The sequence below is a fragment of the Bradyrhizobium sp. CCBAU 53351 genome (genome assembly GCF_015291745.1).
GTDB lineage: Bacteria > Pseudomonadota > Alphaproteobacteria > Rhizobiales > Xanthobacteraceae > Bradyrhizobium.
The window spans coordinates 3,912,022-4,025,346 of record NZ_CP030059.1 but is presented as its reverse complement, the minus strand read 5'-3'; the positions used below and the strand labels follow the sequence as shown (position 1 = coordinate 4,025,346).

General features: G+C 65.1%; 101 protein-coding genes (1 of these 101 only partly in view). 49 read left to right on the top strand and 52 right to left on the bottom strand.

Annotated elements, in window-relative coordinates:
- Window positions 1-13 precede the first annotated feature (13 nt).
- Together XH83_RS18885 and XH83_RS18880 are read right to left on the bottom strand one after the other, a co-directional pair.
- Window positions 14-877 carry a nitroreductase family protein gene (locus XH83_RS18885; RefSeq protein WP_194402319.1) on the bottom strand — a complete coding sequence of 288 codons (864 nt, stop codon included), beginning with the start codon at window positions 875-877 and terminating at the stop codon, window positions 14-16.
- A gap of 114 nt (window positions 878-991) precedes the next feature.
- The gene (locus XH83_RS18880) at window positions 992-1,774 is read right to left on the bottom strand and encodes a class I SAM-dependent methyltransferase (protein WP_194402318.1); all 783 of its coding nucleotides are present in this window, start codon (window positions 1,772-1,774) and stop codon (window positions 992-994) included.
- Between the two features lie 110 nt (window positions 1,775-1,884).
- Between XH83_RS18880 and XH83_RS18875 the strand changes: the two genes are divergently transcribed.
- Window positions 1,885-2,151 carry a DUF2312 domain-containing protein gene (locus XH83_RS18875; RefSeq protein WP_097660861.1) on the top strand — a complete coding sequence of 89 codons (267 nt, stop codon included), beginning with the start codon at window positions 1,885-1,887 and terminating at the stop codon, window positions 2,149-2,151.
- Window positions 2,152-2,354: 203 nt separating this feature from the next.
- On the opposite strand, the gene XH83_RS18870 is transcribed toward XH83_RS18875, so the two are convergent.
- Window positions 2,355-2,870 (bottom strand): ParB N-terminal domain-containing protein, encoded by a 516-nt coding sequence (locus XH83_RS18870; protein ID WP_194402317.1) that lies wholly within the window; start codon window positions 2,868-2,870, stop codon window positions 2,355-2,357.
- 166 nt (window positions 2,871-3,036) lie between these two features.
- Here XH83_RS18870 and XH83_RS18865 point away from each other — a divergent pair, with 166 nt between their 5' ends.
- On the top strand, window positions 3,037-3,600 hold the full coding sequence (locus tag XH83_RS18865; protein ID WP_194402316.1) for a type 1 glutamine amidotransferase domain-containing protein: 564 nt from the start codon (window positions 3,037-3,039) through the stop codon (window positions 3,598-3,600).
- 245 nt (window positions 3,601-3,845) lie between these two features.
- Here the strand turns inward: XH83_RS18865 and XH83_RS18860 are convergent, their stop codons facing one another.
- From XH83_RS18860 to XH83_RS18840, 5 genes are all read right to left on the bottom strand, one after another.
- On the bottom strand, window positions 3,846-4,097 hold the full coding sequence (locus XH83_RS18860) for a hypothetical protein (RefSeq protein WP_194402315.1): 252 nt from the start codon (window positions 4,095-4,097) through the stop codon (window positions 3,846-3,848).
- A 10-nt stretch (window positions 4,098-4,107) separates the two neighbouring features.
- Window positions 4,108-4,413, bottom strand: a complete 306-nt coding sequence (locus XH83_RS18855; RefSeq protein WP_194402314.1) for an Ish1 domain-containing protein — start codon at window positions 4,411-4,413, stop codon at window positions 4,108-4,110.
- A 488-nt stretch (window positions 4,414-4,901) separates the two neighbouring features.
- Window positions 4,902-5,150, bottom strand: a complete 249-nt coding sequence (locus XH83_RS18850; protein WP_194402313.1) for a DUF2442 domain-containing protein — start codon at window positions 5,148-5,150, stop codon at window positions 4,902-4,904.
- The gene (locus tag XH83_RS18845; RefSeq protein WP_194402312.1) at window positions 5,131-5,376 is read right to left on the bottom strand and encodes a DUF4160 domain-containing protein; all 246 of its coding nucleotides are present in this window, start codon (window positions 5,374-5,376) and stop codon (window positions 5,131-5,133) included. The genes XH83_RS18850 and XH83_RS18845 overlap by 20 nt, the downstream gene beginning before the upstream one ends.
- 31 nt (window positions 5,377-5,407) lie before the next feature.
- Window positions 5,408-9,178 carry a vitamin B12-dependent ribonucleotide reductase gene (locus XH83_RS18840; RefSeq protein WP_194402311.1) on the bottom strand — a complete coding sequence of 1,257 codons (3,771 nt, stop codon included), beginning with the start codon at window positions 9,176-9,178 and terminating at the stop codon, window positions 5,408-5,410.
- 797 nt (window positions 9,179-9,975) lie between these two features.
- Here XH83_RS18840 and XH83_RS18835 point away from each other — a divergent pair.
- Window positions 9,976-10,872 (top strand): DMT family transporter, encoded by an 897-nt coding sequence (locus tag XH83_RS18835; protein WP_194402310.1) that lies wholly within the window; start codon window positions 9,976-9,978, stop codon window positions 10,870-10,872.
- Here XH83_RS18835 and XH83_RS18830 read toward each other — a convergent pair.
- The 3 genes from XH83_RS18830 to XH83_RS18820 form a co-directional block, all read right to left on the bottom strand.
- Entirely contained in the window at window positions 10,869-13,109 is a 2,241-nt protein-coding gene (locus tag XH83_RS18830; protein WP_194402309.1) for a CHASE3 domain-containing protein, read from the bottom strand. The genes XH83_RS18835 and XH83_RS18830 overlap by 4 nt on opposite strands.
- Complete coding sequence (locus XH83_RS18825) at window positions 13,106-13,522, bottom strand: response regulator (RefSeq protein WP_194402308.1); 417 nt, start codon at window positions 13,520-13,522, stop codon at window positions 13,106-13,108. Before XH83_RS18825 ends, XH83_RS18830 begins: the two co-directional genes overlap by 4 nt.
- Before the next feature lie 244 nt (window positions 13,523-13,766).
- On the bottom strand, window positions 13,767-14,387 hold the full coding sequence (locus XH83_RS18820) for a BA14K family protein (RefSeq protein ID WP_194402307.1): 621 nt from the start codon (window positions 14,385-14,387) through the stop codon (window positions 13,767-13,769).
- A gap of 241 nt (window positions 14,388-14,628) precedes the next feature.
- On the opposite strand from XH83_RS18820, the gene XH83_RS18815 reads away from it, so the two are divergent.
- Window positions 14,629-15,036 (top strand): NADH:ubiquinone oxidoreductase subunit NDUFA12, encoded by a 408-nt coding sequence (locus XH83_RS18815; RefSeq protein WP_194402306.1) that lies wholly within the window; start codon window positions 14,629-14,631, stop codon window positions 15,034-15,036.
- A gap of 410 nt (window positions 15,037-15,446) precedes the next feature.
- On the opposite strand, the gene XH83_RS18810 is transcribed toward XH83_RS18815, so the two are convergent.
- Window positions 15,447-16,133: a DJ-1/PfpI family protein gene (locus XH83_RS18810; protein WP_194402305.1), complete on the bottom strand. Its 687-nt coding sequence runs from the start codon at window positions 16,131-16,133 to the stop codon at window positions 15,447-15,449.
- Between the two features lie 95 nt (window positions 16,134-16,228).
- Between XH83_RS18810 and XH83_RS18805 the strand changes: the two genes are divergently transcribed.
- On the top strand, window positions 16,229-17,167 hold the full coding sequence (locus XH83_RS18805) for a GlxA family transcriptional regulator (RefSeq protein WP_194402304.1): 939 nt from the start codon (window positions 16,229-16,231) through the stop codon (window positions 17,165-17,167).
- Here the strand turns inward: XH83_RS18805 and XH83_RS18800 are convergent.
- Complete coding sequence (locus XH83_RS18800) at window positions 17,164-18,168, bottom strand: Na+-dependent transporter (RefSeq protein WP_194402303.1); 1,005 nt, start codon at window positions 18,166-18,168, stop codon at window positions 17,164-17,166. The two genes, XH83_RS18805 and XH83_RS18800, sit on opposite strands and share 4 nt — an antisense overlap.
- Before the next feature lie 13 nt (window positions 18,169-18,181).
- Window positions 18,182-19,129, bottom strand: a complete 948-nt coding sequence (locus XH83_RS18795; RefSeq protein WP_194402302.1) for an alpha/beta hydrolase — start codon at window positions 19,127-19,129, stop codon at window positions 18,182-18,184.
- Window positions 19,130-19,335: 206 nt separating this feature from the next.
- On the opposite strand from XH83_RS18795, the gene XH83_RS18790 reads away from it, so the two are divergent.
- Complete coding sequence (locus tag XH83_RS18790; RefSeq protein ID WP_194402301.1) at window positions 19,336-20,370, top strand: DUF2155 domain-containing protein; 1,035 nt, start codon at window positions 19,336-19,338, stop codon at window positions 20,368-20,370.
- 7 nt (window positions 20,371-20,377) lie between these two features.
- Here the strand turns inward: XH83_RS18790 and aat are convergent, their stop codons facing one another.
- From aat to XH83_RS18740, 10 genes are all read right to left on the bottom strand, one after another.
- Window positions 20,378-21,058 carry a leucyl/phenylalanyl-tRNA--protein transferase gene (gene aat, locus XH83_RS18785; RefSeq protein WP_194402300.1) on the bottom strand — a complete coding sequence of 227 codons (681 nt, stop codon included), beginning with the start codon at window positions 21,056-21,058 and terminating at the stop codon, window positions 20,378-20,380.
- A gap of 61 nt (window positions 21,059-21,119) precedes the next feature.
- Entirely contained in the window at window positions 21,120-22,235 is a 1,116-nt protein-coding gene (locus XH83_RS18780; protein WP_194402299.1) for a sensor histidine kinase, read from the bottom strand.
- On the bottom strand, window positions 22,232-22,672 hold the full coding sequence (locus XH83_RS18775; RefSeq protein WP_194402298.1) for a response regulator: 441 nt from the start codon (window positions 22,670-22,672) through the stop codon (window positions 22,232-22,234). The genes XH83_RS18780 and XH83_RS18775 overlap by 4 nt, the downstream gene beginning before the upstream one ends.
- Entirely contained in the window at window positions 22,669-24,195 is a 1,527-nt protein-coding gene (locus tag XH83_RS18770) for a CHASE3 domain-containing protein (protein WP_194402297.1), read from the bottom strand. The genes XH83_RS18775 and XH83_RS18770 overlap by 4 nt, the downstream gene beginning before the upstream one ends.
- A 107-nt stretch (window positions 24,196-24,302) precedes the next feature.
- Window positions 24,303-25,661: an acetyl-CoA carboxylase biotin carboxylase subunit gene (gene accC, locus XH83_RS18765; RefSeq protein WP_194402296.1), complete on the bottom strand. Its 1,359-nt coding sequence runs from the start codon at window positions 25,659-25,661 to the stop codon at window positions 24,303-24,305.
- A gap of 81 nt (window positions 25,662-25,742) precedes the next feature.
- Complete coding sequence (gene accB / locus XH83_RS18760; protein ID WP_194402295.1) at window positions 25,743-26,234, bottom strand: acetyl-CoA carboxylase biotin carboxyl carrier protein; 492 nt, start codon at window positions 26,232-26,234, stop codon at window positions 25,743-25,745.
- 37 nt (window positions 26,235-26,271) lie between these two features.
- Window positions 26,272-26,739 (bottom strand): type II 3-dehydroquinate dehydratase, encoded by a 468-nt coding sequence (aroQ, locus tag XH83_RS18755; RefSeq protein ID WP_194402294.1) that lies wholly within the window; start codon window positions 26,737-26,739, stop codon window positions 26,272-26,274.
- Window positions 26,740-26,986: 247 nt separating this feature from the next.
- Window positions 26,987-27,811 (bottom strand): DUF1236 domain-containing protein, encoded by an 825-nt coding sequence (locus tag XH83_RS18750; RefSeq protein WP_194402293.1) that lies wholly within the window; start codon window positions 27,809-27,811, stop codon window positions 26,987-26,989.
- Between the two features lie 207 nt (window positions 27,812-28,018).
- The gene (locus tag XH83_RS18745) at window positions 28,019-28,786 is read right to left on the bottom strand and encodes a DsbA family protein (protein WP_194402292.1); all 768 of its coding nucleotides are present in this window, start codon (window positions 28,784-28,786) and stop codon (window positions 28,019-28,021) included.
- A gap of 92 nt (window positions 28,787-28,878) precedes the next feature.
- On the bottom strand, window positions 28,879-30,279 hold the full coding sequence (locus XH83_RS18740) for a M48 family metalloprotease (protein WP_194402291.1): 1,401 nt from the start codon (window positions 30,277-30,279) through the stop codon (window positions 28,879-28,881).
- Between the two features lie 192 nt (window positions 30,280-30,471).
- Between XH83_RS18740 and XH83_RS18735 the strand changes: the two genes are divergently transcribed.
- The 3 genes from XH83_RS18735 to XH83_RS18725 all read left to right on the top strand — a co-directional run bounded on the left by XH83_RS18735 (window position 30,472) and on the right by XH83_RS18725 (window position 33,726).
- On the top strand, window positions 30,472-31,659 hold the full coding sequence (locus XH83_RS18735; protein ID WP_194402290.1) for a pyridoxal phosphate-dependent aminotransferase: 1,188 nt from the start codon (window positions 30,472-30,474) through the stop codon (window positions 31,657-31,659).
- Between the two features lie 92 nt (window positions 31,660-31,751).
- Window positions 31,752-32,309 (top strand): biotin transporter BioY, encoded by a 558-nt coding sequence (locus XH83_RS18730; RefSeq protein ID WP_194402289.1) that lies wholly within the window; start codon window positions 31,752-31,754, stop codon window positions 32,307-32,309.
- Between the two features lie 82 nt (window positions 32,310-32,391).
- The gene (locus XH83_RS18725) at window positions 32,392-33,726 is read left to right on the top strand and encodes a dicarboxylate/amino acid:cation symporter (protein ID WP_194402288.1); all 1,335 of its coding nucleotides are present in this window, start codon (window positions 32,392-32,394) and stop codon (window positions 33,724-33,726) included.
- A gap of 66 nt (window positions 33,727-33,792) precedes the next feature.
- Here the strand turns inward: XH83_RS18725 and XH83_RS18720 are convergent, their stop codons facing one another.
- The 3 genes from XH83_RS18720 to XH83_RS18710 all read right to left on the bottom strand — a co-directional run bounded on the left by XH83_RS18720 (window position 33,793) and on the right by XH83_RS18710 (window position 38,956).
- A complete protein-coding gene (locus tag XH83_RS18720; protein WP_194402287.1) occupies window positions 33,793-35,025 on the bottom strand; it encodes an FAD-binding oxidoreductase in 1,233 nt (410 codons plus the stop codon).
- Window positions 35,026-35,051: 26 nt separating this feature from the next.
- Window positions 35,052-36,548 (bottom strand): amidase, encoded by a 1,497-nt coding sequence (locus tag XH83_RS18715; protein ID WP_194402286.1) that lies wholly within the window; start codon window positions 36,546-36,548, stop codon window positions 35,052-35,054.
- 107 nt (window positions 36,549-36,655) lie between these two features.
- On the bottom strand, window positions 36,656-38,956 hold the full coding sequence (locus XH83_RS18710) for a ribonuclease E/G (RefSeq protein ID WP_305825901.1): 2,301 nt from the start codon (window positions 38,954-38,956) through the stop codon (window positions 36,656-36,658).
- Between the two features lie 21 nt (window positions 38,957-38,977).
- Between XH83_RS18710 and XH83_RS40320 the strand changes: the two genes are divergently transcribed.
- From XH83_RS40320 to XH83_RS18680, 7 genes are all read left to right on the top strand, one after another.
- Window positions 38,978-39,883, top strand: coding sequence for a hypothetical protein (locus XH83_RS40320; protein WP_305825900.1), 906 nt, complete (start codon window positions 38,978-38,980; stop codon window positions 39,881-39,883).
- A gap of 616 nt (window positions 39,884-40,499) precedes the next feature.
- Complete coding sequence (locus XH83_RS18705) at window positions 40,500-41,795, top strand: N-acetylmuramoyl-L-alanine amidase (protein ID WP_194402284.1); 1,296 nt, start codon at window positions 40,500-40,502, stop codon at window positions 41,793-41,795.
- Between the two features lie 312 nt (window positions 41,796-42,107).
- A complete protein-coding gene (locus tag XH83_RS18700) occupies window positions 42,108-44,621 on the top strand; it encodes a penicillin-binding protein 1A (RefSeq protein ID WP_194402283.1) in 2,514 nt (837 codons plus the stop codon).
- Window positions 44,622-44,729: 108 nt separating this feature from the next.
- Window positions 44,730-45,861 (top strand): peptide chain release factor 2 gene (prfB, locus tag XH83_RS18695; RefSeq protein ID WP_145659441.1). Its coding sequence is split into 2 segments (ribosomal slippage): window positions 44,730-44,798 and window positions 44,800-45,861, totalling 1,131 coding nucleotides; the frame shifts between segments, so codons are not numbered across the junction.
- Between the two features lie 2 nt (window positions 45,862-45,863).
- Window positions 45,864-46,745: an NAD(P)-dependent oxidoreductase gene (locus XH83_RS18690; RefSeq protein ID WP_194402282.1), complete on the top strand. Its 882-nt coding sequence runs from the start codon at window positions 45,864-45,866 to the stop codon at window positions 46,743-46,745.
- A 142-nt stretch (window positions 46,746-46,887) separates the two neighbouring features.
- Window positions 46,888-47,799: a DMT family transporter gene (locus XH83_RS18685; RefSeq protein ID WP_194402281.1), complete on the top strand. Its 912-nt coding sequence runs from the start codon at window positions 46,888-46,890 to the stop codon at window positions 47,797-47,799.
- Between the two features lie 108 nt (window positions 47,800-47,907).
- On the top strand, window positions 47,908-49,140 hold the full coding sequence (locus tag XH83_RS18680) for an ABC transporter substrate-binding protein (protein ID WP_194402280.1): 1,233 nt from the start codon (window positions 47,908-47,910) through the stop codon (window positions 49,138-49,140).
- Here XH83_RS18680 and XH83_RS18675 read toward each other — a convergent pair whose 3' ends face one another.
- From XH83_RS18675 to XH83_RS18655, 5 genes are read right to left on the bottom strand one after another with little or no spacing between them, the layout of a single operon-like run.
- Window positions 49,141-50,421, bottom strand: coding sequence for an O-antigen ligase (locus tag XH83_RS18675; RefSeq protein WP_194402279.1), 1,281 nt, complete (start codon window positions 50,419-50,421; stop codon window positions 49,141-49,143).
- Window positions 50,418-51,812, bottom strand: a complete 1,395-nt coding sequence (locus XH83_RS18670) for a glycosyltransferase family 1 protein (protein ID WP_194402278.1) — start codon at window positions 51,810-51,812, stop codon at window positions 50,418-50,420. Before XH83_RS18670 ends, XH83_RS18675 begins: the two co-directional genes overlap by 4 nt.
- The gene (locus tag XH83_RS18665) at window positions 51,809-52,549 is read right to left on the bottom strand and encodes an ABC transporter ATP-binding protein (protein ID WP_194402277.1); all 741 of its coding nucleotides are present in this window, start codon (window positions 52,547-52,549) and stop codon (window positions 51,809-51,811) included. The genes XH83_RS18670 and XH83_RS18665 overlap by 4 nt, the downstream gene beginning before the upstream one ends.
- A 3-nt stretch (window positions 52,550-52,552) precedes the next feature.
- A complete protein-coding gene (locus XH83_RS18660; RefSeq protein WP_194402276.1) occupies window positions 52,553-54,487 on the bottom strand; it encodes a glycosyltransferase in 1,935 nt (644 codons plus the stop codon).
- 8 nt (window positions 54,488-54,495) lie between these two features.
- Entirely contained in the window at window positions 54,496-54,657 is a 162-nt protein-coding gene (locus XH83_RS18655) for a hypothetical protein (protein ID WP_194402275.1), read from the bottom strand.
- A 125-nt stretch (window positions 54,658-54,782) separates the two neighbouring features.
- On the opposite strand from XH83_RS18655, the gene XH83_RS18650 reads away from it, so the two are divergent.
- Both XH83_RS18650 and XH83_RS18645 read left to right on the top strand, forming a co-directional pair.
- A complete protein-coding gene (locus XH83_RS18650) occupies window positions 54,783-55,682 on the top strand; it encodes a DUF6502 family protein (RefSeq protein ID WP_194402274.1) in 900 nt (299 codons plus the stop codon).
- A complete protein-coding gene (locus XH83_RS18645) occupies window positions 55,679-56,860 on the top strand; it encodes a DUF5666 domain-containing protein (RefSeq protein WP_194402273.1) in 1,182 nt (393 codons plus the stop codon). The genes XH83_RS18650 and XH83_RS18645 overlap by 4 nt, the downstream gene beginning before the upstream one ends.
- Window positions 56,861-56,893: 33 nt before the next feature.
- Here the strand turns inward: XH83_RS18645 and XH83_RS18640 are convergent, their stop codons facing one another.
- Complete coding sequence (locus XH83_RS18640) at window positions 56,894-58,246, bottom strand: M23 family metallopeptidase (protein WP_194402272.1); 1,353 nt, start codon at window positions 58,244-58,246, stop codon at window positions 56,894-56,896.
- A gap of 111 nt (window positions 58,247-58,357) precedes the next feature.
- Window positions 58,358-59,047, bottom strand: coding sequence for a peroxiredoxin (locus XH83_RS18635; protein ID WP_194402271.1), 690 nt, complete (start codon window positions 59,045-59,047; stop codon window positions 58,358-58,360).
- Between the two features lie 195 nt (window positions 59,048-59,242).
- On the opposite strand from XH83_RS18635, the gene XH83_RS18630 reads away from it, so the two are divergent.
- Window positions 59,243-63,058 (top strand): DUF3971 domain-containing protein, encoded by a 3,816-nt coding sequence (locus tag XH83_RS18630; RefSeq protein WP_194402270.1) that lies wholly within the window; start codon window positions 59,243-59,245, stop codon window positions 63,056-63,058.
- A gap of 134 nt (window positions 63,059-63,192) precedes the next feature.
- Here XH83_RS18630 and XH83_RS18625 read toward each other — a convergent pair whose 3' ends face one another.
- From XH83_RS18625 to tyrS, 4 genes are all read right to left on the bottom strand, one after another.
- Complete coding sequence (locus XH83_RS18625; RefSeq protein WP_194402269.1) at window positions 63,193-64,887, bottom strand: methyl-accepting chemotaxis protein; 1,695 nt, start codon at window positions 64,885-64,887, stop codon at window positions 63,193-63,195.
- Between the two features lie 380 nt (window positions 64,888-65,267).
- On the bottom strand, window positions 65,268-65,672 hold the full coding sequence (locus XH83_RS18620; protein WP_194402268.1) for a DoxX family protein: 405 nt from the start codon (window positions 65,670-65,672) through the stop codon (window positions 65,268-65,270).
- Between the two features lie 217 nt (window positions 65,673-65,889).
- The gene (locus tag XH83_RS18615; protein WP_194402267.1) at window positions 65,890-67,152 is read right to left on the bottom strand and encodes an MFS transporter; all 1,263 of its coding nucleotides are present in this window, start codon (window positions 67,150-67,152) and stop codon (window positions 65,890-65,892) included.
- A gap of 57 nt (window positions 67,153-67,209) precedes the next feature.
- Entirely contained in the window at window positions 67,210-68,463 is a 1,254-nt protein-coding gene (tyrS, locus tag XH83_RS18610; protein WP_194402266.1) for a tyrosine--tRNA ligase, read from the bottom strand.
- A gap of 163 nt (window positions 68,464-68,626) precedes the next feature.
- Between tyrS and XH83_RS18605 the strand changes: the two genes are divergently transcribed.
- From XH83_RS18605 to XH83_RS18595, 3 genes are all read left to right on the top strand, one after another.
- A complete protein-coding gene (locus XH83_RS18605) occupies window positions 68,627-69,730 on the top strand; it encodes an anhydro-N-acetylmuramic acid kinase (protein ID WP_194402265.1) in 1,104 nt (367 codons plus the stop codon).
- A gap of 93 nt (window positions 69,731-69,823) precedes the next feature.
- Complete coding sequence (locus XH83_RS18600) at window positions 69,824-70,501, top strand: glutathione S-transferase family protein (RefSeq protein ID WP_194402264.1); 678 nt, start codon at window positions 69,824-69,826, stop codon at window positions 70,499-70,501.
- An 11-nt stretch (window positions 70,502-70,512) separates the two neighbouring features.
- On the top strand, window positions 70,513-70,836 hold the full coding sequence (locus tag XH83_RS18595; RefSeq protein ID WP_194402263.1) for a multidrug efflux SMR transporter: 324 nt from the start codon (window positions 70,513-70,515) through the stop codon (window positions 70,834-70,836).
- Here XH83_RS18595 and XH83_RS18590 read toward each other — a convergent pair.
- Together XH83_RS18590 and XH83_RS18585 are read right to left on the bottom strand one after the other, a co-directional pair.
- Complete coding sequence (locus tag XH83_RS18590; protein ID WP_194402262.1) at window positions 70,833-71,480, bottom strand: alpha/beta hydrolase; 648 nt, start codon at window positions 71,478-71,480, stop codon at window positions 70,833-70,835. The genes XH83_RS18595 and XH83_RS18590 overlap by 4 nt on opposite strands.
- A gap of 336 nt (window positions 71,481-71,816) precedes the next feature.
- Window positions 71,817-72,674: a LytTR family DNA-binding domain-containing protein gene (locus XH83_RS18585; RefSeq protein ID WP_246776263.1), complete on the bottom strand. Its 858-nt coding sequence runs from the start codon at window positions 72,672-72,674 to the stop codon at window positions 71,817-71,819.
- A gap of 194 nt (window positions 72,675-72,868) precedes the next feature.
- On the opposite strand from XH83_RS18585, the gene XH83_RS18580 reads away from it, so the two are divergent.
- From XH83_RS18580 to XH83_RS18540, 9 genes are all read left to right on the top strand, one after another.
- Window positions 72,869-74,062, top strand: a complete 1,194-nt coding sequence (locus XH83_RS18580) for an acyltransferase family protein (protein ID WP_194402260.1) — start codon at window positions 72,869-72,871, stop codon at window positions 74,060-74,062.
- A gap of 51 nt (window positions 74,063-74,113) precedes the next feature.
- Complete coding sequence (locus XH83_RS18575) at window positions 74,114-75,253, top strand: cysteine desulfurase family protein (protein WP_194402259.1); 1,140 nt, start codon at window positions 74,114-74,116, stop codon at window positions 75,251-75,253.
- A gap of 112 nt (window positions 75,254-75,365) precedes the next feature.
- Window positions 75,366-76,862: a Fe-S cluster assembly protein SufB gene (gene sufB / locus XH83_RS18570; RefSeq protein ID WP_194402258.1), complete on the top strand. Its 1,497-nt coding sequence runs from the start codon at window positions 75,366-75,368 to the stop codon at window positions 76,860-76,862.
- Between the two features lie 61 nt (window positions 76,863-76,923).
- Window positions 76,924-77,676, top strand: a complete 753-nt coding sequence (sufC, locus tag XH83_RS18565; RefSeq protein ID WP_194402257.1) for a Fe-S cluster assembly ATPase SufC — start codon at window positions 76,924-76,926, stop codon at window positions 77,674-77,676.
- A gap of 11 nt (window positions 77,677-77,687) precedes the next feature.
- Entirely contained in the window at window positions 77,688-78,992 is a 1,305-nt protein-coding gene (gene sufD, locus XH83_RS18560; protein WP_194402256.1) for a Fe-S cluster assembly protein SufD, read from the top strand.
- The gene (locus XH83_RS18555; RefSeq protein WP_194402255.1) at window positions 78,989-80,236 is read left to right on the top strand and encodes a cysteine desulfurase; all 1,248 of its coding nucleotides are present in this window, start codon (window positions 78,989-78,991) and stop codon (window positions 80,234-80,236) included. The genes sufD and XH83_RS18555 overlap by 4 nt, the downstream gene beginning before the upstream one ends.
- Window positions 80,233-80,604 carry an SUF system Fe-S cluster assembly protein gene (locus tag XH83_RS18550; protein ID WP_018323035.1) on the top strand — a complete coding sequence of 124 codons (372 nt, stop codon included), beginning with the start codon at window positions 80,233-80,235 and terminating at the stop codon, window positions 80,602-80,604. The genes XH83_RS18555 and XH83_RS18550 overlap by 4 nt, the downstream gene beginning before the upstream one ends.
- Window positions 80,605-80,653: 49 nt before the next feature.
- Complete coding sequence (locus XH83_RS18545; protein WP_018323036.1) at window positions 80,654-81,052, top strand: iron-sulfur cluster assembly accessory protein; 399 nt, start codon at window positions 80,654-80,656, stop codon at window positions 81,050-81,052.
- Window positions 81,053-81,218: 166 nt separating this feature from the next.
- The gene (locus XH83_RS18540; RefSeq protein WP_194402254.1) at window positions 81,219-81,659 is read left to right on the top strand and encodes a TfoX/Sxy family protein; all 441 of its coding nucleotides are present in this window, start codon (window positions 81,219-81,221) and stop codon (window positions 81,657-81,659) included.
- 66 nt (window positions 81,660-81,725) lie between these two features.
- Here XH83_RS18540 and XH83_RS18535 read toward each other — a convergent pair whose 3' ends face one another.
- From XH83_RS18535 to XH83_RS18525, 3 genes are all read right to left on the bottom strand, one after another.
- Window positions 81,726-82,793 carry a GGDEF domain-containing protein gene (locus XH83_RS18535; protein WP_194402253.1) on the bottom strand — a complete coding sequence of 356 codons (1,068 nt, stop codon included), beginning with the start codon at window positions 82,791-82,793 and terminating at the stop codon, window positions 81,726-81,728.
- Window positions 82,794-82,960: 167 nt separating this feature from the next.
- On the bottom strand, window positions 82,961-84,511 hold the full coding sequence (locus XH83_RS18530; RefSeq protein WP_194402252.1) for a DEAD/DEAH box helicase: 1,551 nt from the start codon (window positions 84,509-84,511) through the stop codon (window positions 82,961-82,963).
- Window positions 84,512-84,809: 298 nt separating this feature from the next.
- Window positions 84,810-85,772: a helix-turn-helix transcriptional regulator gene (locus XH83_RS18525; RefSeq protein WP_194402251.1), complete on the bottom strand. Its 963-nt coding sequence runs from the start codon at window positions 85,770-85,772 to the stop codon at window positions 84,810-84,812.
- 200 nt (window positions 85,773-85,972) lie between these two features.
- Between XH83_RS18525 and XH83_RS18520 the strand changes: the two genes are divergently transcribed.
- The 5 genes from XH83_RS18520 to XH83_RS18500 all read left to right on the top strand — a co-directional run bounded on the left by XH83_RS18520 (window position 85,973) and on the right by XH83_RS18500 (window position 91,921).
- On the top strand, window positions 85,973-87,481 hold the full coding sequence (locus XH83_RS18520) for a caspase family protein (protein ID WP_194402250.1): 1,509 nt from the start codon (window positions 85,973-85,975) through the stop codon (window positions 87,479-87,481).
- 383 nt (window positions 87,482-87,864) lie between these two features.
- Window positions 87,865-88,305, top strand: coding sequence for a hypothetical protein (locus tag XH83_RS18515; protein WP_194402249.1), 441 nt, complete (start codon window positions 87,865-87,867; stop codon window positions 88,303-88,305).
- A 437-nt stretch (window positions 88,306-88,742) separates the two neighbouring features.
- Entirely contained in the window at window positions 88,743-89,990 is a 1,248-nt protein-coding gene (locus XH83_RS18510) for an FAD-dependent oxidoreductase (RefSeq protein WP_194402248.1), read from the top strand.
- Window positions 89,991-90,169: 179 nt separating this feature from the next.
- Entirely contained in the window at window positions 90,170-90,943 is a 774-nt protein-coding gene (locus XH83_RS18505; RefSeq protein ID WP_194402247.1) for an outer membrane protein, read from the top strand.
- Between the two features lie 258 nt (window positions 90,944-91,201).
- Complete coding sequence (locus tag XH83_RS18500; RefSeq protein ID WP_194402246.1) at window positions 91,202-91,921, top strand: outer membrane protein; 720 nt, start codon at window positions 91,202-91,204, stop codon at window positions 91,919-91,921.
- A gap of 80 nt (window positions 91,922-92,001) precedes the next feature.
- Here XH83_RS18500 and XH83_RS18495 read toward each other — a convergent pair whose 3' ends face one another.
- The 4 genes from XH83_RS18495 to parE all read right to left on the bottom strand — a co-directional run bounded on the left by XH83_RS18495 (window position 92,002) and on the right by parE (window position 96,549).
- Complete coding sequence (locus XH83_RS18495) at window positions 92,002-92,772, bottom strand: SDR family NAD(P)-dependent oxidoreductase (RefSeq protein ID WP_194402245.1); 771 nt, start codon at window positions 92,770-92,772, stop codon at window positions 92,002-92,004.
- Window positions 92,773-92,793: 21 nt separating this feature from the next.
- Complete coding sequence (locus tag XH83_RS18490; RefSeq protein ID WP_018641722.1) at window positions 92,794-92,979, bottom strand: hypothetical protein; 186 nt, start codon at window positions 92,977-92,979, stop codon at window positions 92,794-92,796.
- A 306-nt stretch (window positions 92,980-93,285) separates the two neighbouring features.
- A complete protein-coding gene (locus XH83_RS18485; RefSeq protein ID WP_194402244.1) occupies window positions 93,286-94,062 on the bottom strand; it encodes an outer membrane protein in 777 nt (258 codons plus the stop codon).
- 447 nt (window positions 94,063-94,509) lie between these two features.
- Window positions 94,510-96,549 carry a DNA topoisomerase IV subunit B gene (parE, locus tag XH83_RS18480; protein ID WP_194402243.1) on the bottom strand — a complete coding sequence of 680 codons (2,040 nt, stop codon included), beginning with the start codon at window positions 96,547-96,549 and terminating at the stop codon, window positions 94,510-94,512.
- A 273-nt stretch (window positions 96,550-96,822) separates the two neighbouring features.
- Here parE and XH83_RS18475 point away from each other — a divergent pair, with 273 nt between their 5' ends.
- The 4 genes from XH83_RS18475 (at window position 96,823) to argC (XH83_RS18460) (ending at window position 100,295) form a co-directional block, all read left to right on the top strand.
- Window positions 96,823-97,353 (top strand): DedA family protein, encoded by a 531-nt coding sequence (locus XH83_RS18475; protein WP_194402242.1) that lies wholly within the window; start codon window positions 96,823-96,825, stop codon window positions 97,351-97,353.
- Window positions 97,354-97,577: 224 nt separating this feature from the next.
- Window positions 97,578-98,243 carry an FMN-binding negative transcriptional regulator gene (locus tag XH83_RS18470; RefSeq protein ID WP_194402241.1) on the top strand — a complete coding sequence of 222 codons (666 nt, stop codon included), beginning with the start codon at window positions 97,578-97,580 and terminating at the stop codon, window positions 98,241-98,243.
- Entirely contained in the window at window positions 98,240-99,223 is a 984-nt protein-coding gene (gene argC / locus XH83_RS18465) for an N-acetyl-gamma-glutamyl-phosphate reductase (RefSeq protein ID WP_194402240.1), read from the top strand. Before XH83_RS18470 ends, argC (XH83_RS18465) begins: the two co-directional genes overlap by 4 nt.
- 25 nt (window positions 99,224-99,248) lie before the next feature.
- Window positions 99,249-100,295: an N-acetyl-gamma-glutamyl-phosphate reductase gene (gene argC, locus XH83_RS18460; RefSeq protein WP_194402239.1), complete on the top strand. Its 1,047-nt coding sequence runs from the start codon at window positions 99,249-99,251 to the stop codon at window positions 100,293-100,295.
- A 19-nt stretch (window positions 100,296-100,314) separates the two neighbouring features.
- Here the strand turns inward: argC (XH83_RS18460) and XH83_RS18455 are convergent, their stop codons facing one another.
- Entirely contained in the window at window positions 100,315-100,713 is a 399-nt protein-coding gene (locus XH83_RS18455; RefSeq protein WP_063194325.1) for an MAPEG family protein, read from the bottom strand.
- A gap of 67 nt (window positions 100,714-100,780) precedes the next feature.
- Window positions 100,781-102,589 (bottom strand): alpha/beta hydrolase, encoded by a 1,809-nt coding sequence (locus tag XH83_RS18450; RefSeq protein ID WP_194402238.1) that lies wholly within the window; start codon window positions 102,587-102,589, stop codon window positions 100,781-100,783.
- A 253-nt stretch (window positions 102,590-102,842) separates the two neighbouring features.
- Between XH83_RS18450 and XH83_RS18445 the strand changes: the two genes are divergently transcribed.
- From XH83_RS18445 to XH83_RS18420, 6 genes are all read left to right on the top strand, one after another.
- Window positions 102,843-103,118, top strand: coding sequence for a hypothetical protein (locus XH83_RS18445; protein ID WP_194402237.1), 276 nt, complete (start codon window positions 102,843-102,845; stop codon window positions 103,116-103,118).
- A 215-nt stretch (window positions 103,119-103,333) separates the two neighbouring features.
- A complete protein-coding gene (locus XH83_RS18440; protein WP_194402236.1) occupies window positions 103,334-104,554 on the top strand; it encodes an LL-diaminopimelate aminotransferase in 1,221 nt (406 codons plus the stop codon).
- A 29-nt stretch (window positions 104,555-104,583) separates the two neighbouring features.
- Window positions 104,584-105,900, top strand: a complete 1,317-nt coding sequence (locus tag XH83_RS18435; protein ID WP_194402235.1) for a homoserine dehydrogenase — start codon at window positions 104,584-104,586, stop codon at window positions 105,898-105,900.
- An 85-nt stretch (window positions 105,901-105,985) separates the two neighbouring features.
- A complete protein-coding gene (gene glpX / locus XH83_RS18430) occupies window positions 105,986-106,987 on the top strand; it encodes a class II fructose-bisphosphatase (RefSeq protein ID WP_194402234.1) in 1,002 nt (333 codons plus the stop codon).
- 163 nt (window positions 106,988-107,150) lie between these two features.
- On the top strand, window positions 107,151-107,870 hold the full coding sequence (locus XH83_RS18425; protein WP_194402233.1) for a haloacid dehalogenase type II: 720 nt from the start codon (window positions 107,151-107,153) through the stop codon (window positions 107,868-107,870).
- Window positions 107,871-107,942: 72 nt separating this feature from the next.
- Window positions 107,943-108,836 (top strand): LysR family transcriptional regulator, encoded by an 894-nt coding sequence (locus XH83_RS18420; protein WP_194402232.1) that lies wholly within the window; start codon window positions 107,943-107,945, stop codon window positions 108,834-108,836.
- Between the two features lie 9 nt (window positions 108,837-108,845).
- Here the strand turns inward: XH83_RS18420 and XH83_RS18415 are convergent, their stop codons facing one another.
- The 3 genes from XH83_RS18415 to XH83_RS18405 all read right to left on the bottom strand — a co-directional run bounded on the left by XH83_RS18415 (window position 108,846) and on the right by XH83_RS18405 (window position 111,083).
- A complete protein-coding gene (locus XH83_RS18415; protein ID WP_194402231.1) occupies window positions 108,846-109,004 on the bottom strand; it encodes a hypothetical protein in 159 nt (52 codons plus the stop codon).
- A gap of 216 nt (window positions 109,005-109,220) precedes the next feature.
- On the bottom strand, window positions 109,221-110,192 hold the full coding sequence (locus XH83_RS18410; protein WP_194402230.1) for an MBL fold metallo-hydrolase: 972 nt from the start codon (window positions 110,190-110,192) through the stop codon (window positions 109,221-109,223).
- 225 nt (window positions 110,193-110,417) lie between these two features.
- Window positions 110,418-111,083 (bottom strand): GntR family transcriptional regulator, encoded by a 666-nt coding sequence (locus XH83_RS18405; RefSeq protein ID WP_194402229.1) that lies wholly within the window; start codon window positions 111,081-111,083, stop codon window positions 110,418-110,420.
- Window positions 111,084-111,200: 117 nt separating this feature from the next.
- On the opposite strand from XH83_RS18405, the gene XH83_RS18400 reads away from it, so the two are divergent.
- The 3 genes from XH83_RS18400 to XH83_RS18390 form a co-directional block, all read left to right on the top strand.
- Window positions 111,201-111,995: an enoyl-CoA hydratase/isomerase family protein gene (locus XH83_RS18400; RefSeq protein ID WP_194402228.1), complete on the top strand. Its 795-nt coding sequence runs from the start codon at window positions 111,201-111,203 to the stop codon at window positions 111,993-111,995.
- Between the two features lie 9 nt (window positions 111,996-112,004).
- Window positions 112,005-113,258, top strand: a complete 1,254-nt coding sequence (locus tag XH83_RS18395) for a CaiB/BaiF CoA-transferase family protein (protein ID WP_194402227.1) — start codon at window positions 112,005-112,007, stop codon at window positions 113,256-113,258.
- 66 nt (window positions 113,259-113,324) lie between these two features.
- Window position 113,325 carries a 1-nt sliver of a tripartite tricarboxylate transporter substrate binding protein gene (locus XH83_RS18390; protein WP_194402226.1) on the top strand. 992 nt of this gene lie beyond the right edge of the window, so only 1 of the gene's 993 nt is visible here; the start codon is cut by the window's right edge — 1 of its three bases falls inside, at window position 113,325; the stop codon falls past the right edge of the window.

Below are 113,325 nucleotides of genomic sequence, written 5' to 3'. Positions count from 1 at the left end.
CGGTTGACGCGCTTCAGCTCCGGCGCCGCTTGGTCGCCTGGCCGATCACCCTGGGATGAGAGAAGTCGGCTTCGCTTTCAAGCGTTTGCGCGGGGTTGCTGACGGGGCCGGTGAAGGCGTTCGTCCACTCTCCCAGCATCTCGTCGCGATCCGGCCAGGCGTCCATGGATTCCTGGTCGCGGTACATCGCAAAGGGGCGAAGCGTGCTCTCGTAGAAATCGACCTGCGCATGCGTGCGATACTGCTGTGGCTGGTAGCCGTTCCAGTGCACGAGCTGGCCGAGCGGCCGGCGGTAGCGGCGGTCCTGGTCGATTGCGGGATAGCCGATCGGGATCGTTCCATAGGCCGTCATCCATGACGGATAGCCCAGGACCTCCGCGAGCTCTCGATTGGTCTCGGCCTCGCCGCCACCGGAGAGCCAAGCCGAGGTCAGCCCTTCCGCGGTGACGCCGAGCTGGATGTTCTGGATGGCCGCGCCCAGCGAGCAGTAGAAGATCGCCTCGTTGTTGTCGCGATACTCGGCGTCGAATTGGGGCGAGGTCGCCTGCGGAAAGCAGACCTTCCAGCGGGGATCGCCGAGCACGAGAATGATCGCGACCGTGTTGGCGAGATAGGTCTTCTTCACGGCCGGAAAGCCCTTGGCGTGGTCGACCAGCCGCTGCGCCTGGCGCAGGAACACCGCGAGCACTTTGTCGCGCATTGCGGGATCATCGACGACGATGAAGTCCCAGCACTGCACGTTCGCCCCCGACGGCGCCCAGCGCCCGCAATCGACGATCCGCTCCAGCACGTCACGCCCGACGCTGCGGCCGGATTCGAACTTCCGCACGCTGCGGCGCTTGCGAATGACGTCCTGGAAGAGGGGGGCGTCGGTCATCTGGCTGTCCTCCCGGTGTTTGTTTGACGGGAGTGTAGGGCGGGAGGGGCGTTGGCGAAAGCGCGAGGTTGGCGCAATGCGTTGATTTGAGTTCGTAGCCCGCTCGCAACTTTGTCACCCCGGCTTGCGTCCGCTGATCGCGTGCGCGCGGGCGCTGTAGGTGATGCGGCCGTCCGCATCAGCGGGCAACCGCGCGCTCACGCGCTGCATGAGCGCGGTGACATCGGCCGCCGGCATGGCGGCGATCACGGGCGCGGTGGAGGGGGCCTTCGTCTCCACGGTCCAGAATTCGTCGAAATCGGCAAACGTCCGCTGCACGGTGATCTCGCGGGTCTCGATCTGCTGTAGGCCGGCCGCGCTCCAGAAGCCCTGAAGCGCCGCAAGGGACGACACTTCCATATGCGGCGGACGCGTCAGCGACAGCCCCATCGCGCGCATCTCGTCGAGGATCGGATCGAGCGGAAATCCGCCGCCCAGCATGTCCCACATGTAGGTCGCAACGAGGCCGCCGGGACGAACGACCCGCGCCAATTCCGCGACGCTCTTCGCAGCATCCGGCACGAACACGAGAACCAGCGCCATCACTGCGACATCGAAACTTGCGGCCGGAAACGGCAGCGCCATGGCATCGCTGGTCTGAAACATTGCGCCGCGCGCGGCCTGGCGCGTGCGGGCGAAGGCGAGCTGTCCCTCGGAAGGGTCGATGCCCTGCACCTCGAGCGGGGCGCAGCGCGCAACGATGAGCTCGGTGAAGGCGCCGCTGCCGCAGCCGACCTCGATCCAGCGCAGGCCTTGTCCCGGCTTCAGCCAGTCGAGAAAGACCTCGCCGACCGACCGGCTCCACACACCCATCATCTGCTCGTAAGCGGCACCGTCATCGAAGCGAAGCTCGGCCATGAAACGGCTCCCTCAATGTTTCCACAGGGCAATGCGCGGGGCCTTCGAGGTTAACACATTGGTTATGTCTTTGCGGTCATTTTCGCGACCTCAGTCAGCGAGGAGACACCATGTCCGACATCACCATTCCCGGCGGCAAGATCCGTTCCTTCGTCGAGCGGATCGAGAACCTCGACACGGAGATGCAGGAGTTGAGCGAGCAGAAGAAGGAAGTCTTCGCGGAAGCCAAGGGCGACGGTTTCGACGTGAAGATCCTCAAGGAGATCATCAAGCTGCGCAAGGAAGACAAGAACGAGCGCGACGAGCGCGAAAGCCTGCTCGACCTCTACATGCGCGCGATGGAGACCGCATCGCCGGAGCAGGCGAAGGCGGCGTGAGAGGAGCGGGTTGATGGGTGAGGCGAGGCGGCCGCGGTCCCCGGGATTGCGGTCGTCATGCGGTGGCAACGACCCAAGGTAATGCATCGTCATTCCGGGGCGCGCGAAGCGCGAACCCGGAATCCATCGCGCCACCTGTCATGCCATCAGATGGATTCCGGGCTCGCGCCCAAGCGGGCGCGCCCCGGAATGACGGCGCGCCATCAATAGCGGCTGCCGCTGCCCTTCTGCTGGGTGATCCAGTCCGACAATGATTTCGGTTTCGCTTTCACCATCCGGACGGGTGACGCCTTCGCATTGCCGCGAACGCCCTTCGCCGGACCGGTGCGCGTCGCTTGCGATGCACCTGCGCCCTTCAAGGAAGCCGCCGATGCCTCCGCGGCTTCCTTCTCCAGGCGCAACTGCTTCAATCGCGCCATCTTGAGGCGCTCCGCCTCGACTTCGGGGCGCTCGGCGAGCTGCGGCCTGGCTTGCGCCAGCTCTGCCGAAACCAGCACACCGAGAATGGTCGTCTCGCCAAGCGCCTTGCAGGCCTCCAGCCGATGCAGTCCCTCGACCAGAACGAGGCGGTCTCCGTCACGCCTGATGGAAATGGGGGTCTGTTGCCCAATGTCCAGCATGCTTTCCGCGATCTCCGCGACCGTCTCGGGCTTGAGAGCCTTCTTCTGCTTGGTGGGAACGAAGATTGTCTCGATCGGGAAGCTTTCCGGTTTGGGCATAATTTGACTCCGCTGCTACCGGGCGCGTCGGAATGCATGCCGGTGGGGGTGGGAGTCTAGGGCGGAAGGGCTCGACCGCAAAGGCAATTTCGGCGGCGGGGCGTGAGGAACGAAATGCGAAAGCGTTCGATTGATAGGCATCACCACACGCTCACAGGAGACACGGATGGAACTGTCCGGGAAGAAGATCGCGATTCTCGCTACCAATGGCTTCGAGCAATCGGAACTCGAAGTGCCGCGTGACGCACTCAAGGCGGCCGGTGCGACCGTGGAGATCATTTCGCCGCAAGCTGGCGAGATCAAGGGCTGGGACGAGAAGGACTGGGGCCGCCCCGTCAAGGTCGACAAGACCCTCGATCAGGCCACCGCCGCCGACTATGACGCGCTCGTGCTGCCCGGCGGGCAGATCAACCCCGACCTGCTGCGCGTCGAGCCCGAGGCGCTTCAATTCATTAGAAGCGTCTTCGATGCCAAGAAGGTCGTCGCCGCGGTCTGCCACGCGCCCTGGCTACTGATCGAGACGGGGATCGCGAAGGGCCGCCGGATGACGTCGTACAAATCGATCAAGACCGACGTCGCCAATGCCGGGGCGAAGTGGGAGGATTCGGAGGTCGTCGTCGATCAAGGCGTCATCACCTCGCGCAACCCCGGTGACCTCAAGGCGTTCAGCGCGAAGATCATCGAAGAGGTGAAGGAAGGTCGCCACATGCAGCGCAGCAGCGCGGCTTAGCCACGATTGCGGTGACGGCGCACTGAGTCGACGCCACCCGGCGGTGGTCGTGGACGAGGGGCGGGAGCAATGTTTAGTGCACTGTCACTGTAACTGGTTCGCTTCGGAGTAGCTCGTAGGATGGGTTGAGCCCTTGCGAAACCCTTCTTCGCCGTGGGTGCTATTGATGGGTTTCGCTGCGCTCAACCCATCCTACGAGCTGCATCAAACTTAAGCGGCAATGGCCACGTAAGGCGGTCGCTTAATCAGCCGCCGCGCCCCAAAGGAAGCTGTTGCTGCGAGTTCTCGGTTTCCTTTTTCTTTCTTCGCTCCGGCTTATTGCGCGGCCTTATTTCGACGGTTGCCAGTTTGAACTTCCTTCGCGTGGAGCCATCCGTGCCGAAGACAACACCATTCAGCAGCTTCAAGGCACTGAATAGTTCGTCAACCTCAATCTTCCGACATTTTCCAACTTTGAATTTTGCATTCTTTACCGATCGCAAATAGCGCTCATCCACAAAGCCACGGTTATGCGCAATGATGTTTAGAGATTAGCTCAACGACAGCATCGCGCTTCGATGCAGGGACCTTGATTTGAATTCCTCGTTCGTCGCACCATTTTTGGAGGTCGGCGAATCCGTCGTAAGACAGCGTGTTGACCCGGCGCTCGATAACGTCATGCACCAAGCTTTCGATACTGCCATGCTTCAAAATATCTTCTAGCGAAATGGATTGCTGCTTAGTGCTGAGCATGGACGGCTTTGAGCGCAAAACTTCCCGGATAAGATCGACAAGGTACTTTTGGAAGTTATCGACCTGCCTGGCGACAAACATTTCAAGAAGAGCTTGGCTGTTCTGTCTGAGAAAAATCGTGCGATTTCCAGGGTCGATTTAGCCAGGTCGATAGGCTCCTTGACCTTCGTTTCAGCTCCATCAAGAGCGTGTTTCGCGACGTGTACTACATAGTCGCTCGAAACTACCGTGTCGCAAATGAAGCTAAAAAATCGTAAGTCGGCTATCGAAGCGCGACTGTATGCCTGTAACGCGCTTGTGCCTCGTGTCGGTGGCATGGGAAGTAAGTCACCACCTTCCCTGTCACGCCCATTTTTGCTAATGTCCATCGCGTGATCTTCCGTGATCGTTCCGGTCTAAAAACCCTGCCGAGTAGCCCCCTGCGAACTGGCAACAGTACGTACAACAAACGACTCCGGGCCCTCGAAAAAACCGTGAAAACAAGCTTCAGGGGATTACGGTGACAGCGCACTCAATTGCTTCGCGCGCCACGCGAGCTGAAGCGCCGTAAATCCAAATGTCTCGATTGCTCAGGCGGCGTGTTCCGTGGACCGCGTGATGTCGCCGCGTCCCGCGAGGAGGCCGGCAATCGAAATATCCTCATCGAGCGCTTCCCAGTGCAGCCCGACTCGGCTTAGTTCGACCTGCTCGCGCTCGGCTGGTGTCGCGTGCAGCAGCCGCGGAAACCAAGCTAGCGGAATACCGAGGGTCCGGCCGTCCGACAATTCGACCCACATCGTGTGTTCGTCAAAGCGAACGCTAGTTGCCGAAATGGTCATGCCAGGCCTTCAGGAGAAGATCGCGGTTGTCTTCGACGACGCGCAGGATATTCGAAAGTTCCCGCGGATTAAAGCCGTAACTGTCCGCAATGGAGATGGCGGGTTCGAGCCAGATCTTGGCGTCCTTGCCGCCGCCTTTGACATGGACGTGGGGCGGCTCGGGCGGCTGCCCTTCGTTCGAGAAGAAATAGTAGCGCAAGCCGCCCTGGCGTAATGCAACCGGCATCGGTGCCTCCGGGCGGCTTGCGCTGTTGATATCAGCTACACCCCGTCGTGCTGCCGCAAGTATCGCACTTCATGCATGTGCCATTCCGAACCAGCGTGAAGTTGCCGCACTCCGAGCACATCTCGCCCTCGTAGCCCTTGGCCTTGGCCTCCGCGCGGCGCTCGGCCTTGCTGGGGACGGCGGTGGCGGCGCTGCCGGCCTTGCTCCATTGCAGGGCTTCCAGCTTCTCCGTCGGCGAGAGGTCGTGCTGGACTTCCTGCTTCAGGGCGACGGCGCCTTCGAGGGCATCGCCGACACGGGCGCTGGTGGCGTGGGCCGCCATCGCCGTGACCTTGCTGCCGCCTGAGGGCGCGCTGTCGTTGCCCTGGGTGACTGCGGCGCTGCCGCCGCGCATCACGACGAGGTTGTCGGTCCGGGAGCGGGTGAGGCCGCGCGAGACCAGGCGGGTGGCGTGGTGGCCGCCGTCCTCGTCCGGCTCCTTGCCTTCCTCGACGCCCTTGCCGAGCGCGTCGAAGCCGGTCTCGTTGGGATCGACATGGGCGAGGTCGAAGCGCGACATGTAGCTCACCGCGAGCTCGCGGAAGACGTAGTCGAGGATCGAGGTTGCGTACTTGATGCTGTCGTTGCCCTGCACGGGGCCCGCCGGCTCGAAGCGGGTGAAGGTGAAGGCATCGACGTATTCATCGAGCGGCACGCCATATTGCAGACCGAGGGAGACCGCGATCGCAAAATTGTTGATGAAGGAGCGGAGCGCGGCGCCTTCCTTGTGCATGTCGATGAAGATCTCGCCGAGACGGCCGTCGTCATATTCGCCGGTGCGCAGGTAGACCTTGTGGCCGCCGACGACCGCCTTCTGGGTGTAGCCCTTGCGTCGGTCAGGCATCTTCTCGCGCTCGCGCATCACGATGATGCGCTCGACCAGCTTCTCGACGATCTTCTCCGAGACCTGCGTGGCACGCGCCGCCATCGGCTTCTCGTAGAGGCTCTCGACCGCATCGTCCTCGTCCTCGTCGTCGCTGATGAGCTGCGAGTTGAGCGGCTGGGAGAGCTTGGAGCCGTCGCGATAGAGCGCGTTGGCCTTCAGCGCGAGCTTCCACGACAGCATGTAGGCGGACTTGCAGTCCTCCACCGTGGCGTCGTTCGGCATGTTGATGGTCTTGGAGATCGCACCCGAGATGAAGGGCTGGCTAGCTGCCATCATGCGGATGTGGCTCTCGACCGACAGATAGCGCTTGCCGATCTTGCCGCAGGGATTGGCGCAGTCGAACACCGGATAGTGCTCGGCCTTGAGGTGCGGAGCACCTTCCACCGTCATCGCGCCGCAGATGTGGACGTTGGCCGCCTCGATCTCGCGCTTGGTGAAGCCGACGGCCTGGAGGAGGTCGAAGCCCGGAGCCGCAATGGCTTCGGCGCCGATGCCGAGCTGGTCGCGGATGAAATCCTCGCCAAAGGTCCACTTGTTGAAGGCGAACTTGATGTCGAAGGCGGTCGGCAGCGCCTTCTCGACCTTGGCGATGGCTTCATCGGTGAAGCCCTTGGCCTTGAGGGTCGAGGCGTTGATGCCGGGCGCGTTGGAGAGCGAGCCGTGGCCGACGGCGTAGGCCTCGATCTCCGCGATATCAGCTTCGCGATAGCCGAGCGCGCGCAGCGCCGCGGGAACCGCGCGGTTGATGATCTTGAAGTAGCCGCCGCCGGCGAGCTTCTTGAATTTTACAAGGGCGAAGTCCGGTTCGATGCCCGTCGTATCGCAATCCATGACGAGGCCGATCGTGCCGGTGGGCGCGATCACCGTGGTCTGGGCGTTGCGATAGCCGTGCTGCTCGCCGAGCTCGAGCGCCGCATCCCAGGCCGCCTGCGCGTGGCTGACGAGGTCAGCCTGCGGGCAGGAGACGAGGTCCATCGGCACCGGGTTGACGGACAGCGCCTCATAGCCGTTGGACTGGCCGTGCGCGGCGCGGCGGTGGTTGCGGATGACGCGCAGCATGTGCGCGGCGTTCTTCTTGTAGCCGGGGAAGGTGCCGAGCTCGGCCGCCATTTCGGCCGAGGTCTTGTAGGTGATGCCGGTCATCACGGCGGTCAGCGCGCCGGCGATCGCACGGCCTTCCTTAGAGTCATAGGGCAGGCCCATGGTCATCAGGAGGCCGCCGATATTGGCGTAGCCGAGGCCGAGCGTGCGGAACTCGTAGGAGAGCTCGGCGATCGCCTTCGACGGGAATTGCGCCATCATCACCGAGATTTCGAGCACGATGGTCCAGAGCCGGCAGAGATGCTCATAGCTCTCGACGTCGAAGCGCTTGGTCTCGGTGTTGTAGAAGGTCAGCAGGTTGGCCGAGGCGAGGTTGCAGGCGGTGTCGTCCAGGAACATGTATTCCGAGCACGGGTTCGACGCGCGGATGTCGCCGGACGCCTTGCAGGTGTGCCAGTCGTTCATGGTGGTGTTGAAGTGCAGGCCCGGGTCGGCCGAGGCCCAGGCGGCGTAGCCGATCTTCTCCCAGAGGTCGCGCGCCTTCAGCGTCTTCGTCACCTTCTTGGAGGTGCGGGCGTTCAGATTCCAGTCGCCGTCGGTCTCGACCGCGCGCAGGAAGTCGTCCTTCAGCGAGACCGAGTTGTTGGAATTCTGGCCGGAGACCGTGAGATAGGCTTCGCTGTCCCAGTCGGTGTCGTAGGTGTCGAACGCGATGTCCTTGTAGCCCTGCTTGGCAAACTGGATGACGCGCTTGATGTAATTGTCAGGCACGAGGCTGCGGCGCGCGAGCTTGATCTCGCGGCGGAGCGCCGGGTTCTTCTCGGGGTCGAAGCAATCGTCGCCCGAGCCTTCGCAGTTGACGCAGGCCTTCAGCACCGCCTTGAGGTGCTTCTGGTTGATCTTGGATCCCGTGACGAGGGCGGCGACCTTCTGCTCCTCCTTCACCTTCCAGTCGATATAGGTTTCGATGTCGGGGTGGTCGACGTCGACGACGACCATCTTGGCGGCGCGGCGCGTGGTGCCGCCCGACTTGATCGCGCCCGCGGCGCGGTCGCCGATCTTGAGGAAGCTCATCAGGCCGCTCGACCGGCCGCCGCCGGAGAGCTTTTCGCCTTCGCCGCGCAGGCGGGAGAAGTTGGAGCCGGTGCCGGAGCCGTATTTGAACAGGCGGGCCTCGCGGACCCAGAGGTCCATGATGCCGCCTTCGTTGACGAGGTCGTCACCAACGCCCTGGATGAAGCAGGCGTGCGGCTGCGGGTGCTCATAGGCCGACTTGGACTTGGTCAGCTTGCCAGTGAAGGGGTCGACGTAATAATGGCCCTGGCCGGGGCCGTCGATGCCATAGGCCCAGTGCAGGCCGGTGTTGAACCATTGCGGCGAGTTCGGCGCGACCATCTGCATCGCGAGCATGTAGCGCAGCTCGTCGTAGAAGGCCTGGGCGTCCTCGTCGGTCGAGAAATACTTGCCCTTCCAACCCCAATAGGTCCAGCAGCCGGCGAGGCGGTCGAACACCTGCTTGGCCGAGAGCTCGCTGACATAGCGCTCTTTCTCGGGCAGGGCTGCGAGGGCGTCGGTGTCGGGCACGGAACGCCACAGGAAGGAGGGGACGGATTCCTCCTCGACCTTCTTCAGGAGCGCGGCAACGCCCGCTTTGCGGAAATACTTCTGGGCGAGCACGTCGGAGGCGACCTGCGACCACTCGGTCGGGACCTCGACGCCGTCCAATTTGAACACGACCGAGCCGTCGGGATTCCTGATCTCCGACGTGGTCAGCCGGAAATCGATCCCGGCGTAAGGTGACTGTCCTACCGTGGTGTGGCGCCGCTCAATCCGCATCGTCTTGCCCCGTCCTTAAGTTTGACCGGTCCAGCCTCCGTTCAGGCCTGCCGGTCGACATTTCGTTTCGCGGCGCCTTCGGCCCGTTCGGCCTTTGGCAACCGCAGTTCAGCCGGTGGACCCGGCCCTTGTTCTCCCGACGCGGTGGTTCGATGCGCGCACCGATCACCCGCCGGCATGCCCAGGCCCATCCGCCCCCAAGGGGATGAGCCCGACACGCGTTCAACGCCCCACCGTCACAACGTCTCTCACTTCACGCAGGTGCCGGTTTGCACCAGCGTGAAATCTGCCATCCGAGCCTGTTGTCGGCCCGTTCGGCGCCCGAAGAGTCTGCCTTTCGCGGGCAGACAAGCCCTCATCCGCTGCCTTTGGCTGGCCGACGGAGGTGAAGATTTGCGAGACCCTTTAGGGGAGTGCCGGCGGGACGCAAACTCACTCGCGCCGAACGGACCGAAAGCTAGGACTCTCCGTTGCGCCCGTCAAGAACTAGTGCGGGTTCCTGAATCAAATACTAAATATGGTGGATTGTGGGGGATAACAGGGGTCGGTGCCGCGCCTGTTGTGTGCCCAAGTATCAGTGAGTCCTCAGAGATTCCCAACCGAAAAAATTTGCATTCGGTGATGCTGCAGATGCTTCATCCCGCTGTTCACAGGGCAGGTATATTTTTGGCCGAAGGGATTGCGTCAGCAGGACTCACGTAGCCCTACGGAAGGTGAGGGCAGGCATGCCCGCCGAGGTGGTGGTGGGCTGCGCGAATCCGCGCCAAGCTGACGCTCGATTTTGCCGGATACCCCCAATGCTTGATTCGACCAGGCCGGTGTCGCGACCGCGCATCGCTCCGGCCGGCCTGATGTTCCTCGCCATCACCTCGATCGGCTGGGGTTTCAATTGGCCGGTCACGAAATTCCTGCTCTCGGAGCTGCCGCCGCTGACGCTGCGCGGCGTGACCGGGGTGCTGGGCGCGCTCCTGCTCGCTGCGCTGGCGATTCTGCGCCGGCAGAGCTTGCGTGTGGATTCGGGGATCTGGCCGCGCCTGCTCACCGCCGCCGTGCTCAACGTCACCGGCTGGATGGTGCTGATGGGGCTGGCGCTGCTCTGGCTGCCCGCCAGCGAGGCGGCGCTGATCGCCTACACCATGCCGGTCTGGGCCTCGATCATCGCCTGGCCGGTGCTGGGCGAGCGGCCGACGCTGCTCCGTACGCTCGGGCTGGTGATGGCCTTCGTCGGCCTTGCCTCGATCATGGGCGGCAACGGCATCGCCGCCAGCGTCGAGAAGCTTCCTGGCATCGTCATGGCGCTCGCCGGCGCGCTGGGCTTTGCCGTCGGCACGGTGTTCTCCAAGAAGTACCCGATCCACCTGCCGCCGATCACGGCCGCAGCCTGGCAGATCGGCATCGGCTGCCTGCCGATCTCGATCATCGGCCTGCTGGTCGAGACCACGCATCTGTCCAAGGTGACGCCGGCCGGATGGTGGCTCCTGGTTTATTCGACGGTGGTGCAGTTCTGCATCGCCTATGTCAGCTGGTTCGCGGCCCTTGCCCGGCTGCCGGCATCAGTGGCAGCGATCGGCACCATGGCGGTGCCGGTGATCGGCGTCGTCGCCTCCGCGATCGCGCTGGGCGAGCCGCTCGGGGCAGGGCAGATCGCCGCGCTGGTGTTCACGCTGGCCGCGGTGGTGCTGGCGACGCGTTAGGGGCCCAGCGCCTTCCGGATCATCTCCGCGAGCTGGTTTCTCCGGTACGGCTTGGTCAGCAGCAGCACGCCGTCGTCGAGCTTGCCGTGATGGACGATGGCGTTGTCGGTGTAGCCGGAGGTGTAGAGCACCTTCACGCCCGGCCGCAGCTTGACCACTTCGTCGGCGAGCTCGCGTCCGCTCATGCCGCCGGGCATGACGACGTCGGTGAACAGCAGGTCGAACGTCTGGCCGGCCGCGATCAAGTCAAGCGCGGCCTTGCCGTCGGGCGCGGCCACGGTCTTGTAACCGAGACTCTGCAGCTGCCCTGTGACGAAGTTGCGCACGAGATTGTCGTCCTCCACGACGAGGATGGTCTCGGCGCCGCCTTCGGCCTGCGGCGCGGCGGCGGCGGCGATCTCCGTCGTGCCTTCGCCCGGCGGCAAATAGAGCTTGATCGTGGTGCCGTGGCCTTCCTCGCTGTAGATCTTGATGTGGCCTCCGGACTGCTTGACGAAGCCATAGACCATGGAGAGGCCGAGGCCGGATCCCTTGCCGACCTCCTTGGTGGTGAAGAAGGGCTCGAACGCCTTGTGCTGGGTCTCGATGGTCATGCCGGTGCCGGTGTCGCTGACGGCGAGCATGATGTAGGGGCCGGCCGCCACGTCCGCATGGGCCTGCACATAGGCCTCGTCCAGCACGACGCGGTGGGTCTCCAGCAGCAGCTTGCCGCCGTTCGGCATGGCGTCGCGCGCGTTGATCGCCATGTTGAGCACGGCATTGGTGAGCCGGGACGGGTCGATATGCGCGGTCATCGGTCCCTGTTCCAGCACTGTCTCGATCTGGATCTGCTCGCCGAGGGTGGGACGCAAGAGCTTTGCGATGTCGGCGATCGCGGCGTTGATCTCGACGTTGCGCGGCTGCAGCGGCTGCCGGCGCGCAAAGGCGAGCAGATGCTGGATCAGCTCGGCGCAGCGCTCGGCGGCATCGTCGATCAGCCGCGCCACGCGCTGCAGCTCGGGCTGCTGCTTCAGGCCTTCCACCAGCGTCTCGGTGTTGCCGGAGATCACAGTCAGCATGTTGTTGAAGTCGTGCGCGACGCCGCCTGTCAGCTTGCCGATGGCGTCCAGCTTCTGCGACTGGTACAGCTGCCGCTCGGTCTCGCGCGACATGGTCGCGTCGTGATAGACCAGCACAGCGCCGGAAATCTCGCCTTGTCCGTCCAGCATCGGCCGGCCGCTGACCATGAGATGGCGGGGAGGATTGCCGCTGTGCGGGCGGACGATCATCTCCAGGTCCTCGAACTTCTCGCCGCGCAGCACGCGCACCGAGGGCAGCTCGTCGGCCTTCATCGGCGTGACGCCGTCGCCGTGAAACACGTCCGACATCGCACGCAGATTGCGCAGGTTCATGCCGGTCCGATGCAGCAGCATGCGCTCGGCGGCCGGATTGGACAGCAGGACATTGCCTTCGGTATCGATGACCAGCACCGCCTCCGCCATGCTGTGGAACGTGCTCTGCAGCACGTTGACCGACAGGCGCAGCTCGTCATGTGCGGTGACCAGATGCTCGGTGCGCTCGGCCACCGCCGCGGCAAGCGCTTCCTTGGCGGCTGTGGTCTCCATCAGCGTGCTCTTGAGCGCGACCTCCGTGCGTCGGCCCTCACGCATCACCATCACGACCAGCAGAAGGATCACCATCGCGCCGGCGACGTCGATGCCGAGCAGCACGATGCCGTTGCGACGCGAATCCTGGGAGCGCACGGCGAGCAGACGTTCTTCCTCCGCGCTCAGACGGTCGAGATTGGCCATCACCGTGTCCATCAGGCCACGGCCCTCGGCCTTGCCGTTGAGCGCGGCTATGCCGGCCTCGTCGTTCGCGGCGCGCAGGCGCATCGCGGTCGCGGCGATCTCGACGCGGCGCAGCGCCAGCGGCTCGGTACCCTCCAGCAGCGCGACCTGATCGGGGTTGTCGCGCACGCTGCGCTTGAGCTCGGCGAGGGCCGGCGCGATCTGGGCGTGAACGGAGTCGAATTCGCTGCTGAAGGCTGGATTGCGATAGAGCTCAAAGCCGCGCGCGGCGCTCTCGGCGCGGCGCAGCAGCACGCGCAGATCGGAGATATTCTTCTGCACCTGGACGGTCTGATGGACCCACGCCGCATCGGACCGCGACTTGACGTCGAGGGCGATCGAGGCCGCGGTGATGATCAGGAGGATGGCAAGTCCGGCACCCAGAATGACGCGCTGCGTTGGAATCAAGGGGCTTCTTTCTTGTCCTTCGGCTGTGCGCTCTCGCCCGCGAGGCATTCCCGGATCGTGGTCAGCAACGCTTCCGGCGTGAACGGCTTGCGCAGGCAGCGCGTTGCGCCGAGCTCCAGCGCCATGCGGAGGAAATCGGGAGAAGGCGAGGCGGATGATGCGAAGGCGTAACCGGACATCGCGATCAGCGGAGTAGCTGGTGCGCGCTCGTGGAAAATGCGGATGGACTCGAAGCCGCGCATGTGCGGCATGAAGATGTCGACCAGCATCACCTCGAAGGCTTGCGCTTCCAGCGCAGCCAGTCCTGTTTCACCACCGTCGGCCAGCGTGACGTCGAAGCCCTGACGTTGGAGGAGGACCTCGATGGTCGCGCCGACCATCGGATCGTCATCAACCACGAGAATACGCGGCATGACACTTCCCAGTAATCGAAGTCCCCACTGGGATTGGTGATATCCGCGAATCGTGTGCCGGGTCAATTTTGGATTGGATCAACGTAGATATGCACGGTGCGATGCATACAGGTCCATTTGGATTCATATGTACGTATCATCGCGGGCGACGGGCTCGCCGCGGGCTACAGCATCGATATGCACGTGCTGCGCGAAAAAGGCGTCGCAGCGCTGCGACGCCTTCCTTCACGCACGGTCGGAATGGTTACGGGCAGGGATGCCGTTGACCGTCATAACCGAGATAGGTGCCCGAAGCCGGGTCATACGATTTGTAGCGCTGCGCGCAATAGGCCGAGGAGTCACCCCCGCTGTCGGGAACCACTGCCACTGATGGCTCGTCATAGTAGCTGTCGCCATAGTAATAGGGATCATCGTAATAGCCGCCGCCGTAATAGGCGTACGAGCCTACGCCGCCGATCGCCGCGCCTGCCGCGAAGCCGGGCCAGAAACCGCCGCCATGACGATGGTGCCAGTGGCGACCGCTCCAGTTGCTTCCCCCTTGCCAGTTGCCGGCCGTCGCGACGCCGCGGCTGCCGCCGAACGACGGCGAGACGGCGGTGCGGGGCCCCGGGCTCGCTATGAAATTGCCGCCGCTCGGACGCGCCGCCAGGCCGGCCGCGAAATTGCCGCCGCCGCCGTGGATCGCTGCGCCGCCGCCCATGCGTGCACCGCCGCCACCACCGAAGTGAGCGCCGCCACCGCCGCCACCGCCGGCTGAGATACCACCGACACTACGGGGGCCAGGGTTCTGCGCGAAGCTCGGTGAGCTCATGGGTAGAACGAGCGCCAGCGTTGCGGCGGCACTCAAAACTCTCAGACTGTTCATGATAAACTCCTTTCCCGGAAGCAAACCCTATGAAGGGGCTGGGGTTCCTGGGATCACGCCGGTTTGCGCGTGAATGGGAGCCTCTCTCGCAACCGCTGTACCGGGCATGAACGGATCGCGTCCGATTTGCGGCGGCGCCGGGGTCGAGGCCCCGCATTTGAGGCAGGCACCGCCGCCCGTCGAACTGGACATTTCGCCGCCCGGATGGCATCAGGGCCCGACGAAGCAGGGCCCTTGCCGCATGAAACAGTTCTTCCTCAAGCTCTTCACCTGGTGGAATGGCCAGACTTTTGGCACCCAACTCTGGACCAAGCGGTACGGGGAGCTGGTCGGCCAGGACGAGCAAGGCAATCTCTACTATCGCACCCGCGGCGGGGTGGTCGATCCGACCCTCGGCTTCGAGCGGCGCTGGGTGGTCTATAACGGCTATGCCGAAGCGAGCCGGATCCCACCGTCCTGGCACGGCTGGATCCATCACGTCGTCGACGTGCCGCCGACCGAGGCCAATTATCAGCCGCGCGAGTGGGAGAAGCCGCACCAGCCGAATCTCACCGGCACGGCGATGGCCTACCGTCCCTCGGGATCGACCCTCGCCAGCGGCAAGCGTCCGAAGGCGACCGGCGACTATCAGCCCTGGACGCCTGGCTAGGCCTCCCGGCCGGCGCGATCTCCATCGTCAAACTGGATGCATGCGCATCCGCTGCCGCTTGCTGTGAACAACGGGAACAGCGGGGAAGGCGTCTGCGCCGACATTGCCACAGCGCAAGCCGTGCGGCTCAATGATCCCATCTTACGGAGATGGGAGACCATTGCGTTCGGTTCGGGCAACAGTTCGCGACTGTCCCGAGATGCAGCGGCCGCCGAGGAAGGACTCGATCGGGAGATAGGCCCCCGGTCTGGAAGCTCCGACATCGCCCGATGTGAATGTGCAGCCGCCGTAAGACAGGAAAGGCCGCTTGGGAAACCGAGCGGCCTTTTTCTGTTGGCAGCTTGCGCCAGATCTCGCGCCCCGGACGCTGCGGAGCAGCGTTGCACGCTGCTCCGCGTCCGGGACACGGACTACGTCACCCGCTCGGCCGCGCGCTTCACCGCCTCCAGCCGCCGCGCCTGATTTTGCGCGCCGCGCTCCCGCAGCAGGGCCATCACTTCGGCCGGTGCCGTATCGGGTGAGCCCGAATTGAACGGCGGGGCCGGGTTGTATTCCATCTGGAGCTGGATCGCTTCCGCCGTGGTGCGGTCGATCAGGATCGACACCAGTGTCAGCGCGAAATCGATTCCGGCGGTGACGCCGCCGCCGGTGATGCGATTGCGGTCGATGCAGACGCGCGACTTGGTCGGCGTGGCACCGAACTGGCTGAGCATCTCCATCGCGCTCCAATGGGTCGCGGCGCGGTAGCCCTTGAGCAGGCCGGCGGCGCCGAGCGCCAGCGATCCCGTGCAGACGGAGGTGACATATTTCGCGCCCTCGGCCTGCTTGCGCAGGAAGTCGAGCACTTCCTCGTCGCCCAGCAGGTCGTTGGTGCCGCCGCCGCCCGGCACGCAGATCACGTCGAGTTGCGGGCACTCGGCGAACGTCGTGGTCGGCGTCAGCGTCAGCACGGAATCGCTTGCGACCTGCTCGATCCGCTTCCAGATCAAATGCAGCTTCGCGCCGGGCACCATGGCGAACACCTGCAGGGGACCGGTGAAGTCGAGCTGGGTGACGCGCGGAAATATCAGAAGACCGATCTGGAGCGGTGACGACATCGGCGAGTTCTCCAAAGATGAGCTTGACGAGCGAAGACTGGCATGCTGCCTTCGTGTCTGAAATGGCATAATTCCCACTATTTCGGACATCGCCCATGATCGGCATTCTGATCTTCCCGGACTTCCAGCTGCTCGATGCGGCCGGCCCGATCTCGGTGTTCGAGGTCGCGGCACGCTGCGCCGGCAAGCCGCTGGCGCTGCGGGTGCTGGCGCTGAATGCGGGACCTGTGCGCAGCTCCTCCGGCGTCGAGATGATGGCGCGCGATTTCAAGTCGGCGAATGCCATCACCACGCTGGTGATCGCGGGCGGTGTGGGCGTTGCTGATGCTGCGCGCTGCGAGGTCACGCGCGCCTTCCTGCAGCGGCTGGCAAAGCGCGGCGTGCGCGTCGCGAGCGTCTGCTCGGGCGCCTATGTGCTCGCCGAGGCGGGCCTGCTCGACGGCCGCCGCGCCACCACGCATTGGGGACGCACGCGCGATTTCGTCGCGCGCTATCCCAAGGTGAAGTTCGAGCCGGACCAGATATTCACCCGCGACGGCAATGTGTGGACATCGGCGGGCATCACCGCAGGCATCGACCTTGCGCTCGCCATGGTGACCGAAGATCTCGGCGAGGAAATCGCGCAGGAGGCGGCACGCCACCTCGTGCTGTATCATCGCCGCAGCGGCGGCCAGTCGCAGTTCTCCTCGCTGCTGGAGCTGAAGACGCCGAACGGCCGCTTCGGCGCGCTGTTGTCCTGGGCGCGCGAAAATCTCGACGCACCACTGACGGTGGAGGACCTCGCCGATCGCGCCGGCATGAGCGCGCGGCATTTCGCCCGCGCCTTCGCCGCCGAGACCGGCACGACCCCGTCGAAGGCGATCGAGCGGCTCCGGCTCGAGGTCGCGCGCGAGCGCGTGCAGTCGTCGCGCGAGGGGATCGAGCTCGTTGCGGAAGCCACGGGATTCCGTGATCCCGAGCGTATGCGCCGCGCTTTCATCCGCGCCTTCGGCCAGCCGCCGCAGGCGCTACGGCGCGCGGCAAGGACCAGTTAGGGCGCGCTGGTTGCGGGAGAGCCGGAGGCCTTCGCGCGCGCCGTCAGCCGCCGCGCGATCGGCATCAGCAGGTACGGCGCAAGGTGGATCGGAAACTGCGTCATCGCGAAATAGAGCCAGGTGGTGGGTGGCAATACACCGGCGGTTGCCGCCAGCATCAGGCCGAGATTGCGCTGTGACACCATCAGTCCGAGCGCCAGCGCGCGCTCGGTGCCGATGCGGCGGAACAGCAGCGTGGTGATCGCGAGAAGGGTGAAATAGATCGCGAAGGACAGAGCTGCGAGGCTGAGGGTGAAGAGCGGCTGTGCGAGGAGGTCGCTCACGACGTCGCCCATGATCGCGGCGGCGAAGATGAAGAGGATGATGATGTTGAGGCCGTCGATCGGCGTCTTGTGACGCCGGATCGCCTCCGCGCCGAAGATCCATCGGATGATCGTGGCGGCCAGTAGCGACGTGGCGAGGATGCCCAGCAGCTTCAGGCCCAGCGTCAGCGGGGTGATGCTCAGCATGTCGCCGAGGAAAAGGCCGGCGAAGATCGAGGCGGTGAAGGGCACCAGCGCGGTCGAGGTCACCAGCGTGATCAGCACCAGCGTGGCATCGAGACCCATCAGTGCGGCGAGGGCTGGGGAGGCCATCATCGGCGAGGCCATGCTCTGCAGCATCAGTGCGAGCGACAGTCCGGGCGCGCGCGCCGTGAGGCCGGTTGCGTGCGCGATCAGACCGACGATCAGCGGCACGCCGATCGTGGTCCAGGCGGTCGCTGTCGCAACCAGCGCCGGCCGGCGCAGGTGGCTGTACAGCGCGGCCAGGTCGACCCGCATGAAGGAGATGCAGAGCAGGCAGAGAATAGCCTCGGTGAGATAGGGACGCAGCAATGCGCCGAGCGGCGGCACTGCGGCCGCGATGAACACGATGGCGGCGACGCCGCGCGTGCCCTGGCTGCCGAGCCAGGTCAGGACGCGCGCCGGGAGAGCGGAGATGGATTGCAGTGGAGAGGCCATGCGGGACGGCGTTTCAGCCCAATCCCTTCAGCCATGCGCCGATCTCGCCGACGGCGACATTGGCCTCTCGCAACAGCTTGCCCATCGTGAAGAAGCCATGGAATTGGCCGGGATAATGCCTGGTCGTCACGGGAACGCCGGCTTGCTTGAGGCGCGCGGCGTATTCGTTGCCTTCGTCGCGCAAGGGATCGGCGCCCGCGGTCAGCACATAGGCCGGCGGCAGGCCCGCCAGGCTTTGCGCACGCGCCGGCGAGGCGCGCCAATCGTGGATGTCGGCGGCGCCGTTCAGATAATGGTCGCGAAACCAGCGGATCACCGAATGCGTCAGCAGCACGCTGGTCTCGGGCTCGCTGTGGGAGCCATGGGTGAGGGCGAAATCGGTGGCGGGATAGATCAGCACTTGGCCCGCGAGTGCAGGCCCGCCGGCGTCGCGCGCGGCGAGCGCCACGACGGCGGTGAGATTGCCGCCGGCGCTGTCGCCTCCGATCGACAGCCGGGACGCGTCGATGCCGAGCTCGCGCGCGTTGGCGGCAACCCATCTGGTTGCGGCGATCGCGTCGTCGGCCGCGGCGGGAAATTTGTGCTCGGGCGCGAGGCGGTAATCGACTGAGATCACGACCAGCGCGCCTTCGACCGCGAGCTGTCGGCAGACGACGTCGTGGGAGTCGAGGTCGCCGATCACCCAGCCGCCGCCATGGAAGAACACTAGCGCGGGCGACAGGCCGTCGTGCCGGCGCGGCTCCTTGGGAACATACAGGCGGGCGGGAATGGCGCCGTGCGGGGCCGGGATCGAGAGCGGCTCAACGCGGGCGAGCTCGGGCGCGTCAGGATTGGTGGCAAAGCGCGCCTGCGCATAATACGCGCGGGCCTCCGGTGCGGTCAGGGTCTCGTAGGCGGGGCGGCCGGCCTCCTGGAAGGCCTTGTAGACGGCGGCGGCATCGGGATCGAGCACGACGGGCATGGGAGCGACCTCGGGAGGTTTCTGGTTATGGTTGGCTGCATTTTAGGGGGATGCCCGCCTCTGCGCCCCCGCGAGGGGCTCCGCGACTATCCCATTCAGGTGCCGGTCTGGCCAGATGGGGCCGGGAAGGGCAGGGTTGCCGCCCTTCCCCCGCCGTATTCGCCGTGTTAACCGGATGGCCTGCGAGCGGCGGTAACCCCTGTAGAATGTCCAACAAGCCCGATTCGCTGTTGAAGCCGCGCGAGATGTTTCGAACCATTACCCTGACAGGTCTTGCGGCGCTTTTGGCCGCCACCGCGCTGACGGTTGCGACGCCGGCTCAGGCGCAAATCGGCACGATCTTTTCCGATCCGCCGCCGATGCGGCCGCCCGGCACAATTCCGCGCGGCCAGCCGCAGCCGCAGCAGATTCCCGACGACGACGAAGAGGTGCCGGAGCTGCCGCCGCAGGGCCGCGTGCTGCCGTCGCGCCCGATGCCTCCGCCGCCGGGCCGGCAGGGCAATGTGATGCCGGGACCAGTCGAGAGCCAGCCGCTGGCGCCGCCGCCGGGCTCCACCGTCGCTCCGCCGAACCAGCCGCCCGTGGCGGTCGCGCCGCCGGGCGGTGCCCAGCCAGGTGCGCCCGGCCAGCGTCAGCCGCAGCAGAAGGGCGCTCCCGGCGCCGTGCCGCAGACCCCGGCAAGCCTGCAGCCGGGCGACGAGGTCGTCACCGAGCCGCCGGCGCAGAAGATCGTGAACAAGAAGGCGACCTTCTCCGGCCTCGACAAGATCACCGGACGCATCATCAATTTCGACGAGGAGATCGGCGAGACCGTCCAGTTCGGCGCGCTCAGGGTCAAGACCGACGCCTGCTACACGCGGCCGGCAACGGAGGCCACCAACACCGACGCCTTCGTCGAGGTCGACGAGATCACCTTGCAGGGCGAGGTGAAGCGCATCTTCTCGGGCTGGATGTACGCGGCAAGCCCCGGCCTGCATGGCGTCGAGCACCCGATCTACGACATCTGGCTCACCGACTGCAAAGAGCCGCAGCAGACCATCGCGACCGCGGCGCCGGATCCCGCGACCAAGCCGGCCCCTCCACCGCCGCCCGCGCAGAAGAAGGCCGCGCCGAAGCAGGTGCAGCAGCGTCCGCCGCAGCCTCCGCCGCCGATCCAGCAGCAGCAGCCGGCACCACCGCCGCCCCCGCCGCCGGAGCAGCGGCCGGGTCTGTTCGGTATCCCCGGGTTTGGTAGCCGGTAAGTCTGGATTATTGTCGAGAAGCGATGATCTCGAGCGCGCGCGCGCCCGGGATCGCGTCGCCGGGTGAGAGCCTGAGGAAATCGCCGGGCTCGCCGGCCAGCGCCTTGTCGAGCAGGGCGGTATAGCGCCGCCGCGAGATCTCGACCGCGCCGAAGCTTTTCAAATGCTCCGTGACATATTGCGTGTCGAGCAGCTCGAACCCACCATGGATCAGCCGCGCGACCAGATGCACCAGTGCGACCTTCGAGGCATCGCGCGCGGTGTGAAACATGCTCTCGCCGAAGAAGGCGCGGCCCAGGCTGACGCCATACAGGCCGCCGACGAGATCCTCACCCTGCCAGGCCTCGACGCTGTGGCAATGGCCGAGCTGATACAGGCCGCCATAGAGGTCGCGGATGCGCTTGTTGATCCAGGTGTCCTCGCGCCCTTCCTGCGGCGCGGCGCAGCCCGCGATCGTCGCCTTGAACGCGGTGTTGACGGTGACGCGAAAGACGTCCGAGCGCACGGTGCGCGCGAGCCGCGAGGCGACGCGAAATCCGTCGAGGGGGATGACGCCGCGCAATTCCGGCTCGACCCAGAACAGTGTCGGATCGTCGGCGCTTTCCGCCATCGGGAAGATGCCGCAGGCATAGGCGCGCAGCAGCACGGCCGGGGTGATTTCAGACGGAGCGGAGTCGCGCGAAGTCATGGTTCGCGACCATAGCAGGATCGCGATGCCGTTGCGATGGGGTGCACAGCAGGGCGCGAGCTCAGCTTGCGGCGGCGGTGCTGGTCTTGCCGGGAACTGCGGGCAGGCGACCGAACTTCAGCACGATCCGGGTTCCGGAATGGCTGGGATCGCGCTCGACCGTGGCGTCGAGCTTGGCGGCCATCGCCGCGACGATGCGCTGGCCCATGCCGGTGGAGCGTGGATCGGCCTTGACGGCGTCGCCGACGCCGTTGTCGGTGATCGACAGCAGGAGATCGTCTCCTTTCGCGTTCAGCTCGACATGGATCGGGCCGGCGCCGTCGGGATAGGCGTATTTCACGGCGTTCATCACCAGCTCGTTGACGATGATGCCGACGGCAACCGCGCGATCCGGATCGATCTCGATCGGCTCGGCCTTCAGCGTCAGGCGCGACATCCGGTTGCCTTCGGCCGAACGGCGCAGATCCTCGAGCAGGGAATCCAGATACTGGTTCAGGACCACGCTCTTCAGGTCCTGCGAGGTGTAGAGGCGGCGGTGCACTTGCGCGACCGCGGCGACGCGGCCCATCGCATTGGTCAGCGCCGCCTTGACCTCGTCCTGCGCGGCGGAGCTTGCCTGAAGGTGCAGCAGCGAGGCGATGATCTGGAGCGAGTTGCCGACGCGATGATTGACCTCGCGCAGCAGCATCTCGCGTTCGGCGGCAAGGGCCGCGTAGCGGTCGCGCGAGGCATGAATCTCGGCCTCGGCCTCCTCGCGCGCCTTCTGCAATTCGGCCTGGCGCAGCGCGCCCTCGGCTGCGACGTGGAGCAGGGGGATGAAATCGCCGGTGACGTCCTTGACGAGATAATCGGCCGCGCCGGCCTTCAGCGCGGTGACGGCGATGCTGGAATCCTGCGAAGCCGTGACGAACACGACCGGCGGCGCGTCCGGGATCGCCATGATCTGCTCGAGCGTCTCCAGCCCGTCGAGGCCGGGCATGTACTGGTCGAGCGCGACCACGTCGATGCCGGCATCGACATTACCTTGGGCGCTCGCGCGGCGGATGCGCTCCAGGCCTTCCTCGCCGCTCGCGGCATGGACGACCCTGTAGCCGCGCCGCGTCAGGCCGCGTTCGACCAGGCGCGCCAGCGCGCCGTCGTCATCGATGTAGAGCAGTGTCGGCGTGCGCTGGTTCATGGGGCGGCGGGCGGGACCTGGATGACCGAGAAGAACAGGCCGAGCTGCCGGATGGCATTGGCGAAATTCTCGTAGTTGACGGGCTTGGTGATGTAGACGTTGCAGCCGAGCTCGTAGCAACGCTTGATTTCCTGGGAATCGTCGGTGGTGGTCAGAACCACCACGGGCGAAGCCTTCAGATATTTGTTTTCCTTGATCTGCCGGAGGATGTCGATCCCGGTCATGTCGGGCAGGTTGAGGTCGAGCAGGATCAGAAGCGCATTGCCCTTCTGCACGAGGCCGCTGCCGTCGGCGCCGAACAGATGCAGCATCGCATCCGTGCCGTTCTGGAAGGAGACGATCTCGTTGTTGACCCCCGAGCGGCGGATGTTGCGCTCGATCAGGCGGGCGTGGCCCTCGTCGTCCTCGATCATGATGATGGTGACAGGCTGGGTCATCGATCTCTGTTCCGGTTGTTCACGTTCCAGGCGATCGGCAGCGTGATCGTGAAGGTGCTGCCCGCGTTCAGTTCCGATGATACCGACATGGTGCCGCCGAGGCGACGCACAAGTGCACGCACATGCGCAAGACCAATGCCCTGGCCGGGCTTGTCCTGGGTTCCCGCGCGGCGGAACAGGTCGAATATCCGCTGGTGATCTTTCGGATCGATCCCCCGGCCGTTGTCGCTGATCTCGAAGATAGCGTAACCGAGCTTGGTTCGCCCGCGGATTCTGATGTCTCCGGGTACCCCGCGCTTCAGATATTTGATCGCGTTGTCGATCAGGTTGGAGAAGATCTGCTCGAGCGCGAGCCGGTCGCTCACGATGTCAGGCAGCGGCTCGAGATGGATCTCGGCCTGCGCCTCGGCCGCCTGGTGCGCCAGCGTCGATACGATGGCCTCGATCAGCTCGCCTGTGTCGATCTTCACCGGCTGGAATTCGCGCCGGCCCTCGCGGGTGAGGTTGAGGATCGCCGAGATCAGCCGGTCCATCTTGGCGATCGACGATTTGATGAAGCCGAGAGCTTCGGAAAAATCCTCCGAGAGCTGCCTGTCGGCGCCTTCCAGCGCGATTTCGCCGGGCGCTGCGGGTGCCAGCGGCGCCCCGTTCGCAGAAACCTGGGCGAGGCTGCCGATGCGGCGGAAGATATCGCCGCCGAGCTCTTCGAGCTCGCTCGTGAAGCCCATGATGTTGACGAGCGGCGAGCGCAGATCGTGGCTGACGATATAGGCGAAGCGCTGGATCTCGTCGTTGGCCTCGCGCAGATCCGCCGTGCGTTCGTCGACGACGGATTCCAGATTGACGTTGGAATCGCGCAGGCGCGCTTCAGCCTCGTCGCGGGCCCGCGCCGAGCGCCGCACCAGCCAGGTCGAGATCATGGCCAGCAGCACCACGAGGCCGGAGCCGATGCCGGTCATCGAGGCAGCGAGGGTCTGACTGTGGTCGGAGTTTTCCGTCCGGAGCCGGAACAGCCGTTCCTCCTCGCGGATCATCGCGTTGGCCTGGTTGCTGATCGTGGTCGTGGTATTGGCCGCCGCGGCCTCGCGGATCAGCGCAATGGCGCGGTCGGGTTGGCCCTCCCTGACGAACTTCATCTCGCGCGAGAACTGGTCGAGCCGGGTCTCGATCGCCGCGCTCAGTTTCTCGATGCTGTCGCGTTGCGCGGGATTGTCGCCGATCTGGCGCGTGAGCTTGTCGAGCGCCGGAATGATCGCGGCCACGGCTTTCTCGTGGTCCGACTGGAAATCCGGTCCTTGCGTCAGGAGAAAGCCGCGGGCGCTGCTCTCCGCACGGCGGATCTCCAGCAACAGGGCGTTGATCTGGCTCTCCGCCTCGATGGTATGGACCACCCATTTGCTGTCTTCCCGCGCCTTGTTGACGAGGTAGACCGAGCCGGCGCTGATCACAGTCAGCACCACGAGACCCGCCGCGATCAGCAGGATCTGCCAGAATGCCCGCCGTCGTTGGGCTTCAGCCGTCACGACGGTTCACCTGTTTACGTGCAGTGGATTTCAAAACGCCCCCTTGGAACTAGCCCCAACCGTCCAGAACGCGATTGAGGCCAAAGGGTTCCCTTGGGCGACGAATATTATCGCGGGGCGGGTTCCGCCTTGCCGGCCAGGTACTGTTCCAGCCAGTGGATGTGGTAGTCGCCGTTGATGATGTCGTCTTCACGCACCAGCGCGCGGAACAGCGGCAGCGTGGTCTCGATGCCTTCCACCACCATCTCGTCCAGCGCCCGGCGGAGCCGCATGAGGCATTCGGCGCGGGTCTTGCCGTGCACGATCAGCTTGCCGACCAGGGAATCGTAATAGGGCGGGATCATGTAGCCCTGGTAGACGGCGGAATCGATGCGGACGCCGAGGCCGCCCGGCGGATGGTATTGCAGTATGCGGCCGGGCGAGGGGCGGAAGGTCTCGGGGTTCTCGGCATTGATGCGGCACTCGATGGCGTGGCCGATGACCTGGATCTCGTCCTGCTTGGCGGGCAGGTTGCCGCCGGCGGCGATGCGGATCTGCTCCAGCACGAGGTCGATGTCGGTGATGCTCTCGGTGACGGGATGCTCGACCTGGATGCGGGTGTTCATCTCGATGAAGTAGAACTCGCCGTCCTCGAACAGGAATTCGATGGTGCCGACGCCGAGATATTTCATCTCGCGCATGGCCTTCGCACAGGTCTCGCCGATCTTGGCCCGCGCGGCGGCGGAAAGGACGGGCGAGGGGCCTTCCTCCCAGACCTTCTGGTGGCGGCGTTGCAACGAGCAGTCGCGCTCGCCGAGATGGATCGCGCCGCCGCGGCCGTCGCCGAGAATCTGGATCTCGATGTGGCGCGGCTTCTGGAGGTATTTTTCCAGGTAGACGGAGGCATCGCCGAAAGCGGATTTGGCCTCGTTGGCCGCCGTCGACAGCGCCACCTGCAGATCGGCCTCGCTGTGCGCGACCTTCATGCCGCGGCCGCCGCCGCCGGCCGCCGCCTTCACCAGCACGGGAAAGCCGATCTTCCTTGCGATCGCCAAGGCATCGTCGTCGGGACCGACCGCGCCGTCGGAGCCGGGCACCACGGGGATGCCGAGGCGCTTGGCGGTCTTCTTCGCCTCGATCTTGTCGCCCATCAGGCGGATGTGCTCGGCCTTGGGGCCGATGAAATGCAGATTGTGCTCGGACAGGATCTCCGCGAAGCGCGCATTCTCCGAAAGGAAGCCGTAGCCGGGATGCACGGCGTCGGCGCCGGTGATCTCGCAGGCCGCGAGCAGCGCGGGGACATTGAGATAGCTGTCCTTGGAGGCGGGCGGGCCGATGCACACGCTCTCGTCCGACAGGCGCACATGCATGGCATCGGCGTCGGCGGTGGAGTGCACGGCGACCGTCGCGATCCCGAGCTCCTTGCAGGCCCTGAGGATGCGAAGGGCGATCTCGCCGCGATTGGCTATGAGGATCTTGTCGAACATGGTGCCTCGGGGGCGAACGGGAAATAGCGAATGGCGAACAGGCAGGAGTAACTATTCGCTCCCCCGCTGTTCGCCGATCCCTCACTCAATGATCACGAGCGGCTCGCCGTACTCGACCGGCTGGCCGTCCTCGACCAGGATCTGCGTCACCGTGCCGGCGCGCGGCGAGGGGATCTGGTTCATGGTCTTCATGGCTTCGATGATCAGCAGCGTCTGTCCGACCGAGACCTTGCTGCCGACCTCGATGAACGGCTTGGCGCCGGGCTCCGGCGCCCAATAGGCGGTGCCGACCATCGGCGAGCTGACCGCGCCAGGATGCTTGGACAGGTCGGGGCCGGCGGCGGCAGCAGGCGAGGCGGAGGCTGCCGGCAGGGCGGCGGGAGCCGCAGCCATCGGCACAGGCATGGTCGCGGCAACGCTGATGTTACGGGCGACGCGCAGGCGCAGGCCGGCACGTTCGATCTCGATCTCGGTGAGGCTGGTCTCATCGAGCAGGAGCGCGAGCTCGCGGACGAGCGCGGAATCCTCGCTGGAAAACTTTGCGGCTGCTTTGTCGTCTGGCTGGCGCGCCATGTTGTTTGATCCGAATGTTCTGATTGATGAGGGAGCTTCAGGCTTTGGGCTTGATGGCAAGCTTGGCGGCAAGGCCCTGGATGGCGAGGCGGTAGCCCTCGATGCCGAAACCGCAGAGCGAGGCGAAGGCCGCGCGTGCCGTATAGGAGTGGTGACGAAAGCTCTCGCGGGCGTGGATGTTGGTCACATGCACTTCGACCGTCGGGATCTGAACCGCAAGCAATGCGTCGTGCAGCGCGATCGAGGTGTGCGAATAGCCGCCGGCATTGATGATGATGCCCTTCATCTTGCGGCGATGCGCCTCGTGGATGAAGTCGATCAACTCGCCCTCGCGGTTGGACTGCCGGCAATCCGCCTTGAGACCGAACGTCGCCGCCGTCTCCCGGCACAGCGTCTCGACGTCGGTCAGCGTCGCGTGGCCATACTTCTCCGGCTCGCGCGTCCCCAACATGTTGAGGTTCGGCCCGTTCAGGACGAGGATCGTGTCGGTTGCTGGTTCGGCCATTCCAATCCCGCAAAGAGGTGCTCGGCGTGGCGGGGGTTATAGGTAACAAAGCGCGTGAGGGGAAGCCTTGAAGGCCTCCCGGAGGGGTTCAAGTACCTCATCCAGTGCGCAAAAACCTGTGTGGAAACCACGGAAATTGCTTGTTAACCAGTCCAAAGGATGGCTGGCGGCCGAGGCGCGCGGGTCCATAGGCCAAAAGCCCCTGCCGATCTTTCGGCAGGGGCTCGTTTGGCGGTCAGCGAGCGGCTTAGCCCTCGATGATGTACACGATCTCGCGCGTCTGCGGACGGACGATGACGTACTGGCCGCGGACGAAGATCACTTCATAGCCACGCCACTGCGGGTAGATCTCGACGATCCGGGGCGGCAGCGGGTGGAAGTGGACGGACGCCGGGACCGCGGTGCCGACCGAGATGTTGAAGTTGACGTTCGTGGTCTCCTCGATCTTGGTCGACTTGATCGCGGTCGAGATTTCCGTCCGCTTCTCCGGCGGCGGCGCGGCGGCGGTGGCCGGGGCGTTGCCGGTCGTGGTCTGCGACTTGGTATCGGTGGAGGCCGGGCGGTTCTCGGCATTGTTGCTCTTGGCAGCGCCGCTGGCCTTGTTGTCCTCGGCCTTCATGTCCTTGGCACCGGACTTGGTGGAATCGGACTTGGTCGTCGAGTCCGAGCTCATGCTCTTCGACTTGTCCTGCGCAGACTTATCCTGCGCGCCCTGGGCGTGCTCGCCCTTCATGCCGGCCTTCTCGTCAGCCGCGTTCTTGTTCATCGTGCCGGACTTTTCCATCCCGCCGGACTTTTCCGTGGCGCCGGATTTCTGCATCGCGCCGGACGACTTGTCGTCGGCTCCACCGGGCTTCATGGCGCCGCCGGCCTGGCCAACGGTACCCTTGTCATGGCTCACGGAGTCGCGGCCCATCGAGCCGCCGCGCTCAGTGGCGCCGCCGGAGGGCTGGGAGTGCTGCATCTGCTGCGAACCAGCGCCGCTATCGCGACCCTTGTCCTGTGCGTTCGCCAGACCGGCGCCCGCAACGAGGGCGACTGCGGCAACTGAGATCATAAAGCGGTTCAACATCGAATTCTCCTCACGTGTTTCTTTGCGTCATTGCCCGCGCCAACAACGAAAGGAGGTTTCAGTTGTTCCGGAACTTCGGCTGTTCCGCGGCATTTGTTTGTTGAACGCCAGATGAATGAACTTGCACGAAGACGCCAAGCTTCGCGCAAGAAAAAAGGCCGGCTTTCCAGCCGGCCCCTTCGTGTTTCACTATCGCAATACGTGCGATCAACAAGTCGCCTTGCCGCAGCGGGCGATGCCGATCTTTTCCTTGAGGCCTTCGACGCCGACGGCGCCGATCACGATCTGCTTGCCGATGACGTAGCTCGGCGTGCCGTTCATGCCCATCGCTTCAGCGAGCTTGAAATTCTCCTCGATGGTGGCGCGCACCTCGGGGCTCGCGATGTCCTTCTCGATCCTCGCGGTGTCGAGGCCGGCTTCCTTGGCCGCTTGAAGCGCGCGTGCCTTGTCGGCGGCGCCGCGGCCACCGAGCAGTTTCTGGTGGAAGTCGAGATATTTCTTGCCGGTGGGATCCTGCATGCGCACGGCGACCGCGACCTGTGCCGCTTCGACAGAGCCCTGGCTGAGCACCGGAAACTCCTTCAGCACGACCTTCAGCTTCGAATCGCCTTTCATGATGGTGAGCATGTCGTCCATCGCGCGCTTGCAGTAGCCGCAATTGTAATCGAAGAACTCGACGAAGGTGACGTCGCCGTCCTTGTTGCCGAGCACGACCTGGCGCGGCGAGTTGAAGATCGCGTCGGCGTTCTGCGCGATGCTGGCCTCGTGCTTCTGCGTCTCGGCCGCGGCTTGGCGCTTGCTGAGCTCGGCCATGGCCTCTTCGAGCACCTCGGGATGGCTGACGAGATAGTTCTTGATGATCTTCTCGATGTCGGTGCGCTGGGTATCGGAGAAGCTGTCGGCCGATGCAGGCACGGCTGCGCCGAACATGGCGAGCGCAAACAACGCGGGAGCAAGCAGGCGCAGCGAAGGCATAGGCAAATCCTCTTATCCAAAGCAGGTTTCGGAATACGTCCCGGCGGACTCAAAGCTAAGGTCGTGACGTCGTGGTGTCAGGCGTCGTGGTGTCAGTTGCGCGGCGGCTTGGCCGCCACGATGTCGTCGGCCTTGACCCATCCGGGCGTGCCGACGGCAAAACGGGTTTTCGCGCGCGTGGCGAGCTCGCGGGCGGTCTTGTTGTCGCCGCGCAAGTAAGCGGCCTGGGCCGATGCGAGATCCGCCTCGGCATAATCTCCCTTCCGGCCATAGGCCATCGCGAGCTGGCTATAACCGAGGATGGCCTCGGGCTCCCGCGCCACCGCGGCGCGGAGAATCCGAACGGCGTCGTCGGTGTAGGCCTTATTATCGGTTCCAACCAGAGCCTGCCCAAGTAACATCTCGATGAGGGGTGAATTGTTCGAGAGTGCGACAGCCTTGCGCAGGGCAGGGATGGCGTCGGCCGGCTTGCCGCTTTCCAAGAGGGCCTGGCCGCGCACCTCGTAGAAATACGGGTTGTTCGGCTGAACCTGGATCAGCGCGTCGATCTGGGTGAGCGCGCTGCGCAAATCGCCGTGCAGATAGGTGCTGATGGCGCGGGCATAGCGCGCCGGCATGCTGTCATTGGTCTGGGGATAGCGGCGGTACACCGTCTCGGGCCGCTCCATGAAGGCGGAGATCTTGGCGCGCACCATGTCGTGGCGGAGCTGGAGCGCTGCATCGTCCTTCTTGTTCCAGTAGGGGCTGGAGCTCGCGAACTCCTGCAGCGCGGCAACGCGCTCGGCGGGCATCGGATGCGACTGGAGATAGGGGTCGGCGCCGCGCGCAGCGAACAGGCTCTCGCTGGTGAAGCGCTTGAAGGTCTCGTACATGCCCTTCGGCGATTGCTGGGTCGCGGTCAGGAATTTCACGCCGGCGCGGTCGGCGTTCTCCTCCTGCTGGCGCTGGTAGGACAGCAGCGACCGGCGGATCACCTCCTGCGGCGCCGAGATCGCAGCGGCGCCGGCATTGGCGAGCCCGTTGTTGCCGCCGCTGCTGTTGCGCGTGCTGCCGGCGGCGATCGCGCCGGCGCCGAGCAGCATCGCGATGATCATCTGGGTCTGGGCCGCGGCGAGCTGCTCACGCAGCTTGGACAGATGGCCGCCGGCCAGATGCCCGGTCTCGTGCGCGAGCACGCCGATGATCTGGTTCGGCGTCTCCGATTGAAGAATCGCGCCGTAATTGACGAAGATGCGGCGGCCATCGGCGACGAACGCGTTGAACGAGTTGTCGTTGAGGATCACCATCTGGATGTTCTGCTTCTCCAGACCCGCGGCACGCAGGATCGGGCGCGTATATTCGCGCAGCAGCTGCTCGGTCTCGGTGTCGCGCAGGACCGGCGGCCCTTTGGCTTGCGCGTGCGCCGCGGAGAACGGCGTCAGCGCGATCGCCGCAGCCGTGACGAGGGCGGTGAGGGCGGAAGCCTTCTTGCGCAATGCGATCTGGAGCGACATCAAACGGTCTTGGTCAAACGGTCTGGACAGCAGTTTCGTGATTGGTTTTGGCGATTGGCGGCGGGCCGGATACGCGATATGCCCTTATCAGCCGTTCCCCTTATGAGCCGTACAATGCGGCCAGTCTGGGGCGCAAGCGCCCCGTTTTTCCGGACCGGCCGCACCGGCCCGCCAGCGAAATAGCAGAAATCAATGCACGATGCGACTTTAAGGAACCGGTTGGGGCAGTGGCTCGAGCCCTCCCGCCGCAGCGATGTTCCCCCGTTCATGGTGATGGACGTCATGGCCGCGGCGGCTCGAATTGAGGCCGCCGGGGGCCATGTCATCCATATGGAGGTCGGCCAGCCGGCGGCCGCGGCGCCCAGGACCGCCATTGCGGCCGCCCACACCGCGCTCGAGACCGGGCGGATCGATTATACCTCCGCGCTCGGCATCCCCTCCTTGCGCGAGCGCATCGCGCGCCATTACCGCGATGCCTATGGCTGCGACGTCAGCCCTGACAGGATCGTGGTGACGACCGGCTCTTCCGGCGGGTTCATCCTGGCCTTCCTGTCGATGTTCGAGCCGGGCGACCGCGTCGCCGTGACGGTGCCGGGCTATCCGCCCTACCGTCATATCCTCACCGCGCTCGGCTGCGAGCCGGTGCTGATCGAGACCACGAACGAGACGCGCCATGCTCTCACCGGCGAGGCGTTGCTCGCCGCCCATCGCAAGGCGCCGCTGAAGGGCGTGCTGGTTGGCAGCCCCGCCAATCCGACGGGGACGATGATGTCGCGCGAGGCGCTCGCCAGCCTGATCGCGGCGGCGGAAGACGCCGGCATCCGTTTCATCTCGGACGAGATCTATCACGGGCTCGATTATGCGTTTCCGGCCGTCACCGCGGCCGCGCTCTCCGAGCACGCCCTCGTGATCAACTCGTTCTCGAAATATTTTTGCATGACGGGCTGGCGCGTCGGCTGGATGGTCGTGCCCGAAATCCTGGTGCGGCCGATCGAGCGGCTGCAGCAGAACCTGTCGATCTCGGTGCCGTCGCTGTCGCAGATCGCGGCAGAGGCTGCCTTCGACGGCGCGGCCGAGATGGAGGCGATCAAGCATGGCTATCAGGAAAACCGGCGGATTTTGATCGAGGGATTGCCGAAAGCTGGCCTCGCCAAATTCCTGCCGGCCGATGGTGCATTTTATCTCTATGCCGACGTCTCGGACTTCACCTCGGACAGTTTCGAATTTGCCAAGCAAATGCTGGAACAGGCACGCGTTGCGGCGACGCCGGGCCTCGATTTCGATCCCGTTCATGGCCGATCGTTCATTCGGTTTTCTTATGCACGCTCGTCCGGGGAGATGCGCGAGGCAGTTGACCGGATCGCTCACTGGCTTAAATAGCCGCCAGTTTTCGACCACATCCGGAGCTCATCTTGTCTGACCACCGATCTGTCCCGACCGCTGCTGCGCCACATTTTTCTCTCGCTGCATTGATGTGGCCGACCCGGCCGGGTGAAACGGTCGGTGCGGTGCGTGCCGTCGTGCTGGTTGTGCTCGGCACCGCATTGATGGCGCTATCAGCCAAGGTCAGCCTGCCGCTGCCCTATGTCCCCATGACGCTGCAGACGCTGGTGGTGCTGATGATCGGCGCGGCCTATGGCTGGCGTCTTGGCAGCGCAACCATGATCGCCTACCTCGCCGAGGGTGCGCTTGGCGCGCCGGTATTTGCCGGACCGGTGGGTGGAATTGCGCCGCTGGTTGGCCCGACCGCGGGCTATCTGTTCGGTTTCATTGCGGCCGCTTTCGTGACCGGCTGGCTCGCCGAGCGCGGCTGGGACCGCAGCGTGGCGCTGCTGTTTGCAGCGATGGCGATAGGCCATATCGTCATTCTGGCCGCCGGCTTCGGCTGGCTGGCGTTCGGCCTCGGGCTCGGCGCTGCGAAGGCCTGGCAGGTCGGCATCATGCCGTTCGTTGCGGCTTCGCTGGTCAAGAACGCGCTTGGCGCGACGTTGATGCCGGCAGCGCGAAGACTGATCGAGCGTCGCCGGTAAAGCGCGCAAAATTCGCGGTTCCAATTGACAGGGCCGGCCAAGTTGATCTTGGCTGGCCCAGCGTTTGAGGGGGAGTGAAACGATGACGACGACAACGATGGCGGGGGCGCCGATCGCGCCGCCCGCAGCAAAGCCGTGGTACAAGGTTCTCTACGTCCAGGTGCTGATCGCCATCGTGCTCGGCGCCATCGTCGGCTGGCTGTGGCCGACGGTTGCCACCAACGAATGGATCAAGGCGCTCGGCGACGGCTTCATCAAGCTGATCAAGATGGTGATCGCCCCGATCATCTTTTGCACCGTCGTCTCCGGAATCGCCCACATCCAGGATGCCAAGAAGGTCGGCCGCATCGGCATCAAGGCGCTGGTCTATTTCGAGGTCGTCTCGACCTTCGCCCTGGTGATCGGACTGATCATCGGCAATCTCGTGAAGCCGGGCGCGGGCTTCGGCAGTGGGGCGGCCAACGAGGCGGCCGTTGCCAATTACGCCAAGCAGGCTGCCGGCCAGAAGTCCGTCGACTTCGTGCTGCACATCATTCCCGACACGGTGGTCGGGGCCTTCGCGCAAGGCGAAATCCTCCAGGTGCTGCTGTTCTCGGTGCTGTTCGGCTTCGCAATTATGAGCCTGGGTGAGCGCGGCCACACCATCCGCAGCTTCATCGACGACGCCGCCCATGCCGTGTTCGGCGTCATCTCCATCGTGATGCGCGCAGCGCCGATCGGCGCGTTCGGCGCCATGGCCTATACGATCGGCAAGTTCGGCACCGGCGCGATCCTCAATCTGGTCGGGCTGATCGCCACGTTCTACGTCACCGCGGCGCTGTTCGTCTTCGTCGTGCTCGGCATCATCGCGCGCCTTGCCGGGTTCTCGATCTTCAAGTTCCTGGCCTACATCAAGGACGAGCTGCTGATCGTGCTCGGTACCTCGTCCTCGGAAAGCGCGCTGCCGTCCCTGATGGAGAAGCTGGAGCGGCTCGGCTGCTCCAAGTCGGTGGTCGGCCTCGTGGTGCCCACGGGTTACTCGTTCAATCTCGACGGCACCAACATCTACATGACGCTGGCGACGCTCTTCATCGCGCAGGCGCTCGGCTACGATCTCAGCTTCAGCCAGCAGCTGACCATCCTGGTCGTGGCGATGCTGACCTCGAAGGGCGCTTCCGGCATCACCGGCGCGGGCTTCATCACGCTGGCAGCGACGCTTGCCGTGGTCGATCCGCGCCTCGTGCCGGGCATGGCGATCGTGCTCGGCATCGACAAGTTCATGAGCGAGTGCCGCGCGCTGACCAATCTGTGCGGCAACGGCGTCGCCTGCGTGATCGTCGCCTGGTGGGAAGGTGAGCTCGACCGCGACAAGCTCAACGCCAACCTCGCCAAGCGGATCGACCCGACCGACATGGAGACGGCGATCACCACGGACTGATCGCGCCCTCGGGCTTCGAATTGGGAAGGGCTGGTCGATATCCTCGATCAGCCCTTTTGTTTGGGCCTAGAACCGCTCGGGCCGATATGGCAGCGGATCAATCGCCGGCGTCTCGCCGCTCATGATCTCGGCAAGCAGGCGTCCGCTCGCGGGTCCCAGGGTAAAGCCCTGGTGGCCGTGACCGAAATTCATCCAGAGGCCGGGATGCCGCGGAGCTTGCCCGAGCACCGGCAGCATGTCGGGCGTGCAGGGGCGGGTGCCGAACCACGGATCCGGCTCGACGCGCTTGCCGAGGTCGATCAGCTCCCGCGCGGAGCCTTCCGCGCTGGCGAGCTGGACGGGCGTGGCGAGCGCGTCCATGCCGGTCAATTCCGCGCCGGTGGTGATGCGGATTCCCTTTGCCATCGGGCCCATGGCGTAGCCGCCGCCCTTGTCGACGAGCGGCAGGTCGAGCGAAGCGCCGCCGCTGTAATGCATGTGGTAGCCGCGCTTGCGCACCAGCGGAATGCGATAGCCGAATTTGTGGAGGAGGTCGGGCGACCACGGCCCCAGCGTCACGACGGCGTGGGCGGCGTCGAGGCGGCCCTGGTCCGTGTTGACCGACCATCCGGTCGCGGTCTGCTGCAGCGACTGCGCATCGCCCAGCACGATGGTGCCGCCGCGACGCTCGAACAGCTCGGCATAGGCCGTGACGAGGGCGCCGGGATCGGACACCGTCCAGGTATCGAGCCAGTGGATCGCGCCGGGAAGATCGTCGCGCAGGGTCGGCTCGGCTTTGGCAAGCTCGCTGCCGGACAGCACCCGGAACTTCACGCCGAATTCGCGCTGGTCTTGTTCTGCGGCCTTGATCGAAAGATCGAGGTCCGCGGCGTCGCGGTACAGCGCGCGATAGCCGGCGCGGCGGATCAGATTGTCGGCATGGGCTTCCCGAATGAGGATGTCGTGCTCCGGGGTCGCGTAGGCGATCAGCCGCGCCCAAGCCTCGATCGCCTCGCGATGCCGTTTCGGCGCCGAGTGCCACCAGTAGCGGAGCAGGGGCTCGACATGGAGGTGAAGCGACGACAGGCTGTAGCGCACGTCGTTGGTGCGGCCGGTCGCGATCTTGAGCAGCGTCGCGAGATCGCGCGGCATCGGATAGGGGCGGACCGCTTCGGCCTGGATCATGCCGGCATTGCCGTAGCTGGTCTCACGGCCCGGCTCCCTGCGATCGACGAGCGTCACGGCCCAGCCGCGCTGCTGCAGGTGCAGCGCGGCGCTCACGCCGATCATGCCGCCGCCGAGAACCATTGCGCTTTGCATCGGAAGACTTCTCCTGTCGGACCGCGTTATTCCCAAGTGAGAAAGCCGGGGGCGGCGGACAGCGGCGGCGTCGCGGCAAGCCTCGCAAGGTCGGGGACCGGCCGGCACAATTGCGCGTCGCTCGCAAAGGCGGCCTCAATGCCTGCGGCAACCGAGAGCACGATGGCGTCGCCGCCGCGCGGACCGACGACCTGGAGGCCGAACGGCAGTCCGGCTTCGTCGAGGCCGAGCGGAATGCTGATGGCGGGATGGCCTGCAAGCGTGACGGCGTAGGCGAGCGCGAGCCAATGGAAGTAGGATCTGGTCGGAGCGCCATCGATCTCCGCCGGGTGAGGCTCCGACCATGGCCGCGGGCTCAGCGTGATCGTCGGGCTGATCAGTACGTCGCAGGTTTCGAAGAAGCTTTGATAGGCGCGATAAATCCTGGTCTGCGTCGTCGAGGCCCGCGCATGGTCTTCGAGCGTGTAGCCGAGCCCTTCCTCGACATTGGCGCGGACATTGGGGCCGAGCATCTCGGGACGTTCCTTGTAGTTCTTGCCGTGGGTCGCCAGGAACATGCCTGCGCGGAGCACGGCAAAAGCGTCGTCGGCGCCGGCGCAATCCGGCGTTGCTTCGCGGGATTCTGCGAACAGCGGTGCGAGCCGCTTCACGCGTGCGCGGAACACGCGCCGGATCGCCTGCTCGGTCGGAGCGAAGCCGAAATCCTCTGTGAAGGCGAGGCGGAGCTTGCCGAGCTCTGCGGGGCGCGGGACGGCCCAGCGCTCGGCGCGCGCGCGCACGGCCTCGCCGGGCAGCGTATAGGCGAGCGGATCGCGGGCATCATCGCTCGCCATCACCGACAGCATCAAGGCGGTGTCGGCGACGTTGCGCGCCATCGGCCCGTCGGTCGACAGATTGGACCAGCCGAACGCCCGCTTTTCGCTGGCCACGAGGCCGTAGGACGGACGCATGCCGACGATGCCGGCGAAGCCTGCCGGATTGCGCAGGGACCCGCCAGTGTCGGAGCCCGAGGCGAGCGGAGCCATGCCGCAGGCGAGCGCCACCGCCGAGCCGCCGGAGGAGCCCGCCGCCGAGCGCATGGGATCGAAGGGATTGCCGGTCGCGCCGAACACGGGATTGCGGGTGTTGCCGCCCGCCGCCCATTCCGGCGTGTTGGTCTTGCCGAAGATGATGGCGCCGGCGGCGCGCAGGCGCGCGACCGAGCCCTGGTCGGCCGCCGGGACGTTATCCTTCAGCAGCGGGCTGCCATAGGTGGAGCGCATCCCCGCGGTGTCCTGGGTATCCTTGATGAGAACGGGAAGCCCGTGCAGGGCACCGCGATCCTCGCCGCGCAGGATGGCGGCTTCGGCCGCCTTGGCAGCGGCACGCGCGCCCGGCTCGTCCAGCGTCACGACGGCGTTGACGGCGGGATTGATGGCGGCGATGCGGGACAGGCAGGCGTCGAGCAACTCGACAGGTGAGATCGCCCGGGCGGCCAACAGGCGGCGCAACTCGACGGCGCTGGAATCGCAAAGCTCTGACAATGCCGGTCCCCTCTCAGATTGCGCAAACGGCTTAGCACATCGGGACATCGGCGAAACAAAAACGCCCGGCAGTGCCGGGCGTCGTGTCTTGCATAGGTTGTCAGGCCTTATTCGCCGCCGCCAAAGCGGCGGGACCACCAGCCGGCGCGGCGCGGGGCGGCGGGCGTTTCGCTCGTCGCTTCCGCCGCAGGTTCAGCTGCCGGTGCGGGCGGGGTGACCGGCTCGACTGCCTGGGCAACCGGGGCTGCCGGCTCGCTCGGGCTGCTCGACATGAAGCTCACCTTTTCGCGCACCGTGGAGCGGCGCCGCGCGGCCTTGTCGTCGGCGGGCTCTTCCTCCGCGGCGACGGGCTCGGGCTGGGCCGGAGCCTCGGTCTGCACTTCGGCGTGCGGCTCAGGCTGCGAGACTTGCGGCTCGGCGGCGCTGTGCTCGGCTTGCGCAATCGAGGGCGCAGCCTCACTGCCGAGGCCGTCGAAATCGGCAACCGCCTCGGCTGCTTCCGATGGATGATTGGTGCCGAGTTCGTCACCGATGGAGCCGGCGAGACCTTCCTCGCCGCCACCGCGACGACGGCGTCCGCCGCGGCGACCACGCCGGCGCCGGCGATCACCGCTGCCCTGCTGTTCGCCACGGGCTGCCTGTTCCTCGCCTTCCTCGCCGTCCTGCTCGGGTTCGGCATCGTCCTCGCCTTCGCCGGCCGCCACGGCCGCCTCGGGAAGGGTGGGGGCGCCATCCTCGCGCAATTCGCCCTCGCGCGGGCCACCGCGGCCGCGCCGGCGACGGCGGCGCTTGCGGCGTTGGCCGTCCTGCTCGGACCCGGCGTCGCCTGCGGACTGCTCCTCGGCGAGACCTTCGGTCTCCTCGGTCTCGACCTCGGATTCGGTCTCCGGATCGAACTCCTCGTCGTCATAAGCTTCTTCGACCAGCGGCGGCGGGCTTGCGGCCGCCTGCGCCGCCAGCAGCGCCTTGGCGGCTTCCAGCGTATGCACCTGTTCGCCGCGGTCGATGAGGTAGGCCTGCGGCCCGCTGACGCTGGGATCCGCGATCACCGAGAGGGTGACCTTGAAGCCGTTCTCGAGATCGCGCAGGTGGCCACGCTTGTGGTTGAGCACATAGAGCGCAACGTCGGTGCGGGTGCGTACCACGAGATTGTGGGTCGCGCCCTTCATCAGGATTTCTTCGAGGCCGCGCAGCAGCTGCAGCGCCACCGAGGACACCGAGCGGACGTGGCCGGTGCCGCCGCAATGCGGGCAGGGATCGGTCGAGCTCTCGAGCACGCTGGCGCGGATGCGCTGGCGCGACATTTCGAGCAGGCCGAAATGCGAGATGCGTCCGACCTGGATGCGCGCGCGGTCCTGCCTCAGGCAATCGGACAGCTTGCGCTCGACCGCACGGTTGTTGCGCTTCTCGTCCATGTCGATGAAGTCGATGACGATCAGGCCGGCGAGGTCGCGCAAGCGGAGCTGGCGGGCGACCTCTTCGGCCGCCTCCAGATTGGTCTTGAGCGCGGTGTCCTCGATATGGTGCTCGCGCGTCGATCGTCCGGAGTTGACGTCGATCGAGACCAGCGCCTCGGTCTGGTTGATCACGATGTAGCCGCCGGAGCGCAGCTGCACGGTCGGCGAGAACATCGCATCGAGCTGGCTCTCGACGCCCATGCGCGAGAACAATGGCTGGCCGTCGCGATACTGCTTCACCGCGCTGACATTGGCGGGCATCAGCATCTTCATGAAGTCGCGCGCTTCGCGGTAGCCGGATTCACCGGCAACCGAGATTTCGTCGATCTCCTTGTTGTAGAGGTCGCGCAGCGAGCGCTTGATCAGCGAGCCTTCCTCGTAGACGAGGGTCGGGGCCTGCGACTTCAGCGTGAGGTCGCGCACCGTCTCCCACATCCGGATCAGATATTCGAAGTCGCGCTTGATCTCGGGCTTGGTCCGGGCGGCGCCGGCGGTGCGCAGGATGATGCCCATGCCTTCCGGCACGTCGAGATCCTGCACCACTTCCTTCAGGCGGGAACGGTCCTGGGCGCTGGTGATCTTGCGGCTGATGCCGCCGCCGCGCGCCGTGTTCGGCATCAAGACGGCATAGCGGCCGGCCAGCGACAGATAGGTCGTCAGCGCGGCGCCCTTGTTGCCACGCTCTTCCTTGACGACCTGCACCAGCATCACCTGGCGGCGCTTGATGACTTCCTGGATCTTGTACTGGCGGCGCGGACGGAACGTACGCTCCGGCACTTCCTCCAGCACGTCGTCGCCGCCGACGGATTCGACGACTTCCTCTTCGGCTTCCTCGTCGTCCTCATCTTCGTCGTCTTCTTCGCCAGTTGCTTCCGCAGCCTCGGCAAGCGACGTCTCGGCATTCTCTCCGCCGCCGTACACCGCATCAGCGGGCTCATCGACCGACGTCACGGCCTCGGCCAGAGCTTCCGCATGCGCCTCGGGCGCGTGAGATTCGAAGGTTTGGGCCTCCTGCGGCTCGGCAACAATCTCGGTCGCGACCACGGGCTCGGCGCCGACGGCCGCGACAGGCGCGGGCGTCTCGCCGGCATGATCATGGTCGTGATGATCGTGCTGGTGATCGTGACCACGGTCGTGGTCGTGGCCATGGTCATGGTCGTGGTCGTGGGCGTGCTGGTCATCATGGGCATGATGATCGTCGTGATCATGCTCGCCATGAGCAGGTTCGCCCTGATCGTCGTCGTGGTGATCGTGGCCTTCGTGCTCGCCACGGTGCTCTGCATCGGCGTGCGAATGCTCGCCGTCGTGCAAGGCGCCCTCGGCATGCTCCGGCTGCGCCGCGCCCTCGATCGGCTGGGCGGCGGGATCAGCGCCGGCGTCGAGGCCTTCGACGATGTCGCTGCGCACGCGCTCGCCATGACCACGGCGGCGGGCGTTGCGGTGGCGCGAACGGCGGCGTCCGTGGGAGCGGTTCTCGCTCTCCTCTTCGGCCTCACGATGGGCCTGTTCCTCGGCCTCGATCAGCGCCTGCCGGTCGGCGACCGGGATCTGATAGTAGTCGGGATGGATTTCACTGAAGGCGAGGAAGCCGTGGCGGTTGCCGCCATATTCGACGAAGGCGGCTTGGAGCGAGGGTTCGACCCTTGTGACCTTGGCGAGGTAGATATTCCCGCGCAGTTGCTTGCGTTGCGCGGTCTCGAAATCAAACTCTTCGACGCGATTGCCGCGGACCACGACGACCCGGGTCTCTTCCGGGTGGGTGGCATCGATCAACATCTTGTTGGGCATGTCTTAACTCTTGGCGGCGGCGGGCGCGATTCACCGTGGGCGCGTATCGCGCCGCCGGGTGACGCGACGGTCCACCTGATTCGGGGGTGAGGGGAAGGCCGAAACGCCGTCTCTCGCGCCTTGCCGGACCGGAAGCTTCAGGACCAAGGCGGCGCGCGGGATTGTCACTCCGCAGCGTCGCGAATGGTCCTTCAGAATTCGTCGGCACAGTCTGGCGCATCAAGCGTCGGCCCGTATGAAACATTGGGCGGCGAGGCCGCCCTTCAATCAGTTGCTGCTGGCCAGGCATGGCGCGAGCGCGCTCGCCTTGGGGATCACGAACCGCTCCCTTGGGATCAAGGGATCGGGTAATGGGTTACATCGCTGTCAGAACCGCCCCGGCAACGAAAGTGGTAACCCGGGACCGTTCCGCCGCCGGCGCTTGACCCGTTCCACTCGCTGCCGCGCACCGCGCTGGTCTTAGAGGGAAACGGAAAACGCTGGAATTCCCAAACCTTGAGAGTTCCCGCGGTGCACCGGGAGGCTGAATGCGACACAACCTGAAATATCGGCCGTCAGCATTCCGTACATACGAGGAATGAGCCATCCGTGCAAGGGAGCGTCGCACGGCGGTCACAGTCGCCGAGTTTCGCGTTTCTGTCATTAAGGATCGATTAACCCTGTGGTTCTATTGCGTTAAAGAGGGCTGCTCGGAGGCACGGAATCGGTGGCGAGCCGCACAAATCAACGGGTTTTGCTGGGATGCGCATTGCTGTGCGCTGCAGCGTTGCCGTATGCCGATTCCTCACGCCTGAGGGCCGCGGAGAGCCAGCCGCAACCCGCTGTTGCAGCGGCAAATTTTCCGATCGCCTCGGCCGCCCGGCTGGCCGGCGACGGCAAGCAGACCCGCTTCATTCTCGACATCGACAAGGCCGTCACCTTCCGTGCCGTCACGCTAGCCGACCCGTACCGGGTCGTCGTCGACGTGCCGCAGGTCAATTTTCAGCTGCCGGCGGGGACGGGGGCCGGGGGGCGCGGATTGGTCAAGGCTTTCCGCTACGGGCTGGTCATGCCCGGCGGCTCGCGAATCGTGTTCGACCTGACCGGACCGGCCAAGATCGCCAAGTCCTACGTGGTGGAGGCGGCCAACGGCCAGCCCGCCCGGCTCGTGCTGGAGCTCGAGGAGGTCGATCGCGCCGCGTTCGTGCAGGCGCTCGCGCCCGAAAATCGGCCTGAGCTGCGGCCCACGATCGCCGAGGCGCCGCCCGCAGCGACTCCCGCGACCGCGGCCCCCGACACGGCGCAGCAGAAGGCCGATGGCCGCCCGGTGGTGGTGATCGATCCCGGCCATGGCGGCATCGACAATGGCACGCAGTCGAGCGGCGAGAGCGAAAAGAACCTGGTGCTGGCCTTTGGGCTCGCGCTCCGCGACAGATTGGAGAAGGCCGGCAAGTACCGTGTGGTGATGACGCGGGACGACGACACCTTCATTCCGCTCAATGACCGGACCAAGATCGCCCGCAATCTCAAGGCCGCGTTGTTCGTCTCGATCCATGCCGATGCGCTGCCGCGTGCCGAGGGTGATGCGCAGGGCGCGACCATCTACACGCTGTCCGACAAGGCGTCCGACGCCGAGGCCCAGCGGCTGGCCGATGCGGAAAACCGGGCAGATGCGATTGCCGGCTTCAACCTCGCGGAGGAGCCGACCGATGTCGCCGACATCCTGATTGACCTCACGCAGCGAGAAACCCGCACCTTTTCAAATCGTTTCGCCCGCCTCTTGATGGGGGAAATGAAGTCGACGGTGCGGATGCACAAGCATCCCCTGAAGTCGGCCGGTTTCCGCGTCCTGAAGGCGCCCGATGTACCCTCGGTGCTGGTCGAGATCGGTTATGTCTCCAACAAGGGCGACCTGGAGCACCTGGTCTCCGAGGGCTGGCGGTCCAAGGCCGTGGGCTCGATGGCGCAGGCGATCGACGGGTTTTTGACCAAACGGATGGCCACGGCGGGATCGTCAAACTGACGACCCGGGGATCGTCAAACTGACGACCCGGGGATCGCGCAATTGACGGCCCCAAAAGGCCTTCAAACTGAAAGGGTTTTTGCGTCCCGCCGCAAAAGCCCTAGTTTGGCCACAGCGGGCGCTTTATAAAAACGCCGCAGGGGGTTCCGGAATCGGCGAGAATCCCGTTCGGCAAGCGTCTTAAGTCCGGCACAGATGGTATTGTGTAAGCCGGCGAATTCGCGACGTGAGGTTGGCGCCAGTTTGGGGTGCCAAGGCACCGATACTGGGCTGATACTGGATTGATCCAGAGTTTGAACGGATAAACAGATAATGCGCTTGCTGGTGCGGTTCATGGGCTTCCTGTTCGCCGCGGGAACAGTGGTGTTCCTTGTTGGTGTCGGGGCCGTGGCAGGCTTGATCTGGCATTTCTCCAAGGACTTGCCGGACTACTCTCAGCTTCAGGATTACGAGCCGCCGGTGATGACCCGCGTGCACGCGGTCGATGGTTCGCTGGTCGGTGAATACGCCAAGGAGCGGCGGCTGTACCTGCCGATCCAGGCGGTGCCCAAGCTCGTGATCAACGCGTTTCTCGCGGCCGAGGACAAGAACTTCTACGAGCATGGCGGCATCGACTACACCGGCATGGCGCGCGCGGGTCTGGTCTATATCCAGAACTACGGCTCGAACCGCCGTCCGCAGGGTGCCTCCACCATCACCCAGCAGGTCGCCAAGAACTTCCTTCTCACCAACGAGGTCTCCTTCGCGCGCAAGATCAAGGAAGCCTTGCTGGCGATGCGCATCGAGAAGACCTATTCGAAGGACAAGATCCTCGAACTGTATCTCAACGAGATCTATCTCGGCCTCGGCGCCTACGGCATCGCGGCGGCCTCGCTGGTCTATTTCGACAAGTCGGTGAACGAGCTGACGGTGGCGGAAGCGTCCTATCTGGCGGCGCTGCCGAAGATGCCGGCGACCCTGCATCCGGTGCGCAACCGTGACCGCGCCATCGAGCGTCGCAACTATGTCGTCGATCGCTTGCTGGAGAACGGCTGGATCAAGCAGGCCGACGCCGACAAGGCGCGCAAGGAGCCGCTGGCCGTCACCAGCCGCTCCAACGGGGCCCACACCTTCGCCGGCGAATATTTCGCCGAGGAAGTTCGCCGCGACATCTTCGAGCGCTACGGCGAGAAGAAGTTGTACGAAGGTGGTCTGTCCGTCCGCACCACGCTGGATCCGAAGATCCAGGTCATGGCGCGCAAGGCGATGGTCACCGGCCTCGTGAATTATGACGAGCAGCAGGGCTATCGCGGCGCCATGAGCAAGCTCGATATTTCGGGCGACTGGGGCGTCAAGCTCGCCGAGATCAAATCGCTCTCCGACATCTCGCCGTGGCGTATGGCGGTGGTGCTGGAGACCAGCGACCAGTCGGCGCGCATCGGCTTCCAGCCGACCCGCGAACTCGGCGGCGCCGTCAGCAAGCAGCGCGAGACCGGCATTGTCACGCTCGATGGCGTGCGCTGGGCACGCGCGGTTCAGGGCAATGCCAAGGGCAAGACGCCGACGTCCGTGGCGCAGGTGCTTGCCCCCGGCGACGTGATCTATGCCGATCCGCTCTATAGCAAAGAGGGACATCCGGTCGAAGGCCAGTACCGGCTGCGGCAAATCCCCGAAGTGTCGGGCGCGATGGTGGCGATGGATCCCTGGACCGGCCGCGTGCTTGCGATGGTCGGCGGCTTCTCGTTCGACCAGAGCCAGTTCAACCGCGCCACGCAGGCCTATCGGCAGCCGGGCTCGTCCTTCAAGCCGATCGTGTATTCGGCTGCGCTCGACAACGGCTATACGCCCTCGACCGTCGTGCTCGATGCTCCCATCGAAATCGATCAGGGACAGGGCGCCGGCGTGTGGCGGCCGGAAAACTTCTCTTCTGGCAAATTCCAGGGACCGGTGACGCTGCGCAACGCGTTGCGGCAATCGCTCAACACGGTGACGGTGCGCCTCGCGCAGGACATCGGCATGCCGCTGATCGGCGAATATGCCCGCCGCTTCGGTGTCTATGACGAGCTGCCGAACTACCTGTCCTACGCGCTCGGCGCCGGCGAAACCACGGCGATGCGCATGGTCACGGCGTACTCGATGCTGGCCAATGGCGGCCGCCGCGTGAAGCCGACGCTGATCGATCGTATCCAGGACCGTTACGGCCGCACCATCTTCAAGCACGACCAGCGCGAATGCCGCGGCTGTGACGCGCCGGGCGGCTGGAAGAACCAGGCCGAGCCGCAGCTGATCGACCGCCGCGAGCAGGTGCTGGATTCCATGACCGCCTATCAGATCACCGAGCTGATGGAAGGCGTGGTCCAGGCCGGTACCGCGACCGTGGTCAAGGAAGTGGGCAAGCCGGTCGCCGGCAAAACCGGTACCACCAACGAGGCCAAGGACGCCTGGTTCGTCGGCTTCTCGCCCGACGTCGCCGTCGCCATCTATATGGGCTACGACAAGCCGCGGCCGCTGGGTAAGGGCAATGCTGCGACCGGCGGCCATCTGGCGGCACCCATCGCGCGCGATTTCCTCAAGCTCGCGCTCGCCGACAAGCCCGCGGTTCCGTTCAAGGTGCCGGCCGGCATCAAGCTCGTGCGCGTCGTCTCGAAGACCGGCATGCGCGCCGGTCCCGGCGAGACCGGCGGAACCATCCTCGAAGCGTTCAAGCCGGGCACGGCGCCGCCGGATAATTACTCCGTCATCGGCGTGGCCGACGCAGACGGGCGCGGCGGCGGCATGCCGGCCTCGCAGCAGCAACAGCCGGATTCCGGCTTCTTCATGCGGCCCGGCACCGGCGGGCTCTACTAAGGCCGGATAACACGGACGATCGCGGTTCCGGCGGTTGCGCTTTGCAGCCGCCGCCGCTACATCCCCATCTCGAATTGCACGCGGGATTCCGCGAGACCAGAGAACGACATGCGCGCCGAAATCGAACGGTTGGTAGAAGAGATCAAGCAGTCAGTCGGGCTGCTGAGGAGGCATCTTTGACGTCGAGAAATCGACGGCGCGCCTCGCTGAGCTGAACAAGCTCGCTGAAGATCCCAATCTCTGGAACGATCCCCAGAAGGCCCAGAAGCTGATGCAGGAGCGGACCTCGCTGGAGGATTCGCTCTCGGGCATCGGCAAGGTCGAGCAGGAGCTCGAAGACGATATCGGCATGATCGAGCTCGGCGAAGCCGAGGGCGATGACGGCGTCGTCGCCGAGGCCGAAGCTGCCCTGAAGAACCTGAAAAAGGAAGTGGCGCGGCGCGAGCTCGAGGCGCTGCTGTCGGGCGAAGCCGACCGCTTCGATTCCTATCTCGAAGTCCATGCCGGCGCCGGCGGCACCGAGAGCCAGGACTGGGCGCAGATGCTGCTGCGCATGTACACGCGCTGGGCCGAGACGCACGGCTTCAAGGTCGAATATCTCGAAGAGTCCGAGGGCGAAGAAGCCGGCATCAAGTCGGCGACGATCCAGGTCTCCGGCCACAATGCCTATGGCTGGCTGAAGACGGAAGCCGGCGTGCACCGCCTCGTGCGCATCTCGCCGTTCGATTCCAACGCGCGGCGGCACACCTCGTTCTCGAGCGTACAGGTGTTTCCCGTCATCGACGACAGTATCAAGATCGACATCAAGGAATCCGACGTCCGCGTCGACACGATGCGGTCGGGCGGCGCCGGCGGCCAGCACGTCAACAAGACCGAATCCGCGGTGCGCCTCACGCATATTCCGACCGGCGTCGCCGTGGTCTGCCAGGCCGGCCGCTCCCAGCACAAGAACCGGGCCCAAGCCTGGGACATGCTGCGCGCGCGCCTTTATGAAATCGAGCTGAAGAAGCGCGAGGAGAAGGCCGCCGCCGACCAGGCCGCCAAGACCGATATCGGCTGGGGCCACCAGATCCGCTCCTACGTGCTGCAGCCCTATCAGATGGTGAAGGATTTGCGCACGGGCGTGCAGACCTCCGACACATCGGGCGTGCTCAACGGCGAGCTCGACGACTTCATGGCCGCGACCCTGGCGCAGCGCGCCTTCGGGACCACCGCGGGCGACGTCGAGGACGTGGACTGATCATGCCCCGCGTCGCCTTCATCGGATTGGGGCGGATGGGGCACGGCATGGCCGGCCGCTATCTCGATGCCGGCTACACGGTCAGCTTGTGGAATCGCAGCAAGGCCAAGGCAGAGGACCTGATCGCGCGCGGCGCGCATTGGGCGACCTCGCCGGAGGATGCGGCGATCGATGCCGACGCCGTCGTGACCATGGTCGCCGACGACGAGGCCTCGCGCGCGGTCTGGCTCGGGCCGAAGGGCGCGGCCAAGACCGCCAAGGCCGGCACCATCGCAATCGAATGCTCGACCGTCTCCTATGACCACGCCCGCGAGATGGGCCGCGAGCTGAATGCGCGCGGGCTGATCTATATCGATTGCCCCGTGACTGGCTTGCCGGACGCGGCGGCGGCCGGAAAACTGACGCTGCTGGTCGGTGCCGATGCCGCCGATCTCGAACGCGCACGCCCGTTCCTCGAGCCAATCGGTTCGACCATCCGCCATTTCGGCGCGGTCGGCTCCGGCACCGTCTACAAGCTCATGAACAATCTCATGGGCGCGATCCAGATCGCCGGCCTCGCCGAGGGGCTTGCGATCGCCGAGCAGGCCGGGCTCGACATGAACCTCGTGCTGGAGTCGATCCAGGCAGGCGTCGCCGCCAGTCCGCAGGTCCAGCGTCATTCCAAGCGCATGGTCGCCCGCGATTTTTCCGGTGCAACCTTTACGGCCGCGCTGCGGCACAAGGATGCAGCCTACGCCGTGAAGCTCGCCGAGAGCCTGCTGGCAGATAAGCCGCTGGTCTCACGTGCCGCGGTCGAGGCGTACGCGCAGGCCAAGGCCGCAATGCCCGATGACGACGAAGGCAAGATGATCGAGCTGGTGTCGCGGCCGAAGAAGCCGTCCTAGGCGGCTGTATCGTCACCGGCAATTTCGATCGTTCCACTCGTTCTCGGCATTCGCTTCTTGGATCGGCCTTTCATCGGAAATCGGGTGGCTGTGTTCGCCGTGTCGTCCTAAGCCCATGGGCCGACTGCCGACGTGAAAGCCCATGTCCCCAACCGATAGCCGGATCGACGCGCGAGACTGGTCGCTGCTTGCTGTGCTCTCGGTGCTCTGGGGAGGCTCGTTCTTCTTCAACGGCGCGGCGTTGCGGGAATTGCCGCCGTTGACGCTGGTGTTTCTGCGCGTCGCGCTCGGTGCGGCCATTCTGCTGCCGCTGCTGCGCATGCAGGGGATCGGCTGGCCCAAGGGCATGACGGGGTGGACGCCGTTCGTTGCGATGGGGCTGCTCAACAACGTCATCCCGTTCTCGCTGATCGTGATCGGCCAGACTTTCATCCCGAGCGGTCTGGCATCGATCCTGAACGCGACGACGCCGCTGTTCACGGTGCTGGTGATGGCTGCCGCAGGCGAAGAGACCTTGCATATCCGCCGTGTCGCAGGCGTGGCGCTGGGCCTCGTCGGCGTCGTCATCCTGCGCGGATGGGGCCTCGAGACGAGGCCAGGGCAGGGGTTCGGCATTCTGCTCTGCCTCGGCGGGGCGCTCAGTTATGGATTCGCCGCACTGGCAGCGCGGCGATTGCTCAGGGACTCCCCGCCGCTGGGCACGGCCACGTTTCAGCTGATGGTGTCGACGGTGATGATGGCGATTGTCGCCGGCGTCGTCGAGCAGCCATGGCGCCTCGCAGTACCGGGCGTCGCGACGTGGTCCGCGGTGCTCGGCCTTGCCGCGCTGTCGACGGCGCTCGCCTATATCGTGTTCTTTCAGATCGTGCGGCGCTCGGGCGCGAGCAATGTCATGCTGGTGACGCTGCTCATTCCCGTCACCGCCATTCTGCTGGGATGGCTGGTGTTGGGTGAGCCGATCTCCGCGCGTGAGATCGCGGGCGCCATCGTCATCGGCAGCGCGTTGCTGGTCATTGACGGGCGCGCTTCGCGCCTGCTGCGGCGGAGCGCGTAGTTCCACATCCGCTGTTTCACCTTGCGGAAAATCGCGGCGCTTGCCAGGCGCAATCCGCCTTGCGACACTCCCGGCAAAACAAGACTACAAAACACAGGGGAGAGACCAATGCCGGGTCGTCGCAAAAACCTTGCCCTCGCCATGCTTGTTGCCGGCGTGCTCGTCACGACACCGGCCTTGGCGCAGAAGAAATACGACCCCGGCGCCAGCGACACCGACATCAAGATCGGCAACATCATGCCCTATAGCGGGCCGGCGTCGTCCTATGGGGTGATCGGCAAGACCGAGGCTGCCTATTTCAAGATGGTCAACGACCAGGGCGGCATCAACGGACGCAAGATCAACTTCATCAGCTATGACGATGCCTATTCGCCGCCGAAGGCGATCGAGCAGGCGCGCAAGCTGGTCGAGAGCGACGAGGTGCTCTTGATCTTCCAGGCGCTCGGCACGCCCTCGAACTCCGCGATCATGAAATACATGAACGCCAAGAAGGTGCCGCAACTCTTCGTCGCCTCCGGCGGCACCAAGTTCGGCGACCCCAAGAACTTCCCGTGGACCATGGGCTTTCAGCCGAACTACCAGAGCGAGGGGCGGATCTACGCGAAATACATTCGCGATCATTTTCCCAACAGCAAGATCGCGGTGTTCTGGCAGAATGACGATGCCGGCAAGGACCAGTTCAAGGGCCTGAAAGACGGGCTCGGCGACAAGGCGAACATGATCATCGCCGACAAATCCTACGAGGTCAGCGATCCCTCGATCGACTCGCAGATCGTCGCCCTTCACGATTCAGGTGCCGATATCTTCTTCTCATGGGCCGCCCCGAAGGGATCGGCGCAGGCGATCCGGAAAGTGGGCGAGCTCGGCTGGAAGCCGAAGTTCTTCCTGGCCAACACCGCGACCTCGGTCGCCTCGGTGCTCAAGCCCGCCGGGCTCGACTACGCCAAGGACATCATCTCGACCGTCTACCTGAAGGACCCGACCGACCCGACCTGGGACAAGGATCCGGCCGTGGTAAAATGGCGGGAGTTCATGGACAAATATTACCCCGATGGTGACAAGACCAACTCCAACAACATCTACGGCTATGTGCAGGCCGAGGCGATGGCGCAGGTGCTCAAGCAGTGCGGCGACAATCTCACGCGCGAGAACGTCATGAAGCAGGCGTCCAGCCTGAAGGACTTCCACACCGACCTGATGCTGCCGGGCATCATGGTCAACACGTCGCCAGATGACTACTTTCCGATCGAGCAGATGCAGCTGATGCGTTTCAACGGGCAGGCCTGGGAGCTGTTCGGCGACGTCATTACCGGCGAGGTCGGCCACGAGCGCAGCCAGTAATCACGGTTGGCTGCGGGTTTTGGCCTTCAACACCGTGCCGCCGGCGACCCCGACACCGAGCACATACATCCAGCCCTCGTGAAAATCGAACAGGTGCGAGTTCAACAGCGAACTCGTGACGTTCTGCACGACGACCACCAGCCCGATCCAGGCTGCGAGCCCTCCGCCGAGGAACAGGCGGAGATGGGCGATCCACATGGCGTGGAGCAAAACGACGCCCAAGAGGCCCCATTGCATGGCGACGTTGAGGGTCTGGTTGTGCGGATTGTTGACGACCTCCGCATCGAGGCTGCTTCCGCCCGTGGCGGCGCGTTCGAACTGCCGCTTGATCGAGCCGGTGCCGTGCCCGATCAAGGGCGCCTCGGCAAAGCTGTGGATCGCCTTGCGCCAATAGGTCAGCCGCTGCGCGGTCGAGGCACGGCTGATGTCCTCATGGCCATGGCGATATTCGACCCCAATGTCCGTGATGCGCTGGCGCAGATAGGGCGACGTCGCCCAGGCCAGCGCGGTTACGGCGACCGTGCCCGCGAGCAGGACCAGCGTTGCGCGCCGGTTGAGATGCTTCCAGGCGAACAGAGCCAGCAGGACCGCAATGCAGAGCAGCGCCGTGCGCGCGGAGGCGACGAACACCATGTTGGCCGCGAACAGCAGGATCAGCGCCAGACAGGCCGCCGTCGCGACCACGTTTCCGCGACGCCAGAAGGTCAGCGCGGGCAGGGCAAGCGCGAAGGCGCACAGCGTGAACTCCTGGCTCTGGTCGATGTAGTTCTTGACGGGCACGCCTGATGACGCCGTCGCCGTGATCTTCCAGGCGGGATCGAGCAACACGATCCAGGAGAAGACGGCGAGCAAGGCGCAGGACACGACAAAGGCGAGGCCAACCCAAAGACCGCGCTCCGACCGGCTGAAATGGTAGAGCAGCGGCGGAATCAGCACGAGCTTTGCGACCGGCTTGATCGCATGCAACCGATCCGCCCACGCGCCGTCCGACCACAGCAGGCCGAGCAGTGCGAGCAGCAGGATTGCGAAGGGCAGGGCAAACGCCGGTCGCGCGACCTCGTGTCCATAGTCGCGCCAATCGATGGTTGGCGTCACCACCAGGAGCCAGAGTCCGACGAAGATCGACGGCACTGTCGTGGACCAGGGCAGGGACGCCGCGATCAGGGCGGCAAGGACGTCTGCGGCCCGGATCAGCGCGGCCGAGCTGCGCCAACTCTGCCATCGGCCAGTCCTGCCTTGCCGATCGGCAGGACCGGACCACAACGCGGATTCGGCGGTCATCCGTATGAAGCGAGTTGCGCGCCGACAAGGCTTGCCGCGGGCGCATGATGCCCGAGGAAATCGCGGGCCTGGGTCTCGTAGCCGAAGCGCTCGGCGAGCTCGTGCCGTCGCGCTCGGATCCTGCCGCGGCACTCCTCCTGCCGGGTCAGCACGCGGGTGACGGAGGCGGCGATCGAGTCGGTCGAGAACGGGTCGAAATAGTCGGCGAGCTCGCCCGCGACCTCGCGAAACACGGCGATGTCGGAGCACAGCACCGGCGTGTTCGCGGCCAGCGCCTCGATGATCGGCACGCCGAACCCCTCGGCGAAACTCGGCATGATCAGACCGTGTGCCTCGGCGATCAGGGCGGCCTTTTCGTGCTCGTCGACATAGCCGGCGAAGCGGACATTTTGCGGCGGATTGCGCATCCGGCCGATCTCGCCAGCATAGCCGATCACGACGAGATCGGCCTGGGGCACGCCACGGAAGGCGCGAACGACGGTGGCGACGTTCTTGCGCGGCTCGTTCGAGACGATGACGACGAAGCTCGGCCGCCCCGGACGGCCCGACGGGGCTGGAAGGTGCAGGACATCCGGGGCGTCGAACCGGGTGCGGGGATACACGACCCGCGCCGGCAGGTGCGCAAATTGCGGCAGCAGCTCCCTGAACCGCATCATGCTGTAGTTTGAAACGAAGGCGAGCTCGTCGGCCTGGCGCAGGCTCGTCAGGAGCCGCGACAGGAACAGCCGCGTTGCGATATCGCTGAGCTTGAGGTCGGTGAGCGGCAACAGATCATGCACGACGCAGATCACCTTGGCGCCGGACCTGCGCGTGATCGCGACCCGGGTCGGGGTATCCACGACGATGACGTCGTAGCCGCGGGCATCAACCCGCGGCGGCGGCAGCAGGAAGAAGGCCGAGGAGTCCTGGTAGCTGTAGAAGCCGGGCTCGAGCTGAAACTCGCGGAACAGCTCGAGATGGCGCAGGTCGGGCGGGACGTATTCGAGCGCCGCGGTCCTGTTCTCGATCAGCCGGGCGCGCAAGGCCCGCAGGCCGATCGCGCGCAGGAAACAGACGATGTAGTCCCACGACACGGACATGGTGGCCTTGTGGCGGACCCAGTCGAGCGTGCGGCGCAGGCCGCCACGCACGACCGGCTCGGCCATGTTGACCTCGTCGAGGAAGCGATAGAGGGCCAGCAGCTCGATGTTGCGCGCCTGTGCCGGAAACAGCTTGGTGCGCCGCTCGCGCCGCTGCAGCTTGCGATAGCGCCGCGTGGTCTCCACCAGCAGCGTCAGCTCGTGCCCCTCTGCCGCGAGCGAGCGCATCAGCTCGCGGGTGAAGTGGAAGATGCCGCGCTTGTGGTTGGGCTCGCCCAGCGCTTCGGATATGACGAGGATGTTCTGCTTCATGCGCGTTTCTCGTGGAGATCGAGGGCGTGGGTGGCCGGCGGGGCGACCGTGACGGTCGAGGCGACGTGGCCGTGATCGAGGTTGACGATGCGGGTGCAGGTCCGACGCAGCAGCGGCTGATCGTGGGAGGCGATGATCACGATCGCCGCCTGCGACACGAGGTTCAGGAGCCGCTCCTGGGCCTTCTCCGCAAAATGCTCGTCGACCACGCTGAGCCATTCGTCGAGCAGGAGGATGTCGGCCGGAAACGCGGTGGCGGTCGCAAACAGCACCCGCATCAGCATGCCCGAGGAGAACATCCGCAGCGGCAGTCGCTGCATGCGCGTCTCGAGCTCGGTGAAGGCCCAGATCTCGTCGATCATCGCGCGGGTCGGCTTGCGGCCGCTGATCCGCAGCAGCAGGGCGATGTTGTCCTCGGCGACGAAGTCGAGATTGACGCCGGCGTTGAGGCCGAGCAGGGGCACGACATTGCCCCGAACCGTCATGCTGCCGCTGCTCGGCGGATAAACGCCGGCGATCAATCGCAACAGTGTCGATTTGCCGGAACCGTTGGGGCCGGCAAGCCCGATGCGGGCGCCGGTTTCGGCCTCGATCGAGACGTTATCCACGGCGCGGATGATCCGCGTCTCCCCCGGCTCGCGGATGAGATGGCCGAGCAGCCGCCGCTTCAGCGAATAGTCGTAGGCGCCGTAGAGCGGATAATCGAGACAGACGTTGCGCAGGCTGATCGAGACCATGCGTCAGATCCAGAATGCGGCTTTGCGCAGGTGGATCAGCGTCAGCATGCTCGCAAAGACCAGCAGTGCCAGCGCGACCAGAACATAGACGATGCTGACGGGATCGACGTGGCCGCCCACGAGCGGCTCGCGCCACACCGCGAACAGATGGGTCAACGGATTGAGCCGCATCACCGTCGAGCGATGGTTGATCATGTCCGACGACCAGATCACGGGTGAGGCAAGAAATGCCAGCATCAGCGTCGATTCGACGATCGGCTTGAGATCGCGATAGCGCGTTGCCATCGCGCCGAGAACGAGGCTCAAGGCGAAGGTGCAGACCACGAACAGCAGCAGGCCGGGGAGCGCCGCCGGCGCGTGGGAGAGGTCGTGGCGCGACAGGATGAGCCACAGCAGCAGCGGCACGCAGGCGTTATGAAGCGCGAACAGTCCCTGGCGGAACGTGCATTGCAGGAGGAAGATGACCGGTGGCAGCGCGCGGTCGCGGATCAGGCTCGCGGAGTTCTGCAGCGCCGTGGTCGCATCGAGCACCACGCTGTTGAGAAAGGTCCAGGCCGTCATCGAGAGCGCGAGCATGGGTAGACGCGACAGCACGTCGGCGTTCGACATCTGCCCGATCACCGAACCGAGCACCGCGACCACGATCGCCATCTGGAGCGACATCCAGAACGGGCCGAGCAGCGAACGCACGTAGCGATGGCGCATGTCCGACCAGGCCAGCGTCGCCGCGATCCGGATGCTGTCGAGCCAACCGGTGGCCGGCTCGGCGCTCGCCGAACGCTGCTGGCATGGCGCGGCAATTGCGTCGCGGTAGATTGTTTCCATGCCCTGCTTGAAAGCCGAGGCCGAGTATCGGGTGAGGGCGCGGTTGCGCGCCGCAAGTCCCATGCGCCGGCGGCGTTCGGGGTCGCGGATCAGCGTGTCGATGGCTTCGCCAAGCTTTTCGGCGTCGCCGGGCGGCACGGTGATCGCCTCCATGCCGTGGCGGGCGACCCGCGGCACCGCGGTGTCGAGCGCCGTGTTCACGACCGGGCGTCCTGCGGCCATGGCCTCCAGCTGGACAAGGCCGAATGTCTCGGCGGTGGTGACGGAGGGCATCACGAAGACGTCGGCGAGGCACATCAGCTTGATGCGCTCGCAATCTTTGACCGAGCCGAGCAGGCGGACGCGCTCTGAGAGCCCAAGCTCCTCGATCAGCTGCACCAGCCGCGGTCGCTCGGTGCCTTCGCCAACGATCCAGACTTCGAAATTGTATGCGGCCGCGGCGCGGATCAGCACGTCGAAGCCCTTGTAAGGCACGAGCCGGCCGCACGCGAGCACCAGCCGGCCGCGATCATTGACGTGATGCGGCTCGATCTTCGGCCAGTCGTAACCCGAGATGTCGATGCCAAATGGCACGACGTGGCATTTGTCCTCGTATTCGCGGAGCAGCGGCGTGTTGTCGACCAGCACGTGGTCGGAGACGATGATCGCCTTGGCGCGCCGCAAGGTCCGCCGCATCAGGGGTTCGATGAACCAGCGCAGGCCGGCATGGGTGACGATGTCGGCGTGCCAGTGCACCACGAGCGGCCGCTTCCGGCCGAAACCGAACGCGAAAACCAGATCGGCGAGCGGGAAGGGTGCGTGGAGCGCGAGCAAATCGTGCTCGGCGATCTTCCGCCAGAGACGCCAGGGATAGGTCGGGGCGGCGGGCAGCGACAACAGATTGCCGAACGAGCGAACGCGCTCGACCGGCACGTCGTCGACGACGATCTGGCGTTTTTCGGGCGCTTGCGAGCAGACCAGCACGGCGGAGGCGAAGGCGTCCTTCAGGTTCGCGCAGATGTCGCGGATCACCGTGAGCGTGCCGCCGAACAGGTCGGGATAATAGATCTTGAAGATGTGCAGCACCGACGGGCGGCGCGGAGTGTCGTGCAAGGTTCCTTGAGTGTGATGCATGATGGCGGTCAGCCTGCCAGAATGGCTGCGACGAACGGTGCGGCCAGCACCGAGATGAAGATCACGCCGCGCAGCAGCCCCGGCAGCATCGGGTCGATCGTGCCGCGCTCCCGGCCGGAAGCCGGCACGGAACGCGGTGAACTGGAAATGCGGACCAAGCGGTCAGCCATGGGTGTTGTCCCTTTACGTCGCGCCCCTCAGTGGCGTCTCGTATATGTGGGAAAATTTACCACGTCAATCGCCGAGGCGAAAAATGTGGGATTGTGTCCCACATGAGGCGTGATACAATTCAGAAATGAACGCCAAGCCCGGGTCCAAAGCAGCGGCTCCGCAGCCGAATGCCGCCGCGAAGCTGCACGCGCCATTGGCGCGGCTGCTGCGCCCGCTCGTGCGGCTCTGCATCCGTAGCGGGATGACTTTTCCGGCGCTGGCGCAATTGCTTCGCGAGCTTTTCGTCAACGTCGCCGAGCACGATTTCGCGCTGGAGGGCAAGGAGCAGACCGACAGCCGCGTCAGCCTGCTCACCGGCATCCATCGCAAGGAGGTGGCGCGGCTGCGCGGCGCGGGTGCGCCCGTGCACGAGGCGCCGGCGGCGGTGTCGCTGACCAGCGCGGTGATCGCGCGCTGGCTGGCCGCGCCCGAATTCACCGATGCCAAGGGCGAGCCGCTGCCGTTGCCGCGCACGGCAGAGGCGGATGCGCCGTCGTTCGAGCAGCTGGTTGCGTCCGTCACCAAGGACGTGCGCCCGCGCGCTGTGCTCGACGAATGGATCGACCGAAAGCTCGTCATCATCAACGCGGAGGACGAGATCGAGCTGGTCGAGGCGGCCTTTGTTCCGAGCGGCGAGGACGACAGCAAGTGGCACTATCTCGGTCGCAATCTGCACGACCACATCGCGGCCGCCGCGCAGAACGTCTCCGATGGGCCGCGCTTCCTCGAACGCGCGGTGCACTACAACAACATCTCGCCGAAGCTGGCGCGAAAGCTCGAGGCGCGCTCGCGCGAGCTCGCCATGGACGCGCTGAAGACCGCCAACCGCGAGGCCAACCGCGCGCTCGCCAAGGACAAGGGCGGTGACGCCCGCTGGAATTTCGGCATCTACATTTACAGTGAGGACGCCGACGAGCAGAGCGGGGCCAAGGAAAACAGTAAGGAAAATAGTAAGGAAAGCGGCAAGGAAGGCGGTTATGCATGAGCCGGCCGCCGCTGATCTCCCGCCGTCTGCTGCTGACAGGATTTTGGCTCGCCGGCACCGCGATGGCCCATGCGCAGGTCAAGCGCGGCACCGATCAGGGCATCGGCGGCACCGGGATCACCCGCGGGGATGACCACGGCATCGGCGGTACCGGCATCGTGGGCGTCATCCAGCGCTTCGGCAGCATCTACGTCAACGGCGAGCGGATCACTTATGCCAGCGATGTGCCGGTCCGGATCGACGGCGAGGCGGCAAGCGCCAAGGCGCTCCGCATCGGCCAGCTCGCGCGCGTGGTCGCGGTCCGCCAGGCCGACGGCACGCTCGTCACGCGCAACATCACGATCGCGAGCGAGGTTGCAGGTCCGGTCGAGCGGGTGAAGGGCAACGAGCTGACGGTGCTCGGCCAGAAAATCGTCGCGGGCGACAAGGAGGGCAAGCTCCGCCCGGGCACGCAAGTGGCCGTCTATGGTCTGCGCCGGACCGACGGCGTGGTCGTCGCAAGCCTGGTCGAGCCGCGGCGTGCGGCGACCGAGCGCGTGACCGGCCTGGTCGAACGCGGACCCGACGGCCTGCGAATTGGCGGGCTGAAACTGAACGGTGTCGATCCGCTGCTGGTCGGCCAGCGCGTCCAGGTCGAAGGCAGCGCGAGCCAGGGCGCGATGCAGGCGACGCGCACGCGGATCGACGATTTCTCGGATCTCGTCGGCGCAAGCCGTCTGTCGGTCGAGGCCTATGTGCAGCGCGCCGGCGCGAACCTCCAGCTTGGCTCCGGCCTCGTGGCCCGCGACGGCTCGCGTTTCGGGCCGGCAGCCGGTGAAGCGCGCATGGTGGTCAATGGTGCATTCGACCGTTCCCGCGGCTTCCAGGTAGATTCGGCGCAGGCCATCGGTCAGGGACCCGGGGCAGCTGCACCCGGGGGCAGCAATCCGAACCGGTCGCCCGGTGGCTCGATCATGCACCCGGATCGCAGCACGCCCCATCCGGGCGGCAGTCGGCCCGGCGCACCGGGGACATCTCCACCTGGATCGAGCCCCGGTCCCAACCCCGGCTCCGCACCGGCGGGACCTGGCGGGCCGTCGGGCCCGGGCGCACCCGGCGGGCCGATGGGTCCCGGGGGTGGAATGGGTGGCGGCGGATTCGGCGGTCCCGGAGGAGGGATGGGCGGCGGCCGGCGGTAGAGCAGCTGCGCGGCCGAAACAGAGGAGCTGGGCCTAGCCCGCGCTGAGGCGCACGCCAGCACGCAGGAATTTCTGCGGATCGACCGCTTCACCCTCGATGCGGGTCTCGTAATGCAGATGCGGACCGGTGGAGCGACCGGTCGAGCCGACCAGGCCGACGACCTGGCCGATCTTCACGGTCTCGCCGACCTTGACGTTGATCTCGGAGAGATGGCCGTAGCGGGTCGAAAGCCCGTTGCCGTGATCGACCTCGACCATGCGGCCGTAACCGCCGGACCAGCCGGCGGAAACCACCTTGCCATTGGCGGTGACGCGAACCGGATCGCCGGTGGCGGCGCGGAAGTCGAGCCCGGTATGCATCGCGGGCCGGCCGAGGAAGGGATCGCTGCGGACGCCGAAGCCGGACGTGAACTCGACCTCGCCGATGACGGGCTTGCGGTAGGGCACCAGCGCCAGCGTGCGATTGAGGCGGTCCATCTCGGCGCGCGTGGTGTTGATGCGAGAGAGCTGCTTCTCGAACGGCCCGGCATTGGCGGTCAGCTTGACGGGCACGAAAGGCCCGCCCATCGCGGTGCGCGGCACGGCGGCTTCGAGACTGGCGAGATTCAAGCCGAGATCACTGACCACGCCGCGCATCCGGCGCATGCGTGAATCCATGCCTTCCTCGACGGCGCTGAGCGCCGCCATCTGGCGACGCTCGACCTGGTCGAGCGAGGTCGTGAGCCGGACCAGGACGTTGTCGAAACCATGGTTCTTGGCGAATTGGTGGGTCGGAGGTGCCGCCACAGTCGGCGCGCGCGATTCGAGCCGTGCCTCACGGTCCGGCGGCGCCACGAAGATCACGGTGTCGCTGATCGGCGAGGGCTTCGGAGTGCTCTGGCTCGCCTCGCCGCGCTGCGGGGCTGCGCGGGGAATCGAACCTGTTACGTCGGGCATGGCCCCGAGTGCCGTGGCCCGGGACTCCAGCGCCGTCTGGCGCTTCATGATCTGGTCGAGCTTCTGGTCGAACTGCTCCTGGTCGAGCAACTGCCGGCTGGTGGTGCGGTCGACCTTGGCGCGCAGCTCGGCGATGCGGTCCTCATAGGCGTATTGCATCTCGGCCTGGCGGGCGATCAGCCGGGTCAGGACGTCGTCACGGAAAGCGAAATAGGTGGCGGTCGCCGCCGACCAGAGACCGAGCAGCACCACCGTTCCGACCACGATCCAGAACATCACGGGCCCGAAGCGGACCTGCTTGCCGGCATGGACGATGGTGTAGGCGTCGTCAGTCGCGGGAAGGGGGATCGCTGCGGCTGCCGCGACGGCAGCACGGCGTTGGAAGGCCCGTCCGTGGTCGTGAGGATGATGTTGGGGGTACTGCGAATATTGGGCAGAACTTTTCGACATCGGCACTCCCGCGCCGGTCGGATGAGTCCGTACGGCCCTAATTGCCGCAGCAATCTGGGCTGGTCATGGTTAATTTTCCGGAAACAGGAACAGGCGAATTCCAGGGATTGGTTAAAGGCCTCTTGCCGCTTCGAGCACCGCGTCGGCATGCCCGTCGACCCGGACGTTGCGCCAGACCCTGGCGACTTTACCGTCGGCCCCGACCAGCACCGTAGTGCGAAGAATTCCGAGGAAGCTCTTGCCATACATGGACTTTTCGCCCCAGGCGCCATAGGCTTCCAGCATCTTGTGCTGCTCGTCCGAGATCAGGGGGACCTTGAGACTATGCTTGTCGCGGAACTTCTCCTGAGCCTTTAACGAATCGGCGGAGATCCCCAGCACGGCGGTGCCGGCGGCCGCGAAGGCGCCGGCGAGGCGGGTGAAGTCGATGGCTTCCCGGGTGCAGCCGGGCGTGTCGGCGCGGGGGTAGAAGAACAGGACGAGCTTTTGGCCGGTATAGTCCGCCAATGTGACCACGTCGCCGCCGTCGCGGGGCAGGCGGAAGGCGGGCGCCTTTTGGCCTTCGGCCAGGCCGGACTTCGCCGTCACGGGCGCCGATGCCGATTCGGAGGAATTTAACTGTTTCGATGCGGCCCTATGTGATCCTGCTTTTGCTAAAGTCCGGGCTGATTTGCTCGCCGGTGCCCGCTGCGTCTTCGCGGATTTTGCTTGAGTCGATGCCCGCGTTTTCAGGGTCTTCTTTTTAGCCGTCGGACTGCCGGAGGGCGCTTTGGACGATTTCTTTCGGGATTTCTTGGACATACGCCTTCCTTTCGACGCTTTCGGCGGGTCAACCGAAACGCTATTGCAGTCCTCGTCCGGCGTGCCGGAATCGTGCCCTCGGCTGGGCAAGTCTGACGACGCCGGAGTATGGTTACAAGGAATTCCACGCACCACCCCACTGCTCGTTGAACGCGCTCCCGGGGCGAAATGACGAACAGCAGGAATATTCGAGGTATGGCTGCAGTGCCGGCGCAGGGAGCTCCGCTTCCCGAGGGCGGCTGCGGTCCCGGCGGCGCTCAATCTCGTGACGGGCGCCTGTATCGAGAGGCAATGGCAAGGAATAAGTCGCCCCAGGATTACAATCGGGACTTCGATCGGCGCGGCGGTCAAGAGCAGCCGCAGGAATGGGACGACGCCGATTGGGATCCGGATCAGGAGGCGGCCGCGGGCCATCGCGCGCGCCGGCTGTTGTCGCGTTCCAACTCGGGCCTTCATCGCTTCGGTGACGGGTTTGGCGCGCTGCGCCGCTGGCTGGCCGCCGATCGCTGGCTGAAGCGCCTCGTCCTCGTCGTCGGGACCCTCGCCGTCATCTTCGTCGGCTGTTTCGCGGCGCTGTGGTGGCGGCTCGGTGCCGGTCCCATCAATCTCGACATCGCAACGCCGTGGCTGGCCGCCGCGATCGAGGACAATATCGGTCACGGCAACACGGTCGAGATCGGAGGCACCCAGATCGAGCGGGCCGGGCGGATCCGCATCGCCGTCCGTATCCGTGACATCGTCGTCCGCGATCGCGATCACGCCATCGTCGCCAGCGCGCCGAAGGCCGAGGTGAAGCTGTCGGGGGCGGGCCTCCTGATGGGGCATTTGCGCGCCGAAAGCCTCAATCTCGTCGACGCCGAGCTCGCGATCCGCATCGCGCCCGACGGCACGGTCACCGTGTCGGCCGGCGATACCGCAAAGCCCCTGGCAACCGGCGTCGCCTCGAAGAAGGATGCGGGCCTGCCGCCGACATTCCCGCGCAACGGGGTCCCGCCGCCGCCATTCGCCACGGCGCCCGCCGGCCAAGATCCTCAGGCCGGCTCACAGGCTGCCCCTCAGGCGACCGCACAGAGTGGCATTCTTCAGGGCCTCGACTGGCTCGACAGCCTGAGCATGACGGGTCTCGACGGCCAGAACCTCAACGAGATTGGTCTGAAGAACGGCAATCTGATCGTCGACGACCAGCAGCGCGGCAGCAAATGGTCGTTTGAGAATATCACGCTCAGCCTGCGCCGGCCGAGCCGTGGTGGCGTCACGCTCAGCCTCGGCGAGGAGGGCGCGCGCCCCTGGATGCTGCGGGCCACGATCGGTCCGGCCGAGAACGGCGTGCGCTCGATCGACATCAAGGCCGACAAGGTCTCGACCTCCAACATCCTCCTGGCGTTGCGGGTCAAGGATCTCACCTATACCGCCGATTTGCCGCTGACCGGCGAGCTCAAGGGCGAGCTCGGCCGCGACGGCGTGCCGACCTTCTTCCGCGGCAAGATCGCGGTCGGCGCAGGCAGTATCATCGACACGGACACGCCCGACTATCCGATGGCGATCGACCAGGCCGAGATCAATGTCGAGTGGGATGCGAATCGGCGGGTGCTGGTCGCGCCGTTCAAGGTCCTGTCGGGCGCGAACCGGCTGACGCTTCTGGCCCATCTCGAGCCGCCTAACGGCACCGTCAACGACTGGCAGCTTGGCTTCAGCGGCGGGTCGATCCTGCTCGGCGGCATCGACAACGAGCCGCCGCTCGTCTTCAACCGCATCGCGATCGGCTTCCGCTTCGACACCGACCACAAGCGCTTCCTGCTGACGCAGGCGGACATCAGCAATGGCGAGATCGGCGTGGCCGGCACGGGTGCGATCGACTATTCGGGCGAGCCGCGGCTGACGCTGGGCTTTGCGGGAACGCCGATGTCGGCCTCCGCGCTGAAGCGGATGTGGCCGACGCTCGTCGTTCCCGAGTTGCGCGAATGGGTGATCGAGCGGATCGAGCGCGGCACGCTCCAGCGCATCGAGATCGGCATCAATTCGCCCACGAAGAACCTGCCGCGCAAGGGTCCGCCCATTCCCGACGACGGCCTGTCGGTCAACATCGTCGCAAGCGGCGTCGCGGTCCGTCCCGTGGACGGCATGCCCGTCGTGCACGATGCCGATCTGAAGGCGCGCGTGACCGGGCGCACCGCGACCGTGAATATCGGGCAGGGCATTGCCGATACGCCCGCCGGCCGCAAGGTCACGATTTCCGACTTCGTCTTCGAGGTGCCTGACATGGCGCCCAAGCCGTCGCCGTCGCGAACCAGGTTTCGGGTGGAGGGGCCGGTGCCGGCCGCAGCCGAAATGCTCGCCAACGATCGCCTGAGCGATCTGTCGTCGACCGTCATCGATCCCAACACCAGCAAGGGGACGTTCGCGGCCAATATCCAGCTCGGCCTGCCGGTCAAGGGCGAGCTGACGAAGGCCGACACGACCTACGCCGTCACTGCCGACCTCAACGGCTTCTCGGCCGACAAGCTGGTGATGAACCAGAAGCTGGAAGCCAACAACCTCAAGATCGTCGCCAACAACCAGGGCTATCAGGTCAAGGGCGACGTCAAGATCAACGGGCAGGCGGCCTCGCTCGACTATCGCAAGCCCAACGAAGGCGATGCGGATGTCAGGCTGCAGGCGACGCTGGACGATGCCAGCCGCGCGCGCCTCGGATTCGATCTGAGCCCCGCCGTCAGCGGATCGCTGCCGATCAAGCTGTCGGGCAAGATCGCCGGCGGCCCCGACCAGACGACGAAGCTCGGTGTCGAGGCCGACCTGACATCGGTCAAGCTCGACAATATCCTGCCGGGTTGGGTCAAGCTGCCGGGCAAATCAGGCAAGGCCAGCTTCAAGGTCGTGCCGACGGCACAATCGACGCGCTTCGAGGACATCGTCATCGAAGGCGGCGGCGCCTCGATCAAGGGCTCGCTCGAGGTCGACGCGAACGGCGACCTCATGAACGCGAACTTCCCGGTCTACTCACCGTCCGACGGCGACAAGGCTTCACTTAAGGTGGAGCGCAGCCAGGACGGCGTGGTCAAGGGCACGATGCGCGGCGACGTGTTCGACGGGCGCGGCTTCCTGAAGTCGGCGATCTCAGGCAATTCAAAGGACGACAAGAGCAAGATGAAGAACGTCGATTTCGACATCGACGTGAAGCTCGGTGCCGTCGCGGGTTTCAACGGCGAGGCGATGCGCAGCGTCGATGCCAAGATGTCGAAGCGCAACGGCGCCATCAAGGCGTTCACGCTGAGCGGCAAGGTCGGCAAAGACACGCCGGTGGCGGCGGACTTGCGCGGCGGGCGCGCGCAGGGCAGCCGCGAGGTCATCTACCTCCAGACCAACGATGCCGGCGCGCTGCTGCGCTTCACCGACACCTACACCAAGGCGGTCGGCGGCCAGATGGTGGTGGCGATGGAGCCGCCGACATCGGAGCCGAACACCTCGCGCGAGGGTCTCATCAACGTCCGCGACTTCACTGTGAAGGGCGAGGCGCAGCTCGAGCGCGTTGCTGCCGGCGCTCCCAATGGCACCGGCAACGGCGTCTCCTTCAGCGCGCTGCGCGCCGAGTTCACGCGGCAGAACGGTGCGCTGACGATCCGCGACGGCGTCGTCAAGGGTCCCATGATCGGCGCCACCATCGAGGGCTCGATCGACTATCCCGGCAATCAGGTCTGCATGAGCGGGACCTTCGTGCCGATGTATGGCGTCAACAACATCTTCGGCCAGATCCCGCTGTTCGGCATCTTCCTCGGCGGCGGCAACAATGAAGGGCTGATCGGCGTGACCTACGAGGTGGTCGGTACGCCGGCGGCGCCCGTGATGCGCGTCAATCCGATCTCGGCGATGGCGCCCGGACTTTTCCGCAAGATCTTCGAATTCAACACCGGCAAGCAGAACTCGCCGTTCGAGGAATTCCCGTCGCAGTCGAACGACGGGTCGACCGGCACGACGCGTCAGCTCTCGAGCGGCTGCAGCCTGACGCGGCGGTAGTCGCGGGACGGACTGTCTCTGTCGTCATGCCGGGCTTGTCCCGGCCATCCACGCCTTGCCACGCGGGGCGGAGAACGTGAATGCCCGGGACAAGCCCGGGCATGACGACGATTGCATTATATCTTCTGCACCGCCTACGCCGCGCGCACGCCGGCCAGGAACGTTCCGACTTCGCCCGAAAGCTGTTCGGCCTGCTTGGAGAGGCTGCTGGCTGCGGCGAGCACCATGCCGGCGGCGTTGCCGGTCTCGTTCGCCGCGGTCGAGACGCCGCTAATATTGGTGGTGACTTCCTTGGTCGCCTCCGCGGTCTGCGAGACGCTGCGGGCGATCTCGGCGGTGGCGGCGCCTTGCTCCTCGATCGCGGCCCCGATCGAGGTGGCGATGCGGCTGACCTCCTCGATGGTGGCGGTGATGCCGCCGATGGCGTCCACGGCCTCCTTGGTCGCGCCCTGGATCTGGGCGATCTTGTCGCCGATCTCGCGGGTGGCTTCCGCGGTCTGGCTTGCGAGCGACTTCACTTCGGAAGCGACCACGGCAAAACCGCGGCCCGCTTCACCGGCGCGCGCGGCCTCGATGGTGGCGTTGAGCGCGAGCAGATTGGTCTGGGCGGCGATGCTGGAGATCAGCTCGGCGACGTGCTCGATCTGCTGGGCGCCGTCCGAGAGCGCGCGCACGATGGTGTCGGTGCGGCGCGCGCTGTCGACCGCGCGTCCGGTGACTTCCGCCGATTGGGCCACCTGGCGGCTGATCTCGGTGATGGAGGAGGAGAGCTCCTCGGCGGCCGCAGCGACGGTCTGGACGCGCTGACTGGCTTCGGTGGCGGCCGAGCCGACGACGGCGGCGCGGCGATTGGTGCCTTCGGCGGTCGAGGACATCGACTTGGCGGTATGCTCGAGCTCGCCGGAGCCGGAGGCCATCAGGCCGACGAGCTGGCCGACCGAGGCATCGAAGCGGTCGGCAAGCGCGATCAGGGCGTCGCGCTTCTCCTGCTCGGTCCGCGTCTTGGTGGCGGCCTGTTCGGCTTCCAGCGAGCGCGCCGTCAAAGCGGTCTGCCTGAGCACTTCGAGGGTCTCGGCCATGCGGCCGATCTCGTCACCGCGGTCGGTCTCCTCGACCGGCTTGTCGATGGCGCCTTCGGAAATCTCCTGCATGCGGTTCTTCTGGCGGTCGAGCGCGCTGAGCACGTCGCGGGCGATCAGCCAGGACAGCGCCGCCATCAGCAGCATCAGGCCGATACCGATCGCAGCGAGCTCCAGCGTCAACGCGCGCACGTCGGCATCGATGTCGTCGACATAGAGGCCGTAGCTGATGGTCGCGTTCCAGGGCGCGAATTTGCGCGCAAAGACGGTCTTGCGGACGGGTTCGGTCTGACCGGGGCGGGGGTAGAGATAGGAGGTAACGCCGCCCTGTGCGGTCTGGTCACCCGCTTTGAGGATGGCGTCGGCGATCAGGACGCCGTTGGAGTCCTTGGCGCCGGTGATCTTGCCTTCGAGCTGCTGATTGGCGCCGTTCACCAGGATCGACGTGTCGGAGTTGTAGACGACGGGGTAGCCCTGGTTGCCGTTGAAATTCATGCGGCGGCCGCGCTGGTGGAACTGGGCCTTGGCATCGGCCAGTGTCAGCTTGCCGGCGGTGACTTCGTCCTGAAGCGATTGCGCGTAGTTGTAGAGCAGCTCGACGGCGGTCCGCATCTGCTGGACGCGGTCCTCCATCATGCGGCTCTTGCTGAGGACGGACGACACGCCGATAATGGCCGTGACTGTGAGAGCTGCAAGGCAGACCATGCTGGCAAGCTTGGTGCGGATCGTCAGATGACTCAGCAGCTTCATCACAGCCCCTAGGGAATGGTTGTTATTGCTCGCACCGGTAGCATGAAGTTCTTACCAATCATGAACATAGGCTATGGGCGCCCACCGTGCTGAAGACGCTCGGGAGACATATGCGCAAGCGTGCAGGCAAAAACGCATGCATCGACGCTCACCCGTATTCTTGCGGAGTGTATCGTTGTCAGATTTTGCTGGTGATCGAGCCCGGCTGAAACTGCAGTGAACCGATTCGCTCACCGCATCATCATGTCCGTGCTGCTCGTCGCGGCCCTTGTTCTGATCTGGAACGTGCTGGGGTCGCGCTGAGACGGCGCCGGCGGATCTGCCGGACCGTCCGTTTGCGGGGTCGAAGACGGACGCGGTAGCGCCCGCGCGCGGACGCGCTAGTCCTTGCCCATCGCGGCGTCGGCGCTGACCGAGCCGCCACCGGCTGCCGACAAATAGAGGCAGGCGAAGCAGAACAGGATCGCCGCGGTGCCGCCGTTGAGCAGCGGCAGGAACACCGGCGTCTCGCCCTTGAACATGTGGCCCATGAAGTAGGCGAAGGCCATTTCACCGGCGAGGATGAAAGCGGCGAGGCGGGTGAACAGGCCGAGCATCAGCAGCGCGCCGAGCACGAGCTCGAGCGCACCGGCCGTCCAGATCAACGGCGGGATGTTGGCGAAGTAGGGAAGCACCGGAAACTTGAAGATCTTGGCGATGCCGTACTGAAACAGCAAGAGGCCGGTGATGAAGCGAAACAGGCTCAAGAGAACCGGTTGAAAGCGCGTGAGATAAGGAAAGTTCATTGGTTTGCCCTCCATCCAATGCTGCGACTTGGACCGTATTCAGTTCTGTCTCGCAAGCGGGTCCGCGTCAATTTGCGCTGACATTTTTGTCATGACGGACAAAACACCGCGCGCGCGGCGTTCAGCCGCGCGATGTCTCGATTTTTGTGCGTATTCGCGCCGTGCCGATCCGTAATTGTCCGGTGACGTGCATGCGTGCAGGTTACCTCTGGGACACCTACCGTCGCAGGGCGGGCACAACCAGAAATGGGATCATGCCGAGCACGACGCTCGCAAGTGCGAAGGCAAGCAGCGCGTTGTAGCCGTGGGTCGCATCATGGATCAGGCCGCCGCTCCAGGAGCCGAACGCCGAGCCGAGGCCACTGCCGATCGAGATCGTGCCGTAGATGGTTCCCACGCGCTTGCCCTGGAAGATCCGCATCGCGGTGGCGCTGATCAGCGGGCCGCGCGAGCCCATCATGCTGCCGAAGCAGATGACGAAACCGGCGAGCAGGAGGATGTTCGGCGAATATTGCAGCAGCCATAGCAGCACGATGCCGAGGATCGAGATCGCGTAGCTGAGCAGCACCGACGGCCGCCGTCCGATCAGCCCGTCGAGCGCGGACACGCCGAGCATTCCGAACACCAGCACGACACCGGAAAAGCCCCAGGCCGTCGCGGCCTGCAGCGGTGGGAAGCCGGCATCGATCAGATAGGCCACGATCTGCGCGGCGATCGCGTACATGCCGACGGCGGTGAAGAAGAAGGTCGAGAACAGCGCCCAGAAAGCGTGGTGGCGCATCGCGCCGAGAAGCGTCCAGCCATTGTCGACGAAATCCGGATCGGTCTTCTTCACGACGTGCGGCGAGCCCGCGGCAAACAGCCGCCACGGCAGCAGCATCAGCGGCACCAGAAGGCCCAGGGCCGCGATGCCGAACAGCTGGTAGGTCCCGCGCCAACCGATGCGGTCGATCAGGAGCTGCGACGCCGGGAGCAGCGCCAGCACGCCGCCGCCCATTGCCGAATACACCACCGACATCGCGGTCGGCAGGCGAGGCCCGAACCAGCGGCCGAGCAGGATCGAGTTCGGCACGATGCCGATGAAGGCGACGCCGATGCCGACGCAGAGGCCGATCGTAAGCTGGAATTGCCAGAGATGTTGCGCGTGGGCCGCGGTCAGGAACGCCGCGCCGAGCAGCGCCAGTCCGAGGGCATAGACGATGCGCGGTCCGGAATGGTCGAACAGCCGTCCGACGAAGGGCGCGGTGAGACCGCTCGCAAGCCAGGTGAGGGAATAGACCGAGACGATCTGCGCACGGTCCCAGCCAAAACTTTCCGAAATCGGCTTCAGGAACACCGTAAAACTGTCGCCGAGCCCGCGGCCGAGCACGGCCAGCGTAAAGCAGAGCGCGAGCACGGTGAGCGCGATACGCACGGCAGCTTGCGGCGCCGCCGCGACGCCGTCCTTGCTCGTTTCCCTGCCGGGCGTGTTCTGATCCATTGCCGGTCAGGGAGCGCGCATCCGCGCACCCTGACAAGCAGCGAAAAGCTCATACGCCTATGCAGGCTTGATCAGGATGTGCTTCTTCTTGCCGAAGGACAGCTTGATCACGCCTTCCGGCGTCAGATTGGCTGCAGAAAGCGTCATCTTCTCGTCGGTGACGGGCTCGTCGTTGACACGCAGGCCGCCGCCCTTGATCTGCCGCCGCGCCTCGCCGTTGGAGGCAACGAGGCCTGCCTTGACGAAGGCGCTGAGCACGCCGAGGCCGGCGTCCAGTTCGCCGCGCCGAATTTCCACCGTAGGCAGGCTCTCGGCGAGCGCACCTTCCTCGAAGGTGCGGCGCGCGGTCTCCGCCGCTTCGTTCGCGGCATCGCGGCCGTGCAGCAGCGCCGTTGCTTCGGTGGCGAGCACCTTCTTGGCCTCGTTGATCTCCGAGCCGCCGAGCGCTTCGAGCTTCCTGATCTCGGCGATCGGCAGCGTCGTGAACAGTTTCAGGAATTTGCCGACGTCGGCATCCTCGGTGTTGCGCCAGTATTGCCAGAAATCATAAGGCGAGAACGCGTCGGCGTTGAGCCACACCGCGCCTTGCGCGGTCTTGCCCATCTTGGCGCCGGACGCGGTGGTGAGCAGCGGCGTCGTCAGCGCGAACAGCTGGTGCGTGCCCATGCGGCGGCCGAGATCGACGCCCATGATGATGTTGCCCCACTGGTCGGACCCGCCCATCTGCAGTTTGCAGCCGGTGCGCTTGGCGAGCTCGACGAAGTCGTAGGCCTGGCAGACCATGTAGTTGAACTCGATGAAGCTCATCTCCTGCTCGCGCTCGAGGCGTAGGCGCACGGAGTCCATCGTCAGCATGCGGTTGACAGAGAAATGCCGGCCGACGTCGCGCAGCATCTCGATCCAGTTCAGCTTGGTCAGCCATTCCGCATTGTCGAGCATGATGGCGTCGCTCTTGCCATCGCCATAGCGCAGCACCTTGGCGAACACGCCGCGGATCGAGGCCTTGTTGTCCTCGATCTCGGCGACCGTGCGCATCGCGCGCGTCTCGTCCTTGCCGGAGGGATCGCCCACCATGGTGGTGCCGCCGCCCATCAGCGTGATCGGCTTGTTGCCGGACTGCTGCAGCCAGTGCAGCATCATCATGGTCAGATAGTTGCCGATGTGCAGCGAGCGGGCGGTGCAATCGTAGCCGACATAGGCGGTCGCCTCGCCCTTGGCGGCGAGCGCGTCCAGCCCCTCGAAATCGGAGCACTGGTGGATGAAGCCACGTTCCTGCAGGGTATTGAGGAAATCCGATTTAAATGCAGTCATCTGTCGGCATGCCCAACAATTCTTGGTTTACTGTTTTGGGGGCAATTTAAGGGTCTTGCGTTGGAACCCGACGGCCACCCGCCACTTGGCGCTGTGGCATTATAAGATGTGTCCCTCTGGCACAAGATCGGCATGCCGGAGAGGGTCTCGAGGACGCTGATCCATGATGTTGACGGCACTCGGTTTGATGAGCGGCACCTCGCTGGACGGGGTGGATGTCGCGCTGATCGAAACCGATGGAAAACAGGTGAAGGCATTCGGGCCGTCCGGCTACCGGGCCTATAGCCCGGCGGAGCGCAATCTTCTGCGGCAGGCGCTCGCCGAGGCCGTGCACCTGCCGCAAAGAGACGCCCGGCCGGGCATCCTGGCCGAGGCCGAGCGCGCGGTGACCCAGGCTCACGCCGAGGCGGTTGCCGCCTTCGTCGCCCAGAACCGGATGAAGCCCGAGGATATCGACATCGTCGGCTTCCACGGCCAGACCGTGCTGCACCGCCCCGAGCGGCGGCTGACGGTGCAGATCGGCGACGCGCCGGCACTGGCCAGGGCGATCCATATCCCCGTGATGCACGATTTCCGCGCCGCCGATGTCGAGGCCGGCGGGCAGGGCGCGCCGTTCGTACCCGTCTACCACCGGGCGCTCGCCAACTCGCTGAACCGCGAGGGGCCGATCGTCGTGGTCAATATCGGCGGCGTCTCCAACATCACCTATATCGACGGCAACGATACGCTGATCGCCTGCGATACCGGCCCCGGCAACGCGCTGCTGGACGATTTCATGTACCGCACCATGAACCAGGCGTTCGATGCGGAAGGAAAGTTCGCAGCTCTCGGCAAGGCCGACGAGGCCTGGATCGCCCGCGCGCTGGAGCTGCCTTTCTTTGCGTTGCCGCCGCCGAAATCGCTGGACCGCAACGACTTCGCTGCGCTCCGGCTCGGCGACGTCGCGCCGGCCGACGGCGCCGCGACGCTGACCGCCTTCACCGCAGCGGCGATCACCCGAATCATTCCGCTGCTGCCACGGCGGCCGCGGAGCTGGATCGTCTGCGGCGGCGGCGCCCGCAACCTCACCATGCTCAGGGTGCTGCGGGATCGGGTGGGTTCGGCCACCGTCGAGGCCGCCGAGACGCTCGGCTGGGCCTCCGACGCCATCGAGGCCCAGGCCTTCGGCTTCCTCGCCGCCCGCGGCCTGAAGGGCTTGCCGCTGTCCTATCCCGCGACCACGGGCGTGCCGATGCCGATGACCGGCGGGGTGATCGCGCGGCCCTGAGGCGACCGATTAATGCATCCGCATGGATCTTGACGGATGCATGCAACTGCATCTACATTGAATGCAGCTGCATCGAACCGCCGGGATCGCGCCATGCCTGCTTCATTAAAACTCATCAGCCACAAGCTTTGCCCCTACGTGCAGCGCGCCGTGATCGCGTTGAAGGAGAAGGGCGTTCCGTTCGAGCGGGTCGATATCGATCTCGCCAACAAGCCCGAATGGTTCTTGAAGCTGTCGCCGCTCGGCAAGGTGCCGGTGCTGGTGGTGACGACTGACAAAGGCGAGGTCGCGCTGTTCGAGAGCAATGTGATCTGCGAGTACATCGAGGAGACGCAAGGCGGCGCCAGGCTGCATCCGGCCGATCCTCTGAAACGCGCCGAGCACCGCGCCTGGATGGAGTTCGGTTCGGCGATCCTCGGCGATCTCTGGGGGCTGGAGACGACGGCCGATCCTGCGACGTTCGAAAGCAAGCGGCAGGCGCTCGTCGCAAAATTCGCGCGTGTCGAGGCGACACTTGGTGCGGGTTCGTTCTTCGCAGGCACCGCGTTCAGCCTCGTCGATGCGGTGTTCGCGCCCATCTTCCGCTATTTCGACCTGTTCGACGAGCTAACCGAGCACGGCATCTTCCGCGATGTGCCGAAGGTCCGCGCCTGGCGCGCTGAGCTTGCGAAACGTCCGAGCGTGCGCACGGCCGTCGGCGCCGACTATCTGCAATTGCTGCGCGCCTTCCTCGTTCGGCACGACGCGCATCTGCTCAAGCTCGCGGCCTGAGCGCAACGCCGATGTCGCAATCCATGGCCTGGCTGATGCTGGTGGTCGCCGGCGCGCTCGATGTCGGCTGGGCGATCTCGATGAAATATGCCGAAGGCTACACGCGCTTGGGCTGGAGCATCGTTTCGGTCGTGCTGCTCGCCGCCTTCGTCGTCCTGCTCGGACGCGCCTTGAAGGTGCTCGAAGTCGGCGTCGCCTATTCGGTGTGGACCGGCATAGGCGCTGCCGGCACGTTCTTGATGGGCGTCGTGCTGTTCGGCGAGACCCTAAGCGCGATGAAGCTTGCGGGCATCGCGCTCGTCTTGACGGGGATCGTGGCGTTGAAGTTGGCTTAGCGAACGTTTGCCAGGCGCATATCCAGATACGCCGTGATGGTCTCCATCAGCGGCTCGAGCTTGGTGTCGAAGAAATGGTTGGCGCCGGGGATGACCTGCTGGTCGATCACGATGCCCTTCTGCGTCTTCAGCTTCTCGACCAGCGTGTTGACGTCCTTGGGCGGCACCACCGCGTCCTTCTCGCCGTGCACGATCAGGCCCGAGGACGGGCAGGGCGCGAGGAACGAGAAGTCGTAGAGGTTGGCGGGCGGCGCGATCGAGATGAAGCCTTCGACCTCGGGGCGGCGCATCAGGAGCTGCATCCCGATCCAGGCGCCGAACGAGAAGCCGGCGACCCAGCAGGCGCGCGCTTCGGGATTGATGGTCTGCGCCCAGTCGAGAGCTGCGGCGGCATCGGACAATTCGCCGGTGCCGTGGTCGAACGAGCCCTGGCTGCGGCCGACGCCGCGGAAGTTGAAGCGCAGCACCGAGAAGCCGCGATGCGCGAAGGCGTAGTAGCACTGGTACACGATCTGATGGTTCATCGTGCCGTGAAACTGCGGATGCGGATGCAGGATCATCGCGATCGGCGCGTTCTTCTGCTTTGCCGGATGATAGCGACCCTCGAGGCGGCCGGCAGGGCCGGTGAAAATGACTTCAGGCATGGATGTCTCTGATTGAGTCCCTTGGAGGTGATCCCTGCGCAATCGTCCGATTGTGGCTCTTCCGGCGTTGCCGCCGACGGGAGCACGGATGAAAGGTGGAGAGGCGCGCCCTCGGATGATGCGCGAGTGGCGCGCAGGTGAACTGATGCGCGCTTCTAACACGAGGCAAGGGTCAAAAAGCAAGCTTCTTCGACATCTCTCAATCGACTCAAGAGCTTAGCCCGTCATGGCAGCGTCATCGCCGGCCGGCCGCCGGTGATGTGTCGCCGCATGGATCAACCGGGCTACGACGGTGGCGGACCGCGGTGCCGGAGGGTGCCGCTCAACCGATTGGAATCACGGCTGTTTATGGATCGTCGGTTGATCGGTAGCGGCGATTCCGGCCGGGGCGGTCCGGCTGCCGAGGGAGACGACTGCCGGCCGGTAACGCCGGCTGCCTCCAAGTGTCTGCCCGTTGTCGAAGACGAGCTCGAAATCGCCGGAGGCCTTGAGGTCCACGCCGCTCACCCGGTCGAGATTGGCAAGCTTGGTGCGATGAACGCGAACGATGGAAAAGCGCGCCAGCTCGCTTTCAGCCGCGGCTAGCGTGCCCCGGATCAGGTGCTGCGTGCCGTCGGCGAGGCTGTATTCGATGTAATTGCCGGCGGAAGCGACCCAGAGGATGTCGTGCGGCACCACGCGAACGCGGCTCGTCCCGTCGCGCAGCCAGATCAGATTCGCGGACGACGGCTGCTGCGGGGCGGGGGCTGCCGACGGAGCGAGGGCGGCGCTCTTCAGTTCGCGCCGGCTTTCGAGCAGCCAGATCGTGCCGGCGATCAGGACGACGGCCACGGCGTCCTTGCGGAATTCGTAAAGGACCGTCGCAAGCGAGAAGCGGAAATCGTAGGTGCCTCCCGCGAGCCAGAGCGCGAGCTTCCGCAGCCAGACCATGCCGGTGATGTGGAGCGCTGAGAAGCCGAGCAGGGCGATCGCCCCGATTCCGGCCCGCGTGGCGAGGCCGGCGCTCCGGCGCATGCGGCGAACCGCCAGCACCAGGAGCGGCAGCAGCAGCAGGATGATTGCGATGCTCGACATCTCCCAAAACAGCCGCCGGCCGATGTCGTAGCTGTCGCCGCGCCAGGCAGCGTCCTGAGCGCCCGAAAACGCATTGACGATTCCGGTCGCGAGCGCGACGGCAGCGATCGCAGCGAACATCGTCCGGTCGCCGCCCCTGATCCCAAACGGCCCGCCGCTCGTCCCAGCCACCGGCGGCTCATCCCCTCGCGTCCGATTCTGATCCCAAACCGGCTCGACGCGCTCCGTCAGTGGGGCATTTTCGGTGTCAGCCATTTTCAGTTTCAACCTGGCCCGAAAACCGCGTTCGTCGTCCCCTCAAGGAGCAGAAAACCATGACAACACCACAGCAATTCCCGAGCACGGACAGGCGTATCGATCTGGACTGGGTGCGGATTTTAGCCTTCGGGCTCTTGATCTTCTACCACGTCGGAATGCTCTACGTGTCCTGGGGATTTCACATCAAGAGCGTGCACCGGCTGACCTGGCTGGAACCGGTGATGCTGTTCCTCAACCCCTGGCGGCTGTCGCTGTTGTTCCTGGTGTCAGGGGTTGCCACCCGCTTCATGCTCGGCAAGTCCACTCTCGCCTCGCTCGCCGGGGCGCGGTCTGTGCGGCTCTTGATCCCCCTGATCTTCGGCATGCTCGCGATCGTGCCGCCGCAATCCTATCTCCAGGTCGTCGAAAGCCTCGGCTATCCCGCGGGCTTTTTCGATTTCTACACCAGGCACTACTTTGCCTTCGGTGCGCAGTTCTGTCCGAATCCCTGCATCGTGCTGCCGACCTGGAACCATCTCTGGTTCGTGGTCTATCTGTGGGTCTACACGATGGCCTTGATCGGCGTGCTCGCATTGTGGCCCGCCGGCGCTGACTGGCTGGGCCGGAAGCTGGCCGTCATGCTCGCCGGGCCATGGCTCCTGATCGTGCCCTGCCTGCTGTACGCGGCCTGGCGCCTGGTGTTGTTCCCGGCCTTCCCGTCGACGCATGCGCTGTTCGGCGACTGGTACAACCATGCGGACCACGCGACGGCCTTCCTGACCGGTTTCCTGCTGGCGAAGCAGGAGGGGATCTGGCGCAATGTCGAGCGCCAGCGCTGGGTGGCTCTGGCAGCTGCAGCCGTCTGCTTCCTGGCCTTCATCCTGCTTCGCGCCGGTCTGTTTGCGCCGTCGCCCGCGCTGAAATGGACCGCCGCCTCGGCCTATGGCTGCTACCAATGGCTCGCGATCGCCGCCGTACTGGGCTTTGCGCGGCGCCACCTCACGGCCGACAGCCCCGTGCGGCGCTATCTGACCGACGCGATCTTCCCGTACTACATCGTGCATCAGACCGCGATCATCGTGATCGCGCACGCATTGCGCGACAGCGGCCTGCCGGTCGGGATTGAGGCCTCCATTGTCATCATCGGCACCGCGCTCACCTGCGTGGTGACCTATGAAGTGGTCCGGCGCATCGCTTGGCTGCGGCCTCTGTTCGGGCTGCGGGCGGCGCCGCGGATGGTTGCCCGAATGGAGCAACACCAGCCGGCCTGATGCATGCCGCCCTCCGATTGGACGGATGGCAAAAGGTGCTAAGAGGGCGAGATGCCGACCCGTGTCTATCTCGACTGGAACGCGACCACCCCGCTGCGCCCCGAGGCGCGGGCGGCGATGGTTGCGGCCTATGACCTCGTCGGCAATCCGTCGTCGGTCCATGCCGAGGGGCGGGAAGCGCGACGGTTGATCGAGGACGCCCGTGCTGCGCTTGCCGCGGCAGTCGGCGCGTTGCCACGGAACGTCGTCTTCACCTCGTCTGGAACCGAGGCCAATGCGCTGGCCCTCTCGCCGGGGTTGCGGGGGCCGTCCGGTGGACCCGTCGAACGGCTGCTGGTCTCGGCGGTCGAGCACGCCTCGGTGCTGGCAGGTGGCCGGTTCCCGGGGGCCGCCATCGGCCTGATCGGCGTCACGCGTTCCGGCGTCGTCGACCTCGACCATCTCAGGGCGCAGCTAAACGACGGCCCGCCGGCGCTGGTGTCGATCATGGCCGCAAACAACGAGACGGGCGCGCTCCAGCCGGTCGCCGAAGCTGCGGGCATCGTCCACGAGGCGGGGAGCCTGCTGCACGTCGACGCGATCCAGGCGCTCGGCAAGATCCCGTTCAATATCAAGGCTATAGGCGCCGACCTTGCGACCCTTTCTGCACACAAGATCGGCGGTCCCAAGGGGGTCGGCGCGCTGGTCGTGGCCGAGGGGATCGCCGGACTGGAGCCGGTGCTGCGGGGCGGGGGACAGGAACTGAACCGTCGCGCGGGCACCGAGAACGTCGCAGGCATCGCCGGCTTCGGCGCGGCGGCGAAGGTCGCGCTTCAGGCTCTGCCGGAGGATGCGGAGCGCATAGCAACCCTCAGAAATCGCTTGGAAAATGGCATCCGGAGCGTTGCGGGCGCAACCATCTTCTCTGGGGACGTCGGACGGTTACCAAATACCGCTCTGTTCACGGCGCCGGGTCTCAAGGCTGAGACTGCTGTGATTGGCTTTGACCTCGAAGGCGTCGCCGTTTCCTCCGGTTCGGCCTGTTCCTCGGGTAAGGTCCAGCCGTCGCACGTTCTTTCGGCCATGGGATGTGACCCGGCGGTGGCCCAGGGAGCGGTGCGTCTCAGTCTGGGCTGGTCCACGGAACCAGAAGACATCAACAGGGCGTTAGAGGCTTGGCGAAAGCTCGGTAATAGCCTACTTAAGAGTTAAGCGATGAAACACGGCTTGAACGGTTCTAAGCCGTGCTTTCCGCACAGAAACATCGTAATACTCGTTCGAGTTTGATCCACCGCGGTCCTTGAAACCGCGAGCGGAGGATAGAATGCCAGCCGTGCAAGAGACGGTCGAGCGCGTGAAGCGCATCGACGTCGACCAGTATCGTTATGGGTTTGAAACCCTGATCGAGTCCGACAAGGCCCCCAAGGGGCTGTCGGAAGAGACCGTCAAGTTCATCTCCGAGAAGAAGAACGAGCCCGCCTGGATGCTTCAGTGGCGGCTGGAGGCCTATCGGCGCTGGCTGACCATGCAGGAGCCGACCTGGGCGCGCGTCGACTATCCCAAGATCGACTTCCAGGACCTGTATTATTACGCCGCGCCGAAGCCGAAGAAGACAGTCACCTCGCTCGACGAGATCGATCCGGAGATCCTGAAGACCTACGAGAAGCTCGGCATCCCCTTGCGGGAAGTCGCCATGCTCGAGGGCGTCGAGCCCAAGCCCGGCGAGGAAGATCCGGCGCGCCGCAAGATCGCGGTCGATGCGGTCTTCGATTCGGTCTCGGTTGCGACCACGTTCAAGGCGGAGCTGAAGAAGGCCGGCGTGATCTTCATGCCGATCTCGGAAGCGATCCGCGAGCATCCCGAGCTGGTGCAGAAATATCTGGGATCGGTGGTTCCGACCTCGGACAATTTCTATGCCACGCTGAACTCGGCGGTGTTCTCCGACGGCTCGTTCGTCTACGTGCCGCCGGGCGTGCGTTGCCCGATGGAGCTGTCGACCTATTTCCGCATCAACGAGCGCAACACCGGCCAGTTCGAGCGCACGCTGATCATCGCCGACAAGGGCTCCTACGTCTCCTATCTCGAAGGCTGCACCGCGCCGCAGCGCGACGAGAACCAGCTGCACGCCGCCGTGGTCGAGCTCGTCGCGCATGACGATGCCGAGATCAAATATTCGACGGTGCAGAACTGGTATCCCGGCAATTCGGAAGGCAAGGGCGGCATCTACAACTTCGTCACCAAGCGTGGCGACTGCCGCGGCAACAATTCCAAGATCTCCTGGACCCAGGTCGAGACGGGTTCGGCGATCACCTGGAAATATCCGAGCTGCATTCTCCGCGGCGACAATTCGCGCGGCGAGTTCTACTCGATCGCGATCTCGAACGGCTTCCAGCAGGTCGACTCGGGCACCAAGATGATCCATCTCGGCAAGAACACGTCGAGCCGGATCATCTCCAAGGGTATCGCCGCGGGCAAGTCGCAGAACACGTATCGTGGTCTTGTGACGGCTCATCGGAAAGCCACCGGCGCGCGCAACTTCACCGCCTGCGATTCGCTGCTGATCGGCGACAAATGCGGCGCGCACACCGTGCCGTATATCGAGGCCAAGAACTCCTCGGCGACCTTCGAGCACGAAGCGACGACCTCGAAGATCTCCGAGGACGTGCTGTTCTACTGCATCCAGCGCGGTCTCTCGCAGGAAGAGGCGGTCGGCCTCGTCGTCAACGGCTTCGTCAAGGACGTGCTGCAGCAACTGCCGATGGAATTCGCGGTGGAAGCGCAGAAGCTGATCTCGATCTCGCTTGAAGGGTCGGTCGGCTAAGCACCGACCCTCGCGGCGCGCTTCGGCGCTCCAACATCAATTGAATAGACTGGATACCAAGATGGCTTTGCTTGAAGTGAAAGACCTCAAGGTTCGTGTCGAGGAACGAGAGATCCTCCACGGGCTGACGCTGACCGTGAACGAAGGCGAGATCCACGCCATCATGGGGCCGAACGGCTCCGGCAAGTCGACGCTCTCCCATGTCATCGCCGGCAAGCCCGGCTATGAGGTCACCGACGGCCAGATCCTGTTCAAGGGCGAGGACCTCCTGGAGATGTCGCCGGACGAGCGCGCCGCCAAGGGCGTGTTCCTGGCGTTTCAGTACCCGGTCGAGATTCCCGGCGTCGCCACCATGAACTTCCTGCGCACGGCGCTGAACGCCCAGCGCAAGGCGCGTGGCGAGGATGAATACTCGACCCCGGACTTCCTCAAGAAGGTCCGCGAGGTCTCGAAGTCGCTGAACATCCCGCAGGACATGCTCAAGCGCGGCGTCAATGTCGGCTTCTCCGGCGGCGAGAAGAAGCGCAACGAGGTGCTGCAGATGGCGCTGTTCGAGCCGAGCCTGTGCATCCTCGACGAGATGGATTCCGGTCTCGACATCGACGCGCTGCGCATCGCCGCCGACGGCGTCAACGCGCTGCGTTCGCCCAAGCGGTCGATGGTCGTCATCACCCACTATCAGCGGCTGCTCAACTACATCGTGCCCGACGTCGTGCACGTGATGTCGAAGGGCCGTGTCGTGAAGAGCGGCGGCAAGGAACTGGCGCTGGAGCTGGAAGCGTCCGGCTACGCCCAGTTCGAGGATGCCGCGTAAGGAATTTTGCGATGAACGTTGCTGTGGCAAAGACCGGAAAGGGCCGCGCGGTGAGCGATCTCTTCACCAGCGCCGAAGGCCGACTGCCGGGGGCGCCCGCGATCACTGCCGTGCGCCGCGAGGCATTCGAGACCTATGAGCGTCTCGGCCTGCCGCACCGCCGGATCGAGGAATGGAAATACACCGATTTGCGCGCCTTGGTCGGCGAGGTGCTGCCGCTGGCAGCCGCGCCCGATGCGGCCGCGTTCAAGCGCGCTGCGGACGCGGTGAAGGCGCATGCGATCGCCGGCGCCCGCAAGCTGGTGCTGGTCGACGGCGTGTTCGCGGCCGATCTGTCCGACGTGAAGGCGCTCGTCGCCGAGGCCGGCTTCAGGACCCTGCGTGAGGCGCTGGAGAAGGACGCGGGTCTGCTGAAGACCGCGTCCACCGACGCCATGATCGCGCTGAACGCGGCGATGGCGACCGACGGCGTCGTGTTGGAGATCGCCGACGGCGCAAGACTGTCCGCGCCGATTCAGATCATTCACATCGCGACCGCTTCGTCGGCCTCGGCGTTCACCCGCTCGCAGGTCGCGGTCGGGAAGGGCGCTCGCGCCACGATCGTCGAGACCTTTGTTGCGGCGGATGCCAAGGCTTACCAGGTCAACGACGCCGTCCTCGTCTCGGTCGGTGACGATTCCGACGTCGCGCACATCCGCCTGATGGACGATGCGCCTGACGCGGTGAACGTGACCTCGCACTTCGTCACCATCGGTGCCAACGTAAAATTCAATTTCTTCAACATGACCACCGGCGCCGCGGTGAGCCGTCTGCAGGGCTTCATCACGCTGGCGGGCGAAGGCAGCGAGCTCTCGGCCAACGGCGTCAACCTGCTGAAGAAGACCGAGCATGGCGATACCACGCTGGTGGTCGACCACGCCGTGCCGAATTGCGTCAGCCGTGAGGTCTTCCGCGCCGTGATCGACGACCGCGGCCATTCGGTGTTCCAGGGCCGCATCATCGTTCGTCCCGACGCGCAGAAGACCGACGGCAAGATGATGACTCGCGCGCTGCTGCTCTCGGACGAAGCCGAGGCGGACAACAAGCCCGAGCTGGAAATCTTCGCCGACGACGTCTCCTGCGGCCACGGTGCCACCGCCGGCGCGCTCGACGACAGCCTCTTGTTCTACCTGAAGGCGCGCGGCCTGCCGGAGAAGCAGGCCCAGGCCCTGCTGATCCAGGCTTTCGTCGGTGAGGCGATCGAGCAGATCGCCGCCGACGATCTGCGCGAGCACGTGATCGGCGTTGCCGAGCGCTGGCTGGAGCGCCGCCAATGAGCACGCATCCCGCGGTCAAGAACGGAACTTATGACGTCGCACGCGTGCGCCAGGACTTTCCGGCGCTCGCCATGCAGGTCTACGGCAAGAACCTCGTCTATCTCGACAACGCCGCCTCGGCGCAGAAGCCGAGCGCCGCGCTCGATCGCATGACGCAGGCCTACACCAGCGAATACGCCAACGTGCATCGCGGCCTGCATTACCTCGCCAACGCGGCGACCGAAGCCTATGAGGGCGGTCGCACCAAGGTCGCGCAGTTCATCAACGCTGCCCGAACCGAGGAAGTGATCTTCACCCGCAACGCGACCGAGGCGATCAACCTGGTCGCGTCGTCCTGGGGCGCGCCGAACATCGGTGAGGGCGACGAGATCGTCATCTCGATCATGGAGCACCACTCCAACATCGTGCCTTGGCATTTCCTGAGGGAACGCCAAGGTGCCGTGATCAAATGGGCGCCGGTCGACGACGAGGGCAATTTCCTTATCGACGAGTTCGAGAAGCTGCTGACATCGAAGACCAAGCTGGTCGCGATCACGCAGATGTCGAACGCGCTCGGCACCATCGTGCCGGTCAAGGACGTGGTGAAGATCGCGCACGCCCGCGGCATTCCCGTGCTGGTCGACGGCAGCCAGGGCGCGGTGCATCTGCCGGTCGACGTCCAGGACCTCGGCTGCGACTTCTACGTGTTCACAGGTCACAAGGTGTACGGTCCGACCGGAATCGGCGTGCTCTGGGCCAAATATGACCACCTCGTTGCGATGCGCCCCTTTAACGGCGGCGGCGAGATGATCCGCGAGGTCTCGCGCGATGTCGTGACCTATGGCGATCCCCCGCACAAATTCGAAGCGGGCACGCCGGCGATCGTCGAGGCCGTCGGCCTTGGCGCGGCCATCGACTACGTCAATTCGATCGGCAAAGAGCGCATTGCCGCGCACGAGGCCGACCTCACGACTTACGCTCAGGATCGCCTGCGCGAGATCAACTCGCTGCGGCTGATCGGCACGGCGCGGGGCAAGGGCCCGGTGATCTCGTTCGAGCTGAAGGGCGCACATGCCCACGATGTCGCGACCGTGATCGATCGCCAGGGCATCGCCGTGCGCGCCGGCACCCATTGCGTGATGCCGCTTTTAGAGCGGTTCAACGTGACGGCCACCTGCCGGGCCTCGTTCGGCATGTATAATACGCGGGAAGAAGTCGATCATCTGGCACAGGCGCTGTTGAAGGCGCGGGATTTGTTCGCATGAGTGACACTGCCGAAATCAAAGCTAGTCCAATGGAGACCCATTCGGCGCTGCCGCCGGAGGAAACCGAGCGTCTGACCACCGAGATCATCGCGGGCCTCAAGACCGTGTTCGATCCGGAAATTCCGGCCGACATTTACGAGCTCGGCCTGATCTACAAGGTCGAGATCAAGGACGATCGCTCCGTCGACGTCCAGATGACGCTGACGACGCCGAACTGCCCGGCCGCCGGCGAGCTGCCGACCATGGTCGAGAACGCGGTCGCCAGCGTTCCCGGGGTCGGCGTGGTCGACGTCAAGGTGGTCTGGGAGCCACCGTGGTCGCCCGAGCGCATGAGCGACGAGGCGCGCCTCGTCCTCAACATGTGGTGACGGTCACAGCTCGCATTGAATTCGCTCCGCAACGGACCACATAGATAACATGACCCAGGCAACACCAGCATCCACTCCAAAGCCCCGGCGGCCGCGCCCGCAGGTGATGCGGCTGACGGACGCTGCCGCCCAGCGGATCACCGAGCTGACCCAGCGCGCCGATTCCGAGATCGTGGGCCTGCGCGTCGGTGTGAAGAACGGCGGCTGCGCCGGCCAGTCCTACACGGTCGAATACGCCCACGACGTCCGGCCGACCGACGAAGTCGTCGAGGACAAGGGCGTTAAGATCCTGGTCGACCCCAAGGCCGTGCTGTTCCTGCTCGGCACCGAGATGGACTACAAGGCCGACAAGATGCAGGCCCAGTTCGTCTTCAACAACCCCAACCAGATCTCCGCCTGCGGCTGCGGCGAGTCGGTCGAGCTGCGGCCGGCCAAGATCGACGGGTAATCAGCCCAACGCATCGCTCTCGTGTCCCGGACGCGCTGCAGCGCTCTTGCGCTGCTGCGCAGAGCCGGGACCCACGCTATACTTCCTGTCGCAAAGGGCATGGGCCCCGGCTCAGCAGCGCACCGTTGCACGGCGCGCTGCGTCCGCGGCGCGAGAGAGCGTGAGCATGGACCGCGAATTCCTGATCGACCTGTTTTCCGATTTCGGCCCCGTCGCCATCCGCAAAATGTTCTCCGGCCACGGCATCTCCGTCGACGGCGTCAACTTTGCGCTCGCTTTGCGCGCGGGCCTGTTCTTCCGCGCCGACGAGGTGACCATTCCGGACTTCGAGGCCGAGGGCTCGAAGCCGTTCCAATATTCGACCCGCGCCAAGACCGTGGTGGTCAACTCCTATTGGGAGTTGCCGGCGCGCCTGTTCGATGATTCCGCAGAGTTGGCACAATGGGCGAGGGCGGCACTCGCCGCCGCCCAGCGCGCCAAGGTGAAAAAGCGGCCGAAGGGGAAGACGGGGGCCAGCAAGAAGACCGAGCCAAAGAAGCCTGCGGCCAAGAAGACGACGAAGAAGACGGTCAAGAAGACAGCGCGTAGACGGGGCAAAGGCGCATAGCGCCGTGCCCGCCGAAAGTCCGTGGGCATGCTCCGCTTTGTCCATCCTAAGGCAGTCGACGGAAACTCACGCCACCCGGCTATGGCTCTCGACCGCGTATTCCGGATCGGCTTCGCAGATCACGCGGTTGCGGCCGTTGCGCTTGGCGGCGTAGAGGCAGGCGTCCGCGCGCTCGATCAGCGCGTCGGTGTCGTCGCCCGGCTTGAGCATGGAGACGCCGACCGAAATCGTGACGCGGCCGAGGATCTCGCCGGTGGACTTCTTCTTCAATTCCTTCGCCATCACCGCGCGGCGGATGTGGTCGGCGACCGTGAGGGCCTGCCGCAGCGCAGTGTTGGGCAGCACGACCGCGAATTCCTCGCCGCCATAGCGCGCGGTGATGTCCTGGCCCTTGATGGTCTGCTTCAGCGACAGGCCGACGAGCCGCAGCACCTGGTCGCCGGTGAGATGACCGTAGGAATCGTTGAACGACTTGAAGTGATCGATGTCGAACAGCAGCAGCGACAGCGGCTCGCCCGAGGCTAGCGCGCTCTGCACCGCCATGCCGATCATGCGGTCGAAATATTTGCGGTTGCCGAGGCCGGTGAGCGGATCGGTCAGGCTCTCGGCGCGGATCGCCTCCAGGCTCTGCTGGAGATTGCTGATCTCGTCCTTCGACAGCGTCAGGCGGTCTTCCAGCGCCTTGTTGGTCTCGCGCATCTCGCTGGTCGAGCGCAGCAGCGTTTCGACGATCGCCTTGATCTGGTCGCGGCTCTTGGCCGACGACAGTTTCGCGGCCGCGCCCGACAGGCTGGCATCGTAGGAGCTGGTCATGCCGAGCGCGTCGCTCAGGACCTTCATCACGTCGTCGATCTCGCCGATGACGCGGGCGCCGACCTTGTCGATGCGGTCGGTGGTCTTGATGTGGGAGAGATAGGTCTCGTAGATCTGCTCGAGATCGGCTTCGGTCAGCTTGCCGCTGCGCGCCAGCGTCTCGTTGACTATCTTGTTGAGCGGCGCATTGTAGCCGGTGGCGTAGACGTACCAGATCTCGTAATTGCGGGGAATCGCCGTCTGCCGAAGCGATCGGATCTGACCGAGCGCTACTTCGGCGAACGCCATCGTGCGTTCGTGTTCGTCGAGCACCTTGACCACGGAACATACTCCACAGCGGTCGGTGCGCCGACGACCGCAGCAATGCTTAAATTATGTTCGTAGGCTAACGGACGATCGTGAACACCCCGTAAATATACGTTCACGAAACGTCTAAAAACGTGCACTTCCTGTTTTCGCAACCGAAACCTGGAGCGCGCTCGCGCGCTTCAGGCGCCCGCGGGAGAACGGACCGGCCGCAGCAGGAATGCCGGCAGATGCGAGTGATCGCCAGGCTCGCTGTCGGCCTCGCGTTGGCGGCGCGGCTCGGGACGGCCGATCGACGGCACATGCGAATTATTGGCCTGCGGGCGGGCGCCATGACGCGGCTCGGATGACGGCCTGGCTTCACGCGGCTGCCTCGCCTCGCGTGCCGGCCTTGCCTCGCGTGCGGGCCTTGCATCGGCAGCGGGCCGTGCTTCGGCTGAAGGCCTGGTCTCAGAAGCGTGCCTTGCCTCGCCGCGGGTCTCGCGCGGCTCGTGGCTGCGCTCACGGTCGCGGCCGCGCTGCGGCTTGCCGCGTCCGCCGCGTGAACGCTCGCGGCCACGCGACTCGCGCGGACGCTCGGTCCCGTCGGAGGATTCAGCCTGGATTTCGTAATCGCCCTCGGCGCGCGGAATGCTCTGGCCGATCAGCTTTTCGATCGCCACCATCGACTTCTGGTCGAGCGGCGTGACGATCGAGATCGCGGTGCCGGTGCGGCCGGCGCGGCCGGTGCGGCCGATGCGGTGGACGTAATCGTCGGCGTGATGGGGAACGTCGAAATTGTAGACGTGGCTGACCTCGGGAATGTCGAGGCCGCGCGCGGCGACGTCGGAGGCGACCAGGAGCGGCAGCTCACCCTTGCGGAATTGTTCGAGTGCGGCCGTGCGGGCCGACTGGTCCATGTCGCCGTGCAGGGCGCCGACGCTGAAGCCATGCTTTTGGAGCGACTTGTGAACGATCGCGACTTCGCGCTTGCGATTGCAGAAGATGATCGCGTTCTTGAGATCCTTGGCCTCGCGCAGCAGCCGGCGCAGCAGCTCGCGCTTCTCGTGCGCCTCGCGCCCGGCAGGCACCTGGACCTGCGTGACGGTGACGGCGGTGGTGGCGGGCTTGGAGACTTCCACCTTCTGCGGATTGTGCAGGAAGGCTTCGGTGATGCGCCGGATTTCCGGCGGCATGGTCGCGGTGAAGAACAGGGTCTGCCGCGTGAACGGGACGAGCTTGCAGACGCGCTCGATGTCGGGGATGAAGCCCATGTCCAGCATACGGTCGGCTTCGTCGATGACGAGCAGTTCGACGCCGGTGAGCAGGAGGCCGCCACGCTCGGTGTGGTCGAGCAGTCGGCCGGGGGTTGCGATCAGCACGTCGACGCCGCGCGTCAGCTTGGCATCCTGGTCGCCGAAGGAGACGCCGCCGATCAGGAGGGCGACGTTGAGTTTCTGGCCGGCGCCGTAGCGGTCGAAGTTTTCCTTGACCTGGGCCGCGAGCTCGCGGGTCGGCTCGAGGATCAGGGTGCGCGGCATGCGTGCCCGGGCGCGACCCTTTTCCAGGATGGTGAGCATCGGCAGCACGAAGGCCGCGGTCTTGCCGGTGCCGGTCTGGGCGATGCCGAGCACGTCCTTGCGTGCGAGGACGTGGGGGATCGCCTGTTCCTGGATGGGGGTGGGGGTGGTGTAACCGGTGGCCGCCACTGCGGCGAGGACTTTTTCGGACAGTCCGAGATCTGTAAAGGACATTGAGCCTCTGGTCGAAACCGCCGTTCGGAATCGAGGGTAATAAGGCTGTCGCGTTCCACCCCGAAACGGCGCGCTCTCAAAGAAGCTGGGGGTGCTGACTCACGCGAACAAAGCGCAAGGCTCAGGAATCGCTCTTCGATCTGAGCCGCGTCGCCCCGGAACATAGGCGGGAATCGGCCAAAGTCAATGGAGCGGACGCGGGAAGGCCCTAAAAAACCAGAGGTTTTTGCCCAAATCACGGGCGCGGTTGGGGTTTTCCGGCCCGCGCATCGACCGAGCGAGCTCCCGGGCCGGGCGGCTAACGCCGATCCGAGCCGTGGGTCCGGAAATCTCCGGGAGCCATGCCGTAGGCGGCGTTGAAGACTCGGTAGTACGTCGCAAGGCTCTCGAAGCCGCAGGAGGCCGCGATGTCGGCGATCAGCCGTTCGGGCGCCTCACGCATCAGGCGGCGGCTTTGTTTCAGCCGTTCGTCCGTCACGGTCTGCGAGAAGCTCCTTTCCGCGGCCTCGAACAGCATATGCAAGTGGCGCACGGACACGCCGAGCAGGTCAGCCACCATGATCGGCGTGAGATTGGGATCTTGCAGATGGCGCGCGATCAGCCGCCGGGCCTGCGAGAGGCGGGCGGTCCGCAGCGCGGCCTGTCCGCGCCGGCTGCCGGGCCTGACGATGCCGCGCTCGATCAGCGCCAGATGGGCCAACGCCTGGACAAGGGAGGTCGCATCGTCCGCGCGTTGCTCCGTAGAGGCTTCGCCGAGTTCGGCAAAGCAGGCCCCGAGCAGGGGCGCCAGGGTGGGATCGTCGAACGTGCGAGGTGCAAGCTCGCGCATGCGCTTGTCCTGGGCCGGGATGGTGCCGAGCGGGATCTTGAGGATCCGCAGGTGGAAGCCCTCGGCGCCCAGCGGCGCGGTGCGGTAGGGCAGGTCGGTATGGCTGGTCGCGAAGCGGCCGTTGGCGATCGCAAAGTCGCTTCCGCGCAGGCCGCCGAACCAGCCGCCGCCGCCGAGCTGCTGGTAGACGCAGATGGCGTCGCCCGGCGCGTGGGCGATGTCGGAGCTGCTGCGTTCGACCGTGTAGGGGGAGGCCTTCAGCTCGACGAGGCCGGCGCCGCCCAGCTGGCGCAGCGAGAATTCGCCGAAGAAGTCCGCGCGCTGTTCGCGCGCGAGCTCGGCGGTGACGCCGAACAATCCCTTGGAGCGAACCTCGCGCCAATAGTCGAACCGCTCATTCGGCTCGACCTCGTCGGTACACCAGCGATACACGGCAGCCCCCGCTTGCACGCAATTGCCCTAGAAAGAGCAGATTCCGCGGGAATCTGCCATAGCGAGATCGGGGAACCGGAGCGCGGCGTCCCTTGAACCGTCGTTACGTCTGGGCCGACTATCACACAGCGGCAGGGGGTCCAATGAACTGCTGTTCGAAGGAAGCGGCCTCTGCGCCGATCTGCAACGGGAAACTTGCGATGACGCGTCGGCTTTTGCGAATTCTGGCGGCCCTTGGCCTTGCGGCGGGGCTCAGCGGCTTTGCGCTTCCCGCTCATGCCGAGAAGCGCGTTGCGCTGGTCGTCGGCAACAACGACTACAGGAACGTGCCGAAGCTGCTCAAGGCGGTCAACGACGCCCGCACCATGGGCGATACGCTGAAGCAGCTCGGCTTCTCGGTGATGGTCGCCGAGAACCAGAACCGGCAGCAATTCTCCGAGACGCTGCTCGCCTTCGACAAGGCGATCGAGCCCGGCGATACCGCGTTCTTCTTCTACGCCGGCCACGGCTTCGAGATCGCGGGCCAGAACTATCTGCTGCCGACCGACGTGCCGGCGGCGACGGAAGGCCAGGAAGAGCTGGTGCGCGACGCCTCGATCCTCGCCGACCGCATCGTCGAGCGTCTGCAGAACAAGAAGGCGCGGACTTCGATCCTGGTGTTCGACGCCTGCCGCAACAATCCATTCGAGCGCAAGGGCACCCGCGCGGTCGCCGGTGCCGGCGGCCTCGCGCCGATGACGCAGCTGCCTGAAGGCGTGTTCTCGGTGTTCTCGGCAGGTCCCCGCCAGACCGCGCTCGATCGTCTCTCCAACGACGACACCAATCCCAATTCGGTGTTCACGCGCACCTTCGCCAGGGAGCTGCTGCAGCCCGGCGAGAACCTCGTGCAGGTGGCGCAGCGCACCCGCCGCGCCGTCAGCGAGATGGCCGACACCGTCAAGCACAGGCAGGTGCCGGTCTATTTCGACCAGATGGTCGACGACGTCTTCCTGAGCGGCATGGCGAAGGATGCCGCTGCGCGTCCGGCCGACCCGCCGCCGCAGAAGCTCGCCGCGCTGCCGCCGGTGTCGGTGCCGCAGCTGCCGAAGGAGGAGACGCTGAATGCGCCGATCGCGAGCTTCTCGCGGCACAATGGCGGCTGGAGCGTGGTGTTCTCCTTCGCCGACCCGACGCTCGGCATTTCCTGGCGCATGGCCGGCAAGGGCGATTTCCGCGAGACCGGATTCATCGACACGCTCGATCCGCGCACGCGCAAGCGCATGCCGAACCCGTCGATCGAGCTGCCGCCGGATGCGCAGGCCGGCACCATCGAGGTCCGCTATGTCGACCAGTCCGGCGACATGCAGGGACCGTTCCCGATCCGCTTCGATCCCGAGGCCGCGCTGATCCGCGACCAGCGCAAGATCCTCGACATGACGTCGACGAGCTGGCTGTCGTTCCGCGAGTTCAACGGGCTCCTGGTCTACTACACCCACCTCGTGTCCTACCGCTGCGCCATCCGCGAGGTGCGCATCGGCATCGACACCGCCGTGCCCAACCAGGTGCTCAAGATGCCGCCCTGCGACATGCGCGACCCCAGCGCCATCACCGCCGGCATGCCGCTCTACATGAAGCTCGCCCCAGCGACGCAGTCTGTCTCGGTGGAGCTGACCTATCGCGACGGGAGCGTGTCGGAGATCAAGAGCTTTCGGAGCGCGAACCGGCAGTGATCATTGATGATCCCTCTTCATCGAATGGGTCACGGCGAGTTGGAGCTGTCGGACGCTCTTGACGAAACGGAGCGACAGGGAACCCCTCCGCAAAAGGCCTGTTAAATCCACCTTGGAGCCACCATGCCGCCGCAACGGTCTGGCATGCATGCCGGAAGAGGGCTGTGGCGCCGGGAGACTTCATGGAAGAGTCCGCAATTGCATTCGTCGCCATCGCCATCCTCGCTCTTGCCGCGTTTGCTGTCGTCGTCCAACCGTCACTGAGCTTCTGGCTGAGCCACGAGAGCTGAGGTCTTCGGCGCTCAACGACTGAGGTCGAAGACGTTCGGCCCAGGAACTACTCTTAGGTCCCTGGATTGTCTGCGAAACCAGGGAGACCATCCATGATCCGCAAATCCATCCTCGTGACGATTGCTTGTGCGGCACTTTCGACGGCGGCCTTTGCCCAAGGAGGCGGCGGTGGCGGCGGAGGAGGGGCAGGCGGCGGTGGTGCGGGTGGCGGCGCCAGTGCAGGGGCTGCTGCCGGGACGGGGACTGGAGGCGCGGGATCTGCGGCGAGCTCGGGCGCCGGAATGGGCACGTCCTCCAGCAGCGCCAATTCGGGACCGTCGGCTCCCTCGGGCATGGGAACGCACAGCACCACCACCGGGGCCAACGTCAACAGCAACAACAGCCTGAACAATCCGAACGTCCAGCCGCCGACCGCGAACGGTAAGACACCGACGGCAGCGCAAGCCGAACGGAACGCCGGTGTCGGTCATGCGCCCAACGGATTGCCGATCGGTAGTCCGGGCACCGGGACTAGCAACGAGGATCAGAAGTAATCTCTCTGCACCATCGTGGGCCTGCGTCGCGCGGGCCTTTCACGGCGCATCAAGGGCGGGCAGCCGTTTTGACGCGAGCGTCTGAAACCCGCGCGGCACGCAAGAAGCTAGGCCCGCGGCTCGCTCTCTTCGGCCTCGCGGGCTCGCCGCGAGCGCAGATAGACGAGCGCGACGTTGACGGCCAGCCAGGCTGCCACGCCTGCAAGCAACCATGCCACGTTGGACGTTTCCTCGCGATGCCCTTTTGGGTCGTGTTCCCTTGTAACAACAACCGCCAGGTCGATCTATTCCCGGCGGCTGACGCGCAAGCCTGATCCAAGCTGCCGGCCGGCATTGCAGGTCGCGTTCCGCATCCAGATTCAGGCGCCAAAGCCCTGAATCGGCGCTACATTAACTGCGACATCTTGTTGTTCGTTATGCGCGGGAGCCCGGCCGCAATGACATCCGACCAGCCATCGAACCGGACGAAAAAGGTCCGCTGCTGCGTCGTCGGCGGGGGACCTGCCGGCATGATGCTCGGCTACCTCCTGGGGAGGGCCGGCATCGAGGTCGTGGTGCTGGAGAAACATGCGGATTTCTTCCGCGACTTCCGCGGCGACACCGTGCATCCCTCGACGCTCCAGGTGATGGACGAGCTCGGCCTGATCGACGGCTTCCTGAAGCTGCCGCATCAGCGGCTGCAGAAGATGGATGGCCTGTTCGGCGGCACGCCGGTGCGCATCGCCGATCTTTCCCGGCTTCACACCAAATACCCGTTCATCGCCTTCATGCCGCAATGGGACTTTTTGAACTTCCTGCGCGAGGCGGGCCGCCGCTTTGCCTCGCTCGAGGTGATGATGAGCACCGAGGCGGTCGATCTTATCCGCCGCGGCGAGACGATCGCCGGCGTGCGGGCGAAAACGCCTGACGGAATCATCGACATCGAAGCCGATCTCACCATCGCCTGCGACGGCCGGCATTCGACCGTGCGCGAGCGCGCGGGCCTTGCCGTCGAGGAGATCGGTGCGCCGATGGACGTGCTGTGGTTTCGTGCCGGCCGCAGGGCCGACGAGACGGAGAACGTGTTCGCGCGCGTCGAGCCCGGCAAGATGATGATCACCTTCGATCGCGGCGACTATTGGCAATGCGCCTATGTCATCGCCAAGGGACAGCAAGAGGCGGTGAAGGCGAGGGGGCTGCAGGCGCTGCTCGACGATGTCGTGCGCATGGCACCGATCCTCAAATCCGGCATTGCCGACGTGAAGAGCTTTGACGACGTCAAGCTGTTGACCGTCGCGATCAACCGCCTGCCGCGCTGGACACAGCCGGGCCTGCTTTGCATCGGCGACGCCGCGCATGCGATGTCGCCGGTCGGCGGCGTCGGCGTCAATCTCGCCGTGCAGGACGCGGTCGCGACCGCCAATCTCTTGGCGGACAAGCTGCAGCGCGGCTGCCCCTCCGAGAGTGAGCTCGATGCGGTCAGGCGTCGTCGCGAGTTCCCGGTGAAGATGACGCAACGCATGCAGGTGGTGGTGCAGAACAACATCATCAGCGGCGCCCTGCAGGGCGGCGACCGCCCGCTGAAGGTGCCGCTGATCGTGCGCCTCGTCACCGCGCTGCCCTGGCTCCAAGGCATTCCGGCGCGCCTGATTGCGCTCGGCGTGCGGCCCGAGCACGTGCACTCGAAGGCCGCGCCGGCATCGTAGCGCAGGACATCGGTAGGGATAATGTCGCGTTAAATCGCGCGTAGAGCGTTGCGGGTGTGCAACAGCGCAAGCGGATTTGTGGAGCCGCGCGTGCCCACGCGGCGCGTTAACTCTGTTAATTCCAATTTTAGTAACACCCGTCTGTGACCGTGCACCCATCAAAGGACACGGGGTGTACCATGCGTAACAAATTGATTGCCGCCTTCGCCTGCACGACCGCTCTGGTTTCGACGGGCGCGGCCTCCGCCGCCGATCTCGGCGCGCGCTACACCAAGGCGCCCGCTTACGCCGAGCCGCTGTTCAACTGGACCGGCTTCTATGTCGGCGGCCACATTGGCGGCGCATGGACCAACGAGCAATTCATCAACAACGGGACCGGCGCGCCGTTCGGCGATCTTTCGGTAGGCGATGGCTTCCGCCAACGCAAATCGGGCATCATGGGCGGCGCCCAGATCGGCTACAACTGGCAGGCCAACAACTACGTGTTCGGCATGGAAGGCACGATCTCCGGCCTCGACAACAAGGGCTCGTTCACGAACACCGTGTTCGGCGCAGGCCTCGACGACCAGTTCAGCTGGCGCGCCAACGTGCTCGCGACGATCGTCGGCCGTGCGGGCTTCGCTGTGCAGAACAACCTGTTCTACATCAAGGGCGGCTATGCCGGCGTGAACAACCGTCTCTCGGTGGTCGACAACGTTGCGAACCCGTCCACGGGCTCGGGCGGCCAGACCCATTGGCACAACGGCTGGACCGTCGGCGCCGGCTGGGAATATGGCATCACCCGCAACTGGATCGTGGGCCTCGAATACAACTACGCTGCCTTCGGCAGCCAGACCTATCAGCTCGGCGGCACCTCGGGTAACTACACCTTCGACACCAAGCCGCGCGACATCCAATGGGCCGTGGTGCGTGCGAGCTACAAGTTCGACGCCCCGACCATCGCCCGTTACTGAGCACGTCGACGCAACGCGACCAACGATCAAAAAAGCACTGCCAACTCTGAGAGCCCCGGCTTCGTCCGGGGCTCTTTTTTGTGTGGCGAGAAACGTCAGCATCGCAGACCCTTGCGTGGTCCAAATGTCACTTTTTCCCGAATAGCGCACGGGAAGCGACGGGCGAGGCCAATTCAGCCTCGCGGCGCGACCGACGCGACGTATAAATTCGGCAATAGACTATTTCGATTTGTTGCAACTTTTTCTGGAGCAATACCGATGAAAAAGGCTTTGGCTTTCGCAGGAATGATGTCTCTTCTCGTCGGCGCGCCGGGCATTGCGACGGCAGCCGACATGGCAGTCAAGGCCGCGCCGATCGCGCCGCCGGTGGCGGTCTACAACTGGACCGGCTTCTACATCGGCGGCTTCGGCGGATATGGTTGGGGCGATCACGATCGGCTCAATGACACCGGTTTTGCGAACAGCTACAGCTCGAGCGGCGCCATCGCCGGCGGCCTCGCCGGATACAATTGGCAGATCAGGAATTTCGTGCTCGGCGTCGAAGGCGATCTGGCCTGGGCCGACATCAAGGGTGACGACAATTTCGTGGGCGGCACCCGGGACGAGACGACGCTGCGCTGGGTCGGCACCATTCGCGGCCGTGCCGGTATTGCGTTCGACAAATGGCTGCTCTTTGCAACGGGCGGCTGGGCCTATGGCGAGCAGCGCCACGTGAACACGAATCTCGGGGTCGGCGTCGACGCCTTCTCCTCGAACACCAGCGGCTGGACGGCGGGTGCGGGTGTGGAATACGCGTTCGCTCCGAACTGGCTCGGCAAGGTCGAGTATCGCTATTACGATTTCGAGCGCTACCGCCGCGGCGGCGCGCCGCTGGTCACGCCCAACGGCAATATTCCCTACAGCGTCGCCAGCCAGTACCAGACCGTCACGGTCGGCATCAGCTACAAGTTCGGCGGTCCCGTGATGGCGAAGTACTGATCGCGCCAGGCCCTTTGGACCTAGGCCCCTTGGACCCAGAAGCCCCGGCAGGGATGCCGGGGCTTTTTTCGTGCGGCGCCTTAAGCCATCACCGAGAAGCCGCCGTCGACGGGGATCGCGGTGCCTGTGACGAAGTTCGACGCGGGCGATGCCAGGAACACGGCAATGCCCGCGAAGTCGTCGATGTCGCCCCAGCGTCCGGCTGGCGTGCGCGCCAGCACCCGCTCGTGCAATCCGGACACCTGCTGCCGCGCGCCGCGGGTGAGGTCGGTATCGATCCAGCCCGGCAGGATGGCGTTGACCTGGATGTTGTCGGGCGCCCAGGCATTGGCGCAGGCGCGCGTGTACTGCACGATGCCGCCCTTGCTCGCCGCATAGGCGGTGGCGAAGCTCGCACCGAAGATCGACATCATCGAGCCGATGTTGATCACCTTGCCGTTGCCGGAGGCCTTCAGGTGCGGATAAGCGAGCTTCGAGCACAGGAAGGCGCTGGTGAGGTTGGTGTCGATCACCTTGTTCCACTCGTCGAGCTCGAGCTCGTGCGGCGGCTTGCGGATGCTCATGCCGGCATTGTTGATCAGGATATCGATGCGGCCGAGATCCTTCGCGACGCGGGCGACCATGGCTTCGATCGCGCCCCTGTCGGTGACGTCGGTGGCAATTGCGATCGCCTTGACGCCGCGCTGTCTGAGGTCTTCGACGGCGGCCTTGGACTTCGCCTCGTTGCGTCCGACCACGGCGATGTCGGCGCCTGCGTCGGCAAGTCCGCGCGCCATGCCGAGGCCGATGCCGCCATTGCCTCCTGTGACGATCGCGACCTTGCCGCGGAGATCGAACCGGCTGGATGTCATGCTTGTATTCCCTGGTTTCTTCTATTGGTTGCTCTGCCAGATCAGCACCAGCCCGAAGCCGGCCATGGCGGCGCCATAGCCGGCCCATTGCAGCTGGTTGACCATGAAGCTCGATCGCGGCCAGGGGACCGTGCCGGTGCCCTGTCCGATCCAGAGCAGCCCGACGGCAGTCGCAAACAGGCCTGCGACCAGCAGAAATCTGCGCATGCATGTCCTCCCATCGGTCCGCTGCTGTCGCGGTGTAGGGCATAAACCATGCACAGCCGCGAAAGCTTGGGCCCACAGTACCCGTAGGTTTGGGTGGGATACAATGGCAGCGCCGGCAGATGCCGTCGCGGCGAATAAAGCGGCGCGACGCGTGGGGTGGGGCGATCAAGCGATAGCGTGTGGCTGATCGCAGCTCAGTTGCCCGCTGCGTGCTTCGAAGAGCGAGCACTGGGCTGCGGACAAGTACCGCGCAACGAAAAAGCCCCGGGCGATGCCGGGGCTTTGACGTTCGATCGTGAGATCGGATCAGTACTTGGCGACGACCGGACCGGTCCAGTTGAAGCGGTAGACCAGCGAGGTGCTGATGGTCTGGACCCAGGGCTTGAAGCTGATCGAGTCGGTGGTCACGAGGTTGCCGACGTCGGTGCGGACGGCGATGTCCTTGCGATCGTAGTAGGCAGCGCGGTATTCGGTCTTCATGAACCAGCCCGGCGCCGAGATGCCGAAGATGTTCAGGTTGTTCTCGACGCCACCGCCGACGAACCAGCCGTTGCGGTTGAACGAGTCGGTGTGGAAGCCCGAAGGGGTGCCGGCGAGATTGGTCAGGCCGGTGCCCGACCAATGCGATCCGGTGTAACCGGCATTGACGTAGGAGAGAACGTTCGGAGCAACCAGATAGCCGAGACGAACACCCGCGGCCCAAGCGCTTTCCATCTTGATGCGGCCGGTCAGGGCGGCGAACTCGTCGTTCAGGCTGCCGCGCAGGCTGCCGAACTGGCCATCCGCGAACACGCCAGCAACCCAGGTCCCGCTGAACTGCCAGTCGTAACCGGCGCCGACCGTTCCGAACCAGCCGTCGCCGCCGACGCGCTGATCGATCGTCACGGGAACGCCAACGAAGTTGGTGTGGGAGTCCGCATCCCAGATGCCGCCGCCGGCGCCACCGAAGATGTAGAAGCCGGTCCAGTTAGCGACGGGCGCCGGCATCGGAGCCTTCACGTAGGGGCGGGCGCCGAGGTCGGCCGCGGAGGCCGAAGCGGTCATCGCGGCAACCGCGGTCAGAGCGAGCAAAACCTTCTTCATTGTCAAAATCCCCAACCTTGGTCTGTCGTAGCAGGCGCGAGCGCACTGGAGTTCGTGTCATCTGATGTCCCGGACTATAGACGTTTCGCGCCGAAATGCTGTTGCCGGGCAGGCACAGTTGCCGGAAAACGCCGGGGCGCGCGCATTTGGGGCTGCAGCGCCAAAATCAGGAATGCGCGTACAATTTCAATAGCTTGCAAGAATTTCGCCGACTCGATTTTTGGTAGGATTTCGTTAGGAAATTCGGCCGTCTCCGAAATGGAGGCAGTCCAGCCTCGCCCCGAGCGCCGTGAGTCGTTGGCCGAGTCGCGGCAACGGTGCCGGGAATCGCCTGGTGGGAGGCGGACTGCAGGCAGCCACTATCCCGGCAAAGGGTGGCTTCCCCCGCAAAACAAAAGAGCCCCGGCTTTGCCGGGGCTCTTGAGCTAATTACGACGCCGCCGAGGCTCAGACGTCCAGCAGCTCTTCGCTGGCGAACTCGGCCTTGTCCGAGATGAAGGCAAAGCGGGCCTCGGCCTTGGTGCCCATCAACCGCTCCACCGAATCTGCGGTGGTGTCGCGGTCGTCGGGCAGCAGGACCACCTTGAGCAGCGTCCGCTTGCGCGGATCCATGGTGGTCTCCTTGAGCTGCGCAGGCATCATCTCGCCGAGGCCTTTGAAGCGGTTCACCTCGACCTTGGCATTGGCGTTGAACGCGCTCTTGATCAGCTCTTCCTTGTGCTTGTCGTCGCGCGCGTAGACCGATTTCTGGCCGTGCGTCAGCTTGTAGAGCGGCGGCACCGCGAGGAAGAGATGACCTTCGTCGATCAGCTTCGGCATCTGCCGGTAGAAGAAGGTGATCAAAAGCGAAGCGATGTGCGCGCCGTCGACGTCGGCGTCGGTCATGATGATGATGCGCTGATAGCGCAGGTCCTCTTCGCGATAGTGCAGGAGCTGGCCGCAGCCGATCGCCTGCACGAGATCCGAGAGCTGCGCGTTCGCAGTCAGCTTGTCCTTGCCGGCGGACGCGACGTTGAGGATTTTTCCGCGCAGCGGCAGCACGGCCTGCGTCTTGCGGTCGCGCGCCTGCTTGGCGCTGCCGCCGGCCGAGTCGCCCTCGACGATGAACAGTTCGGAGCCTTCGGTGCCGGCATCGGTGCAGTCGGCGAGCTTGCCGGGCAGGCGCAGCTTCTTGCCCGCGGTTTTCCGCGCAGTCTCTTTCTCCTGCCGCCGCCGCAGCCGCTCCTCGGCGCGGTCGATCACGAAGTCGAGCAGCCGGTTGGCCATGTTCGGATTGCCCGACAGCCAATGGTCGAACGGATCCTTCATCGCCTGCTCGACGATGCGCTGTGCTTCGGCGGTGGCGAGACGGTCCTTGGTCTGGCCCTGGAATTCGGGCTCGCGCACGAACACCGACAGCATCACGGCCGCGCCCACCATCACGTCTTCCGAGGTGATGGACGAGGCGCGCTTGCCCTGGCCGACGCGCTCGGCGTGATCCTTCAGGCCGCGCAGCAGCGCGCTGCGCAAGCCGGATTCATGCGTGCCGCCATCGGGCGTGGGGACGGTGTTGGTGTACGACGAGAGGAAGCCGTCCGCATCCGCGGTCCAGGCCACCGCCCATTCGCAGGCACCATGCGCGCCGTTGCGGCCCGACTTGCCCGAGAAGATGTCGGGATGCACAAGGGTATCGGCGTGGATCGCCGCCGCCAGATAGTCCTTGAGACCGCCGGGGAAGTGGAACGTGGCCTCTTCCGGCACGTCCTCGACGCCCTTGAGCAGCTCGGGCGCGCAGTTCCAGCGGATCTCGACGCCGCCGAACAGATAGGCCTTCGAGCGCGTCATCTTGAACAGGCGCTGCGGCTTGAACGCGGCCTTGGGCCCGAAGATGTCGGTGTCGGGCTTGAAGCGCACGCGCGTGCCGCGACGGTTGTTGACCTTGCCGAGGTCCTCGAGCTTGCCCTTGGGGTGGCCGCGCTCGAAAATCATGCGATGCAGCTTCTGGCCGCGCGCGACCTCCACCTCGAGCCGCGAGGAGAGGGCGTTCACCACGGAGATGCCGACGCCGTGCAAGCCGCCAGAGGTCTCGTAGACCTTGGAGTCGAACTTGCCGCCCGAATGCAGCGTACACATGATGACTTCGAGCGCCGACTTCTTCGGGAACTTCGGATGCGGATCGATCGGGATGCCGCGGCCGTTGTCGGTGACGGTCAGGAACCCATCCGCAGTCAGCTCGACTCCGATGAAGGTCGCATGTCCGGCCAGCGCCTCGTCCATCGAGTTGTCGATGACCTCGGCGAACAGATGATGCAACGCCTTCTCGTCGGTGCCGCCGATATACATGCCTGGCCGGCGCCGGACCGGTTCCAGGCCTTCGAGCACCTCGATGTCGGCCGCGGTGTAGTCGGCTTCCCCGCCACTTCCGCGCGGCGCCGCCTTGGCGGCGCGGGGTTTCGGCTCGCCGCCGAAAAAGTCGTCTTTTGCTTTGGGTTTCAACTGCTTGGACATATATCTTGATGCGCTTTGAGGGCCGCATGAGCGGCGAATCGATTAGGCGGACTATGCCACTTCTGTCTGGGAAAGGTTATCGCAGGGTGGGCCGGGCGGTGTGGTTGCGGACCAATACCGGCGATTTTACGCCGCAGGTGCTCCAATTCCCGGCAATTTGACCCGTCGGTCTACGGCGAGCTGAGGTTTGTGACTTGATGTCACACAAGTGCTTGGCTTACCAGTCTTTTTCATCGAGCAGCACCTTGAGACGGGGCGGGAAGGCTATTTTTGATGGAGCAATATGCGCACGCCCTGGCCGATTTCGTGCGCGTTCATCAGGCTTGGGCAGCTCCGATCGTGTTTCTGCTCGCCTTCGGAGAGTCGCTCGCCTTCATCTCGCTCTTGATCCCGGCCTGGGGCGCGCTGGTCGCAATCGGGGCGCTGATCGGGGCGAGCGGCATCAGCTTCTATCCGGTCTGGATTGCCGGCGGCCTCGGGGCGGCGCTGGGGGACTGGGTCTCTTACTGGTTCGGCTATCGCTATAAGGAGAAGGTCGCCGAGATGTGGCCGCTCTCGCGCTATCCGGGACTGCTGCCCCGGGGCGAGGCTTTCGTGCGCAGCTGGGGCATCCCCAGCATCTTCATCGGCCGGTTCTTCGGCCCCTTGCGCGCCTCGGTGCCGCTCGCGGCCGGCATCTTCGAGATGCCCTATTGGAGCTTCCAGGCCGCCAATTTCGTCTCGGCACTGGTGTGGTCCGCCGTGCTCCTGCTGTTCGGCGACGTGCTCGCCAAGATCATGGAATGGATCTGGCGGGTGATCTGACGCCCGAACCTTGACGGGAACCGGATCTCGCTCTATAGCCGCGCGCCATGATCAACGCCGCGACCATTCTGTTCGCCCGTCGCCGCCGCCGCAGTCTTGCGGTTTGGGCGGTCGATCGCGTTTGAGATCATCGTCTTTGCCGCTGGATCCGATCCGCGGCATTCTCTCTCCTGTCAGCGCGATCTGATCCGGCGGCCCCCAAGAAGGCCCAGCAGGAGACCACGATGTACACGCCACCCTTTTTCAAGCAGGACCGCGCTGCGAGCCTGAAATTCGCCGAAGAGCGCGGCTTCGGCACCATGTGCGCCTTTGACGGCAAGAGGCCGATCGCCTCGCCGTTGCCGTTCTATCTGACCTACGCCGCCGACGGCACGCCGCAGGCCGCGTTTCATGTCGCCCGTCACAATCCGCTGCTAAAGCTTGCGGGCGGCGATGCGTCCTGGCTGCTCGCGGTCAATGGTCCCGATGCCTATGTATCGCCCGACTGGTACGTCTCGCCGGACCAGGTGCCGACTTGGCTCTACCAGTCGGTGCATCTGAGCGGGCCCGTGCGCCTCCTGACGGATGACGAGCTGTCGGTGCAGATCGACACGCTCAGCGAGAAGTTCGAGACCTGGCTGCTGCCGAAGAAGCCGTGGACATCGGGCAAGATGACGGCGGGCCGGCTCGAGGCGATGAAGAAGGCGATCGTGGGTCTGGTCATGAATGTTGAAGAGGTCGAAGGCAGCTTCAAGCTCAACCAGCACAAATCCGACGCCGACTATGCGGCGATCGCCAATGCGCTCGGCGCCGGCGATGCCGACGCGAAGCAGATCTCACAATTGATGCGGCAGGCAAGGCCGCAGGTTTTCGCTGATGACACGAACATGCTCGAAGGAAGCGTATCATGAGCCTCGCTGACACCACCAAAGCCTCGACCACCAGCGCGGCCAAGAAGCCGGCCACCGTTTTCGTCGACGGTGGCTCCGGCACCACCGGGCTCGGCATCAACGAGCGGCTGAAGCTCCAGAACGACGTCGTCGTGAAGACCATTGCCGACGACAAGCGCAAGGACCCCGCGGCCAAGAAGGCGCTGATGGCGGAGGTGGACCTCGTCATTCTCTGCCTGCCCGACGATGCCGCCAGGGAGACGGTGGCTCTCATCGACAGCATGGGCGCCTCGGGGCCGAAGGTGCTGGACGCCTCGACCGCCTACCGGGTCGCGCCGGACTGGGCCTATGGTTTTCCCGAGCTGACGGCTGACCAGGCCGGCAAGATCAAGGCCGCCAAGAAGGTCTCCAATCCCGGCTGCTATCCGACCGGCGCGATCGCGCTCTTGCGGCCGATCGTCGATGCCGGCCTGCTGCCGGGCGATTATCCCGTCACCGTCAACGCGGTGAGCGGCTATTCCGGCGGCGGCAAGTCGATGATCGCGAGCTTCGAGGACGGCAGCGCGCCGTCCTTCGAGCTCTACGGCCTCGGCTTCGAGCACAAGCATCTGCCCGAGATGCAGCTCTATTCGAACCTGACGCGGCGGCCGATCTTCATTCCCTCGGTCGGCAACTATCGCCAGGGCATGCTGGTCTCGATGCCGCTGCAGCTCGACACGCTGCCCGGCAAGCCTGGCGGTGCCGACCTGCAGGCCGCGCTCGCCAAGCGCTATGCCGGTTCGAAATACGTTTCGGTGATGCCGCTGCAGAACGAAGCGTCAAAGGGCGGCCGGCTCGAGCCGGAAGCGCTGAACGAGACCAATCAGCTCGAGCTCTACGTCTTCGCCAGCGACAAATATCACCAGGCGGTGCTGGTCGCCCGGCTCGACAATCTCGGCAAGGGGGCTTCCGGCGCGGCCGTGCAGAACATGCGGCTGATGCTGGGCCTGCCAGAGGCGTAACCGATCCATGTCGGAGGAGCGTGTGATGAGCACGAAGAAGATCGGCATTCTCGGCGCCTCCGGCTACACCGGCGCCGACGCGGTGCGCCTGTTGGCGCGACATCCGAATGCCGAGATCACCGCACTCACTGCCAATACCCATGCCGGCAAAACCATGAGCGAGGTGTTTCCGCATTTTTTCATGCTGGACCTGCCCAGGCTTGTGGAATGGGAAAAGGTCGATTGGAGCAAGCTCGATGCGGTGTTCTGCGGACTGCCCCATGGGACCACGCAGGAAATCATCGCCGCGGTCCTCGAGGCGAATCCCGGGATCAAGGTCCTCGACATGTCCGCCGATTTCAGGCTGCGGGACAAGAACACCTATGCGCAATGGTACGGCCATGAGCACCGAGCGCTCGAACTGCAGGGCGAGGCGGTCTACGGTCTTACCGAATTCTATCGCGAGAAAATCGCGTCGGCGCGGCTGGTTGCCTGTCCTGGCTGCTATCCGACGGCGGCGCTGCTCGCGCTGGTACCGCTTGCGAAGGCCAAACTGATTGACGTCGACGACATCGTCATCGACGCGAAATCGGGCGTTACCGGTGCCGGACGCGGGCTGAAACAGAACACGCTGTTCAGCGAGGCGGGCGAGGGGCTTTCGCCCTATTCGGTCGGTACCCACCGGCACGCGCCGGAGATCGAGCAGGAGATCGGCCTTGCCGCCGGCTCGACGGTGACGGTGAACTTTACGCCGCATCTGATCCCGATGGCGCGCGGCGAACTGTGCACGTCCTATGTAAAACTCAATGGCGCGACGCCCGACGATTTGCGGGCCGCACTCGAGCAGGCCTATGTCAACGAGCCCTTCGTGCATGTCGCGAAAAAGGGCGTGCTGCCGCAGACGCAGAATGTACGCGGTTCCAACTATGCGCAGATCGGTGTCGTCGCCGACCGCATCAAGAACCGGGCAATCGTCATCTCCACGCTCGACAATCTGGTGAAGGGCTCGGCCGGCCAGGCGATCCAGAACATGAACCTGATGTTCGGGTTGCCCGAGACGGCCGGGCTGGAGCAGATCGCGCTGTTCCCCTGACGTGAGGCGCGGCTCGCGTTCACAGCACCTTGAAGATCGCCAGCGCCAGCACGGCCTGGGCGAGGAAGCCGACGGTGAAGGCGAGGGTGCGGAATACCGGGATCCCGAGTGCGTAGACGATCAGATGCGCGACGCGGGACCAGAAATAGACGGCGCAGGCCAGCACGGTCCATTTGGTGGAATAGTCGATCGCGTTGAGGATCAGCACCAGCGGCGCAAAGAGCACGAGGTTCTCGACCGCGTTGTCATGCGCGAACATCAACCGGTTGGCCCATTCCGATTGCGGCTTGTCGCCGCGCGAGGGGTTGGCCATCGCGCCACTGAGACCGCGGACCTGACACCGGTTGATGGTGTAGGGAATCCAGAGGATCCCGGTCAGGATCACCGTCAGTGTCAGCCAGAACAATTCGCGCGTCATGGTTCGATCCCCTCTGTCGTCGCAGCTGTGTTGAGAGTGAGTCTATACAAAAGCGCGGAAGATTCCGCTATGCGCGGACCCTGACATAGCTGCCGGGCGCGTCCTCGATCGCCGGGAATGCTTCGCTTCCCGGCACGCGCGCGGGAACCTGCTCCGGATCGAGCTCGCCGAGCCATTGCCGCCAGTCCGGCCACCACGAACCCTTGTGCTCGACGGCGCCCTTCATCCATTGCGCGACGTTGGCGTCCTTGATGTTGTCGTTGGTCCAGTACTGATACTTGTTCGAGGCCGGCGGGTTGACGACGCCCGCGATATGGCCCGAGCCCGACAGCACATATTTCACGGGGCCGCCGAAGAACTGCGAGCCGTACAGCACCGATTCCGCCGGCGCGATGTGATCCTCGCGGGTGGCGAGGTTGTAGACGGGCACCTTGACCTTGGAGAGATCGAGCAGCGTGTTGTCGAGCACCATCGTGCCGGTGGAGAGCCGGTTCTCCAGATAGCAGTTGCGCAAATAATAGGAATGGTTCGACGCGGTCATGCGGGTTGCGTCGGAATTCCAGTGCAGTAGGTCGAACGCGCTGGGCTGCTGGCCCTTCAGGTAGTTGCTGACGACGTAGGACCAGATCAGGTCGTTGGAGCGCAGCATGTTGAAGGCCATCGCCATCTTCGAGCCTTCGAGCACGCCCGCCGCCTTCATGTCCTGCTCGAGCGCCGCGATCTGGTCCTCGTCGACGAACACCAGGAGGTCGCCGGCATGGGTGAAGTCGACCTGCGCTGCGAAGAACGTCGCCGACGAGACGCGCTGGCGGCGCTTCTCGGCCAGCCAGGCCAGCGTGGTCGCGAGCATGGTGCCGCCGACGCAATAGCCGGCGGTGTGCACCTTCATCTCGCCGGTGACCTTCTCGATCACGTCCATCGCCGTGAGCGGGCCTTCCTTCATGTAGTCTTCCCAGCTCTTGTTGCCGAGCCGCTTGTCGGGATTGACCCATGAGATCACGAACACAGTGATGCCCTGGTCGACGCACCACTTGATGTAGGACTTCTCCGGCTTGAGATCGAGGATGTAGAACTTGTTGATCCAGGGCGGCACGATCAGGAGCGGGGTGCGCAGCACCGTCTCCGTGGTCGGCGAATACTGGATCAGCTGCATCATCTCGTTCTGATAGATCACCTTGCCCGGCGTCGTCGCCATGTTGACGCCGACGACGAGGTTGTCCGGGTTGGACTGGCGGATCTTCAGCATGCCCTTGCCGGCCGCGATGTCCTCCGCCAGCATCTTCAGGCCACGCGCGAGGTTCTCGCCGCTGCTCGCCACGGTCTCGCGCAGCACCTCCGGATTGGTCAGCACGAAGTTGGACGGCGACAGCGCGTTGGTGACCTGCTGGACGTAGAACTCCGCCTTACGACGGGTCTGCGGATCGAGCCCTTCGGCATCGCGCACCAGCTCCTGCGCCCATTTGGTCGTGAGCAGATAGAGCTGCATGACGAATTCGAAGAACTGGTTCGACTTCCATTCCGGATCGGCAAAACGCTTGTCGCGCGGCGAGGGCGCGATCGCGGGCGGAACGTCCTGGCCGGCCATGCGGCGCACCGCCGAGCCCCAGAGGTCGAGGTAATCCTTGGCCAGCTTGGTCTGCAGATCGGACGAGCGGGACGTGTCCGACAACCAGTATTCGGCAACCGATGTGAAGGTCCTGACGACTTCGGCCAGCTCGGCCGGCGGGCGATCCTGCACCTCGCCGCTCTCGCGCGGCTTGAGATAGGCCGCGAGCGCCTTGCCGCCGCTCTCCATCGCCCGCGCGACATTCATCGCGAAGGCTTCCGCATCGAACTTCGTCTCGGGTTTGGGCGTATCGGTCGTGGCCATACTCATGAGCAGAACAGTAACGAGTCATTCCGTATTCGTCACCGCGAAGCTCGCATGTTTGACGTTAAACACGCTCCAAGATGTGCTGCACTGCGACAAATTTTCTTGGTTTTGTCACAATCGCGGTGCAACCCTCCCGTCGTGGGCCTTTGATGTTTTTCTCGCTCGTACCATTTGTGGGCAGCAATGGTTTGAGCTTGGGCAGGTTGTCGGGTTAGTGTGCGGCAGCTTGCATTGGGACGAGTAGGGGATTTCCCAAGTGTTGGCGTTGAGGGTCCTGCAAAGGTCGCTGCTGATCGGTGGCGCGCTTCTGAGCGTGGCATTTGTGTTGGGCGGTTGTTCGAGTCAATTCGCGGATATGACGCCCGCGGACGCGCAGGCGCATCCCAAGGAGCCCGGGACCTATCTGCCGGTGCACGACCTGCCGCCGGATCGCAATCAAGCGGTCATTCCGCCAGAGCAGCGCGCCAAGATCGAGGCCGAGCTCGCCGCTGCGCGCGATCGCCAGGCCGCCGCCAGCAAGGATGCCAAGTGAAGCGCTGCAAGGTAATCGCTGGCGCCCCCGCCTTGCCGTGCTAAAAGACCCCGGTTCAGCCGACAGTCAGGGCGAACGACTTCAGTCCGCGTTGTCGATGATTGCTCTAAGTATCTGATTTTGAGTAATTTTCGCGAGGAGACGGAACCCCTTTTCGAGTCGCCGTCCTGTTCCGTCGATTCTGTCCTGACCGGTTGCCCGGAGCCCAGAGAGCCATGGAAGAATTTTACCGCATCCGCCGCCTTCCGCCCTACGTATTCGAGCAGGTCAACCGGGCCAAGGCGGCCGCGCGGAATGCCGGCGCCGACATCATCGACCTCGGCATGGGCAACCCGGATCTGCCGGCCCCGGCGCATGTGCTGGAGAAGCTGAAGGAGACGCTGGGCAAGCCGCGCACCGACCGCTACTCGGCCTCCCGCGGCATCCCCGGCCTGCGCCGCGCCCAGGCCGGCTACTACGCCCGCCGCTTCGGCGTGAAGCTCAACCCCGACACCCAGATCGTGGCGACGCTCGGCTCGAAGGAAGGCTTTGCCAACGTGGCGCAGGCGATCACGGCGCCCGGCGACGTCATCCTGTGTCCGAACCCGAGCTACCCGATTCACGCCTTCGGCTTTTTGATGGCGGGCGGCGTGATCCGCTCGGTGCCCTCCGAGCCGACGCCGCAGTTCTTCGAGGCGGTGGAGCGGGCGATCGTGCATTCGATCCCGAAGCCGCTCGCGCTCGTCGTCTGCTATCCGTCGAACCCGACGGCCTATGTCGCGAGCCTCGACTTCTACAAGGACCTCGTCGCGTTCGCGAAGAAGCACGAGATCCTGATCCTGTCGGATCTGGCCTATGCCGAGGTCTATTTCGACGAGAACAATCCGCCGCCCTCGGTGCTGCAGGTGCCGGGCGCGATGGACGTCGCCGTCGAGTTCACCTCGATGTCGAAGACCTATTCGATGGCCGGCTGGCGCATGGGCTTTGCGGTCGGCAATGAGCGCGTCATCGCCGCGCTCGCCCGCGTCAAATCCTATCTGGACTACGGTGCGTTCACACCGGTGCAGGTCGCCGCGACCGCGGCGCTGAACGGCCCGGACGATTGCATCAAGGAGATGCGCGACACCTATCGCAAGCGCCGCGATGCGCTGGTGGAATCGTTCGGCCGCGCCGGCTGGGAGATCCCGCCGCCGGAGGCCTCGATGTTCGCCTGGGTACCGCTGCCGGAGGCCTTCCGCAGCGTCGGCAGCATGCAGTTCGCCACCCTGATGGTGGAGAAATCCGGCGTCGCGGTCTCGCCCGGCGTCGGCTTCGGCGAGCATGGTGAAGGATATGTCCGCATCGCCATGGTGGAAAACGAGCAACGGATCAGGCAGGCCGCGCGCGGCGTGCGACGCTTCCTTGAAAGCGGCATCGAAACGTTGCACAACGTCGTTCCGCTCGCCAATCGGCGTTGAGTTCTCTTCGGCAGGTTTTCTAAGTCATCATGGTTGCACCCCTGAAAGTGGGCATAGCGGGGCTCGGCACCGTGGGCGCCGAAGTGGTCCGTTTGATCGAAACGCAGGCCCGTGTGCTCGCGGGCCGCAGCGGCCGCGGCATCCGCGTCGTCGCCGTCACCGCGCGCTCGAAGGCGAAGAAGCGCGGCGTCGATCTGCGCGGCGTCGAATGGGTCCGGGATCCCTTGGCGCTGGCCATGCATCCCGGCATCGACTGCTTCGTCGAGCTGATGGGCGGCGCCGGCGATCCCGCGCTGTCTGCGGTGGAGGCTGCCCTCAACGCCGGCAAGTCGGTCGTCACCGCCAACAAGGCGCTGCTGGCCAAGCACGGCCTCAAGCTCGCCAAGGCGGCCGAAAAGCACGGCGGTGCGCTGAATTTCGAGGCAGCCGTCGGCGCCGCGATCCCCGTCATCAAGACCTTGCGCGAGGGGCTTGCCGGCACCGGCATCAACCGCGTCTACGGCATCCTCAACGGCACCTGCAATTACATCCTGACCCGGATGGAGCAGGAGGGCCTGTCCTTCGCGGAATGCCTCAAGGACGCGCAGCGGCTCGGCTATGCCGAGGCCAACCCGTCGTTCGACGTCGATGGTCACGACACCGCGCAAAAGCTCGCGATCCTCGCCAGCCTCGCCTTCGGCACGAAAGTTGCTCAAAGCGCGGTGTATGTCGAAGGCATCTCATCCATTGCGCCGGAAGATCTGCGCGCGGCGTCCGATCTCGGCTATCGCGTCAAGCTGCTCGGCGTTGCGGTGCGCACCGCCAAGGGCATCGAGCAGCGCGTGCATCCGACCATGGTTCCAAAATCCTCCTCGATCGCGCAGGTGATGGGTGTCACCAATGCGGTCACGATCGACGGCGAGGGCATTCCGCCGATCACGCTGGTCGGCCCTGGCGCCGGCGGCGCGGCCACCGCATCCGCCGTCGTCGCCGACATCGCCGACGTCGCGCGCGGCATCCGCGCCAATCCGTTCGGCCGGCCCATTGCCCAATTGCGCGACACCAAGAAGGCGCCGATGGAGCGCCACGAGGGCGGCTATTACATCCGCCTGCTGGCGCGCGATTTCCCCGGCACCGCGGCCGCGATCGCGACGCGGCTTGCGGAGCAGAAGATTTCGATCGAGTCGATCGTGCAGCGTCATCCCAATGGCGGCGTTGCGCCCGAGAACGGCAAGGCCGTCCCCGTGCCCGTCATCCTGATCACCTACGCGACGCATGAGGACGCCGTGCGCCGTGCGCTCGCCGCCGTGCAGAAGGACAAGGTGATCAGCGGACGGCCGCAGGTGATCCGGATCGAGAAGAACTGAGGCGGTTCGTTCGAACGAATCGTGGGCGTTGCGAATTGATGTGGGCAGAGAGAGTCTGCCCAGAACCGTTTGAAGGAGTTAGCCGATGTCGACCCATATTTCAGTCCCGCCGCAGGCATTGCTCGAGCGCATCCTGACGCTGGAGATCGTGCGGGTGACAGAGCGGGCGGCGGTGTCGTCGGCGCGGCTGCGCGGGCACGGCAACGAGAAGGCGGCCGACCAGGCCGCCGTCGATGCGATGCGGCGCGAGCTCAACAAGCTGCCGATCCAGGGCACCATCGTGATCGGCGAGGGCGAGCGCGACGAGGCGCCGATGCTGTACATCGGCGAGCAGGTCGGCCTCAAGGCGGGTCCCGAAGTTGACATCGCGGTCGATCCCCTCGAAGGCACCACGCTGTGCGCCAAGAACATGCCGGGCTCGATCGCCACCATGGCGATGGCCGACGGCGGCACGCTGCTGCACGCGCCCGACGTCTACATGCAGAAGCTCGCGATCGGCCCCGGCTACGACAAGGGCGTCGTCGATCTCGATGCGAGCCCGGCCGACAACGTCCGCCGCCTCGCCAAGGCCAAGGGCGTCAAGCCGGAGGGCATCACCGTTCTCGTGCTCGACCGTCCGCGCCATGCCGACATCATCACGAGCGTGCGCTCGACCGGCGCCGCCGTGCGCCTGATCACGGATGGCGACGTCGCCGGCGTGATCCATTGCGCCGACCCTGACAATACCGGCGTCGACATGTATCTCGGCACGGGCGGCGCGCCGGAAGGCGTGCTCGCCGCCGTGGCCCTGCGTTGCATCGGCGGCCAGATGCAGTGCCGCCTGATCCTCGATTCCGCCGAGAAAATCGAGCGTGCAGGCAAGATGGGCGTCAACGATCCCAAGATGATCTACGGCATCGAGGACATGGCGCGCGGCGACTGCCTGTTCGCCGCCACCGGTGTCACCACGGGGTCGCTGTTGTCCGGCGTCAAATTCCGCAAGGACGGCGTGATCGAGACCGAGACCGTCGTGATGCGCTCCGTCACCGGCACCGTGCGCTACATCAAGGCCGAGCATCGCGAGCTGGCGAAGTTCCATCTGGACTAAGCCAGGCAATAACAGCTGCCGTCATTCCGGGGCGACGGGACCGCGCCAGGCGCGGCCCGGAGAGCCCGGAATCCATCGGGCGGCAGACTCTGACGCTCAATGGATTCCGGGTTCGATGCAGCGCATCGCCCCGGAATGACAAAAAGAACAATCAGGAAGCGCCATGTCCGATCTCTCCGCCGTCAAAGCCCTGGTCTTCGATGTGTTCGGTACGGTCGTGGACTGGCGCACCAGCCTGATCACCGACTTCATGTGGTGGAGCAAGCAGCGCGGCATCAGCGCCGACTGGACCGCCTTGGTCGACGGCTGGCGCGGCATGTACATGGCCTCGATGGACGACGTGCGCCAACATCCCGAGCGCGGCTATGTCATGCTCGATGATCTGCACCGCCGCTCGCTGGAGAAGCTGGTCGCGCAGTTCGCGATCAAGGGCCTCACCGAAGCCGATCTCGACTATCTCACCAAGGGCTGGCACCGCCTCAATCCCTGGCCGGACAGCGTCGCCGGCCTGACGCGGCTGAAGTCGAAATTCGTGATCTCGCCGCTCTCGAACGGCAACGTTGCGCTGCTCACCAACATGGCGAAGTTCGCTGGCCTGCCGTGGGACCTCATCATGTCGGCCGAGCTGTTCGAGCATTACAAGCCGGATCCCGAGACCTATCTCGGTGCCGCGCGTCTGCTTTGCCTCGATCCGGGCGAGGTGATGATGGTCGCCGCCCACAACGGCGATCTCGCGGCCGCGCAGAAGAACGGGCTGAAGACCGCGTTCGTGGCACGTCCGACGGAGTATGGTCCGCTTCAGAAGGTCGATTTCGAAGCGACCGGCAAATGGGACATCGTTGCCAAGGATTTTGGCGGGATCGCCGACAAGCTCGGTTGTTAGGTTTCAGGGCCGTCCGTTTGACATTGCTGAAGAGAGCGCCTTTCATATCGAAAAGATCGATGTGAGGGGGTCGTGGATACCGAGCTGGCGCGGACATTCCTGACCGTGGTTGCGACCGGCAATTTCATCACGGCCGCCGAGCGGCTTCACGTCAGCCAGTCCACCGTCAGCACGCGCATCCATTCCCTCGAAGAGCTGCTCGGCTGCACGCTGTTCGTTCGCAACAAGGCCGGTGCGGCGTTGACGGCGGCGGGCCGCCAGTTTCAGCGGCACGCCTCCACGCTGGTGCGCACTGTCGAACAGGCCCGGCACGACGTCGGAATCCCCAAAGGTTTTAGCGGCGCGCTCGTGGTCGGCGGGCGCATCGGCCTGTGGGAGGAATTCCTGCTGCTCTGGGTGCCGCGCATGCAGGAGGCCAATCCGCAGATCTCTATCCGCGCCGAAAGCGCGCTCGAGCCGGAGCTGATGCAAGGGCTGGTCGAAGGACGCATCGACATCGGCGTCATGTACACGCCGCAAAGTCGCCCCGGCCTCAAGGTCGAACTGCTGTTCGAGGAGCAGCTCGTGCTCGTCTCGACCAACCCGAGGAGCGGGCCGGAGCCGGAGAACGGCTACGTCTGCGTCGATTGGGGCCCGGAGTTCTACGCCCGCCACAGCGCCGTCTTCCCGAATTTCGCAGGCCCCGCGCTGACGGCGAATATCGGTTGGCTCGGGCTGCGGCATGTCCTGGCCAACGGCGGTTCGGGCTACTTCGCGCAGCGGATCGTCGAGCCGCTGCTGAGGGCGCGGCGGCTGCACCTCGTTGGCGGCGCGCCGAAATTTTCGATGCCGGCCTATGTCGTCTACTCGGTCGACCAGCCGGACGCACACGTCTCGAGCGCGATCGCGACCATGCGTGACCTCGCGGCCGAGCAGGCCCGTCGCGCAACGGAAACTCCGCTGAACCGCGGGCGCAAGCGACGCTGAGGATCGGCTTTACGCGCCGGAGGGACTGTTGCTCGCGGCGGCGGCGGCGGCGATGTCGCCGGCGCGATAAACCGGCCTGATCGCCGCCATCGTCAGTGACAGCCGATGGGCGATCCAACGGAGCAGCAGTTGGGAGAATGACGTTTCGCTCTGTGACGTCGTGGTCATGGTCGCTCCTGGTGCGTGAGGCGTCTGCCGACGCGGCCGTTGCGGCCGGCCGGCGATGCCACGCGGCTTACGCTACGCAGGAGAATGGTTTTGACAAACGAATAATATGGACGGTTACAATCGGATTTATAGATATTACGAAAAGCGGAAATTGCGGCGCGACTTGATCAGACGGGTCCGGGCAGCGCATGCGCCGCCCGGACCTGGTGTGACGAGCTACAACGCCATCTTCATCGGTTCGGGATAGTAGTGGAAGCCTTCACCGGCCTTGGCGACATGGCCGTAGCCCGGCCAGGCGAAGTGATAGGACATCACCGGCGTCTTGTTGGCCGCCAGCATCGTCAGCAGTTTGACGCGCGACTCCGCCGCCTGCTTCGGATCGGTGTCGTACGAGAACTCCATCCGCGGCCGTTCGAGCAGCAGCACGGAATGGTGCGAGAGATCGCCGAGGAAAGCGAACGACTTGCCGGCCGACGACACCATGAAGATGGTGTGGCCGACGGTGTGGCCGGGCGCCGAGATCGCCTGCACGCCGGGCAGGAATTCCTCGCCGTCCTTGAAGAATTTGATCCGGTCGCGAACCGGCAGCAGGTTCTTGCGGGCGTGAACGACGAAGTCCTTGGCCGGGCTGCCGAGCTTGCCCTCGTCGGTCCAGAAGTCGAAATCGGTCTGGGAGATGTAGATCTGCGCGTTCGGGAACAGCGGCTTGTCGTTGGCATCGACGATGCCGCCGATGTGGTCGATATGGGCGTGTGAGCACACCACGGCATCGATGTCCTCCGGCTTGATGCCGGCCTCCATCATGCTCTTCTGCTGCCGCCCGGTGCTGGCGCCAAACATCTTCGACGAGCCCATGCCGGTGTCGAACAGGATGAGCTTGTCGCCGGTATTTACGATCGGCGAGTTCTGTTCGAGCACGACGTTGTCCGGCGACAGGAAATTGTCCGCCAGCATCTTCTTGACCTCTTCCTTGGGAACGCCGGTGAAGGTCCCGGAGGGGTCGCCGAGCGGCAGCGGTCCGTCGGACACGACGGTCACTTCGGCATCGCCGAGAACGAAGCGGTGCCAGTACGGCGTCTGGGTGCCGAGCTTGGGAGCCTTCGCCAACGCGCTGCTGCCGAGCATCGCGCTGGCACCAAGGCCGGCTCCAAGGGCAAGTAGGGATCGACGTGAGACATCGATTGTCATGCGTTTCCTCCGCTTTTGTCTTTTGTCTTGCGCGATTGTTCGCGCGTTGGGGCCGGCCTGAGCGGCGACGTGGCCGCGGGCCGGCAGAAAAGTATGCTGCGCCGGGGGCGACAAGCTAGCAAGTGGAATTAGTGCGCCAATTCGCGCGGAGCGGGAAGGGGCGGCCGAGCGGGAAGGTCGCGTGTGGACGCGCTGTGTGCGATCCAACGCATCGTGAATTGCGCCTTACGCAATTCTCAGCGCGAGTTCGCTTGCTTCCGTCTCGGCAAAGCCCGCCTGCAGCACCTCTTCGCGCTTGTGGCGCAGATGCGCACGCAGGATATGGGAGAGGCCGGCGCCGTCGCGCCTCTGCAGCGCATTCAGGATGGCCTCGTGCTCCTTCACGGCGAGGGCCCAGCGCTGCGGCGTCATCGGCGTGACATAACGCGCGCGGCGGATGCGCGCAGTCACGGATGTGTAAAGCCCCGCCAGCACGGGGTTTCCGGCTGCGCTGACGATGGCTTCGTGAATGGCGCGGTTGCCGCGGTAGTACTGGATCAGATCGCCGTCGCGATAATGCTGCACCATCTGTGCGTGCGCTGCGGCGATCGCGTCGATCTCGGCATCCGTGATGCGCTCGCAGGCGAGCTCGCCGGCGAGGGCCTCGAGGCCCTGGCAGACCTCGAACAGGTCGCGCATGTCCTTGTCGGTCAGCTTTGCCGCGCGCGAGCCGCGATGCGGCAAGAGCTGCACGAGGCCTTCGGCGGCGAGCACCTTGAGCGCCTCGCGCAGCGGTGTGCGCGAGATCCCGAGCCGCTCACACAGCTCGCGCTCGGGAATCCGGGCGCCCGGCGGGATTTCGCCGTCGAGCAGAATGGCGCGGATGCGTCCGACGACGTCTTCATGAAGCATGGCACCAGCGCTCCCTTTGAATTCAAAAATGCGGGAATCTGTCGAAATCTGCAAGTTCCAGCTTGCTTATCGCAGATTTTGCATTCAAAAATGTAAAAAACAAGAGGACATGAGGAAATGGACCTAGCTGCGGAGGCGGACGACCTCGTTTTTGAATGCAATGACGGCATCGGGCGGATCACCTTCAACCGCCCGCAGGCCCGTAACGCCTTCACCTTCGCCATGTATGAACGGCTCGCCGCGATCTGCGAGCAGGCGAACGGCGACCCCTCGATCAAGGTGCTGGTGCTGCGCGGGGCCGGCGACAAGGCGTTTGCCTCGGGCACCGACATCAACCAGTTCCGCGGGTTCAAGACGCCGCAGGACGCGATCGACTACGAGAACCGCATCGATCGGGTGCTGACCACGCTGGAAGCGTGCCGCGTGCCGACCATCGCGGCGATCAACGGCTTCTGCACGGGCGGTGGTGCGGGCATTGCCGCGGCCTGCGACCTGCGCATCGGCACGGCAAGCGCGAAGATCGGATTTCCGATCGCCCGGACGCTCGGCAATTGCCTGTCGATGTCCAATGTCAGCCGTCTCACCGCGCTGATTGGCGCTGCGCGCGTCAAGGACCTGATCTTCACCGCGCGCCTGGTCGATGCCGCGAAAGCCGCAACCGTCGGGCTGCTCGGCGAGGTCGTCGCGGATCTTGCCGCGCTGGACAAGCGGGCCGATGAGGTCGCGCGGCTGGTCGCCGGTCATGCGCCGCTGACGCTCAATGCGACCAAGCAGGCGGTCGCCCGCCTGCAGAGGCGGCTGACCCGGGACGAGGGCGAAGACCTCATCCTGATGTGCTACACGAGCCAGGATTTTCGCGAAGGGCTCGATGCTTTCCTCAACAAGCGCGCGCCGCAATGGCGCGGCCAATAGGACGCCCCGATGCCAGGTTCGCAATCTACCTCCCGCCGTTCAGGACCGCTTGCCGGGCTCAAGGTCGTCGATCTCACCCATGTCATGGCCGGCCCGACCTGCACCCTGATGCTCGCCGACATGGGCGCCGACGTCATCAAGATCGAGAAATCGCCGAACGGCGATGATACCCGCCACTCCGTACCGCCGAAGATCGGCGATGAGGCGGCCTCGTTCCTAATGATGAACCGCAACAAGCGCGGCATCGTGCTGGACCTCAAGACCGAGGGCGGCAAACAGGTACTGCGCCGGCTGATCGCGAATGCCGACGTGCTGGTCGAGAATTTCGCGCCCGGCGCCATGGAGCGCCTCGGCTTCGGTTACGAAGAGCTTCACAAGCAATATCCATCGCTGATCTATTGCTCGCTGTCGGGCTTCGGCCGCACCGGTCCCTACAAGCACCGCCGCGGCTTCGATCTCGTCGCGCAGGCCATGAGCGGCATCATGAGCTTTACGGGCGAACGCCCCGACGGTCCGCCCGTGAAATGCGGCCCGCCGCTGTCCGACATCACCGCCGGCCTGCTCGCGAGCATGGGCATTCTGGCGGCCTACACGCACCGCCTCAAGACCGGGGAGGGGCAGTGGGTCGAGACCTCGCTCTACGAGGCCGCGCTGGTGCAGACCTATTGGCAGTCCACTATCGCGCTCGCCGCAGGCACCGCGCCGCGCGCGATGGGCTCGGCGCATCCGCTCAACGCGCCGTATCAGGCGTTCGAGGCCTCGGACGGCTGGCTCGTGGTCGGCGGCGCCAACAAGAAGCACTGGCTATTGATGCTGGAAGCGCTCGGTGCGAGCGAGCTCGCCGCCGATCCGCGCTTCGTCAACGGCGCCGACCGCATGGCCAATCTCAAGGAGCTCGAGGCGGTCCTCAGCGAGCGCTTCCGCACCCGAACTCGGGCGCACTGGCTTGCCGCGCTGGACGAGAAGGGCGTGCCGTGCGGCCCCGTGCACGACATGCTGGAGGCGCTCAGTGATCCCCAGACGCTGGCGCGCGAGATGGTGGTCGAGGTCGAGCATTCCACGCTCGGTCCCGTGAAGACGATCGGGCTGCCCGTGAAGTTTTCGGAGACCCCAGGCAAAGTGCTGTCAGGCGCACCGGTCTATGGTGAGCACACGAGAGACGTGCTGGCCGAGCACGGGTTCGACCACAAGCAGATCGAAGCGCTCGCAAAAGAAGGCGCAATCGTCCTGGCCTCGGGAAGACAGGCGGAACGCGTCGCCTGATCGGACGTGAATACGACAAGGCCAAAGACAAAAATTAGAAAAGACAAAAATCAGCTGGAGGAAATCA

Excerpts from the sequence above, each read along its gene's own strand:
- XH83_RS18885 (WP_194402319.1), bottom strand. The coding sequence starts at position 877 with ATGACCGACGCCCCCCTCTTCCAGGACGTCATTCGCAAGCGCCGCAGC.
- XH83_RS18880 (WP_194402318.1), bottom strand. The coding sequence starts at position 1,774 with ATGGCCGAGCTTCGCTTCGATGACGGTGCCGCTTACGAGCAGATGATG.
- XH83_RS18875 (WP_097660861.1), top strand. The coding sequence starts at position 1,885 with ATGTCCGACATCACCATTCCCGGCGGCAAGATCCGTTCCTTCGTCGAG.
- XH83_RS18870 (WP_194402317.1), bottom strand. The coding sequence starts at position 2,870 with ATGCCCAAACCGGAAAGCTTCCCGATCGAGACAATCTTCGTTCCCACC.
- XH83_RS18865 (WP_194402316.1), top strand. The coding sequence starts at position 3,037 with ATGGAACTGTCCGGGAAGAAGATCGCGATTCTCGCTACCAATGGCTTC.
- XH83_RS18855 (WP_194402314.1), bottom strand. The coding sequence starts at position 4,413 with ATGTTTGTCGCCAGGCAGGTCGATAACTTCCAAAAGTACCTTGTCGAT.
- XH83_RS18850 (WP_194402313.1), bottom strand. The coding sequence starts at position 5,150 with ATGACCATTTCGGCAACTAGCGTTCGCTTTGACGAACACACGATGTGG.
- XH83_RS18845 (WP_194402312.1), bottom strand. The coding sequence starts at position 5,376 with ATGCCGGTTGCATTACGCCAGGGCGGCTTGCGCTACTATTTCTTCTCG.
- XH83_RS18840 (WP_194402311.1), bottom strand. The coding sequence starts at position 9,178 with ATGCGGATTGAGCGGCGCCACACCACGGTAGGACAGTCACCTTACGCC.
- XH83_RS18835 (WP_194402310.1), top strand. The coding sequence starts at position 9,976 with ATGCTTGATTCGACCAGGCCGGTGTCGCGACCGCGCATCGCTCCGGCC.
- XH83_RS18825 (WP_194402308.1), bottom strand. The coding sequence starts at position 13,522 with ATGCCGCGTATTCTCGTGGTTGATGACGATCCGATGGTCGGCGCGACC.
- XH83_RS18820 (WP_194402307.1), bottom strand. The coding sequence starts at position 14,387 with ATGAACAGTCTGAGAGTTTTGAGTGCCGCCGCAACGCTGGCGCTCGTT.
- XH83_RS18815 (WP_194402306.1), top strand. The coding sequence starts at position 14,629 with ATGAAACAGTTCTTCCTCAAGCTCTTCACCTGGTGGAATGGCCAGACT.
- XH83_RS18810 (WP_194402305.1), bottom strand. The coding sequence starts at position 16,133 with ATGTCGTCACCGCTCCAGATCGGTCTTCTGATATTTCCGCGCGTCACC.
- XH83_RS18805 (WP_194402304.1), top strand. The coding sequence starts at position 16,229 with ATGATCGGCATTCTGATCTTCCCGGACTTCCAGCTGCTCGATGCGGCC.
- XH83_RS18800 (WP_194402303.1), bottom strand. The coding sequence starts at position 18,168 with ATGGCCTCTCCACTGCAATCCATCTCCGCTCTCCCGGCGCGCGTCCTG.
- XH83_RS18795 (WP_194402302.1), bottom strand. The coding sequence starts at position 19,129 with ATGCCCGTCGTGCTCGATCCCGATGCCGCCGCCGTCTACAAGGCCTTC.
- XH83_RS18790 (WP_194402301.1), top strand. The coding sequence starts at position 19,336 with ATGTCCAACAAGCCCGATTCGCTGTTGAAGCCGCGCGAGATGTTTCGA.
- aat (WP_194402300.1), bottom strand. The coding sequence starts at position 21,058 with ATGACTTCGCGCGACTCCGCTCCGTCTGAAATCACCCCGGCCGTGCTG.
- XH83_RS18780 (WP_194402299.1), bottom strand. The coding sequence starts at position 22,235 with ATGAACCAGCGCACGCCGACACTGCTCTACATCGATGACGACGGCGCG.
- XH83_RS18775 (WP_194402298.1), bottom strand. The coding sequence starts at position 22,672 with ATGACCCAGCCTGTCACCATCATCATGATCGAGGACGACGAGGGCCAC.
- accC (WP_194402296.1), bottom strand. The coding sequence starts at position 25,661 with ATGTTCGACAAGATCCTCATAGCCAATCGCGGCGAGATCGCCCTTCGC.
- accB (WP_194402295.1), bottom strand. The coding sequence starts at position 26,234 with ATGGCGCGCCAGCCAGACGACAAAGCAGCCGCAAAGTTTTCCAGCGAG.
- aroQ (WP_194402294.1), bottom strand. The coding sequence starts at position 26,739 with ATGGCCGAACCAGCAACCGACACGATCCTCGTCCTGAACGGGCCGAAC.
- XH83_RS18750 (WP_194402293.1), bottom strand. The coding sequence starts at position 27,811 with ATGTTGAACCGCTTTATGATCTCAGTTGCCGCAGTCGCCCTCGTTGCG.
- XH83_RS18745 (WP_194402292.1), bottom strand. The coding sequence starts at position 28,786 with ATGCCTTCGCTGCGCCTGCTTGCTCCCGCGTTGTTTGCGCTCGCCATG.
- XH83_RS18740 (WP_194402291.1), bottom strand. The coding sequence starts at position 30,279 with ATGTCGCTCCAGATCGCATTGCGCAAGAAGGCTTCCGCCCTCACCGCC.
- XH83_RS18735 (WP_194402290.1), top strand. The coding sequence starts at position 30,472 with ATGCACGATGCGACTTTAAGGAACCGGTTGGGGCAGTGGCTCGAGCCC.
- XH83_RS18730 (WP_194402289.1), top strand. The coding sequence starts at position 31,752 with ATGTGGCCGACCCGGCCGGGTGAAACGGTCGGTGCGGTGCGTGCCGTC.
- XH83_RS18725 (WP_194402288.1), top strand. The coding sequence starts at position 32,392 with ATGACGACGACAACGATGGCGGGGGCGCCGATCGCGCCGCCCGCAGCA.
- XH83_RS18720 (WP_194402287.1), bottom strand. The coding sequence starts at position 35,025 with ATGCAAAGCGCAATGGTTCTCGGCGGCGGCATGATCGGCGTGAGCGCC.
- XH83_RS40320 (WP_305825900.1), top strand. The coding sequence starts at position 38,978 with ATGCGCCTCGGGCGCGTGAGATTCGAAGGTTTGGGCCTCCTGCGGCTC.
- XH83_RS18700 (WP_194402283.1), top strand. The coding sequence starts at position 42,108 with ATGCGCTTGCTGGTGCGGTTCATGGGCTTCCTGTTCGCCGCGGGAACA.
- XH83_RS18690 (WP_194402282.1), top strand. The coding sequence starts at position 45,864 with ATGCCCCGCGTCGCCTTCATCGGATTGGGGCGGATGGGGCACGGCATG.
- XH83_RS18685 (WP_194402281.1), top strand. The coding sequence starts at position 46,888 with ATGTCCCCAACCGATAGCCGGATCGACGCGCGAGACTGGTCGCTGCTT.
- XH83_RS18680 (WP_194402280.1), top strand. The coding sequence starts at position 47,908 with ATGCCGGGTCGTCGCAAAAACCTTGCCCTCGCCATGCTTGTTGCCGGC.
- XH83_RS18675 (WP_194402279.1), bottom strand. The coding sequence starts at position 50,421 with ATGACCGCCGAATCCGCGTTGTGGTCCGGTCCTGCCGATCGGCAAGGC.
- XH83_RS18670 (WP_194402278.1), bottom strand. The coding sequence starts at position 51,812 with ATGAAGCAGAACATCCTCGTCATATCCGAAGCGCTGGGCGAGCCCAAC.
- XH83_RS18665 (WP_194402277.1), bottom strand. The coding sequence starts at position 52,549 with ATGGTCTCGATCAGCCTGCGCAACGTCTGTCTCGATTATCCGCTCTAC.
- XH83_RS18660 (WP_194402276.1), bottom strand. The coding sequence starts at position 54,487 with ATGCATCACACTCAAGGAACCTTGCACGACACTCCGCGCCGCCCGTCG.
- XH83_RS18655 (WP_194402275.1), bottom strand. The coding sequence starts at position 54,657 with ATGGCTGACCGCTTGGTCCGCATTTCCAGTTCACCGCGTTCCGTGCCG.
- XH83_RS18650 (WP_194402274.1), top strand. The coding sequence starts at position 54,783 with ATGAACGCCAAGCCCGGGTCCAAAGCAGCGGCTCCGCAGCCGAATGCC.
- XH83_RS18645 (WP_194402273.1), top strand. The coding sequence starts at position 55,679 with ATGAGCCGGCCGCCGCTGATCTCCCGCCGTCTGCTGCTGACAGGATTT.
- XH83_RS18640 (WP_194402272.1), bottom strand. The coding sequence starts at position 58,246 with ATGTCGAAAAGTTCTGCCCAATATTCGCAGTACCCCCAACATCATCCT.
- XH83_RS18635 (WP_194402271.1), bottom strand. The coding sequence starts at position 59,047 with ATGTCCAAGAAATCCCGAAAGAAATCGTCCAAAGCGCCCTCCGGCAGT.
- XH83_RS18630 (WP_194402270.1), top strand. The coding sequence starts at position 59,243 with ATGGCTGCAGTGCCGGCGCAGGGAGCTCCGCTTCCCGAGGGCGGCTGC.
- XH83_RS18625 (WP_194402269.1), bottom strand. The coding sequence starts at position 64,887 with ATGAAGCTGCTGAGTCATCTGACGATCCGCACCAAGCTTGCCAGCATG.
- XH83_RS18620 (WP_194402268.1), bottom strand. The coding sequence starts at position 65,672 with ATGAACTTTCCTTATCTCACGCGCTTTCAACCGGTTCTCTTGAGCCTG.
- XH83_RS18615 (WP_194402267.1), bottom strand. The coding sequence starts at position 67,152 with ATGGATCAGAACACGCCCGGCAGGGAAACGAGCAAGGACGGCGTCGCG.
- tyrS (WP_194402266.1), bottom strand. The coding sequence starts at position 68,463 with ATGACTGCATTTAAATCGGATTTCCTCAATACCCTGCAGGAACGTGGC.
- XH83_RS18605 (WP_194402265.1), top strand. The coding sequence starts at position 68,627 with ATGATGTTGACGGCACTCGGTTTGATGAGCGGCACCTCGCTGGACGGG.
- XH83_RS18600 (WP_194402264.1), top strand. The coding sequence starts at position 69,824 with ATGCCTGCTTCATTAAAACTCATCAGCCACAAGCTTTGCCCCTACGTG.
- XH83_RS18595 (WP_194402263.1), top strand. The coding sequence starts at position 70,513 with ATGTCGCAATCCATGGCCTGGCTGATGCTGGTGGTCGCCGGCGCGCTC.
- XH83_RS18590 (WP_194402262.1), bottom strand. The coding sequence starts at position 71,480 with ATGCCTGAAGTCATTTTCACCGGCCCTGCCGGCCGCCTCGAGGGTCGC.
- XH83_RS18585 (WP_246776263.1), bottom strand. The coding sequence starts at position 72,674 with ATGTTCGCTGCGATCGCTGCCGTCGCGCTCGCGACCGGAATCGTCAAT.
- XH83_RS18580 (WP_194402260.1), top strand. The coding sequence starts at position 72,869 with ATGACAACACCACAGCAATTCCCGAGCACGGACAGGCGTATCGATCTG.
- XH83_RS18575 (WP_194402259.1), top strand. The coding sequence starts at position 74,114 with ATGCCGACCCGTGTCTATCTCGACTGGAACGCGACCACCCCGCTGCGC.
- sufB (WP_194402258.1), top strand. The coding sequence starts at position 75,366 with ATGCCAGCCGTGCAAGAGACGGTCGAGCGCGTGAAGCGCATCGACGTC.
- sufC (WP_194402257.1), top strand. The coding sequence starts at position 76,924 with ATGGCTTTGCTTGAAGTGAAAGACCTCAAGGTTCGTGTCGAGGAACGA.
- sufD (WP_194402256.1), top strand. The coding sequence starts at position 77,688 with ATGAACGTTGCTGTGGCAAAGACCGGAAAGGGCCGCGCGGTGAGCGAT.
- XH83_RS18555 (WP_194402255.1), top strand. The coding sequence starts at position 78,989 with ATGAGCACGCATCCCGCGGTCAAGAACGGAACTTATGACGTCGCACGC.
- XH83_RS18550 (WP_018323035.1), top strand. The coding sequence starts at position 80,233 with ATGAGTGACACTGCCGAAATCAAAGCTAGTCCAATGGAGACCCATTCG.
- XH83_RS18545 (WP_018323036.1), top strand. The coding sequence starts at position 80,654 with ATGACCCAGGCAACACCAGCATCCACTCCAAAGCCCCGGCGGCCGCGC.
- XH83_RS18540 (WP_194402254.1), top strand. The coding sequence starts at position 81,219 with ATGGACCGCGAATTCCTGATCGACCTGTTTTCCGATTTCGGCCCCGTC.
- XH83_RS18530 (WP_194402252.1), bottom strand. The coding sequence starts at position 84,511 with ATGTCCTTTACAGATCTCGGACTGTCCGAAAAAGTCCTCGCCGCAGTG.
- XH83_RS18520 (WP_194402250.1), top strand. The coding sequence starts at position 85,973 with ATGACGCGTCGGCTTTTGCGAATTCTGGCGGCCCTTGGCCTTGCGGCG.
- XH83_RS18515 (WP_194402249.1), top strand. The coding sequence starts at position 87,865 with ATGATCCGCAAATCCATCCTCGTGACGATTGCTTGTGCGGCACTTTCG.
- XH83_RS18510 (WP_194402248.1), top strand. The coding sequence starts at position 88,743 with ATGACATCCGACCAGCCATCGAACCGGACGAAAAAGGTCCGCTGCTGC.
- XH83_RS18505 (WP_194402247.1), top strand. The coding sequence starts at position 90,170 with ATGCGTAACAAATTGATTGCCGCCTTCGCCTGCACGACCGCTCTGGTT.
- XH83_RS18500 (WP_194402246.1), top strand. The coding sequence starts at position 91,202 with ATGAAAAAGGCTTTGGCTTTCGCAGGAATGATGTCTCTTCTCGTCGGC.
- XH83_RS18495 (WP_194402245.1), bottom strand. The coding sequence starts at position 92,772 with ATGACATCCAGCCGGTTCGATCTCCGCGGCAAGGTCGCGATCGTCACA.
- XH83_RS18490 (WP_018641722.1), bottom strand. The coding sequence starts at position 92,979 with ATGCGCAGATTTCTGCTGGTCGCAGGCCTGTTTGCGACTGCCGTCGGG.
- XH83_RS18485 (WP_194402244.1), bottom strand. The coding sequence starts at position 94,062 with ATGAAGAAGGTTTTGCTCGCTCTGACCGCGGTTGCCGCGATGACCGCT.
- parE (WP_194402243.1), bottom strand. The coding sequence starts at position 96,549 with ATGTCCAAGCAGTTGAAACCCAAAGCAAAAGACGACTTTTTCGGCGGC.
- XH83_RS18475 (WP_194402242.1), top strand. The coding sequence starts at position 96,823 with ATGGAGCAATATGCGCACGCCCTGGCCGATTTCGTGCGCGTTCATCAG.
- XH83_RS18470 (WP_194402241.1), top strand. The coding sequence starts at position 97,578 with ATGTACACGCCACCCTTTTTCAAGCAGGACCGCGCTGCGAGCCTGAAA.
- argC (WP_194402240.1), top strand. The coding sequence starts at position 98,240 with ATGAGCCTCGCTGACACCACCAAAGCCTCGACCACCAGCGCGGCCAAG.
- argC (WP_194402239.1), top strand. The coding sequence starts at position 99,249 with ATGAGCACGAAGAAGATCGGCATTCTCGGCGCCTCCGGCTACACCGGC.
- XH83_RS18455 (WP_063194325.1), bottom strand. The coding sequence starts at position 100,713 with ATGACGCGCGAATTGTTCTGGCTGACACTGACGGTGATCCTGACCGGG.
- XH83_RS18450 (WP_194402238.1), bottom strand. The coding sequence starts at position 102,589 with ATGAGTATGGCCACGACCGATACGCCCAAACCCGAGACGAAGTTCGAT.
- XH83_RS18440 (WP_194402236.1), top strand. The coding sequence starts at position 103,334 with ATGGAAGAATTTTACCGCATCCGCCGCCTTCCGCCCTACGTATTCGAG.
- XH83_RS18435 (WP_194402235.1), top strand. The coding sequence starts at position 104,584 with ATGGTTGCACCCCTGAAAGTGGGCATAGCGGGGCTCGGCACCGTGGGC.
- glpX (WP_194402234.1), top strand. The coding sequence starts at position 105,986 with ATGTCGACCCATATTTCAGTCCCGCCGCAGGCATTGCTCGAGCGCATC.
- XH83_RS18425 (WP_194402233.1), top strand. The coding sequence starts at position 107,151 with ATGTCCGATCTCTCCGCCGTCAAAGCCCTGGTCTTCGATGTGTTCGGT.
- XH83_RS18415 (WP_194402231.1), bottom strand. The coding sequence starts at position 109,004 with ATGACCACGACGTCACAGAGCGAAACGTCATTCTCCCAACTGCTGCTC.
- XH83_RS18410 (WP_194402230.1), bottom strand. The coding sequence starts at position 110,192 with ATGACAATCGATGTCTCACGTCGATCCCTACTTGCCCTTGGAGCCGGC.
- XH83_RS18405 (WP_194402229.1), bottom strand. The coding sequence starts at position 111,083 with ATGCTTCATGAAGACGTCGTCGGACGCATCCGCGCCATTCTGCTCGAC.
- XH83_RS18400 (WP_194402228.1), top strand. The coding sequence starts at position 111,201 with ATGGACCTAGCTGCGGAGGCGGACGACCTCGTTTTTGAATGCAATGAC.
- XH83_RS18395 (WP_194402227.1), top strand. The coding sequence starts at position 112,005 with ATGCCAGGTTCGCAATCTACCTCCCGCCGTTCAGGACCGCTTGCCGGG.